The sequence below is a fragment of the Pseudotamlana haliotis genome (assembly GCF_008806375.1).
GTDB lineage: Bacteria > Bacteroidota > Bacteroidia > Flavobacteriales > Flavobacteriaceae > Pseudotamlana > Pseudotamlana haliotis.
On sequence record NZ_WAAT01000001.1, the window covers coordinates 24870 to 114595 of the forward strand.

General features: G+C 34.9%; 71 protein-coding genes. 37 read left to right on the forward strand and 34 right to left on the reverse strand.

The annotated features are described in order from the left end of the window. Positions 1–8: 8 nt before the first annotated feature. The 3 genes from F6U93_RS00105 to F6U93_RS00115 all read right to left on the reverse strand — a co-directional run bounded on the left by F6U93_RS00105 (position 9) and on the right by F6U93_RS00115 (position 4849). A complete protein-coding gene (locus tag F6U93_RS00105; RefSeq protein ID WP_150935632.1) occupies positions 9–920 on the reverse strand; it encodes a patatin-like phospholipase family protein in 912 nt (303 codons plus the stop codon). A 44-nt stretch (positions 921–964) separates the two neighbouring features. Then, positions 965–2857 carry a M1 family metallopeptidase gene (locus F6U93_RS00110; protein WP_225312476.1) on the reverse strand — a complete coding sequence of 631 codons (1893 nt, stop codon included), beginning with the start codon at positions 2855–2857 and terminating at the stop codon, positions 965–967. Between the two features lie 303 nt (positions 2858–3160). Next, positions 3161–4849 (reverse strand): histidinol-phosphatase HisJ family protein, encoded by a 1689-nt coding sequence (locus F6U93_RS00115; protein ID WP_150935636.1) that lies wholly within the window; start codon positions 4847–4849, stop codon positions 3161–3163. A 200-nt stretch (positions 4850–5049) separates the two neighbouring features. Here F6U93_RS00115 and recG point away from each other — a divergent pair, with 200 nt between their 5' ends. The 5 genes from recG (at position 5050) to F6U93_RS00140 (ending at position 11381) form a co-directional block, all read left to right on the forward strand. Beyond that, positions 5050–7188, forward strand: coding sequence for an ATP-dependent DNA helicase RecG (gene recG, locus F6U93_RS00120; RefSeq protein ID WP_150935638.1), 2139 nt, complete (start codon positions 5050–5052; stop codon positions 7186–7188). A 48-nt stretch (positions 7189–7236) separates the two neighbouring features. Next, positions 7237–7818 (forward strand): tRNA-(ms[2]io[6]A)-hydroxylase, encoded by a 582-nt coding sequence (gene miaE, locus F6U93_RS00125; protein WP_150935640.1) that lies wholly within the window; start codon positions 7237–7239, stop codon positions 7816–7818. Positions 7819–7893: 75 nt separating this feature from the next. Then, a complete protein-coding gene (locus F6U93_RS00130; protein WP_150935642.1) occupies positions 7894–8694 on the forward strand; it encodes a M90 family metallopeptidase in 801 nt (266 codons plus the stop codon). A 108-nt stretch (positions 8695–8802) separates the two neighbouring features. After that, positions 8803–10968, forward strand: coding sequence for an endonuclease MutS2 (locus tag F6U93_RS00135; protein ID WP_150935644.1), 2166 nt, complete (start codon positions 8803–8805; stop codon positions 10966–10968). Then, the gene (locus tag F6U93_RS00140) at positions 10965–11381 is read left to right on the forward strand and encodes a thiol-disulfide oxidoreductase DCC family protein (protein WP_150935646.1); all 417 of its coding nucleotides are present in this window, start codon (positions 10965–10967) and stop codon (positions 11379–11381) included. Before F6U93_RS00135 ends, F6U93_RS00140 begins: the two co-directional genes overlap by 4 nt. 26 nt (positions 11382–11407) lie before the next feature. Here F6U93_RS00140 and F6U93_RS00145 read toward each other — a convergent pair whose 3' ends face one another. Both F6U93_RS00145 and F6U93_RS00150 read right to left on the reverse strand, forming a co-directional pair. Then, positions 11408–12316, reverse strand: coding sequence for a PorP/SprF family type IX secretion system membrane protein (locus F6U93_RS00145; RefSeq protein ID WP_150935648.1), 909 nt, complete (start codon positions 12314–12316; stop codon positions 11408–11410). Positions 12317–12319: 3 nt separating this feature from the next. Continuing rightward, entirely contained in the window at positions 12320–13393 is a 1074-nt protein-coding gene (locus tag F6U93_RS00150) for a T9SS type B sorting domain-containing protein (protein WP_191963423.1), read from the reverse strand. A gap of 567 nt (positions 13394–13960) precedes the next feature. On the opposite strand from F6U93_RS00150, the gene F6U93_RS00160 reads away from it, so the two are divergent. Genes F6U93_RS00160 through F6U93_RS00170 form a run of 3 tightly spaced genes read left to right on the forward strand, consistent with a single transcriptional unit; the run spans position 13961 to position 16571 of the window. Then, positions 13961–14842, forward strand: coding sequence for a tetratricopeptide repeat protein (locus tag F6U93_RS00160; RefSeq protein WP_150935652.1), 882 nt, complete (start codon positions 13961–13963; stop codon positions 14840–14842). A gap of 12 nt (positions 14843–14854) precedes the next feature. Next, positions 14855–15937 (forward strand): sensor histidine kinase, encoded by a 1083-nt coding sequence (locus tag F6U93_RS00165; RefSeq protein WP_150935653.1) that lies wholly within the window; start codon positions 14855–14857, stop codon positions 15935–15937. Next, positions 15927–16571 (forward strand): response regulator transcription factor, encoded by a 645-nt coding sequence (locus F6U93_RS00170; protein ID WP_150935656.1) that lies wholly within the window; start codon positions 15927–15929, stop codon positions 16569–16571. The genes F6U93_RS00165 and F6U93_RS00170 overlap by 11 nt, the downstream gene beginning before the upstream one ends. A gap of 495 nt (positions 16572–17066) precedes the next feature. Here the strand turns inward: F6U93_RS00170 and F6U93_RS00180 are convergent, their stop codons facing one another. From F6U93_RS00180 to aroC, 4 genes are all read right to left on the reverse strand, one after another. Beyond that, positions 17067–17645 carry a hypothetical protein gene (locus tag F6U93_RS00180; protein WP_150935658.1) on the reverse strand — a complete coding sequence of 193 codons (579 nt, stop codon included), beginning with the start codon at positions 17643–17645 and terminating at the stop codon, positions 17067–17069. A 17-nt stretch (positions 17646–17662) separates the two neighbouring features. Then, on the reverse strand, positions 17663–18484 hold the full coding sequence (locus tag F6U93_RS00185; protein WP_150935660.1) for a sulfurtransferase: 822 nt from the start codon (positions 18482–18484) through the stop codon (positions 17663–17665). A 31-nt stretch (positions 18485–18515) separates the two neighbouring features. Continuing rightward, positions 18516–19841: a dicarboxylate/amino acid:cation symporter gene (locus tag F6U93_RS00190; protein ID WP_150935662.1), complete on the reverse strand. Its 1326-nt coding sequence runs from the start codon at positions 19839–19841 to the stop codon at positions 18516–18518. Between the two features lie 708 nt (positions 19842–20549). Beyond that, complete coding sequence (aroC, locus tag F6U93_RS00195; RefSeq protein WP_150935664.1) at positions 20550–21611, reverse strand: chorismate synthase; 1062 nt, start codon at positions 21609–21611, stop codon at positions 20550–20552. Positions 21612–21799: 188 nt separating this feature from the next. On the opposite strand from aroC, the gene F6U93_RS00200 reads away from it, so the two are divergent. Next, positions 21800–22645, forward strand: a complete 846-nt coding sequence (locus tag F6U93_RS00200; RefSeq protein WP_150935769.1) for a UDP-2,3-diacylglucosamine diphosphatase — start codon at positions 21800–21802, stop codon at positions 22643–22645. 2 nt (positions 22646–22647) lie between these two features. Here the strand turns inward: F6U93_RS00200 and F6U93_RS00205 are convergent, their stop codons facing one another. Next, positions 22648–25566 carry an FAD-binding and (Fe-S)-binding domain-containing protein gene (locus F6U93_RS00205; protein WP_150935666.1) on the reverse strand — a complete coding sequence of 973 codons (2919 nt, stop codon included), beginning with the start codon at positions 25564–25566 and terminating at the stop codon, positions 22648–22650. Between the two features lie 122 nt (positions 25567–25688). Between F6U93_RS00205 and F6U93_RS00210 the strand changes: the two genes are divergently transcribed. The 4 genes from F6U93_RS00210 to F6U93_RS00225 all read left to right on the forward strand — a co-directional run bounded on the left by F6U93_RS00210 (position 25689) and on the right by F6U93_RS00225 (position 28713). Beyond that, the gene (locus tag F6U93_RS00210) at positions 25689–26138 is read left to right on the forward strand and encodes an outer membrane beta-barrel protein (RefSeq protein ID WP_150935668.1); all 450 of its coding nucleotides are present in this window, start codon (positions 25689–25691) and stop codon (positions 26136–26138) included. Positions 26139–26354: 216 nt separating this feature from the next. Further along, complete coding sequence (locus F6U93_RS00215) at positions 26355–27320, forward strand: hypothetical protein (protein ID WP_150935670.1); 966 nt, start codon at positions 26355–26357, stop codon at positions 27318–27320. 112 nt (positions 27321–27432) lie between these two features. After that, positions 27433–27804: a VOC family protein gene (locus F6U93_RS00220; protein ID WP_150935672.1), complete on the forward strand. Its 372-nt coding sequence runs from the start codon at positions 27433–27435 to the stop codon at positions 27802–27804. 174 nt (positions 27805–27978) lie between these two features. Beyond that, on the forward strand, positions 27979–28713 hold the full coding sequence (locus F6U93_RS00225) for a DNA-binding protein (protein ID WP_150935674.1): 735 nt from the start codon (positions 27979–27981) through the stop codon (positions 28711–28713). Positions 28714–28746: 33 nt separating this feature from the next. Here the strand turns inward: F6U93_RS00225 and bshA are convergent, their stop codons facing one another. The 7 genes from bshA to F6U93_RS00260 form a co-directional block, all read right to left on the reverse strand. Continuing rightward, on the reverse strand, positions 28747–29886 hold the full coding sequence (bshA, locus tag F6U93_RS00230) for an N-acetyl-alpha-D-glucosaminyl L-malate synthase BshA (protein ID WP_150935676.1): 1140 nt from the start codon (positions 29884–29886) through the stop codon (positions 28747–28749). A 51-nt stretch (positions 29887–29937) separates the two neighbouring features. After that, positions 29938–32853, reverse strand: a complete 2916-nt coding sequence (locus F6U93_RS00235; RefSeq protein WP_150935677.1) for a glycoside hydrolase family 3 N-terminal domain-containing protein — start codon at positions 32851–32853, stop codon at positions 29938–29940. A 191-nt stretch (positions 32854–33044) separates the two neighbouring features. After that, positions 33045–33530 (reverse strand): ABC transporter ATPase, encoded by a 486-nt coding sequence (locus F6U93_RS00240; RefSeq protein WP_150935679.1) that lies wholly within the window; start codon positions 33528–33530, stop codon positions 33045–33047. Between the two features lie 47 nt (positions 33531–33577). After that, the gene (locus tag F6U93_RS00245) at positions 33578–34369 is read right to left on the reverse strand and encodes a (Fe-S)-binding protein (RefSeq protein WP_150935681.1); all 792 of its coding nucleotides are present in this window, start codon (positions 34367–34369) and stop codon (positions 33578–33580) included. A 182-nt stretch (positions 34370–34551) separates the two neighbouring features. Then, a complete protein-coding gene (locus tag F6U93_RS00250; protein ID WP_150935684.1) occupies positions 34552–35859 on the reverse strand; it encodes a (Fe-S)-binding protein in 1308 nt (435 codons plus the stop codon). A 6-nt stretch (positions 35860–35865) separates the two neighbouring features. Next, entirely contained in the window at positions 35866–36801 is a 936-nt protein-coding gene (locus F6U93_RS00255) for an MlaD family protein (protein WP_191963424.1), read from the reverse strand. 51 nt (positions 36802–36852) lie between these two features. After that, positions 36853–37983 (reverse strand): N-acetylmuramoyl-L-alanine amidase family protein, encoded by a 1131-nt coding sequence (locus tag F6U93_RS00260; RefSeq protein ID WP_150935688.1) that lies wholly within the window; start codon positions 37981–37983, stop codon positions 36853–36855. A gap of 196 nt (positions 37984–38179) precedes the next feature. Between F6U93_RS00260 and F6U93_RS00265 the strand changes: the two genes are divergently transcribed. Further along, complete coding sequence (locus F6U93_RS00265; RefSeq protein ID WP_150935690.1) at positions 38180–40954, forward strand: putative LPS assembly protein LptD; 2775 nt, start codon at positions 38180–38182, stop codon at positions 40952–40954. 52 nt (positions 40955–41006) lie between these two features. Further along, positions 41007–41387, forward strand: a complete 381-nt coding sequence (locus tag F6U93_RS00270; RefSeq protein ID WP_150935692.1) for a RidA family protein — start codon at positions 41007–41009, stop codon at positions 41385–41387. A gap of 20 nt (positions 41388–41407) precedes the next feature. Here the strand turns inward: F6U93_RS00270 and F6U93_RS00275 are convergent, their stop codons facing one another. Beyond that, on the reverse strand, positions 41408–42820 hold the full coding sequence (locus F6U93_RS00275; RefSeq protein ID WP_150935694.1) for a response regulator: 1413 nt from the start codon (positions 42818–42820) through the stop codon (positions 41408–41410). 130 nt (positions 42821–42950) lie between these two features. Here F6U93_RS00275 and F6U93_RS00280 point away from each other — a divergent pair, with 130 nt between their 5' ends. Beyond that, positions 42951–43991 (forward strand): GMP reductase, encoded by a 1041-nt coding sequence (locus F6U93_RS00280; RefSeq protein ID WP_150935695.1) that lies wholly within the window; start codon positions 42951–42953, stop codon positions 43989–43991. 265 nt (positions 43992–44256) lie between these two features. On the opposite strand, the gene F6U93_RS00285 is transcribed toward F6U93_RS00280, so the two are convergent. From F6U93_RS00285 to F6U93_RS00305, 5 genes are all read right to left on the reverse strand, one after another. Then, positions 44257–45477 carry an ATP-binding cassette domain-containing protein gene (locus tag F6U93_RS00285; protein WP_150935697.1) on the reverse strand — a complete coding sequence of 407 codons (1221 nt, stop codon included), beginning with the start codon at positions 45475–45477 and terminating at the stop codon, positions 44257–44259. A gap of 213 nt (positions 45478–45690) precedes the next feature. Further along, positions 45691–46551, reverse strand: coding sequence for a BadF/BadG/BcrA/BcrD ATPase family protein (locus F6U93_RS00290; protein ID WP_150935699.1), 861 nt, complete (start codon positions 46549–46551; stop codon positions 45691–45693). A gap of 89 nt (positions 46552–46640) precedes the next feature. Beyond that, positions 46641–47648 (reverse strand): type I glyceraldehyde-3-phosphate dehydrogenase, encoded by a 1008-nt coding sequence (gene gap / locus F6U93_RS00295; RefSeq protein WP_150935701.1) that lies wholly within the window; start codon positions 47646–47648, stop codon positions 46641–46643. A gap of 17 nt (positions 47649–47665) precedes the next feature. Continuing rightward, a complete protein-coding gene (pfkA, locus tag F6U93_RS00300; protein ID WP_150935702.1) occupies positions 47666–48652 on the reverse strand; it encodes a 6-phosphofructokinase in 987 nt (328 codons plus the stop codon). A gap of 153 nt (positions 48653–48805) precedes the next feature. Then, positions 48806–53194 carry a translocation/assembly module TamB domain-containing protein gene (locus F6U93_RS00305; RefSeq protein WP_150935703.1) on the reverse strand — a complete coding sequence of 1463 codons (4389 nt, stop codon included), beginning with the start codon at positions 53192–53194 and terminating at the stop codon, positions 48806–48808. A 242-nt stretch (positions 53195–53436) separates the two neighbouring features. Between F6U93_RS00305 and tsaD the strand changes: the two genes are divergently transcribed. The 7 genes from tsaD to F6U93_RS00340 all read left to right on the forward strand — a co-directional run bounded on the left by tsaD (position 53437) and on the right by F6U93_RS00340 (position 59355). Continuing rightward, positions 53437–54459: a tRNA (adenosine(37)-N6)-threonylcarbamoyltransferase complex transferase subunit TsaD gene (tsaD, locus tag F6U93_RS00310; RefSeq protein ID WP_150935705.1), complete on the forward strand. Its 1023-nt coding sequence runs from the start codon at positions 53437–53439 to the stop codon at positions 54457–54459. A 50-nt stretch (positions 54460–54509) separates the two neighbouring features. Further along, positions 54510–55145 carry a peptidylprolyl isomerase gene (locus tag F6U93_RS00315; protein ID WP_150935707.1) on the forward strand — a complete coding sequence of 212 codons (636 nt, stop codon included), beginning with the start codon at positions 54510–54512 and terminating at the stop codon, positions 55143–55145. Positions 55146–55147: 2 nt separating this feature from the next. Beyond that, positions 55148–55852, forward strand: a complete 705-nt coding sequence (locus F6U93_RS00320) for a 16S rRNA (uracil(1498)-N(3))-methyltransferase (RefSeq protein WP_150935708.1) — start codon at positions 55148–55150, stop codon at positions 55850–55852. A 6-nt stretch (positions 55853–55858) separates the two neighbouring features. Further along, a complete protein-coding gene (locus F6U93_RS00325) occupies positions 55859–56500 on the forward strand; it encodes a DUF4159 domain-containing protein (protein WP_150935709.1) in 642 nt (213 codons plus the stop codon). Beyond that, positions 56501–57001 (forward strand): TrmH family RNA methyltransferase, encoded by a 501-nt coding sequence (locus tag F6U93_RS00330; RefSeq protein ID WP_150935711.1) that lies wholly within the window; start codon positions 56501–56503, stop codon positions 56999–57001. A gap of 69 nt (positions 57002–57070) precedes the next feature. Further along, positions 57071–58159: an AI-2E family transporter gene (locus tag F6U93_RS00335; protein WP_150935713.1), complete on the forward strand. Its 1089-nt coding sequence runs from the start codon at positions 57071–57073 to the stop codon at positions 58157–58159. An 8-nt stretch (positions 58160–58167) separates the two neighbouring features. Then, positions 58168–59355 (forward strand): class I SAM-dependent methyltransferase, encoded by a 1188-nt coding sequence (locus F6U93_RS00340; RefSeq protein WP_150935715.1) that lies wholly within the window; start codon positions 58168–58170, stop codon positions 59353–59355. Positions 59356–59397: 42 nt separating this feature from the next. On the opposite strand, the gene rocD is transcribed toward F6U93_RS00340, so the two are convergent. Then, entirely contained in the window at positions 59398–60642 is a 1245-nt protein-coding gene (gene rocD / locus F6U93_RS00345) for an ornithine--oxo-acid transaminase (RefSeq protein WP_150935717.1), read from the reverse strand. Positions 60643–60925: 283 nt separating this feature from the next. On the opposite strand from rocD, the gene rlmD reads away from it, so the two are divergent. The 3 genes from rlmD (at position 60926) to F6U93_RS00360 (ending at position 63708) form a co-directional block, all read left to right on the forward strand. Continuing rightward, complete coding sequence (gene rlmD, locus F6U93_RS00350) at positions 60926–62338, forward strand: 23S rRNA (uracil(1939)-C(5))-methyltransferase RlmD (protein ID WP_150935719.1); 1413 nt, start codon at positions 60926–60928, stop codon at positions 62336–62338. A gap of 61 nt (positions 62339–62399) precedes the next feature. Then, complete coding sequence (locus tag F6U93_RS00355) at positions 62400–62948, forward strand: DUF6452 family protein (RefSeq protein WP_150935721.1); 549 nt, start codon at positions 62400–62402, stop codon at positions 62946–62948. Next, on the forward strand, positions 62920–63708 hold the full coding sequence (locus F6U93_RS00360; protein WP_225312477.1) for a DUF6048 family protein: 789 nt from the start codon (positions 62920–62922) through the stop codon (positions 63706–63708). Before F6U93_RS00355 ends, F6U93_RS00360 begins: the two co-directional genes overlap by 29 nt. Positions 63709–63725: 17 nt before the next feature. Here F6U93_RS00360 and F6U93_RS00365 read toward each other — a convergent pair whose 3' ends face one another. Both F6U93_RS00365 and F6U93_RS00370 read right to left on the reverse strand, forming a co-directional pair. Further along, positions 63726–64208: an OsmC family protein gene (locus F6U93_RS00365; RefSeq protein ID WP_150935725.1), complete on the reverse strand. Its 483-nt coding sequence runs from the start codon at positions 64206–64208 to the stop codon at positions 63726–63728. A 137-nt stretch (positions 64209–64345) separates the two neighbouring features. After that, a complete protein-coding gene (locus F6U93_RS00370) occupies positions 64346–65506 on the reverse strand; it encodes a THUMP domain-containing class I SAM-dependent RNA methyltransferase (protein ID WP_150935727.1) in 1161 nt (386 codons plus the stop codon). Between the two features lie 210 nt (positions 65507–65716). Between F6U93_RS00370 and F6U93_RS00375 the strand changes: the two genes are divergently transcribed. From F6U93_RS00375 to F6U93_RS14975, 5 genes are all read left to right on the forward strand, one after another. Then, positions 65717–66448 (forward strand): class I SAM-dependent methyltransferase, encoded by a 732-nt coding sequence (locus tag F6U93_RS00375; protein ID WP_150935729.1) that lies wholly within the window; start codon positions 65717–65719, stop codon positions 66446–66448. A gap of 48 nt (positions 66449–66496) precedes the next feature. Then, the gene (locus tag F6U93_RS00380; protein WP_150935730.1) at positions 66497–67171 is read left to right on the forward strand and encodes a ZIP family metal transporter; all 675 of its coding nucleotides are present in this window, start codon (positions 66497–66499) and stop codon (positions 67169–67171) included. A 365-nt stretch (positions 67172–67536) separates the two neighbouring features. Further along, entirely contained in the window at positions 67537–69381 is a 1845-nt protein-coding gene (locus F6U93_RS00385) for a DUF885 domain-containing protein (protein WP_317132811.1), read from the forward strand. 237 nt (positions 69382–69618) lie between these two features. Beyond that, positions 69619–70047, forward strand: coding sequence for a DUF4268 domain-containing protein (locus F6U93_RS00390; protein ID WP_150935732.1), 429 nt, complete (start codon positions 69619–69621; stop codon positions 70045–70047). Positions 70048–70239: 192 nt separating this feature from the next. Further along, complete coding sequence (locus tag F6U93_RS14975) at positions 70240–70641, forward strand: transposase (RefSeq protein ID WP_150935734.1); 402 nt, start codon at positions 70240–70242, stop codon at positions 70639–70641. 97 nt (positions 70642–70738) lie between these two features. On the opposite strand, the gene F6U93_RS00400 is transcribed toward F6U93_RS14975, so the two are convergent. Beyond that, positions 70739–71992, reverse strand: coding sequence for a tetratricopeptide repeat protein (locus F6U93_RS00400; RefSeq protein ID WP_150935736.1), 1254 nt, complete (start codon positions 71990–71992; stop codon positions 70739–70741). Positions 71993–72025: 33 nt separating this feature from the next. Beyond that, entirely contained in the window at positions 72026–74569 is a 2544-nt protein-coding gene (gyrA, locus tag F6U93_RS00405) for a DNA gyrase subunit A (RefSeq protein ID WP_150935737.1), read from the reverse strand. A 260-nt stretch (positions 74570–74829) separates the two neighbouring features. On the opposite strand from gyrA, the gene F6U93_RS00410 reads away from it, so the two are divergent. After that, the gene (locus tag F6U93_RS00410; RefSeq protein ID WP_150935739.1) at positions 74830–77382 is read left to right on the forward strand and encodes an ATP-dependent Clp protease ATP-binding subunit; all 2553 of its coding nucleotides are present in this window, start codon (positions 74830–74832) and stop codon (positions 77380–77382) included. 186 nt (positions 77383–77568) lie between these two features. On the opposite strand, the gene F6U93_RS00415 is transcribed toward F6U93_RS00410, so the two are convergent. After that, positions 77569–78078, reverse strand: coding sequence for an Lrp/AsnC family transcriptional regulator (locus tag F6U93_RS00415; RefSeq protein ID WP_150935742.1), 510 nt, complete (start codon positions 78076–78078; stop codon positions 77569–77571). 110 nt (positions 78079–78188) lie between these two features. Here F6U93_RS00415 and metE point away from each other — a divergent pair, with 110 nt between their 5' ends. Next, on the forward strand, positions 78189–80492 hold the full coding sequence (gene metE, locus F6U93_RS00420; RefSeq protein ID WP_150935744.1) for a 5-methyltetrahydropteroyltriglutamate--homocysteine S-methyltransferase: 2304 nt from the start codon (positions 78189–78191) through the stop codon (positions 80490–80492). A 108-nt stretch (positions 80493–80600) separates the two neighbouring features. Here the strand turns inward: metE and F6U93_RS00425 are convergent, their stop codons facing one another. Both F6U93_RS00425 and F6U93_RS00430 read right to left on the reverse strand, forming a co-directional pair. Continuing rightward, the gene (locus tag F6U93_RS00425; RefSeq protein ID WP_150935746.1) at positions 80601–81917 is read right to left on the reverse strand and encodes an MFS transporter; all 1317 of its coding nucleotides are present in this window, start codon (positions 81915–81917) and stop codon (positions 80601–80603) included. A gap of 71 nt (positions 81918–81988) precedes the next feature. Beyond that, the gene (locus F6U93_RS00430) at positions 81989–82810 is read right to left on the reverse strand and encodes a M48 family metallopeptidase (protein ID WP_150935748.1); all 822 of its coding nucleotides are present in this window, start codon (positions 82808–82810) and stop codon (positions 81989–81991) included. A 229-nt stretch (positions 82811–83039) separates the two neighbouring features. Here F6U93_RS00430 and msrB point away from each other — a divergent pair, with 229 nt between their 5' ends. Continuing rightward, positions 83040–83519: a peptide-methionine (R)-S-oxide reductase MsrB gene (msrB, locus tag F6U93_RS00435; protein ID WP_150935750.1), complete on the forward strand. Its 480-nt coding sequence runs from the start codon at positions 83040–83042 to the stop codon at positions 83517–83519. A 2-nt stretch (positions 83520–83521) separates the two neighbouring features. On the opposite strand, the gene F6U93_RS00440 is transcribed toward msrB, so the two are convergent. Then, positions 83522–84814, reverse strand: coding sequence for an NAD(P)/FAD-dependent oxidoreductase (locus tag F6U93_RS00440; protein WP_150935752.1), 1293 nt, complete (start codon positions 84812–84814; stop codon positions 83522–83524). 105 nt (positions 84815–84919) lie between these two features. Here F6U93_RS00440 and lpdA point away from each other — a divergent pair, with 105 nt between their 5' ends. Then, positions 84920–86311: a dihydrolipoyl dehydrogenase gene (gene lpdA / locus F6U93_RS00445; protein ID WP_150935754.1), complete on the forward strand. Its 1392-nt coding sequence runs from the start codon at positions 84920–84922 to the stop codon at positions 86309–86311. A 149-nt stretch (positions 86312–86460) separates the two neighbouring features. Here the strand turns inward: lpdA and aroQ are convergent, their stop codons facing one another. Beyond that, positions 86461–86874: a type II 3-dehydroquinate dehydratase gene (aroQ, locus tag F6U93_RS00450; protein ID WP_150935756.1), complete on the reverse strand. Its 414-nt coding sequence runs from the start codon at positions 86872–86874 to the stop codon at positions 86461–86463. Positions 86875–87026: 152 nt separating this feature from the next. On the opposite strand from aroQ, the gene F6U93_RS00455 reads away from it, so the two are divergent. Then, on the forward strand, positions 87027–87824 hold the full coding sequence (locus F6U93_RS00455; RefSeq protein WP_150935758.1) for a DUF481 domain-containing protein: 798 nt from the start codon (positions 87027–87029) through the stop codon (positions 87822–87824). A gap of 131 nt (positions 87825–87955) precedes the next feature. On the opposite strand, the gene F6U93_RS00460 is transcribed toward F6U93_RS00455, so the two are convergent. After that, on the reverse strand, positions 87956–88486 hold the full coding sequence (locus tag F6U93_RS00460) for a hypothetical protein (protein ID WP_150935760.1): 531 nt from the start codon (positions 88484–88486) through the stop codon (positions 87956–87958). 196 nt (positions 88487–88682) lie between these two features. Here F6U93_RS00460 and xerD point away from each other — a divergent pair, with 196 nt between their 5' ends. Beyond that, the gene (gene xerD / locus F6U93_RS00465) at positions 88683–89579 is read left to right on the forward strand and encodes a site-specific tyrosine recombinase XerD (protein ID WP_150935762.1); all 897 of its coding nucleotides are present in this window, start codon (positions 88683–88685) and stop codon (positions 89577–89579) included. Positions 89580–89726 lie beyond the last annotated feature (147 nt).

Below are 89726 nucleotides of genomic sequence, written 5' to 3' on the forward strand. Positions count from 1 at the left end.
TAAAAAACCTATTCCATTCGAAGCTCATTCGACTGTGCCGCTTTACACTTTTCTTTAGCATAATGATAGCCTTTGTCCCACCAATCGGTCATAAGTTTTTTATTGAAAATTAATGAGTTTTCGGTGAGTCTTGATGGTGTGTAGTACAAATTCAGTTTGACGTCACGGTTTTTAGCAGCTAGTTTCCCGATTAGGATATCACTACGCTCTACTTGATCAAGAAGGTGTCCGAATAAATTCAGCATCAGCGAATACGGATTTTTTCCGAGTACCTTGTTGTATTGCATGTTTTCCGACTCTAAAATAATCGCATCAATTTCTGTAGCACCTCTTAAAATCGCTTCACGAATTGGCACCACACAACCAAAAGCGCCATCGGCGTACTCAAAGCCATCCTTTTCTACCAAAGACATAAACGGTATATAGTTACAGGAAATCCATACCCAATCACAAAACTCTTCATAAGTAAAATCTTTAATCGACTTATACTCTACCATATTTTTTGATAAATTGGAAACCGTCACCACAACATCTTCTTTAGTCGCTTTAATTTGATCATAATACGCCTTTGTAAAATGCTTTCTAAAATAACGTCTCAGGGCTTTACTCTCCCCAAAGGTGCGCTTCATTTTAATAAACTGCCATAAGGAATTTATAAAATCGATAGACACAAACTCACGATCTCCTTTTTTGCGTACTACAAAAGGATTTACACTAAAAATATTTCGCTGATTAACATTGGTAAACACCTCATGTATTTCATCAATTTTTCCTGCCGCTAAATGCGGAATTAGCATGCTTCCTGTAGAAGTACCCAAATACAAATCGTAATCGCGTTTTTCTTCCTTAATTAAATATTCGGCCACACCACCTGCGTATGCGCCTTTACTCCCTCCTCCAGAAATGACTAATGCTTTCAAATTGAATCGTTTATTTGTAATTATAAATATTAACTAAACCCCTACTATTCCTCGCTTAAGAGTTGTTTGGCAAACTTTGAAAATCGCCAGTTATGATGCTTTTCAGCTTCCTTTAAGTTTTCCTGACACTCTGCCTGACAGGCACGAATTTGATTTAAATACGCAAAAGCATTTTGGCGGGTTTCAAATCCGTATTTCGGTCGCGTATAGCCAGTTAATTCATTAAAATACAGTGTCGTATTCTCAGGTTCAAAATCTTCAGTAATTAATGCTAAGGTCAACCAAAGTATGCGTATGTTTTTATCATTGAATCCCTCCATACCTTTGGTTTGCGCTAAATACAACTTATTATCATCTGGGAAATTACTCCACAAATTATACAAAGCGGCTTCCACCGTGGTATAAGACTTATCCTGAAGCAAAGTTTCATAATCTACTTTAAATTCCTCTGGAATAGTAGATAAGGACTGTGCGATTGCTTGGCGTTCTTTAATGGATTTCAAGTTAAAAATGGAATCAGGCAAATCGCCTCCTAATTGCCTAATGACTTCGGCATTCATGTACTTATTTTCAGAATCCTCTAAAAACTTCATGCATTTTTCTTTTGAAGCCTCACAATCAAGTTTTAAAAAGCCTTTATAGTTCTTGAAATTCTTCCTCATAAAACCTTCTATGAGGTCATAATGATAGTCTGCAGATTTTAACCAAATATCAACAAAATCTGATAATTTTTTACCGCTTGACGCTTCTACTTCTCTTATAAAGTCTTGAGTTTCTACGTTTTTGTATTGATGTTTATCTAAATATGTTTTTACAGCTTTCTTAAAATCCTTTTCCCCAACTTTATCATACAATAAAGTGAGTACCCAAGCACCTTTTTTGTAAAACGTCGTACTGCTTGATTTCGGGTCTAAAAGTGCTGTGCTTCTTCCGGCTTTATCTTGATCTAATAACTCCTGAGCGTACTCGTAGAGTTTGTATTGGTAATAGTCCTCACCAAACACTTCCCGCTCTACCAAAAGCGCAAAATAGGTCGCAAAACCCTCTTGTAACCAATGGTGAGTCCCTGAAGTTTCAGTAATCAAATCACCAAACCATTGGTGCGCGAGTTCATGGGCATTTACATTGACGTAGTTTTTATCAACAAACGCGGTTTCATCAATTAAATAAGCATCCGAAAAAATAGTAGCCCCAGTATTTTCCATACCAGCATAAAGAAAGTCCTTTACAGGAATTTGCTTGTAGTTCTGCCAAGGGTATGGCACGCCAATTTCTTGTTGCAAGAAATCAAACATTTGCTGCATATACCTGTAAGTAGGTTCAAATTTATTGGCATCTTCAGGGTAATAATACATTTCTAAAGCCACGCCATTATTAGAAATTCTTGTTTTTTTAGCATACTCACCAATAGCAAACGCCACTAAATAACTAGACATAGGTTTGCGCATATCAAAATGCCAAGTGGTATTGTCTCCGGAATAGGTTTTATTAATGAGTTTACCGTTACCAATAACCTCATAACTCTTATCAAACGTGATGCTTAAGTCAAATTCTACCTTCTCGTTCATATCATCAAAACTAGGCATCCAATTACTGGTGTATTTCCCCTGCCCCTGCGTCCAGATTTGACGATGTCCTTGAATGTATTCCCAGTCAATAAAATAAAGTGCTTTTTTAGGCTGCACTTTCCAGCTTATTTTTAATTGATGTGACGTATTCGCTTTAAAAGCTTGTTTAATTACAAGATGTTTCCCATTGTAAACACCTAACTCTTTGTTGTCATCTAAAATAGCGGAAATAGTTCTGAAATTTTGAGCATCAATATAAACAGAATCCACATCTCGAAGTACATCAAACTCATAAACTACAGTACCTACAACCTCTTTAGCGAGTAAATCACCAAAAGAGATATCAACTTTTGCTGTTTTAAAGTCCACGTCATTAATTTGCTGAGAGAAACTCAAGCAACTGCTTATGCAAAAAATAATTAGTAGGATTCTATTCATAAATTTGAAGACTCAAAGAAATACCAAAATACATAAAATTTCAAGAATAATATACTCAATAGACCCTTCAGGTTTTAAAAACCTGAAGGGTCTCATTGTGCTAACCTAAATAATCAAGAAATCTCTTCAATTTAAAAAAAAAAAAAAAACACTTTCAACATCATAAAAAATGCGTTGAAAGTGTTTTTTTTATAGAAGACTTGAAAAAAGTTTCTACATTATTTTTAACAAGCCTTAAAAACTATGGAACTCTATTAGGTTAGCTTCGTAATATTGATCGCCAAGTTTAGTTAACAAGTTCTTAATTACGTTGCTATCACCTTTTACCGCTATGGCTGAATACCCAATATCATTAAGCTTCCCTAGTCTTAAATCGGCGATATTGATGTTTTTAGAAGCTAATGCCGATAGTAAAATCAATAAGACTCCAGGTGAATTTCTATGTTTAGTAAGAATCACTTTTTCACTTAAAGCTAAGTTTAAAGCCACGCCGTCCATTTCTAGTAAATAAACACCTTCTCTATAGTAATTAGGAAGCTTAGCATTCTCTTTATAAGTCAGTTTACTAAAGATTCCTGTGTCTGTTCCGTTAATAAAATCGATAGCACTTTTCACGTTTCCATTATCTTCACTTAAAGAAAGAAAAGCTTCAGCTGTACCATCTTTATTTGACCTTAAACGTGCTGTTTCCACATTAATTCCTTCTGAAGCTAAAGTATTAAACAGCGAAGAAATCACTCCTGGCTGATCTAGATGCTCAGAGAAGAGCCCGTTTACCTTTTGCCCAGACATTTTAGGAATTTCATTAGTCACCGTAATGGATTTCCCTGATTTTCTAATACGAATAGCGTTATAATCACCCATCCCTGTAGAATTCTTGTATAAATCTACAAATTCTGAAAAAGACCCTCCAAATGAAAAATCTGGGATAATACGTCTTTCAGTATCATCCAAACGTTGATTTAACAACTCAATTCCTTTATTTAAAACCGTGTATTTTACTTTTAATTCATGATCGTCATAAATGGTACGATTTTCAGGAATTAATTTCGAATAACTCACATAGCTCTCATAACCAGCTTCCTGAATATACTCTAAACTTTCTTTATAGTTTAATCCATAATAACGCACGTGATGTGTATCTGTTCCAACACAAACCGGAATTTGAAGCTGATGCGCACGACGCAAAATACTTTGCACCGGATACACACCTACACCTTTAAACTTTCCAGCCATGTTAACATCTAGTGATAAGTTTCTATCAGCTATTAACTCTAAAAGCGTTCTAAACTTATTAGCCAATGGGTGTGAACTGGTTTCAAAATTCACCAAAGCCTCAGGCATGTCCACATTCAATTTTGGTAAATCAATATGACCAATAATTTGGATCATATCACCAAAACTCTCAATCATTTGAATCATTTCATTGAAATAACCATCCCAATAAGCTTCTAAACTTCCTCTTAATTTTAATAATGCTTCAGCTTCTTCTTTAGAACCATCATACGGCAAGCCTTCAGGAGCAAAATGCACCGAACCGATAACATAATCGGCGTCTTCAGCTTGAAAAATCTTAGAACGACTCCACTGCAAACCTAAATCAGGCCCCATCCATTCTAGCTCAACACCAAATTTAATGTTAATCTTCCCTGCATATTTTTTACGCAAATTAGCAATTCGCTTCGGGTAGTTTAAATAGGATCTGTTACCACGAATAAACTTCACATTAGTATCCTTTTCTGCCGTGTATCTAAAATTAGTTAATCGCGGCGAGTGAATAATAAATGTAATACTCGGGTTATTCGCTTCTATGGCTTTATCAATAATATCTTCTAACTTATCGATACCATGTTTTACGTGATCCTGTTCGGTTCCTGCATGAATACCATGCGTTTCCCATATAAATTCGTTGAGCTTTCTCATTAATTAATATAACTTTAAATCGTCTCTTTTAAGAACAACAAATTTAACCATTGCAAGAGAATTATTAACTAAAACTTAATGCTTTTCACTAAATTTTATTGATACTTCTTAAATTCCATCAATAATTTTTAAAATCTAAGGAGATATTAAGAATTCAATAAGTGTTTTATTTTTATTTGAAATGATTAAATTCGCTCATTATGTCTATCAACCTACAAACTCCCATAGATTACTTAAAAGGCGTAGGCTCAAGTCGAGCCGATTTATTACGCAAGGAGCTTGGCATACACACCTATCAAGACTTAATCAATTTATTTCCAAACCGATACATTGACCGTACGCGTTATTATAAAATCAACGAATTACAACCCAACAATGCCGATGTTCAAATTATTGGAAAAATTACAGGTTTTAAAGAAGTAGGTCAAAAACGCGGCAAACGACTCGTTGCCACCTTTCAAGACGGTACCGGGGTCATGGAATTGGTTTGGTTTCGCGGACAAAAATGGATACGAGAGCGCTTAAAGGCCAACACCTCTTATGTTGTTTTTGGAAAAGCTACCGCTTTTGGCGGAAAATATAACATCGCGCATCCTGATGTAGAATTACTGGAAGACCATGAAAAGAATTTACGTTCGGCTTTACAACCTATTTATCCTTCTACTGAAAAATTAGCAAACCGAGGAATAAGCAATCGTGTTTTAAGCAAAATCATGCAGCAATTATTCATGGATTCTGGCGGGAAATTTACTGAAACCTTACCCGAAAATTTACGTTCAGAATTGAAATTAATCAGCAAATCTTCAGCACTTTTTAACGTGCATTTTCCGAAGAGTCCAGAGCTACTTTCCAGAGCGCAATTCCGATTAAAATTTGAAGAGTTATTTTATATTCAGCTGCAATTAATCATCAAAAATCGCATCCATAAATCGAAGATAAAAGGGCTTCCTTTTGAAAAAGTAGGTGACTACTTTAACACCTTTTTCAAAGAACAATTACCCTTCGATTTAACCGGTGCACAAAAGCGGGTTTTAAAAGAAATTCGTGCCGATTTGGGGAGTAATGCCCAAATGAATCGCCTTTTACAAGGTGATGTAGGTTCTGGAAAGACCATTGTAGCCTTCATGTCAATGCTCATGGCACTTGACAACGGTTTTCAAGCTTGCTTAATGGCGCCAACTGAAATTTTGTCAGTCCAGCACTATAACGGATTACTTGACATGTGTAAAAACCTCAATATCAGTATCTCAATCTTAACTGGTTCAAGTAAAACTTCAGAAAGACGAAAAATTCACGAAGCTCTAGAAAATGGTGAATTACAGATCTTAATTGGCACACATGCCATTCTTGAAGACAAGGTGAAATTTCAAAATTTAGGCCTTGCTATCATCGATGAACAACACCGTTTTGGTGTGGCTCAAAGAAGTAAATTGTGGCGTAAGGGTCCAACAAGCCCTCCTCAATCCTCCCATGGGGATGGGACCATACCACCCCACATTTTAGTGATGACGGCAACGCCAATTCCACGCACCTTAGCCATGTCGGTTTATGGTGATTTAGACATCTCCGTTATCGATGAATTACCCCCTGGAAGGAAGTCTATAAAAACCGTGCATCGCTATGATAAAAACCGCTTGAACGTCTTCCGTTTTATTCGTGACGAAATTTCTAAAGGCCGACAAGTTTATATCGTTTATCCACTTATTCAAGAAAGCGAAAAAATGGATTATAAAGATTTGATGGATGGCTATGAAAGCATCGCTAGAGACTTCCCTATGCCAGAATATCAAATTTCAATTGTACACGGACAAATGAAACCTGCTGATAAAGAATTTGAAATGCAGCGTTTCATTAAAGGTGAAACGCAAATCATGGTGGCAACAACTGTTATAGAAGTAGGCGTCAATGTTCCTAATGCTTCTGTGATGATTATTGAAAGTGCCGAACGCTTTGGTTTATCGCAATTACACCAGTTAAGAGGTCGTGTAGGTCGTGGCGCTGAACAGAGCTACTGTATTCTTATGACCGGTCATAAATTGAGTGCCGATAGCAAAACCCGCTTAGAAACCATGACCAAAACCAATGACGGCTTTGAAATAGCTGAAGTTGACTTGCGATTACGTGGTCCTGGAGATATTATGGGCACCCAACAAAGCGGTGTATTAAACCTAAAAATTGCAGACATAATAAAGGATAATGATATTTTACAGCATGCCCGTTATCATGCGAAAAACATACTAAATACAGACCCTAAGTTAGAACTTCATGACCATCATGTGGTTTTAAATACCTATAAACAGCTTACTAAGTTTAAAAACATCTGGAATTATATCAGCTAATTCCTTAAATACAGTGTTTATAACTACTTTTACAAAAAACAGAAAAACATGCTCGGTTTAAAATTAGCCACTGACCCAAGATGGGTAAATATTGTAGAGTCTAACATTGAAGAAATCCTCACAGATCACGCTTGGTGCGAACAAAAAGCAGCTACCAACGCCATCACTATTATCACGTTAAACTCTGAACACACCGATTTAGTTACCGAACTCTTAGAACTCGCCAAAGAAGAACTAGAGCATTTTCAAATGGTACACGATATTATTAAAAAACGTGGGTACACATTAGGTCGTGAACGTAAAGATAGTTACGTCAACGAACTTTATAAATTCATGAATAAAGGCGGAAACCGCGTACAAAGCATGGTAGACCGCCTTTTGTTTTCAGCAATGATTGAAGCCAGAAGCTGTGAACGTTTTAAATTGCTTTCTAAACGCATAAAAGATCCCGAACTTTCTAAATTTTATCATGAATTGATGATTAGCGAAGCAGGACATTATACTACGTTTTTAAAGTTTGCGCGTCAATACGGACAAGATGTAGATGTTGACAAACGCTGGAAGGAACTTATTGAATTTGAAGCCAAAGTCATTCAAAACTACGGAAAGAGTGAAACCATTCATGGCTAATCCTATCAAACCATATACTCTCAAAACAGTTACTTAAATTAACCAACATGTAAAACTGCAATACGCAGCACCTTTATGAGCCTATCTATAAGTTTAATTATCATCGCTATTATTTTATTTTTCTTCTGGAAATACAAAAAGAATCATGCTTGGAAAAATCCGGAAACACCATTTCCAAAAGCATGGAGAGACATTTTAATTGATAAAATTAATTTTTACAACGCTCTATCTAAAACCGAACAAACAAAGTTTGAATATCAAGTTCAAGAATTTCTTTTAAATTGCAAAGTTACGGGTATACAAACCACAGTTGATTTAACAGATGAATTACTTGTTGCTTCCAGTGCTGTAATTCCTGTTTTTGGTTTTGACCATTGGACCTATTCCAACATTAGTGAAGTGCTTATTTACCCTAATTCATTCAACAAAGACTTTAATATTGAAGGTGATGACCGGTTTGTTTTAGGAATGGTTGGCAATGGCGGCATGAATGGCTCTATGGTACTTTCTAAGCAAGCATTGCATTTAGGGTTTGAAAATGCATCAGATAAGAAAAACACCGCTATTCATGAGTTCGTACATTTAATTGATAAAACAGGAGGCCCTATCGATGGTATTCCATCTGTTTTGATGGAAAAACAATATGTAATTCCCTGGATAGACATCATTAGCAAGGAAATTGATAACATTCACGAAGGTCATTCAGACATAAACCCTTATGGAGGCACCAATAGAGCTGAATTCTTTTCGGTGATTAGCGAATACTTCTTTGAACGCCCCAAATTACTTAAAAAAAAGCATCCTGAATTATATGATCTCTTAGAAAAAGTTTTTAACCAAAAGATGGCAGATAGAGACTTAGAGAAAAAAATTTGAAAAATTAACAATGTTTTCTCCCTACGTAGAACACTATCATTACGGTTAAACTTCTCAAACAGATTGATTAACTTTGCATTCCTTAAATCATAGAGGCTATAATTACGCATGATTCACATTCATCATAAAACATTACAAGATTTAGAGTTTCAAACGGTTTTACAGCAGGTTAGCGAACACTGCATTACGCCACTTGGCCACCAAAAAGCCTTAGAAATTGCACCCTATAAAAATAAAGAGGAGCTCCTTTTTTCGTTACAATTAACCAACGAATACGTGTCGTCTTTTTACAACGACAATCGCATACCTAACCACGGTTTTGATGCGATCACCAAAGAACTACAGCTTTTAAATATTGAAAACACCTTTTTAGAAGTTCATGGTTTAAAGAAAATTGTAGCCATGTCTACAACGGTTAATGACATCGTGATTTTCCTAAAGAAATTTGAAGAATATTACCCGAATCTTTATCAGTTTGCTTCACATATTGAAGTGACCAAGCTACTTATTGAAAAAGTTGATGCCATTGTAGATCGGTTTGGTGATATTAAAGACCATGCTTCCACCCTATTATACGAGCTACGACAGTCTATAAACAAGATTAAAGGTAAAATTAACGCCAGTTTCGCAACAGCCTTAAACACTTACCACAGCTTAGAATATCTGGATGACATTAGAGAATCTGTAGTAGACAATAAACGTGTTTTAGCCGTAAAAGCCATGTACCGCCGTAAAGTTAGAGGCGCTATAATGGGCGGTAGTAAAACAGGAAGTATCGTTTACATAGAGCCGGAAACAACCTTACAACACACTAGAGAGCTTAATAATTTAGAATACGAAGAACATGAAGAAATTGTACGCATTCTAAAAGAAGTTACCGATTTTATTCGTCCGTTTTTACCACTCTTAGAAGATTATCAGAACTTTTTGATTGCTATAGACGTGATTTCCGCGAAAGCGAAATATGCCAAATCCATGAACGCGATTCTTCCTGAACTATCGGAAGAAAAAACCATGTATTTACGTGATGCTTATCACCCAATTTTATATTTAAGTAATCTAGAAAAGAAAGAAAAAACCTTTCCGCAGACTGTTAAATTAAAAGAAGATAGCCGCATTATTGTTATCTCAGGACCCAATGCCGGCGGAAAAAGTATCACATTAAAAACAGTAGGTTTACTACAAGTGATGCTGCAAAGTGGTATGCTTATTCCTGTACATGAACGCAGTAAAGTCTGTTTATTTGATAGAATTTTAAGTGATATTGGAGATAATCAATCTATTGAAAACCACCTAAGTACTTACAGTTACCGTTTAAAACAAATGAATTACTTTTTAAGAAAGTGTAATAAAAATACCCTTTTCTTAATTGATGAATTCGGTACTGGATCAGACCCTGAACTTGGTGGCGCTTTGGCGGAAACCTTTTTAGAAGAGTTTTACCATCGTGAGGCTTTTGGTATTATTACCACCCACTATTCTAATTTGAAGATTTTGGCTAACGAAATGCCGTATATGCTTAATGCTAATATGCTTTTTGATGAGCGCACTTTAGAACCGTTGTTTAAACTAGTTATCGGTCAAGCCGGAAGTAGTTTCACCTTTGAAGTGGCTCAAAAAAATGGTATTCCTTACGGATTAATAAACCGTGCTAAAAAGAAGATTGAGCGTAGTAAAGTCCGTTTTGATGCCACTATAGCCAAACTTCAAAAAGAGCGCTCTAAACTTGAAAAAACAGGGCAATCTTTAAAACAAAATGAAAAGAAAAAACTTGAAGAAGCCGATAAATTAGAGGAAATAAACGCTAAAATTCAGAAGAAATTAGAAAGCTATCAGGAATTATATGATAGCAATCAGCGTTTAATTTATCTAGGCCAAAAGGTCAATGACATCGCTGAAAAATACTTTGACGATAAAAAGAAACGTGAATTAATGGCCGAACTTTTTAAAGTGGTTCAAATAGAAAACTCCAAACGTAAAAAGGTTACAGCAAAACAGAAAAAAGCCATTAAAGCCAAGGAACAAAAGGTAAAACAAGAAGCTGAAAAGAAAGTTGAAGTGATTCGTGAAAAGAAAAAAGTAGCGAAACAGAAAGCCATTGCTGCTCCTAAACCTAAGCCTACTTTAAAGCTTGGCGACCGTGTACGTATGGAGGACGGCCGCGCTATTGGAACCATAGATAAAATTGAAAAGAATAAAGCTGTTGTAAATTACGGTATGTTTACGACTAACGTGAGTATGGACCAATTAGAACTGGTTGAAGCAAAAAAATGATCGATTTACCAAAACATAAACAACTAATACTTTTTGACGGGGTTTGTAACCTATGTGATAGTAGCGTGCAATATGTTATTAAACATGATAAAAAGGATCTATTTATGTTTGCAGCTTTACAAAGCACCATTGGAAAACAACTTATAGACACCTACAATATAGACACCAATAAAACAGATTCTATCTTACTTTATACACCCGAAAACGGTGTAAAACATAAATCTACCGCAGCTTTAAAAATAGCCACGCATTTAGGGTTTCCTCCGAATTTAATGGGCGTATTTTTAATTGTTCCCGCCTTTATTAGAAATTGGGTTTATGATTTTATCGCTAAAAACCGCTATAAGTGGTATGGTAAAAAGGAGGCTTGCATGATTCCCACGCCTGAGTTAAAAAGTAAGTTTTTGGATTAAAACTCACTTCACTAGCGCTTTATTTACTAGAAACCTTCTCCTAAACGCCAGCTTAATACAATGCCATGACTATCGCCCGCTAAGGTATTTTTCATCATTTTGTTATAGCTATACAACACTTTTAAATGATCAAATAAATAAAGCCCCACAAATGCATTTATCGATGCATCTGTTCGGTACCCTAATCCTAATTCAAATTTATTTTTATAGTTTACTTTGGTGTTTAAATCCGCTTGAAACGGAGATCCAGAAACGTATTTAAGAAGCATGCTTGGGGTAATTAATACTTCCTTAAAACGATTGGTAAAAAAACGGTAACCCCCATAAATGTAATAAGCGCCTTTAACATCTATATTATCTTCAGATGATAGAGAATCACCTAAAAGGTTAGATGCCGATAAACCAATATAAACATGTTCTCTATTGTAAAGCACGCCTGCCCCCAAAGTTGGAATGGTTGTACTGATGTTATTTACAAAATTTGGATCATTATGAATACCTAAATCTAAAAGGTTTTCATCGAAAAACATCACTCCTGCCGATATCCCAAAAGATAACACATGCGGATTGTATGACCACCAAGTATTTCGATCGGAATCGAAAAGCAACTTATAAGAATAAGTTCCAAAAAGCTGAGTAGCCGTAGTCACCCCAATTTGATCACTATAAGCACCCCCAGCGATCCCCACATGCTCTGAGCCCGTAGGCATATTAACCAATAAACTCATTGTTTTTGGACTGCCTTCTACTTTATTTAATTGTCCGCTACTGGTAAAAGTAATGTCTGCATTTGGGTAAAACCCTGCGTAGGCTGGATTAATAAGAACTCCATTACTACTGTAATTTGAAAACACGGGAGTTTGCTGTGCAAATAAAGATTGTAAAAAACTAATTGACAACACAATGGCTACCGTTATGATATACTTATTATTCATTTATTATCTTTTTAAAACAAGGAATCCTGTTTCTTTTTTTAAATGGTGAGTACCTTCTATTTTAATTTGAAAGAAATAGGTGCCTTCAGGTAATTGATCGGCGCCCCAATTTCTTTTTCGGTTTGCAAGCCCTCTAAACACATTAGAAGTGTTATTGTAACCTTGAGTCTCAAAAACCAAATCTCCCCACCTGTTGTAAATCAAAACTGTATTTTTAGGGTATTTTTGAATACCATCGATTTCCCAGAATTCATTAATACCATCGCCATCAGGGGAAAAACCATATTTGGTATCGTCTTCTTCTTTTTTGGTAACATAAACGGTTACAAAATCTTCGGAAGTACAACCCGCTTCAGATTTAAAACTAAGCGTATAAGTCGTAGTTTCCGTTGGACTAGCTATATGGGGTTTCAATATTTGAAGCGCTAAACTTTCCGCTGGTGACCAGGTTAAGGTTCCTGAGATTGACGTTGAAGCTTTTAATTCAACTTGCTCCCCTTCATCAATATTTTGATCTTCTCCAGCATCAACGCTACAATCAACCACCACCTCATCTTCAACAATAACATCAAAACTACATGTCACAGAATTTCCTGCGGCACCTCGAACTTCATAAGTAATCGTTGTTACCCCTATTGGAAAAGCCGAACCAGAAGCAAAACCTGCTATTTGTGTTACGGCATCAACTGCACAATTATCGGTTCCTACAGGCGTATTGAAGTTTACAATAGCGGTATCCAACCCAAAACCTACCGTTTGAGTGATGTTAGATTGGCAAGTGATTTCTGGAGCAATAGTATTGTTTACAGTAATGATTTGCTCTACATTTATATAGTTTCCTGAGGTATCGGTAACGCTGTATGTTCTAATAATAGTTCCTGGCGTAGTTTCAACATCACTTACAAAAGCTACTGTTGGTGTTGCCGTACAGTTATCGGCAGCATCTGCAAATACCGAAATATCTACTAAAGGCACATCGCCTGCACAAGACACATTAATAGCAGCTGGATGACTTGCCGTAGGATTTTCAGTTTCATTTATCGTGATGGTTTGCTCTACTTTAATACTAAAAAACATGTTCTGGGGATTTACATTAATTTTATTGAGCATTATTGCCGTTCCATCTTTATTGCTATCAACAAAACCTAATGCGAATGAGCTTCTCGAAAAAATTGAACCCCTTCAAGGTTGGATAGGGATCGTATTTTGTTTTTTGGGTATTTGGGGTATTACATCGTCTATAGTAAATATAGATCTACTTAAAACATTTCCTCTTTGGTGGATTACTCTGTTTTCAGGCAATGTTATTGAAACTGTTTTAGGCTTTATGTTAGCCTTGGACTGATTAATAATCTGTTCATTTCAAAAACCAGGTCTGGAGCTGAAAAAGGGGCATCTTTAAGGCTAAAATTAGCACCGAAACTAGGTAAACTTGGTCTTTTGGGGTTATTAACGGGCGCATGGATGACAGCCATTTCATTCCTATTCCTTTAAATATTGAAAAACGATTTTGAAGCCACTTTTTTAAAGACTTGTTAATCATTTTTAACATTAAACGACATTCCTAATAAATAGACCTTCAAAAATTTATAAAACCAATTATAAATCGCTGTTGATCTTATTTTAATTATTAGTTTTGTTTTTATGCCCAAATTGTTTGTTCAAATTAGTACGCTTCTTTTTATTCTTTACACTTTTACTGTACAAGCACAAGACTTAAAAGAAGAACATGTTGATAAAAATCAGCTAGATAATAAAACTTATGAAAATGAAATAACTCAGGCATTTTCATTACTTAATGGCAACAAGCCGAATGAGGCCTATAGAATAGCGCATAAGTTGCTTAAAAAAGAGCTTGATACTTTATCAAGAACAAACACTAATCTATTATTAGGGGCTTATTTTAATTCAAAGCATTTAATTGATTCTTCATTATACTACTCTAATCAGGCGCTAAAACACAGTATATTAATTCAAAATGATTCAATAAAAAATAGAGTTCATAGTATTGTTTACAACTTATTGGCTATAAATAATAAAAGAAAGGGGCTTTTAACTGAAAGTAAAAAATGGCACTATAGAGGTTTTGCTATCTCTCAAAAATATAAAGAAGACAATCTTTATTACATGCATTTACATGGATTAGCTAATATTAACAAGGAATTAGGTGATTACCAAAATGCTATAAAAACGTTCAAAAAATGCCTAAACTATGAAGATGATGCCGAAATAATATATGGTAGCTATATCAATCTGGGAGATATCTATGCATCTCTAAAAGATTATAACACCTCAAATGAATTTTATCAAAAAGCTTTAAAACTTAGCGAACGGCATAGAAATTTTTATGCGCTGGCAGTCATAAAAACAAGCCTAGCAGCAAACTACTATTCGCAAAATAAAATTGATGAAGCTATTAAGCTATATAATGAGGCCATCCTCTTATCTAAAGACAAAGAATATATGCAACTCGCGCTGAGCGCTCGCTTGGATATTGGAAGGATTTTCTATGATATCAAGCAATAAAAAGATGCTCAATTGGTTTTTTCATTTGGACTACATACTGCTATTGAACTAGGATATTTAAATGAGCAAAAAGAAATATATGATAATTTAAAAAACATCTTTATTGCCAAAAACGATTATAAACAAGCCTATCAATATATATCAAAATCTAATAAAATTAAAGATTCGATAAGTCAGCTACAAAAAGATAAAGAGGTTAATGAGATTGAAGTAAAATATAAAACCCTTCAAAAAGAAAACGAAATTATTTTACTTAAAAAAGATCAAGAAATTCAAGAAGCAAAGCTTGTACAAGAAAAAAGCAACAAAAACATAATTTTATACTCTTTCCTAATCCTCCTTGTACCAATTATAGGCTTACAATACATCTATTACCAAAAACTACAAGCGCAAAGTGAATTAAACAAAAAACAGGAAGAAATAAATAAAAAGGAAATTGCAGCGCTTCTTACAGATCAAGAATTAAAAATAATAAAAGCCGCAGTTAAAGGTAAAGACAAAGAAAGAAAACGCATCGCCCAGGAACTACACGATAGTATTGGTGGTAACTTGGCAGCCATAAAACTTAAACTTAACAACTCTGTAAACGATTATCAAGCTAATTCTATAAATACTATTAATCTTCAACTTGATGAAACCTATGAGCAGGTTCGGCACTTATCTCATGATTTAATTTCTAAAAAAATTAGCAAAAATAATTTTTGCAATATCGTAAAGGAATACATTCAGAGTATTTGGGGGGACAATAGTGAATTTAACGCCTATCCTAAGGAAAAAATTAATCTTTTAAACGAAGATTTACAAAATGAAATATTTAAAATCTTTCAAGAATTAACCACGAACACCATTAAGCACGCCAAGGCCACATCTATTGAGTTACAAATTAATCTCATAGAAAATGAACTGAATATTTTGTTTGAAGATAATGGTATTGGTTTCAATCCAGAACACCAAAAAGAAGGCATTGGATATGAAAACATAAAAAATAGACTAAATAAATTTCGGGGCTCATTAAATATTGATTCTAGAATTAATAGAGGCACGATAATAAACATAGAAATCCCCACTCTAACCGCAGTACATAATGAAGTATAATTTAATTATTGTTGATGATCATAAAATGTTCTTAGATGGCATACTAAGCATTCTTAATACAAAAGAGGCTTACAACATTTTACTAACAACGACAAGTGGCACTCAGGTTATAAAGTTTTTGGATAATAATCCAGATGAAAAAATAGATCTGATTATCACTGATATTTCTATGCCTGAATTAGACGGAATTGCGCTTAACAAAAAAGTAAAAGAAAAAAGTAAAAGCGTAAAAACACTTGTGGTAAGCATGCATAACGATGCCGATATGATTGACGAACTTATTGAAAATGATGTCGATGGTTATGTACCTAAAAATGCAGAAAAGAATGAATTGTTACGCGCTATAGAAACCATTTTAAAGGGTGAAAAATACTTTTCAAAGGAAATAAAAGACATTTTTTTAGAAAACAAATTCTACAAAAAGAAAGAGGAAGACATTAAACTCACCCAACATGAAATTGACGTCATCTCTTTAATAGCACAGGAATTTACAACCCAAGAGATTGCAGACCAACTCTTTTTAAGTAAACATACTATTGAAAGCTATAGAAAAAACCTGATTGCAAAACTCCAAGTGAGAAACCTAGCAGGACTTACGAAATATGCTTTAAAAATGGAATATATTACAGAATAATAAAGGTGAAATACCAATGTTGTCCTAAATATTTAATATATTCATTTTTTTCATTGATAAAAAAACGAACCAAAAAAATCTAGGCTTACGAACCTTTATCTAAATTTATCGTTCAGCCTCTAAATTTCAAGAACTCGCAACAGTAATTTAGGTAAATTGATACATTCGTTTAGCTCAAACAGCTTGAAATTTTACGAGGCTTTCACTTCAAATTTTACGATAAATTTTCGATAGGCCAAATAAAATGTAAACTAAAATTAAACCCCTATTTCCTTATGTCATATGGTAAAATCAATGACGGTGGAGGTTTTTATAAATAGTTTAAAAACGTTTAGGACGCTATTGGTGAAATACCCTTATTAGAATTTGAGTTTACGATTTTAACGCTAAAAACCAGTATAAGTGGTATGGTAAAAAGTAGGCTTGCATGATTCCCACGCCTGAGTTAAAAAGTAAGTTTTTGGATAATAGTTATTAATATGTCAAAACGAAGACTTACAAAACATCTAAAATAGAAATTCCAATATTTAGACTTCCTGCTTCATTATCATACACAAAGTATCCATGTGTTTGAAGAACTATAAAAACGTTTAAAGTATCATTACCTACAAATAATTTGTAACGCTGAAAAGTACCTGATAAACGTCCGCGGCCCAAAGCAAAAGATTTACCTAGCCCAGCATCAATCCCCATATTAAAAGTACCCTTATTAATAGGCATTAGTCTCAAATTGGCAAAAACGGGAACAGTAACTAGCTTCCGAGATAAAATTGTAGAAACACCAGTATTGGCAGTTAGTCCAATCCATTCTTTATAATGTAAACCATAACCTAAAATAGCCTCTACTCCATCAGGAATAAACCAGCTATCACTGTTTTCATAGCTCTCATTTTCCAAATAATCATCTCTATAGATATTTACTTGGAGCGGTAAAGAAAGATCTACCTGACTATAGGTGTATTTCTGATTAGTATGTATTTGAAAATCCTCCGAAGTAATATCTTGACCAAAAATAAAATTTGAAGAAAGCAAAAGAAATAATAAAATAAGACTTTTATAAAAAATTTTATTCATTGATAAAAAACAGCTTATTATACATTAACCAAACTCCCCCACTCGGTCCAAGAACCATCGTACACCTTAATATTATGGTATCCCGCAATGGTAGCTCCTAAAGCCAATACACAAGCAGTAATACCTGATCCACAAGAAAAAATAATAGGATCTTCTGGTTTAGCAAGACCTTCAAATGCTTTTTTAAGTGCTTCTTTCCCCTTTAGTTTTCCGTCTACTAATAAATCTGTAAAAGGTAAATTTACCGAATTAGGAATAGTTCCCATGCGTAAACCTTCTCGGGGCTCGGGCACTTCACAATTGAATCTCCCAGAAGAACGTGCATCAATAATGTTATGCGACTTTGTTTCTGAAGCATTTTTAACATCTGGAAAAAACTGCATAAAGTTAGGCTGAAGTCTTGCCACAAAATCACCTTGTGCTCCTTGGTAAGCCTGATGCTTTTCAGTAGCATAACTAGACTTTTTCCACTCAGGAAAACCTCCGTTTAAAACGGCTATATTTTCATAACCAAAAGCGTTAAACAACCACCAAACACGAGCGCTTGAATAAATACCTTTATCATCATAAACCACAATAGCTGAGTCATTATTAATACCCAATTGGCGGGCTTCTTCTTGAAATTGAGCTTCAGAAGGAAACGCACTCGGAAAAGGATCGGCTACATTGCTAAACTTTTGCTTGATATCGAAAAAACGTGCCTTAGGAATTTGTTCTGAATCGGCGTCGAATACTTTCGCAATAGTACCATCTAAAATCACTAGATTTGAAGCCTCTAAATGCTCATGTAACCATGACACTGAAACTACCGGTTCTTCTATATTTATTTTAGCAGACATACACTTAATACTTTTAATTTTTCACTGCTAACTATTTCACAGCCTCATAATTATCATCCCATTCCTCAGGTTTCGGGTCATGTAATTTCCCTAAAGACTTCGCTACTATCATAGAGACAGTGGCATCACCAGTGACATTTACAACGGTTCTTAGCATATCTAGAGGTCTATCTACAGCGAAAATTAAAGCTATACCTATTGGCAATAATTCCGCAGGAAACCCAATGGATTCCAATACAATTACAAGCATCACCAAACCAGCACTTGGCACAGCAGCACTTCCTATAGACGCTAATAAAGCTGTAGCTATAATGACCAATTGATTTGAAAAGGTTAAGCCTTCTGGCCAGATTACTTGCATGATAAAAACGGCAGCTATCCCTTGATACAGACTTGTTCCGTCCATATTTACTGTTGCTCCAACAGGCAATACAAAACCCGAAACTTCTTTATCTACACCCAAATGTTCTTCAACACGTTCCATAGTTACAGGTAAAGTTGCCGCACTACTACTGGTTGAAAAGGCCAATAATTGCGCCGGACTTATTTGTTTTAAAAACCACATTGGAGATTTTTTCACATAAACACCTATTAGTAATAAGTAAAAACAAATCATTAATAACAATCCGCCTATCACACAAAACGCGTAAAACAACAGTTTAATGAGTATTTCAACATCGTCAAAAGCAATGATAACGTTTGCTAGAAGTGCAAAAACAGCATAAGGCGCAAAAAGCATGATTAAATCTACCATTTTCATCACAACATCGTTCAATGAATCAAAGAAATCTACCAATGGTTTGGCTTTCTTTTCACCAATTAGCAACAAACAGATCCCAACAAATAGTGCAAAAAATATGATTTGAAGCATAGAAGCCTCGGCGAACGACTTAAAAATATTACTTGGAAAAATATCCACTAAAGCCTGTAAAGGTCCTGCATCTTTTTGCGCATTAGCTTTCATGAGCTTATCGGTTACACCTGCATCATTTTCGTATTTCAATTTGATTTTTTCAATGGTATCTTGAGGCATACCATCCCCTGGTTTTACGACATTAACAATGCTTAAACCAATAATAATAGCAACTACAGTAGTTCCTATATAAATCCCAATGGTTCTTAATCCCATGGATTTTATTTTTGAAATGTCTTTTAAATCTGAAATTCCTTTAATCAAAGAAGCCAAAATTAAAGGTACCGCAATAAGTTTAAGAAGGTTAATAAATATCGTCCCAAAAGGCGCAATCCAATCGGAGACAAATCCTTTTCCGCCATCAATTGAATTCATAATGAAGCCAAAAATGACTCCTAAAACCATTCCGATAATTATCTTCCAGTGCAGTGCTAATTTTTTCATGTAATATTTTGGTGGGTTTTCAAGCCCGAAGATAAGTATTTTTAAAAATTTTTGAATTCCAAACCTAATAAATTTGCGAATTTGACTGCTGTTGATTTTAAATTGAAAGAAGAACGAAATATTCTATCTTTAGGTGTAGGTACGATAATCTGGAAAATGTAATAGAAGTAGAAATAAAAGGTTTTCACTTTTAAAGAAAATTTTAAGTCGATGTAACAACCTTCTTATACAGCCGTATTCTAACATTCATATGTTCTCGACTCCGCTCGAACACCGTTGCTGAAGTTCTTTGCTTATGGTGTTCGAGCGTAGTCGAGAACCTGTATTCTATATAATAAATCTGAACATTTATTTCAAAACCGTTTGGTTACGTCAAAGAAATCGAGCACCGGTGAAATTGATGTTCCCTACGGTCTTCTTCGCAGTTGAGAAGCAGTAATTACTCGGACTTCAAGATGATTATGATATTGAAGAAGAACAGCTTAAAAAGCACGTAGAATTTAATGATATCAAACAGCACGATAGCAAAAACGTGGCTTAAGGCTCAAAATTCACAAACATGCCTAGCCCCGATTGAAATGGCATCCTTTTTTGTGTCTATTCCGAAACTACAATGAAGTACTGATTTTAGATATTAGCAGACACATAAGACCTGGTACTAAACAAAATCAGCACAAAAAAGATATAGTGTAAAGCGGGAAATAGCTTCTAATGATACATTTTATTAACCAAAAAGAAATCTGCTATCACTAAGGCTGCCATAGCTTCAACGATAGGCACGGCGCGTGGTACTACACAAGGGTCATGACGTCCTTTACCTTGCATTTCAACAGTGTTTCCTTCTTTGTCTATAGTTTCGTATTTCTGAATAAGTGTGGCAACCGGTTTGAAGGCTACACTGAAATAAATATCCATACCGTTACTTATACCTCCTTGAATGCCACCTGAAAAGTTCGTTTTTGTAGAACCATCGTTATTGAATTTATCGTTATGATCGCTTCCATACATGGTGCTTCCTTCAAAACCACTGCCGTACTCAAAACCTTTTACGGCGTTGATTGAAAGCATGGCTTTACCTAGTTCGGCATGTAATTTATCGAAAACAGGCTCTCCAAGACCAGCAGGTACATTTTTTATCACGCAGCTTACAATACCACCAACGGTATCTCCTTTTCCGCGCACTTCTTTAATATAACCTTCCATTTTGGTAGCCATATCTTGATCTGGACAACGTACAATATTAGATTCTACTTTTGTAAGGTCTAACTCGTTGTAAGGCTTGTCTAATTTCATAGCACCAACACCAGAAACATAGGCCGTAAACTCAATGCCCTTAAGCATTTGCTTGGCAATGGCTCCAGCAACCACACGACATGCGGTTTCACGTGCAGAACTGCGTCCGCCACCACGGTAATCACGTACCCCGTATTTTTTATCGTAGGTATAATCGGCGTGACTTGGACGGTAACTGTCCTTAATATGTGAATAATCGTGAGATTTTTGGTTGGTATTTTCAATAACGAAGCCAATTGAGGTTCCTGTAGTTACCCCTTCAAAAATCCCTGAATGGAATTTTACGGTATCCGGCTCTTTTCGTTGCGTTACAATGGCCGATTGCCCTGGTTTACGCCTATCTAATTCATTTTGTATTGCTTCTAAATCTAATTCGATTCCAGCAGGACAGCCGTCAATAACACCTCCTAAAGCAGGTCCGTGAGATTCACCGTAAGTTGTTAAATTAAATAGTTTTCCGAAGGAATTACCAGCCATAATAAATATTTTTTGCTAAAGTAAATCTATTCTTAGAAATACGAAAACTAAAAAACACCATACTAGGTAATTATTAGCATTTCGGCTTAACAATAGCTTAACAATATTCTCATAATTAGATAATTATGAGATAATATTCAAATCATACTAAAGTTGGTAATTTATGTAATCAAAAACTAAAGCCATTGATTATTAAACGAAAAATAGAAATTGCAGTGATTTCCGATGTTCATTTAGGCACTTATGGTTGCCATGCTAAGCACTTACTCACCTATTTAAATAGTATCGCGCCCAAAAAACTCATTCTTAATGGCGATATTATTGATATTTGGCAATTTAGCAAACGTTATTTCCCAAAAGCCCACTTAAAAGTCATAAAAAAAATCATGTCTATGGCCGCCAACGGCGTTGAAGTCGTGTATATCACGGGAAACCATGATGAAATGCTCAGGAAATTTAGCAATACCACGATTGGAAACGTTTCGATAGTCGATAAATTGGTTTTAGAGCTTGATGGTAAAAAAGCATGGTTTTTTCATGGCGATGTGTTTGATATTTCCATTCAAAATGCCAAGTGGCTCGCTAAACTTGGTGGCTATGGTTATGATTTACTTACCCTACTTAACCGCATGGTTAATTGGTATTTAGAAAAACGTGGCAAAGAGCGTTATTCTTTATCTAAAAGGGTTAAAAATGGTGTAAAAGGTGCTTTAAAATACATAAATGATTACGAAAAGGTGATTTCTGAAATTGCCATAGAAAACGGCTATGACTATGTGATTTGCGGACATGTCCATCAACCAAAAATGTCTTACATAGAAAACAAACAAGGTAAAACCACCTATTTGAATTCTGGTGACTGGGTAGAGAATTTTACGGCTTTAGAGTATCAATTTAAGCGTTGGAAAATTTACAATTTCAACAAAGACAAATTAGCTCCCTTTATTGTACATGATGATTTTGCCGAAATGGAAATGAAAGATTTAATCGCCGCCATAACTATTGTTGGTCAGGATGAAAAGCTGAAATTCTAGCTTTAAATTAATGCTTCTTTTAATATGGTTATTGGATGCTTAGCCTCACGTTGGGCGCCATCCTTAATTTGATGCCTGCAACTGGTACCATTTGCTGCGATAATAATACCTGCTGAAGCTTTTCGAACAGCTGGCAACAAAGTTTGCTCACCTACTTGCATGCTCAACTCATAATGTTCTTTCTCAAAGCCAAAACTACCCGCCATACCACAACAACCACTTGGAATAATGGTCGCTTTATAATTAAGCGGCAGGTTTAACAAAGTGAAGGTTGACATTTGATTACTTAATGCCTTTTGATAACAATGACTGTGAATTTTGATAACTTGAGTATTTGTTTGGAATTGTTTTACTGAAATATTGCCTTTTTCAAGTTCTGAATGTAGAAAATCTTCAATGATATAGGTGTTTTTGGCAATACTTTTCGCAGATTCCACATCATCGGCGAGCATTAAATATTCATCTTTAAAAGTATAAATTGCTGAAGGCTCAATGCCTAACAGAGGGGTTTCTTCTGAAATATAATCCTTAAAAGCATTCACATTATTATTTGCACATACTTTTGCTTGATCTAAAAATCCTTTTGAAATAAAAGCGCGACCAGATTCATCATGTTTTATGAATTCAACTTTGTAATTTAAAGTCTCCAACAATTCAATAGCATCAATTCCAATGGAAGATTCTAAAAAATTGGTAAACTCATCAACAAATAAATAGACTGTTTTAATATATTTTTTTGATGATGTTTCTACTTTTAAACTATCAATATGCTGATTTAAACTTTTAGCTGATAATAAAGGCATGCTTCGACCATTGGCGATACCTAAGGTCTTTTTTATTACTCCGGAAGTTATTTTATTTTCAAAAAAGAAATTGGTTAGCCCTGGAAACTTGGAAGCGAGTTGGTTTACTTTATTATTGTAAGCAAATAGTTTGGTACGTAAATCTGTGCCGTTTTCCTTTTGATATTGATATAAAAATTCGGCTTTCATTACTGAAATATCTACCGTACTCGGACACTCATTTAAACAGCCTTTACAACTCAAACATAAATCGAGGACCTCTTTTAACTCTTCATGATTAAAAGGGTTTTTACCGGTTTCGGTGTTCGTTAAAAATTCACGTAAAGCATTGGCACGTGCACGGGTGCTGTCTTTTTCATTCCTTGTGGCTCGGTAACTCGGACACATAGTACCGCCCATTTCTGGAGATTTTCTACAATCGCCACTACCATTACATTTTTCCGCTTGACGTAAAATACCCTCTGAATGTGAAAAATCTAAAAGCGTTTCAATCTCTGGTTCTTTTCGGTCAGCTTCATAGCGCAAAGCTTCATCCATAGGAAAGGCATTTACAATTTTACCTTGATTGAAAATATTCTCAGGATCAAAAACCGTTTTTATACGTTTTACAATCTCATAATTTTCTTCACCTATTATTAAAGGTATAAACTCGGCGCGCACAATGCCATCACCATGTTCTCCAGACATCGAGCCGCCATATTTTTTTACTAAATGCGCCACATCAGTAGTTATTTTTCGAAATAACTTGACATCTTCACTCACTTTTAGGTTTAAAACTGGTCGTAAATGCAGCTCCCCTGCTCCCGCATGGGCATAATAAATGGCTTTTTGGTTATAACCATCCATAATGGCTGTGAAATCATTAATATAATTGGCAAAATCAGGTAAAGTCACCGCAGTATCTTCAATACAGGCGGCAGATTTAGTATCTCCGATAATATTTCCTAATAAGCCTAAGCCTGCTTTTCTTAATTCGATGGCTTTATCGATGTCTTCGTCAAAAAGAATGACATTAGCATAACTTAAACCTTCCTTAGTCAAATCATCCATTAATCGATTGGCCGCTTCTAAAACTGCTTCTCGATTTTCAGCTTTAAGCTCACACATTAATATGGCTTCAGGGTCATCGACTATAAATTGTCTGTTTTCCTGCTGCTTCAAATTGTTTTTAGTACAATCTAATATGGTTTTATCCATCATTTCGCACATGTACAAATGGTGTTGCATACATGTGGTTACGGCTGTTAAGGAATCTTCAATGGATTTAAAATGTGCTGCCACCATAATGCGTTCACTTGGTGGTAAAACATCTAATTTTAAAGTGATTTCGGTTGTAAACGCTAGGGTGCCTTCACTTCCTGACAACAACTTACAAAAATTAAATGGCTTCTGAGCCCCTTCAAAAACTTCAGAATCGATTAACAGGTCTATGGCATAGCCTGTGTTTCTTCGGTGTATTTCTGGTTTAGGGAAGTTATCGTGAATCTGCTCTTGAACCGCTTTATCTGATAATTCATTACAAATAGACTTATAAATTGTACCTTCTAAAGTATTTAGTGCTTGTTTTTCTTTAAATTGAGTGGGAGTCAACGCTCCAAAAACAGCATCTGCTCCATCACTTAAAATAGTTTTTAACTCTAAAACTTTATCACGAGTTACACCGTATTGAATCGAGGTTGTTCCTGAGGAATTATTTCCTACCATACCACCAATCATACAGCGATTTGATGTTGAAGTATCAGGAGAAAAAAACAATCCATAAGGTTTTAAAAACAAGTTTAACTCGTCTCTAACCACACCTGGTTCCACGGTTACCGTTCGATCTCCTTCATTAACACTAATAATTTTTGTAAAGTGTTTGGACACATCAACTACAATCCCGTCACCAACACATTGTCCGGCCAAGGATGTTCCTGCCGTTCTAGGAATTAAGGTACACTTTGTTTCCTTCGCAAAAGCAATGAGTTTTTTAATGTCATTGGTGTTTTTTGGATACGCGACCGCCATTGGCAACTTCCTATACACCGAAGCATCAGTAGCATAAATGGCTTTCATTAAATCATCATAAAAGAGTTCTCCAGATAATTCCGATTTTAAGGTACTCAATGTCATATTCATATATAATAATAGTAGGCTGAAAATGTATTCTTCTCATTTATTGTGGCAATAAAATTCCTTTAGCGATTGCGGAATATACTAAATTTAAGTATATTTAAACTATTAATTAAACTTAAGAACTTATGAAAAAATTTACATTATTATTAGTTTTCACCCTTATACTAAGCGCCTCAACTGTATTTGGACAAGCACGAAAAGAGTTAAACTTTGGCTTAATTGGGGTGAATTATGAAATACCTATTCATAAAGACATCACCATTGCACCTGCTGTAGCCACTGATTTAGATTTAGATTGGATTAATCTAGGTGTAAAAGCAAATTACTATTTCGATAATCTATTTGGTATCACTGATGATGCGTGGGACGTTTATGGTGGTGCTAATGCTGGTTATGCAATCTATAATGGTCATAACGATGATTATGATAACGATCATCACGACAGCAGCTTTGATGTTGGCTTACAAGTTGGAGGCCGTTGGTTCTGGAATGAAAAATGGGGTGTGTACGCCGAAATAAGTGGCGGTAGTACCATTGGTGCTATACCTTCTATTGGAGTGACCATGAAATTATAATACAACACACAAAATAATAGTAAACTGCCTAAAATATGATTTTAGGCAGTTTTTTTTTGCCACTTGTTTTACTAACGCCTAAAATCAAGTAAACTATCAGATTGTTTTGCTTAAACTTTCCTTCGTACGATGTCCTATGATATTTGGTATATAGCCTGACATTCAAATTTTCCATATATTTAACTAAAATATTAATCAGTCATTAAACATAAAATCATGAATGCAAACAAATTTTTAATCCTAGCATTAGCTGTTATTACTTTTTCCAGCTGTAAAGAAGGCAAAACTAGCGGTACTGCACCAGAAGCAACTAGCGAAGTGGCTCCAACAGAAGCTACAGAAATAAACACCATTGATGTTTCTGGAAATTACGTTACAGATGACTATAGCCAACGTAGTGAGGGTTATGATTGGGTTGGCGTTATCGTTAACCAGCTTAATGATAATTCGATTAGTGTTAAAGTAAGATCTAGAGCTGACAAGAAAAAACCTACTTGTACTTTCGATACCAAAGCAGACAAACGTGATGATGCCACTTATGCCGCTAATGTTAGTGGTAAAATGGTACTTTTCACTTTTAAAGAAGGTCATTTAAACATCGCTACAGAAAACCCAGCTGATGAAGCTGCTTTATTTTTCTATTGTTCTGGTGGTGCAACCTTTGCGGGAGATTATTCAAAATTAAATGAAGCACTTGATGCTTCTCAAATCGATAAAACCTTATATTCAAAAGTATTAATGATACAAGATGTCGGTTTTAACATCTCTGCAGTAGATAAAAACGGTCAAACCGAATTAACAGTTAATGCTTTCGGTTTAAAAGAAAACCATGGTAACCCACAAGTTGTGACTTTTAAAGGTAATGTTGTAGATGCTCAGGTTGAAGATTTAGATACTGACGGTTCTCCAGAAGTTATTGTTTTTACAGAGTCTAATGGCCATGGTAATGTGCTTGCTTTTTCAACACTTAAAAAGAATTCGATCATTCCAATATATTTTCCAGCTGTAAGCGAAAATGCTAAAATTAATGAAGGTTATAAAGGACAAGATGAATTTACTTTAGTAGAAACTACTTTAGGACAACGCTTCCCAGTTTCAAACGGAACACGTCAAGTAAGCTACAAATTAGTAAACGGTGAGGCAGGTAAAAACTTTGAAGTGACTAACGTTACTGATTACTAATAAAAACCTCCTAATACCTATTCATAAAGAAGCGTCAATCAACTGACTCTTTTTTTATGCTTTAATTATTTATAAAATAACTACCTTTAGTACTCATAAAAACTTAATTACCATGAAACTAGGTGCTTTCTCTGTAAGTTTAAACGTAAAAGACCTCAAAACATCTCAGGCCTTTTATAAAAATCTTGGATTTTCTGTATTTGCTGGTGGTTTAGAAATGAATTACCTCATAATGAAGAACGGCAATGCCTTAATAGGCTTGTTCCAAGGTATGTTTGAGAACAATATCTTAACCTTTAACCCTGGTTGGGATGAAAACGCAAATACTATAGAAGATTTTGATGATGTAAGAACCATTCAGGAGCATTTAAAGAAGCATGACATCGCTTTAAACAGTGAAGCTGACGCTACCATAACTGGACCTGCGAGCATTGTTCTAACAGATCCTGATGGTAATACTATTTTAATTGATCAGCATGTTTAAGTCGAACTAGTAGTTGAGATACACCGCACATAAAACTCTGGATACAAAACCTGAGTTCAGTCTCAACTTGTTTTCTTTTAAATACTTCAATCTAAAAAGACTATAAAAAGTATTTTGTTCAGCAGGTAGCTAAAATGATTTGATTAAATTTACCCGAAATCAAATCTGCTCCAAATGAAAAATTTTATTGCACTTTCTTTAACAACAATATGCCTTTTAGCAAGCTGTAAAGATTCAGAAAAAACACCCCATACCCAAGAGCAAATCACTTATGAAGAGAGCAGTGAAACACCTAAAAATGAAGCATCTACTTCTAATGACGCGCATAAAATTGTTGTCACAGAAAAAATAGCAACTGGTGGATATATTTACCTTAAAGTTGTTGAAGATGAAAAAGAATACTGGATGTCTATACCTGATAGAGACATAGAAATAGGTGCTACTTACTATTACAACGGCGGCATGGTCATGAAGAACTTCGAAAGCAAAACTTTAAACCGCACTTTTGAAAATGTCATCTTTGCTGAAGGAATTCATAAGGATAAAAATGGCGTTAAAGGAAATCAAAAAAAGAAGGCTCAAACAGGGGCTCCAAGTGTAGATTCCGTTGAAAAAGCTGCTAACGGCATCCGAATAGCAGAACTTTTCGAAACCCCTCAAGCTTACGCAAACAAGGAAGTAATCATTAAAGGTGAGGTTGTCAAAGTAAACAACGGCATCATGCAAGTTAATTTTGTGCATTTACAAGACGGCTCAATAGGAAACGGTCAATATGATATAACAATTACCACTAATGATGAATTCAAAATAGGTGAAGTTGCCACAATTAAAGGAACTGTTATTTTGAATAAAGACTTTGGAGCCGGTTATCTTTATGATGTACTCGTAGAAAAAGCTGTTAAGTTGTAAGTCAAAACCCTTTAATAAAGCTTTAAATTAAGCCTACAGCACTAAAAAATTTGCTAAAGTATCTTGGTAAATCGCCTCATACTTAGGTACAATAGTATGCAAATCAAATTTTAGAGACTCCTTTCTAGCATTTTCTTTAAAGGTTTTCAAGCGCTTTTCATCTTTCAAAATATAGATAGCGTTCTTGGTCATATCGGCCACATCACCAACATCACTTAACAAACCAGATTTTCCGTGAATATTGACTTCAGGAATACCACCTGAATTACTTGAAATCACAGGCACTCCTGAAGCCATAGCTTCTAATGCGGCTAACCCAAAACTTTCGGTTTGTGATGGCAATAAGAATAAATCACTATAACATAGAATTTTATCAATCTCGTTACTTTTACCAAAAAACACGACCTTATCAGAAATTCCTAAATCACGACATTGTTGCTCGATGCTTTCCTTTTCTGGGCCTTCCCCGATAAACATGAGTCGCGCCGGCATTTCCTTCTGAATATTATAAAACACACTTATGACATCCTGTACGCGTTTTACAGGCCTTAGGTTACTTATGTGCGTAATGATTTTTTCATCAGCTTTAGCCATCATCCCACGCTGACAGTCAGGCATACCGTGAACTTTATACTTTTCTAAATCAATAAAATTAGGCACCACATGAATATCATTTTTGACATCAAACAAACGTAATGTATCGTCTTTTAAGCTTTGTGAAACTGCTGTAACGGCATCTGACTTATTAATACTAAAGGTTACTGCTGGTTTATAAAAAGGATGGCTACCAACAAGTGTAATATCAGTACCATGCAGTGTTGTTACAATAGGCATATTGATACCAGCTTCTTGAAGCATTTTCTTAGCCATATAGGCTGCATAAGCATGCGGAATAGCGTAATGTACGTGTAAAATTTCAATGTTATGAAGTTTCACCATATCTACTAACTTACTAGACAGCGCCAATTCATAAGGTTGATAGTGAAATAAAGGGTATTCAGGGACATTCACCTCGTGGTAATGCACATTATTACTTAATAAATCTAAACGCACCGGTTGATTATACGTAATAAAATGAATATCATGTCCGCGTTTAGACAACTCCAAACCTAATTCTGTAGCTACTCCACCACTTCCCCCAAATGTTGGGTAACACACTATACCTATTCTCATCTTTTCAATTCTAAGCCCCTATAACAATCATAGTGCCTAAGTTTTTTTGTATTAATCTTCGATGGCTTCGTAAATTAACTGTTGTATATCTGTTCTAATATTAGCTCTTAACAATAAATTAGAATCAGATTTCGGATACGTTCTATTCGCTAAAAATACATAAACGATTTCTTCCTCTGGGTCTGCCCAAGCATAAGTACCTGTAAATCCAGAATGACCAAAGCTACTCGCAGAAACACATCCACAAGTTGGTCCGCTACCAGATAATTGTGGTTTATCAAAACCTATTCCACGTCTATTGTCTTTACTTTCATAATAACGTTTATTAAACTTGTCAAAGGTTTCTTCTTTAAAGAACCTCTTTTTACCATAATATCCCTTTTGCAAATACATTTGCATCATTTTGGCAACATCATTAGCATTGCTGAAAATACCAGCATGACCCCCTATGCCGTTTTGCATGGCTGCACCCATATCATGCACATAACCATGCACCGTTTGGTATCGATAATAATCATCTATTTCAGTCGGCACAATTTTCTTACTACTTATGCTATGGTATGGATTATACATGGTATAATTAGCCCCAATTGGCTCATAAAAATGTGTCTTTGTTAATTGCTCAAGTGTTCTGTCGTAATAACCTTCAATATATTTCTTTAAAATATAATAAGGAAAGTCACTATATCGGTATCTCAATCTATTTAACAGTTCTGAATCACGGATAATATCGGGGATAGAATCCTGATAATCAGTACGCATAAAAAGATTTCTGGCCACCTCTACACTAAAACTATCGCTCTTAACTTTTCTATAATATTTTTCACTTGGGTGTTTGGTTTCATCTAAAGTATGATAGTAAAAAGGCTCCCATGGTTTTAGGCGTGCGTAATGAGAAAGCATACTTTTAAAAGTGACATCTTTTTTATTTGATGTTTTATAATCTGGTAAAACCTCAGAAAGTTTGGTATCTAAAGTAATTAGGCCTTCTTCTTCCAATTCCATCACTAAGGGTAAGGTGGCTAAAATTTTGGTAAGTGAGGCTACATCATAAATATCATCAAAACCCACTTGTTCTTTTCCTAAATAAGTATGTTTTCCGAAGTTTTTATTGTAAATAACCTTTCCTTTTCTAGCGACTAGAATTTGAATTCCCGGGGTCATTTTTTTTTTTACGGCATACTCGGCAACCGCATCGATTTTCTTCAATTTTTTAGAATCTACCCCAACACGTTCTGGAATGGTATAGCCTAATCTTTTAATATTTGGCGTTAAAAAACCTAGACCTACTGGGAAATAATTACCAATACTTACAGGAAGCTTTCCTTTTGAAGCTAATGCTCCAAAAATCAATTGAGCAGACTTTTGTTGTGCAATTTCACTGTTCTGATAGCTCACTACAATACTTTCAATATTGGTAATGCTTTTTAAATCAGCCAGCGCATAAGGCTTAACAAAAGCATCCAAAATAACCGTGTGTCTTTTTGCTATTTCATCAATCCAAATAGATTCTACTTCGCTAAACTGGTAAGATTTCCATGGATTATCATTTGATCTATGAAAACCTATGACGACAGTATTATAAGCCTGTAGTTTCCCTAATAAATCACCAATATTATCTGCAGTAATGGCATGTACTTTAGTGTATTTTTTGAGCTCATCAAAAAACACAGACCCCGAATCATCTCCTAATTCTACATAGGCAATAGATTTTGTTTCAAGATCTTGAAGCGGTAATTGGTTTGCATCATTCTTCACGATGGTAATGGCATTTTCCATTAACTCCTCATAAAGCATATCGTCCTCCAAACGATTGAGGTCTTTTGCTAAGTTTTTTAACTCAATAGGTTTATAATTATTTAAACCGACTTTATATTTCGCTTGAAGAATTTTCTTTACCGACAAGGCTAAACGCGCTTCAGTAATATCACCTCTATTATAAGCTTCCATAATTTTAGAAACGCCTATACCAACATTTTCAGACATGAGCATCACATCATTTCCAGCTTGAAACGCTGCTAAGTCAATATCTCCTGTTTCACTAAAGTTTGCAGCCCCTTTCATGGTTAAAGCATCGGTAAAAATTAAACCTTTAAAGTCTAAACGCTCTTTTAAAATATCGGTTACAATACGTTTTGAAAGCGAAGAAGGGTAATCTGCTCTAGGCTCTAAACTTGGTACACTTAAATGCGCCACCATAACACTAGCCAGTCCCTCCTTAATTAACTTCTTGTATGGATATAATTCTACAGAATCGATACGTTTTTCACTAAAATTAATAGTAGGTAAAGTTTTATGAGAATCTTGAGAGGTATCACCATGACCAGGAAAATGCTTAGCGCTTGCTAAGACCCCTGCACCTTGCATACCTTTCATAAAGGCTTCAGCTTTTTCGGTTACATTATCACGATCCTCACCAAAAGAGCGGTTTCCAATTATTGGATTTTTAGGGTTGGTATTAATATCAACATCAGGTGCAAAGTTAAAATGCACGCCCAAACGTTTGCAGTGTTCGCCAATATGTTTTCCTGCATGCTCAACTAATTTATTATCCTTAATGGCACCTAAAGTCATATTCCAAGGGAAAGCGTAGGTAGAATCTAAACGCATACTCAAGCCCCACTCAGCATCCATACCTATCAACATGGGTAATTTAGAAGCTGCTTGTAATTCGTTATCTAATTTTGCCTGACGGTAAGGACCTCCGGTTGAATATATAATACCTCCAATATGGTGTTTATTAATATCGTTTAGAACTTTTTTCTTACTTGCAGCACTTTGCTTAGACATGACTTGTACCATGTATAGCTGTCCTACTTTTTCAGCAAGTGTCATAGAATTATAAACGCTATCTACCCATTTTTGTTGAGCTTCAATATCTTTAGATAATAGCGGATTTGTTGTGTTTTGCGAAAAACTAAAAAGTGTAACTAAACAAAAAATACTGAATATAAACGTATGACGCATAAAAGAGATCATTATAAGGGATTAATAGTCATGAAAAACCATGCCAAAATACCACTTTTAAAAAGAAGATAAAAAGACTTTAAGATAGATTTATAAAGAAGTTTGTGAACAATTATTTGCTAGCACTAATTTCTATGGGAGCATCAAATATTGTATAACAAACGTTTTGAAGTTTGCCTTTAACTGTAAACTTACTTCACAAAACGACTGTGCCAGCTATCACTTGCAGGAACCTCCCAATTTTCTTTAAACTCGGCAACGGTAGCGACTAAGTTATTAAACACAATAGTGTTTTTAGAAACGGCTTTATCTTTGGCCATTTTTCTGAAGTCGGTTAGGGTTTTATAGGCCACGTACTCCCCTTGTTTGTAGGATACATTCATTTTATCCATGAGATCGACATTATAGTCTTTTTCTAACTGCTGAATAAAATGAACCGAACTATCTACTGAACAACCTGTAGCCTGTGCAGCGGATTGATCAAGACCTAATACAATGAAACGTTTATATTTGATAGTATAACCAGCATGTAAATCACTTCCATGAGCCGTCCAGTTCTCAATAAAAGTATTTACCTTTTCCTGAATTTCTTCAAGTTCTTGTTCTGAAAACGAACGGTTGGCTTGATAAATCCAAACTCGAGATTCTTCTGGTAATGTATTGAAATCTACTAACATCGTTAATAATATATTAGGTTTACTTTTTTTTATTCAAAATTCTTAATTTATAAGCCAAGTGTTTTGGCTATAAGTTCGGCGACGTCTAGAACTTCTACCTCGCTTTCCTTTTCTTTTGCTTTAACGCCATCGGTCATCATGGTATTGCAATATGGGCAACCTGTAGCGATAATGTTTGGTTTGGTTTCCAGAGCATCTTCAGTTCTAAGCACATTCACATCCATGTCTCCTTTTTCAGGTTCCTTGAACATTTGTGCACCACCAGCACCACAGCATAAGGCGGTACGTTTGTGTCGTTTCATTTCTACAATATTGGCTTTTGTATGCTTTAAAACGTTTCTAGGCGCGTCGTATTCACTATTGGCCCGACCTAAATAACAAGGATCATGAAACGTTATTTTCTTTCCATTGTACAAATCACCTTCTACTTTTAATCGTCCGGAAGCAATAAGATCATCAATAAACTGCGTATGATGCACCACCTCATATTGTCCGCCCAATTCTGGATATTCATTTTTTAAACAATTAAATGAATGTGGATCGCAGGTTACTATTTTTTTTACTTCGTAAGCGTTTAAAATCTCAATATTGGTTACGGCTTGCATTTGAAATAAAAATTCATTCCCGGCACGTTTGGCAATATCTCCCGTACAACTTTCTTCGGTTCCTAATACGGCAAAATCTACGTTGGCTTTGTTGAGTATTTTAACAAAGGCCTTGGTTATTTTTTTAGCTCTATCATCAAAACTACCCGCAGAACCCACCCAGAATAATATTTCTGGTTGTTTTCCTTGAGCCATGTATTCTTCCATGGTTGGAACTTTGAGTAATTCGCTCATCTTGTTGATTTTAAAAGTTTTACACCTACAATTTATAATATTTGGTAGGATTATGATTTTATGTTGTGACCAGCGTTAGGGATTGCAGCGGCATCCTTTTTTGCCATGAAAAGCAAAAAAGATATAGCGTAAAGCCCGACCTCCCGATAGCTATCGGGATTGGTAACGCCCAAATACTTATTTTATTCCTTGACCCAGTTTAATCGGTCCATTTGATTGTATGGCCAAGGGGCACCATTGTTCTCAATATTGGTCATCATGGTATTGAGTTCTGTTGGTGCTGCCGATTGCTCCATCACCAAATAGCGGCGCATTTCTAAAATAATAGACAGCGGGTCAATGCTCACTGGGCACTCTTCAACACAAGCATTACAAGTGGTACACGCCCAAAGCTCTTCATTTGTAATGTAATCGCCTAGTAATTGTTTGCCATCGTCTTTAAATTCACCATTATTGGCATCGATGTTTTTACCTACTTCCTCTAAACGGTCTCTGGTATCCATCATGATTTTACGAGGAGAGAGCTTTTTCCCAGTTAGATTTGCAGGACAAGCTGATGTACATCTACCACATTCGGTACAGGTGTAAGCGCTTAGTAATTGTACCCAGTTAAGATCTTGTACGTCACTGGCTCCAAATTTAGCAGGCACATCCTCATCTTCTCCTTCTGAAGGAGCAGCAAAAGGGTCGGCATTTGGATCCATCATCATTTTCACCTCTTTAGTGACTGCTTCAAGGTTATTAACTTGACCTTTAGGTTTTATTTTCCCATAATAGGTATTTGGGAATGCTAATAAAATATGCAGGTGTTTTGAAAAATATAGATAATTTAAAAACACTAAGATGCCTAAAATATGTAACCACCAGGCTCCTCTTTCAATTATATGTAAGGTACTTTCTGGAAGTCCGCTAAACAAAGGCGCTATAAATTGACTGATGACATTGCCTGAATTCATGGCTTGAAAATGCACATCGGTAGCGTTCATGACTAAAAACAAAGTCATAAGTACCATTTCAAAATACAGAATGAAGTTTCCGTCGTTTTTTGGCCAACTGGTCATTTCACTTTTCCAGAAACGTTTAATTTTTATAATATTTCGTCGTATCCAAAAGATGGTTACTGAAACAAAAACCAGAACGGCTAAGACTTCAAAAACTCCTATAAGGACTCCATAAAGCGGTCCTATTGAAGAAAATATACGATGCGTACCAAAAAGGCCATCGATTATAATTTCTAGAACTTCAATATTTATAATGATAAACCCTAAATAAACGATAACGTGAAGAAAACCTGAAACGGGACGTCTCACCATTTTACTTTGCCCAAGGGCGATGCGCGCCATGTTTTTAAAACGTTCTGATTTGTTATCACTTACATCTACATCTTGGCCTAATTTAATATTTCGAACAAGTTTTTTTACATTTTTTGTAAAATACCCGAAGCCTAAAATAAGTGCAATAGCGAATATGATATTTGGCAAATACTCCATATAGAATTAGTTAGATTCTTCGTTTTCTTCGTAAGGAATTTCTCTTTTAGATAAAATTCTAGTGTAGCGGTTGGGGTGTAGTTTGATGTCTCTAATAAGCTCTTCTAACTCCGCAGTAGCGCCTTCAAGGTTATTGTATAAGGTTTCATCCTTTAAAAGTTTCCCCATACTTCCTTGTCCGTTTTGCAAATTCATCATTAACAAATTGAAGTTTCCTAAGGTTGCCTCTAGGTCTCCAATAATATCAGAATCGGCAAGTGATTTACTCACATCAGCAAAATTTGTTGTGATTTCATCAGCATTACTTAAAACGTTATCTAAGTGTTTTTGATTACCCGATACAATTTGATTTAAAGATTGTGAAGTTTTCTTTAGAGCTGTCATGGTTTGACTTAACTCTGCAATGCTTGCTTTAAGACTTTCTTTAGCTTCAGGGTTTAAAACCTCATTTAAACTACCAATTAATACGTTCATATTGGTAATCATTTTTTTAGCTTGTTCTTGAATAGGCTCCAACTTTTCACCTACCAAATCAATCATACCTTCTTTAACACGGCTTTTTAATACGTCTCCAGTTTCGGCAGTTTCAGCACCATCAAAAGCAGGAATAATGGCCACAGCTTTACCGCCTAGAAGACCAGTATCATAAAGTTCAGCTGTACTATTTTTAGAAAACTCAAAATCATTTTCAATTAAAAGTTCTATACTTAACTTTCCTGACCCATCATTTTTAAAACTAATATCTGAAACTTTACCTACGTTTAAACCACTAATGGTTACGGGGGTTGACGATACTAAACCTTCAACGTTTTCAAACTCTGTATAATAGGTTTTTGCGGAATCTAGTAGGTTTTGTCCTTTTAAGAAATTAAATCCAAAAATAAAAAGGATGATTCCTGAAATTACGAGTATGGCTGTTTTTACTTCTCTTGATATCTTCAAAATAAATGTATTTGGAACTACAAATTTACTATATATTTATGAAGAACTGCGCTAATTACTTATTGATTTTAACGCTTCACTTAGTGGAATTTTATTTCCCTCTTTGAACGCTACAATAAAACTAGATGGATACCCATTTTTCTGAGCTTCGGCTTGAAAGCCTTTAACCTCCTGGTAACTAGAGGTGTTGCCGTAATAATACTTATACAAACCTGCTGTTTTTATATTAGAAACACCTGTCAAACCATTGAAATTATAAGCTTTACTCTCTATAAATTTTGAACTAGCTGCAATTTGCACTTTAAATACAATACCAGATGTATTTGTAACAGTTCGTTCTTCGGTTACTACTTGAGCAGACACTTCTTCAATGACGTCTTCCACCGGTAAATAACCGTGAACACTTTTATCTAAACTTTTTTTATACTCTATAATAGCCTCATAAATAGCGTCTGATATTTGCTGTTGCCCTTTAGAAGAATTTAAATAAGCACCTTCTTTTTTATAACTTAAAAAACCCATTTCAACTAAAACACTTGGCATTACGGTTTGATGTAAAACAATAAAACCAGCTTGCTTAACACCACGGTTTTTTCTTTTCAAGCTATTGGTAAACATTTTTTGAATAAGACTTGCCAACATGATGCTTTGATCCAGATACTCTTCCTGACTTAATAAAATACTCATTACAGATTCTGGAGAGTTGGGATTAAAGCCCGCATAGTTTTTCTTATAATCTTCCTCCATAAAAATTACAGAGTTCTCACGTTTGGCTACTTCAAAATTGGTATTGTTTCTATGGGTACCTAATACGAAGGTTTCTGTACCATGAGCTGAAGAGCCATGGGCATTACAGTGTACTGACACAAATAAATCGGCATTCGCTTCATTAGCAATCTTACCACGAACAAACAAATCAACAAATTCATCGCTCTTTCTAGTGTAAATCACCTTAATACCAGAGTTTTTCTCTAATTGTTTCCCTACCCTTAACACAACATTTAAGGCTATTTCTTTTTCTTTATAGCCATTTCCTGTATTTCCGGGGTCATGCCCTCCGTGTCCTGCATCCAATACAACAACAAACTTTTTATCTGGTTTTTCGGTATGCGCACGCACTAATGTGGAACATGTTAATACTATTATAATTAATACGAAATGTAATATTTTATAAGTTTTCATCTGATAAATCTGGTTTTCACTTTAGAAACAACAAGTACATGAATTGAAATCTAAAACTTAATAAACTCTCTAATAAGGGTTTTTATTAAGCTTTAACCTTTAAATATTAAAATTTATTGTCCAATAATATGGCCTCCTATTTTAATTTTTAATTTTTGATTGATAATTAATCAATCCCAAAAAAATATATGTAATTTTGGCTTTTCAAAAACCGAGCCATTCCGTTACAAAAATACATTTAAAAGCGTTGCGCACAAACAACTTTAAAATACTTTTTGCACTAAGTTTTACAGTGTTTATCAACACGTTTAGCTTCGCTCAAGACATTCCTAATAAGGAACAAAAAATTGAACGAAAGGTTATCGAACCTACTATTATAGATAGGGCAGAAATTCAAACAGATAGTCTTCCTTCTCCTGAAATTTCTGAAATAAAACAAGATTCCACTTTAACCGATTCAATAAAACCTAAAAAAGACTTTTTAGAACATACGGTTAATTATCACGCCGAAGACTACTCTAAATTCAACCAAAAAGAACATAAACTATACTTATACAACCAAGCCAAAATTGTTTATGGTGACATGAATATCGTTGCGGGTGATATTACGATAGACTATGTAAAAAATACCGTTTATGCTAAAGGGATCACCGATTCGCTAGGAACTTACACACAAAAACCTGTTTTCACACAGGCCTCTAATGTTATTGAGCCGGACTCGATTCTATTTAATACGGAGTCTAAAAAAGCTTTAATTTATAATACAAAAACGGCACAAGGCGAGGGTACGGTGATATCAGAAATCACAAAAAAAGAAAACGATTCGGTTTATTTTGTTAAAGATGCCAAATACACGACGGCCCAAGATCTTGAAGACCCTGATTATTACATCAAATTAAGAAAAGCCAAAATTGTACCGGGTAAAAAAATTGTAACTGGATTTGCGAACATCTTTATTTATGATGTACCAACACCCGTAGCTTTACCTTTTGGCTTCTTTCCGCAAAGTGAGAAACAAACCTCTGGGGTTATCATTCCGACTTTTGGTGAACAAAGTGATCGTGGCTACTTTTTACAAAATGGTGGTTACTATTTTGCAATAAGTGATTATATAGATTTAACCCTATTAGGTGATTATTACACTAACGGAAGTTATGCCTTAAGGATGGAGAGTAGCTATGCCAAACGTTATCGTTATAGAGGTAATTTTGGTTTTCGTTATGAGAACTTAATTATGAGTGAGCGTGGTTTCCCTGATTATGCTAATAGTACCATTTATAACTTACGTTGGTCTCATAGCCAGGATTCTAAAGCCAATCCGAGTTCTCGATTCTCGGCATCTGTAAACTTAGGTAGTAGTCAATATTATCAATTATCAAATAATCAGGTAAACGTGAGTAACCGTTTAAACAACACCTTGTCTTCTTCTATTTCTTATTCGAAAAGTTTTCAAGGCCAACCTGAGGTAAACTATAGTGTTACCGCTACACATTCACAGAATTCACAAACTGAAGTTATAAATATGACCTTACCTACTTTTCAAGGAAGTGTAGGCCGTATTTATCCGTTTGCCTCAAAATCAGGAAGCAAAAAGGGCTTAATTCAAAACATTAATTTACAATACAACCTAAGAGCTGAAAACAGAATTCAAACAACAGATTCTTTATTTTTCAAAAAAGAAATGTGGGAAGATGCTAGAGCTGGTTTTCAACACACCATACCATTAACGACAAATTTTAAATTATTTAAATACTTTAGTGTAAGTGCTGGAACGAGTTATAATGAGGTGTGGACTTTTAAAACGGTCAACAAATATTACGACTCAGTAAACGAAGAAGAAGTTGAAGAAGATGTAGATGGTTTTGATTCGTTTAGAACCTACAATTTTAACACCAGTATGGGAACCACCGTATATGGTATGTTTAATTTTGAAAAAGAAGGCCAAGACCGAAAAATTAAGGCCATCCGCCACGTCATGAGGCCCTCAGTTAGCTACAATATCAACCCTGCGTTCGATCAATATTATGACAGCTATGAGGTTGTTGATGCAGACGGAAACACTAGTGCCAACGTAGAATACAGCAGATTTGAAAACAGTATATTTGGGCAACCCAACCAAACCTTTTCTAGTTCCGTTAGTTTAAATTTATCAAATAATTTTGAAGCTAAAGTACGAGATAAAGACAGTACGGCTACCGAAGCCAAAAAAGTAGTTTTACTTAACAACCTTAATTTCTCTACGGCATATAATGTTGCAGGAGATTCACTAAAATGGAGTCCAGTACGTATGACTGGTGGCACACAACTTTTTAAAAACCAATTAAGTATTAACTTTGGAGCTACTTTAGATCCTTATGCTTTAGATAGCAATAACAATAGAATTGAAAAATTCAATATTGATAATGGTGGTAGCCTCTTTCGATTAACTAGTGGTAACTTAACGGCTAGTTGGGCACTTTCTAATAAAGGCAGAACAGCGGCAAAAGACGGATTAACCGATAAAAATTTAGATGAAAACTTACGTGGTGGTGGTCGTGATGATGATTTATTTGGTGTTTCTGAAGATTTTGCCACCCAACAAATGCGTGATGATAAAAACCAAGAAGAAGATGAAACCCCTACTAAGTTTTATCACCATAAAATCCCTTGGAGTTTAAGGCTGGCTTATGCTGTGAATTACTCTAACTCACGGCGACAAAACGAAATCTCATCACATTCCTTAATGTTTTCTGGAGATATACAGCTAACCGATAATTGGACGATTGGAGCTTCTTCTGGTTACGATTTTAAAAACCTTGGTTTTACCCCTACCCAACTCCGTTTTGAACGTGATTTGCTCAGTTGGCGTATGAATTTCAGCTGGACGCCTTTTGGAGATTATAAATCGTGGAATTTCTTTATTGGTATAAAATCAAGTATCTTACAGGATCTTAAATACGAAAAACGTAGACAACCGGATATCACTTTATAATTTATAATCTATTTTATGTGAATCCATTTTCTAACGGTTTAAAAATATTCATATGAAAACCATTATTACAACACCTAATGCCCCTGCTCCTATAGGTCCATACAATCAAGCGATTTTAGTTGGAAACACTTTATACACTTCAGGGCAAATTGCCATTCATCCTAAGACAGGAGATCTTATTTTAGAAGATATCAAAACGGAAACTCAACAAGTGATGCAAAATATTGAAGCGATTTTAAAGGCTGCACATATGGATTTCTCACATGTGATTAAATCTTCTATTTTTATAAGTAATATGGATGATTTTCAAAAAATCAATGCCGTTTATGGTAGTTTTTTTGATGATGAAACTGCACCTGCTCGTGAAACCGTACAGGTGGCACGTTTACCAAAAGATGTGAATGTTGAAATTAGCGTGATTGCTATAAAATAACTTCAATATATTATTCTGTCTTAATTTTGAGACTCTGAATAATCAAGCAATAAAGCTTTTAATTTTTTTACTTCTATGGGTTTTGCTAGAAAATCATGCATACCTGATGCTTTTGCTTTGACAATATCCTCTTCAAAAGCACTGGCAGAAACAGCTATAATTGGGGTATTATTTTTTGTGTATTTTTCAGTTTCTTTAATTAACCTTGTGGCTTCATATCCATCCATATCAGGCATGTAGATATCCATGAAAATCAAATCAAAATCTAAAATCTTATATAAATCTACCGCTTCTACACCATTTTTTGCAAAGGTACAATCGGCTCCTTGACGCTCAAGAAGCGCCTTTATTACCTTTTGATTGGTTCTATTATCTTCAGCGACTAAAACCCTTAGTCTATTTAACAACAGAGGCTTATTTTCAACCGCATCACTTTCAATATTCAAAGTTTTCTTTAATTGTAAGCTGAAATAGAATGTAGAACCTTCATTTTCTTTACTTTCTAGTTTTAACTCGCCTCCCATTAACTCCACAAGTTTATGTGATACCGAAAGCCCCATACCACCACCACGATAATCTCGCAATAAAGCAGATTTTGAAATATCATTTTTATTATTGAACAAGGATTTAACCTCGTCGGGCGTCATCCCCACACCAGTATCTTTAATATAAAAAGTAAGGAAGTAACTATCATTCTCACCTATGGTTTGATCTACAGTTACCGTAATCTTTCCTGAATTAGTGAATTTAATCGCATTATTTATCAGGTTAATGAGTACTTGTTGAATTTTAGACGAATCTGCCAAAACTCTAAATTTACTATCATTTTCAGACAGGAATTTATATTCAAAGGCCAAACTTTTCTCTAAAGCTTGATATTCAAAAATTTTAAATAGCTTCAATAAATCAGCCTGTAAATCAACCGCCTTAATATTTATTCGAGCGTTCCCTCGGTCTACCACGGCATTATCTGCAATCATATTAACTAGCTGTAAAATATGCAGGGAAGAGTATTCAGCAATTTCTACTTCCGCAAATTGATCAGACTCCAAATTGGCTTGTTTTAGCATATTCATCATACCCAAAACTGTATTTAGCGGCGTTCGAATTTCGTAACTCATATTCGCCAAATAAATTGATTTCTGATCAGCAACCGTCTCCGCTAGGTCTAAACTGCGTTTTAACTCATGTACACGGAGTTTTAGATTGGATTTTACAACGTCATTTTGCAGTTGATTTTTAAAAAAATATTGAAGTCCGAATACCTGAAGCACAGCCAATACAAACAAAATTCCAGCGGCACTTTCAATGTATATTTTTTTTTCAAGAAAGAGAAAGCCTATAATAAGAATCGTTACTATACTTAAGGAAATCAAAAACGATAATTTATATCTTTTTTTAATCGATTTCATGAATTTTAGGGCTTCCATCATAGAATATGGCTTTTAACAAACATATTTATAATTTACGTATAAACAAAACGATTTATAGCCATTAAACCGACATAGGTATAGGAAAATTTGTTAAATTTAATTTTAGTAAAAAACTTCATACAAAGAAAAGATGAGAATTGAATATGATATTAAATTAGGCTTTAAAGATGTTATGATTCGACCAAAGCGATCTACTTTAAAAAGCCGCTCTGAAGTCCGTTTAGAACGTGAATTTAAATTCCTTCATAATCCATTAACATGGTCTGGGATTCCAATCATGGCGGCCAATATGGATACCGTAGGTACCTTTGAAATGGCTTTAGCCTTGGCCGAAAAACAGGTATTTACAGCCATTCATAAGCACTATACGATTGAAGACTGGAAAAACTTCACATCTGAAGCACCAAAACAAATTGAAAATTATATTGCTGTAAGCACTGGCACTAGCGATAAAGATACTAATAAGCTCACTCAAGTTTTTAATATTTTTCCTAAACTCAAATTCATTTGTATTGATGTTGCGAATGGTTATTCAGAGCATTTTACCGCATTCGTACGTAAAACAAGAGCTCAATTTCCAGATAAAGTCATTATTGCAGGTAACGTAGTTACAGGTGAAATGGTAGAAGAGCTTCTAATCTCAGGAGCCGATATTGTTAAAGTTGGTATAGGTCCAGGGTCTGTTTGTACCACACGAGTAAAAACCGGTGTTGGCTACCCACAACTTTCAGCGATCATTGAATGTGCCGATGCAGCTCATGGTTTAGGCGGACAAATTATTAGTGACGGTGGTTGTACAACGCCCGGAGATATTGCTAAAGCCTTTGGAGCAGGTGCCGATTTTGTAATGCTTGGCGGCATGCTTGCCGGTCATGATGAAAGTGGTGGTGAAATTATTGAGAAAAACGGCGAAGTTTTTAAAAAGTTCTACGGAATGAGTTCGGCTACAGCTATGGAAAAGCACGTTGGTGGCGTTGCTGAGTACCGTGCCAGTGAAGGTAAAACCGTTGAAGTGCCTTATAAAGGTCCGGTTGAAAATACACTGCAGGATATTTTAGGCGGATTACGTAGTACCTGTACCTATGTGGGTGCGGCAAGATTAAAAGAACTGACTAAACGCACTACTTTTATTAGAGTAAATGAACAGGAAAATAGGGTTTACAATGGTTGATGGTTTCAAGTTTAATGTTGCAAGTTTCAGTTACCCGAATAAACTTATGTTGAATTAAAAATGAAGAGTTAAAAATTAAAAATGTTCTAAAGTTTACGGAAGTTTTTTCCAATAAACAATAACCATCAACTAACAAACAATAGTCATTAGTTTAATTATAGTTTTCAGTCGCAGTTTCTAGTTAAACAAATAAACGATTCAACAAATAAACAGAATCCCAAATAATCAATTCAAAGGTAAATTTAGGAAATAGGCAGTAGGCAAATTACAAAACCTGACCTGTTGACCCTAAATCATTAGGTGTTAATTTAAAAATAAAATCGGGCGTAATTAGGCTTGATTCATCGCGATGCGATACGTAAATTATAGCAGTTTCACTTTCTGAAGCGATTTTGTTTACCAGTTCGGAAAATATTCTGGCATCGGCATCATCCAAACTGTTCGTAGGCTCATCTAAAATTAGTAATGGCGGATGTTTTACCATGGCTCTTGCGATTAAAACCAAACGCTGCTGCCCTACTGATAAGGATAGAAAATCTTTGTTTTTCACTGAAAACAAACCAAGTAATTTCAACCAATCATAAGCAATCATTTTTTGTCTTTCCGTTGGGTATTTATAAAGTCCGATAGAGTCATAAAACCCCGAAAGCAGCATGTTTTCTACAGAATCTAAACGCTTAAAGCCACGTAAGCGTTCAGCGGCGTAATAGCCAATGTTATTTCTAATGTCCCAAACGCTTTCACCCGTCCCCTTTTGCATGTCAAATAACGCAATATCTTGATTGTAAGCTTTAGGGTTTTCGCCTGTAATCAATGAGATTAGGGTGCTCTTTCCTGAGCCGTTAGCTCCAACTAATTTCCAAAATTCACCTTGCTTAATCTCCCAAGTAATATTTTTTACTACAGGTTTTTCTCCATAGCTTATAGAAACACCATTAAAGGATACTAAGGTTTTAAAGGTCTTTCTTTCTATTTTTTCAGGTTCTGGAAGCGGTCTCTTGAAAAAAGACTGTAAATTCAATTCTAGGACATCTAAATTTTTAATAGGAAGACATTTTCCGTTTTTTATATAGAACAAATTTGTGATAAACGGAAGCAGCTCTTTTTGCCGCGAAAAAAGTTGTATCAAAACAACTTCACGGCTTAAATTGGATAAGGTTTTTATAATTTCATCTTGTGCCGAAACATCTAAACTATCCAACACATTGTCAAGGATAATATAATAGGGTGTTTTAGTAAGAATATAAAATAGAAGGGCTTGTTTTCGTTCACCTCCTGAAGCATGAAGCACACTATTATTAGCAGGTGTAGTTAATAAATATTTATCGTGTCTTTGCTCTTCTTGAATGAATTTATTTAAAGTAATTTCTGAGAAAACCTCACCTTTTTCATGTTCTAAACCCTGAATAATTTTACCTGAAACTATATTTTTAAGCAGTGACTGTTTATCTTCCTTATTGGAAATGTAGAAGGCGCTGTGTTCCATGAAAATTGGGTGATTAATTAAAAATTAAAAAGGAACAGTTAATAATTTAGCCGCAAGTTTCAGTTTACACGATTAAACATAATATGAAGATGATTCAGTCTCCCCTCCTTCTGCATGATAAAACATTTCACTCTTACTCAAGCAATCATTAATCAGCTCATGAATTTTTCATAATTCAATATTAACTTTTTATTTTAAATTTCAACTATTCATTCATAAATCCTTAGTATGAAAAGGAACTAAACCTTCAATAGGTCTGCGCTCAAAGTTCCCGACTTTAAAGCCCATTTCTTCAGCAACGGCTTTAATTTCATCTTGAGCAAAAAAGGCAATAGAACCAGCAAAGTGCACTGGTACTGTTTTAAGCTCCTCTTTATATTGCATAATCATGTTTTTAGCAAATAGTCGAATACCGTCTTTAATTAAATTAACGATGTACTCTGAGTCTTTGTTTAAAAACATAAATTCAGCAAAATTTGCTAGATATGCATTTGCATTAGGTTGCTTATATAGGTTGTATTTAATATAATCAGATTCTAAGTTATATTTAGAACCAAAAGCATGCTCTATAGTAATAGGCATGTGATTGAAATAATAATCTCTAATGAGCTGCTTACCATAATAGTTTCCTGAGGCATCATCCATTAAAATATAGCCTAAAGAATTTACACGTTGGTGGATATTTGTGCCATCATAGTAACTACAATTAGATCCGGTTCCCATAATACAAACTACAGCTGCTTCTGTAGGTTCATTTATTGTGGCATAAACCGCCGCTAGGGTATCTTCATTAACTTCTATTTCTGCATTTGTGAAAATCTCTTGTAAAACACCTTTCAATAAGTTTTTAGGGTTTTCAGTTCCGCAACCAGCACCGTAGAAAAACACATGCGTTACTTCTTCTTTATGTTTTTTTAGCTCTTTACTGCCTTTAATGATTTTAAAAAGTTTCTTTTCAGGTAAAATGGCAGGATTAAGACCCTTAGTACGAATTTTTTCTAACAATTGGTTTCCGTTATTATCTACTCCTATCCAATCGGATTTTGTAGAACCACTATCAACAATTAAAATCATAAGTTCAGAGTTAAAAAAAAACTCCACAGAATACTGTGCTTGATACACAATAACTCTGTGGAGTTATTATAATTAATATTTAAAATAAATTATTTTACAGATGCGATATGTTGTGCTAAGTCAACTAATTTAGTTGAATAACCAAACTCATTATCGTACCAAGAAACTAATTTAAGGAAGTTATCATTTAATGCAATACTTGCTCCAGCATCAAACACACTTGTAAGTGTTTCTGAAACGAAATCTTGAGAAACAACAGCTTCTTCAGTATAACCTAAAACACCGTTTAATTCATTTTCAGAAGCTTTCTTAATAGCTGCTTTCACTTCATCCCAAGATGCTGATTTTTCAGTTCTAACTGTTAAATCTACAACAGATACATCTGGAGTTGGTACTCTAAATGCCATACCTGTTAATTTACCGTTTAATTCAGGAATTACTTTCCCCACAGCTTTTGCAGCTCCAGTTGAAGAAGGAATGATGTTAGCTAAAGCTGAACGGCCACCTCTCCAGTCTTTTCTAGAAGGACCATCAACAGTCATTTGAGTAGCAGTAGTAGCGTGAACTGTAGTCATTAAACCTTCTACAATTCCGAAGTTATCATTAATAACTTTAGCAATTGGTGCTAAACAGTTAGTGGTACAAGAAGCGTTAGAAACAATCGTGTGTTCTGAAGTAATTTTATCGTGATTTACACCCATTACAAACATTGGCGCATCAGCAGATGGTGCAGAAATAGCTACCTTCTTAGCTCCAGCGGCAATATGCTTTTGAGCCCCTTCTAAGTTTGTGAAGATACCAGTACAGTCTAAAATAACCTCTGCTCCAACAGCATCCCATTTTAAATCTTCTGGGTTACGTTCTGCAGTAATTCTAATTTCGTTTCCGTTAACTATTAAGTGTCCAGCATCACTCACTTCAACAGTACCATTGAATCTTCCGTGTACAGAATCATATTTTAGTAAGTAAGCTAAGTGCTCAACATCTAATAAGTCATTAATACCTACTATTTGAATATCAGGTCTTGAAGCTGCTACTCTAAAAGCAATTCTACCTATTCTACCAAATCCGTTAATTCCAATTTTTAATTTTGACATAATCTTGTTTATAAATGTTAAGTGCTCATGATATCTGAGACACGCAATAATTCTAAATTTATTTTTGTTTTACCTTTTATAGCATGGTCTAATGGTGTTAATTCCATTTTACCATTTTTAAGGCCAACCATATAATTACTTTCTCCGTTTAGCATGGCTTCTACGGCTTTTACACCCATTCGACTTGCTAAAACACGATCGAAACATGATGGCGCACCACCACGTTGCATATGACCAAGAACCGAAACTCTTACATCATAACCTTCCATATTTTCATCGACGTAATCCTTAAGTTCAAAAATATTCTTACCTATTTTATCACCTTCAGCAACGATTACAATACTTGAGGATTTTCCTGATTTTTTACTTTTATTTAAGGATTCTACTAAACGCTCTAATCCTAAATCTTCTTCAGGAATTAGAATTTCTTCAGCACCACCGGCAATACCACAATTTAAAGCGATATGACCCACATCACGCCCCATAACTTCTACAAAAAATAATCTGTTATGAGAACTTGCTGTATCTCTAATTTTATCGATGGCGTCAACTACGGTATTTAAAGCCGTATCAAAACCTAAGGTGTGTGTGGTTCCAAAAATATCATTATCAATGGTACCAGGAATTCCCATTACAGGGAAATTAAACTCTTGATTAAACACGAGTGCCCCTGTAAAAGAACCATCTCCGCCAATAACCACAAGGCCATCAACATTTTTATCTTTTAAGCTTTTATAAGCCTGTTCACGCCCTTCTTTAGTCCTAAAGGTTTTAGATCGTGCCGATTTTAACATGGTACCACCCTTGTTAATAATCCCTTTTACACTTCTTGCGTTTAATTCTAAAAAATCGCCTTCAATAAGGCCTTCATAGCCTCGGTAAACCCCAATACATTCTACATGGTGGTAAGCACATGTTCTAACTACAGAACGGATAGCGGCATTCATTCCAGGAGAATCTCCTCCTGAAGTAAGAACGGCTACTTTTTTAATTGTATTTGGCATTCATTTCTAATTTATTCCTGTAAAATTAATAAACAAAAACCATATTTCTATAACATAAATCACATTTTAGCAAACAATTAAAACTACAACGTTTTAGTAAACTACTAAATTATTTAAAAATCAAAAAGACCATTCAAAACAGCGTTAAATTGTCTAATCATCCTTAATTGAAATGTAATCAGGCAGTGCATTTTCGGCCTTATTATCTGTTTTTTCTTCTTCAAGTTCTTGCTCTACCGGTTCTGATTTTTTTAAGATCTCCTGAATAAGTTCTCTAAAGGTATCAAAATCTACACTATATGCCACACCAATACCTTGAGTATATCCTATTTTCTCACCAAAATTTCGAATACTGTTTTCACGATTGAATACATTAGCCGTTAAATTACCTTCTTCATTAAGTAGAAACGCAATTTCAACATCACCGGCCACCACCGATTGTGTAGCCCCACTTCCTCCTACAGGAACTCCAACTTTACCATTAATGATTACACGATCACTTATTTGTGTTTGTAAGGTTACCCCAAAGCGGTCTTCAGTCTGGTAATCCGGATTATTTTGCCCCGATTCATAGTTTAAACCAATATTTAGTTTAGAATCGCTTCCGGTGAATAAACCGTTTATAATCCCATTAAGTCGTTCTGCAATGGTTCCAGAGAAGTTCAAATCGGCTAAGCCACTAGAAAACGATGCGGTTGATAATAAATATAGGGCCTGATTTTGTATATCTTCTTTAGACTGTAGCCTATAATTCAACTCAGATTTTACAGTAGAATTTACATTAGGAAAATCAAAACTAAACTCAGGTTCTGGTTGTTCTAAATCACCTACTAGAGCGATATTGAGCTCAACTGGTATGCTTCTATTAATTGGTGTATCAAGTAAAGGAGAAGGATTTGCTCGTGTTCTATAAGTCGCTAACATATCGATTTGGGCCTTTAGAGGGTCGCCTTCCCAAGCAATGGTTCCACCTGGTTGTACAATAAATTCCTTTTGCACCAAGCCTCCATAGGCAAAATTATAAACCCCTTCAAACACCGAGAAATCACCCCACATCTTAAACTTTCCGTTGGTGTTAATGGCAACAAGTAATCCGCCACGCCCACGACCTTTTAAAGAGTGCCCAGTACTTTTATCGATAATAATCTGAACTTCAGCATCTTCAGTAACATCTAAATCGAAATCAAGTTCTAAACCTTTTATTTCCTCAAAAACAATGTCAACGCCTTTTTCCTTAGCCATTTTTTCTTCTTTGGTAATGAAATGCATGTAGGAATTATCGCCAAATGATTCAGAATCATTTAAAGGAATATTAAATACGGTTCCTTTTTTAGTTTCTCCTACAACTTTAATGACCAATTGTTCGGTTGGGCCATAAATATTGGCGCTACCACCTAAAAAACCGGTACCATAATAAAGTGATTCTTCGGCTTCTTTAGTATCTAAAACGACCAAATTATTAGTGGTTATATCAAGGCCAAGATTCCATTTTGAAAAATTCTCATGACTAATAGTACCACTCAATTGTCCTTTAGATTGGAATTTAGTATCGGTGATATTAATATCGTTAAACTTAAAGGTTTGATTGATTAATCCTACTGAGGCATTTTCCGCAAAAGCGTAATCTACATTCAAATACGGAACCCCTATACCTGCATCATTCAATAATAATTCGCCATTAATTTGAGGGGCTTTCAAGCTTCCAACGACATTAACTCGCCCAGTGGCCTCTCCTCTAACATTAGACAACACGCCTTGTAATAAAGCATTTAACGGATGTAATTTAAAATCTTTAAAATCTAAATTCACATCAATACTGGCTTGTTTTTTAACTACGTTAATGTCGCCTTGTGCATGAAATGATTTAGCGAAATCATTTTTAATAGAGGCATCTACTTCATAATTTGTAAGGGACTCATTCCCTCTAATGCTCGCATCAAAAGACCCTAATTCAAACTCATTAATTTTCAAATCGTTTACCACAATCTCTGATGCTGGCAAATAACTACCATTTTGTTGTAAGATTTCCAGTTGACCATTAACCCGACCTTCAAACTTTAAACTGTCTAACTCTGGTAAAATTTTATCCAAATCAATGTGAACAAAATCGAGTTTCACATCTTTTTGGGTAGAATCTTTTATAAAACCAGATAAATTAATGATTTCGTTATTATGGTTTACTTTAAAGCGTTCAAGATTTAAATGTTTTAACTTCTTATCAAACACAATTTTATGATTGTTATCATCTAGCTCGTTGATGTACCATTTATGATTTTTAACCGTAAAATCTGACTTCTTAAATCCAACCACCGATTTGTTTTCAGTATTAATCGTATGGTAAAAATTCAGGTTATAAGTATCATCATTACGCTTTCCCCCAACTGCTTCAGCTCGCATAAAAAGCGTGTCATTTAAGGTCACGTTAATCATATTAATTTTTGATAAGTTGTAATACTTTGTATTTAAGCTATCGGCTTCGATATAAGTATCAAACAGCGGGTTTCCGTTATCGACTTGTAGCTCTACATTATTAACAAAGTAATCATCATACTTAATTTTAGGTGATTTAAACATGAGCTTAAATTTACTCTCATCACTTTCTACACGCCCTCTAATGAAGGTGTTTTTAGCCAGTTTAACTTCAGGGTAAAGTACTTCTACAATTTTATTATAAATCTTAAAATTAAAGTCTATATACTGATCATCATGAACTTGATCTCTTTGGTAATTGGAATAAACGTAACCAATAGAGTTTTTAAATAACTTTTGTAAATCATTTAAAACAAACTCGCCGTTTAATTCGCCTTGAATAATATCTGGAGAATTAAAAGACAGGAACCGTTTTTCGCCTTCAAAACGTGAAGTAACTTCAAACTCATCAAAAGCATAGGTGTCATTTTCATTTTGATATACGGTATTTTTAAAAATGATTTTCCCATAGGCATCATCTAAACTCCCCGCATTCATATTCATATTCACCTTACTCTTTAATATGGAAATGCTATCTCTTTTTATAAAATTAAGCGTGTTTAAATCGGCATAATCTATAACAGCTTCAAAATCATATTTTTTCACATCTTCAGAGAAATCTACAAGCCCTAAAAAGTTCATTTTTAGATTAGAATCATTAACCATTAAGTTTCCGTCGAAAATATTATTCATCACATTTCCGGCTACTTTAATGTCCTCATAATTGTAGCTGTTATATTCTAACCTATAAATATCACCTTTAATCTGGGTGTCAATTTTTTCGGCGGTAAAACCTTTTCCGTTAACATCAAAATTTAAAGCCCCTATACCTACATTGGGCGTATTTAAAAAAGCCCCGAGGTCAAATTCTTGAACGGTAACATTCCCTTTGTACGAACCATTATCGATGTCATTAATTTTATCGATTTCTAAATTAGAATCCACAAAACCGATTTCAGTAAATATCTTAATATCGGCCACCACTTTTTTTGAAGTGATTTGAGTATTTCCCACAATATTGAACATGCCAACGCGATCGAATGAAGACGGAATAGATCGTCCTAAAATTCCGGGAAGCAAATGGGTTAAATCGGTGTAGGTTGAAGACAAACTCTTGAATTTACCATCCATATAAAAGTTATCTTCCTCTCTATTAAATAAATTTCGGAATAAAATATCGCCGTTTACATGCGTTCTATCGGTTGTAGATAACCTTAGGTTAGACATTTTTAAGTCATTGAGTGTCCCAGACAAATCAACATCAAATTTTGCGTGGATATTATGTCCGAACTCATCATAAAAGGTATTTAGTTCATCTAAAAGGACATTCGAACCTTTAAAACTGGCTTCAATAGTCACTTTATCTGTAAAAAATTGTAAATCTTCACGCTTATATAGAAATTTCAAATCACCATTAAGCACCGATTCTTCTGTTTTAATTTGAAGATTTGCAAAAGTCATATCGGTTAAGGTATAAGCGAAATCGGTCATCATATTTTTCACAACAACCCCTCTGCTATCTACAAAAGACAACGTGTTTACTCTAGTGCTTACGTTACTCCCATCAATCAATAAATTGGTTGCATTAATATTTAAATCCTTTAAATAAAGCATTTTTGAAGTGGCTCTGTTTTCATCTGCTAAACTAAAAACCGAGTTATAAATAGAAACATCACTAGAAGAAAGTAAAAATTCACTACGGACTTTAGTAGGGTTATCTCTTTCAAATCGCTTAACGAAAATATCTAGATTCGATTCCGTTTCACCTTCATAGGTTTTAACATTAAAATGAAGGTTTTCAACGTCAATATCACCAAAAATTAAATTTCCATTGAATAAATTTCTAACACTTAAAATCGAGGTGTTTAATTCTGATGCACTAAAGAGCGTATTCTTCTTATAATCCTCAATATAAATATCTTTTAATTCAATATCACCATTAAGTTGCATACTTAGTCGATTAACATAGATATGCGTTTTGTACTCTTGATTTAATCGTTCAGTCGCGTAATTACCCAGGCGTGTTTGCACATAAGGAATGGCTAAAACCAGCAATAAAATAATAAAGAGCATTAAGAAAATGCCCGTTATTTTAAACAGTATGTTAAAAAATGACTTGATAAGCTATAAAATTATGACTTTAATACCCATAAATCACATTGAATTAATAAAAATACAGTGATTACTTTCAAGTTGATGCAACTCGATATATAATTCTTTACGTTTTTATTAAAAAAATAATTGAGTAGTTTTGCGCTGCGAATAAATCGTTTATTCGATGTAAAATTAACAATTATTGTGCCCAATAGAAATTAATGTCTTCAGAAAATATATATATACTCGGAATTGAGTCGTCATGCGATGATACCGCTGCATCAGTATTAATGAACGGTAAAATTTTAAGCAATGTCGTTGCGAGTCAAAAAATACATGAAGCCTATGGTGGCGTTGTTCCAGAATTGGCTTCTCGTGCGCATCAACAAAACATTGTTCCTGTGATTCATCAGGCTTTAGAAAAAGCAAATATCACTAAAGAACAGCTTCATGCTGTGGCCTTTACAAAGGGGCCTGGGCTCATGGGAAGTTTGCTTGTAGGCACTTCATTTGCTAAATCTTTAGCTTATGGTTTAAATATTCCGCTTATTGATGTGAACCATATGCAGGGTCATATTTTGGCTCATTATATTGAAGAAGAAGGTTTTGAAAAACCACCTTTTCCATTATTAGCCATGACCATTTCTGGGGGTCACACCCAGATTGTTAAGGTTGAAAATTACTTTGACATGACTGTTATTGGCGAAACCATCGATGATGCCGTTGGTGAAGCCTTTGACAAAAGTGGTAAAATATTAGGATTAGGCTATCCCGCCGGTCCAGAAATTGACAAACGTGCCAAATTAGGTAATCCAAAAGCTTTTGCTTTTACAAAACCAAAGGTTGACGGGCTCAACTTTAGTTTTTCAGGGTTTAAAACGGCTGTTTTATACTTTATTCAGCGTGAAACGAAGAAAAACCCAAATTTTATAGAAGAAAACCTAAACGATATTTGTGCTTCAATTCAATATACTATTATTGGTATTTTAATTGACAAACTTAAACTAGCTTCAAAAGAAACCGGCATAAATCATATTGCTATTGGTGGTGGCGTTTCGGCAAATTCGGGTATAAGGCAAGCCTTAAAAGATGGCGAACAAAAATTTGGTTGGACCACCTACATTCCTAAATTTGAATTCACCACGGATAATGGCGCCATGATTGCCATTGTAGGATACTTAAAATATTTAGAAAGTAATTTTGCTAAACAAGATGTAGTCGCTTCCGCCCGATTAAAAATTTAAAAATATTTTTAACAAATACCCTATACTAACCCCAAAGCCCTACCAATCCTATGATTAAAAAACTACCTTGTCTTTTATTGTTTCTTACTATTTTTTGTGTACAGGCTCAAACTTCTATTGAGAAAGACTTGAAAAAAATTGAAACCCCTGAGGAAGCTGATGCCTATTTAGAGGAAAACAATTCAAAGCTCAATAAATTAATTACCTTTAATGAGGAAAAACATAAAACCAAACTCGCCATATCACTTTTTAAAAAGAATGTAGGCGGAACAGAAGTCGTTGATCGCGAATATGAAAAGGTTCATTATAAAATTATTAGTAAAACAAGCAACAACTATAATCGTGTGTCATACATTTATCTGGATGGTGCTAAATATAATATGAGCGATTTAAATGCGCTAAGAACTAAAATCATCGCGAACTTTAAAGACGGGGCTCCTTTTGATTTTTTGGCTAAAAGATATTCTATGGATGAACGCGCTACAAAAGGTGGTGACACGGGTTGGTTCACTAAAGGAAAACTCGATACAGCTTTAGAACAAAGTTTTGTAGATAGCAGCTATGGCTTAAACGATATTTTCACCGTAGATTTACCAGAATCTAACAGATATTATGTGGTTTTAAAAACTTATGAGCCTAAAGAAATTTCAGAATTAAAAGTTTTAAAAATCACTGAAAAGAAATAAAAATGCAACTTTTCTATAATCCAGACATTAGCGAAATAAGCACTCAGTTGTTATTTGATAAAACTGAAAGCAGACACATTGTAAAAGTGTTACGCAAAACTGTTGGAGATACTTTGCATATCACCAACGGTAAAGGCTGGATTTTTACCGCTGAACTCGTGACGCCAAACATTAACAAATGTATGGCAAATATCATTTCTAAGGAACAGCAAAAACCACGTAACTTCAACTTGCATTTGGCTGTTGCACCTACAAAAATGAATGATCGCTACGAATGGTTTTTAGAAAAGGCTACCGAAATTGGTATTGAAAGTATTACGCCTATCATTTGTGATCACAGTGAGCGTAAAGTGGTTAAAACCGACCGTTTTGATCGTATTTTGCAATCGGCTATGAAACAATCATTAAATGCCTATTTACCACAGTTGAATGCACCAGTAAATTTTAAAGATTTTATTGAACAAGACTTTTCAGGTCAACTGTTTATAGCACATTGCGAGGAAACCCAAAAGAAATCACTAAAACAAGCTTTAGCCCCTAAAATAGATGTAACCATTTTAATTGGCCCTGAAGGTGATTTTTCACCTAAAGAAATTGACTTAGCGCTAGAAAACAAATTTATTCCTGTAACTTTGGGAACAACCCGATTACGAACAGAAACGGCGGCGATTGTAGCCTGCCATTCTGTTGCTTTTTCAAACGAATAGCTAACCATGCGATTATTTTTCATCATTTGTTTCTACTTGGTTTCCTTGAGCTTATCGGCTCAAGATTTGGCTGTTTTAAAGTACAAAGGCGGCGGTGATTGGTATGCTAATCCTACAGCTTTACCTAATCTTATTCAGTTTTGCAACAGCCATATCAACACTAAAATAAACCCCAAACCCCAAACTGTTGAAACAGGAAGTTTTGATATTTTTCAATACCCACTAATTCACATGACTGGCCACGGAAACGTGTTTTTTGATGAAAATGATGCTGAAAACCTACGTAATTACCTCATGTCTGGCGGTTTTCTTCATATTGACGACAATTATGGTATGCAACCTTATATTACCAAAGAGTTGAAAAAGGTATTTCCTAATAAAGAATTGATTGAAATCCCATCAAATCATGCAATTTTTAATGTGGCCTATAAATTTCCAAACGGACTCCCAAAAATTCATGAGCACGATGGTAAGCGTCCGCAAGCTTTTGGAATTTTTGAAGACGAACGTTTAATACTTCTCTTTACTTATGAAAGTGATTTAGGCGATGGTTGGGAAGACCATGAAGTGCATAACGACTCGGAAGAAGTTCGTGAAAAAGCACTAAAAATGGGTGCTAACATTATTAAATTCGCTTTTGAAAATTAAATGCAACTCAACCACTACAATACCAATTTTGAAAAACGTACATTTCCCATCACTTTAGTTTGTGACCATGTGACTAATGCCCCTAATATTGGTAGTTTGTTTCGGGTTGCAGATGCCTTTGGTGTTGAAAAAATCGTGTTATGCGGACAAAATATTACACTGGGGCGGAAAATAACAAAAACCTCTCGTGCGACCGAAAAATTTGTGCCTTATGATATTTGCGACAAGGCTTCAGATGTGGTTTTAAATTTAAAAAAAGAAGGCTATCAAATTATTTCAATTGAAATCACTAGTGAAAGTGTGCCGATGCATCGTTTTGAGTTTTCAGAAAAACAGCCTATTGCTTTTGTAATCGGTGATGAAAATTTTGGTGTTTCTGAAGCTATTTTAAAGCTTTCAGATCACATAATCCATATTGATATGTTTGGGGAGAATAGTAGTATGAATGTGGTACAAGCCACAAATATTGCACTTTACGAAGCCACTAAACAATTAATTTAATCTATTCTCACTTCAATTTTTTATTGTTGTTTTAATTAAGTAGATTTACTTACAAATAAATTTTATAAATTGAAATCAACAACCATTTCAAAAGGTATCCTTAGAGCAGTTTATACGCTCGTAGGTATTTCGATATTATTATATTTCTTTTACGAAATTCGATCTGTAGTAGCTTATGTTGCAATTGCTGCAATAACCTCATTAATTTGCAGACCTTTTATTAACTTTTTAGAACATACACTGAAGCTAAAAAAAGACATAGCTGTAGTGGTGACTATTTTTCTTTTACTGGGTGTATTGGTTGGTTTAGCCGGTCTGTTTATTCCACTAATCATGGAACAAGGGCACAATTTATCTTTGCTTGACATCGAAAAACTAGAGTCTAACTTATTAGAGATTTACAACTCATTTGCATTAAATTTCAACCTAGACACGAATGACTTAACCAATAGGTTTAAAGGTTTTAAACTTATAGAAATGTTAGATTTCTCTTTTATACCTGATGTACTAAACTCTATTGTTAGTGGCTTAGGCAGCTTTAGTATTGGTTTATTTTCTGTACTTTTCATCTGTTTTTTCTTCTTGAAAGACCGAACGCTTTTGGAGAATACACTTATCATTTTTGTTCCTGAAAAAAGCGAAAATCAATTTAAAAATTCTTTTTCAAAAATAAAGAAAATGTTGTCTAGGTACTTTGTTGGCCTCATTTGTCAAATCACCATACTTTTTATTATTTATGCTATCGGTTTATTTGTAGTAGGGATTGAAAACGCCTTCGTTATTGCTTTTTTATGTGCTTTAATGAATCTTATTCCTTATGTTGGCCCAGCTATTAGTGCTGTTTTAATGGTTACTCTTACTATGACCACTAATATTGGTCAATCACTTTTACACTATATTTTACCCAAAACATTTTGGGTATTGGTCGTTTTTGTCATCGGACAATTGATGGACAATTTTGTGAGTCAGCCCGTTATATTTTCTAAAAGTGTTAAATCGCATCCACTTGAAATTTTCTTGGTTATATTAATCACTGGAATTTTATTTGGTGTTGTTGGTTTAATTGTTGCTATTCCCGCTTATACCACAATTAAAGTGATTTTAAAGGAATACCTGGCGGAAAACCGTATCGTTAAGAAAGTGACTCAAAACATTTAATTTCAGCTTTGAATACGTATATTTTAAATACTGAAATTCAAGATTTCATCCATACCAATTTACACTCAGACATCTCTACACTCCTACTTAAAGGCGTGACTTTCGAAGGCGTTACTGTTCAAGAAATCATTGAGCAGATTGAAGCAAAAAATCGTTGTATAAACAAACTTCCTTTGTGGTTTAAAACCGGGAACATTTACTTTCCGAATAAATTAAACATTGAACAAACCTCTTCTGAAAGTACTGCAGAATACAAATCAGCCCTTATATCAGGAGACAACATCATTGATTTAACGGGCGGTTTTGGGGTAGATTGTTATTATTTTTCAAAGCATTTTAAAACGGTAACACATTGCGAAATAAACAGCACACTTTCTGCTATTGTAAAGCATAATTACGAAAAACTCAACGTAAAAAACATCACTACGTTTACAGGTGATGGCATGGATTATTTAAGACATTCAGAAAAACAATTCGATTGGATTTACATCGACCCCTCACGCCGACATGATAGTAAGGGCAAGGTGTTCTTTTTAAATGATTGTTTACCAAACGTACCAGAAAATCTAGAATTACTTTTTAGTCGTTCTAAAAACATCCTCATAAAAATATCGCCCTTGCTGGATTTAAGCATAGGTATCAACGAGCTAAAGCATGTAAAAACCATTCATGTTGTAGCGTTGAATAATGAAGTTAAAGAGTTACTTTGGGTTTTAGAATGTGATTTTTCGGGAGACGTCCATATTGAAACAGTGAACATTCAAAAACAAAGAAAAGCAAAATTCAATTTCAATTTAAACGAAGAAAAGCAAGCAAATGCGACGTATAGTGAGCCTCTAAGTTATTTATACGAACCTAATGCCGCTATATTAAAGGCCGGTGCTTTTGAAAGTGTTTCTGAACAGTTAAAAATTAACAAGCTTCACAAACACTCTCATTTATACACCAGTGATAATTTAGTTGAATTTCCTGGAAGATCCTTCAAAATAGAACAAATCCTTCAGTACAATAAAAAAGCGCTTAAAACATTAAACATTTCAAAAGCAAACATAACCACGCGTAACTTCCCGGAAACGGTTCAAAACATTCGTAAAAAGTTTAAAATAATAGATGGTGGTACGCACTATTTATTTTTCACTACCAATATGAACGACAAAAAAATTATACTTGTTTGTTCAAAAATTGAAATGGCTTAGATTTAAAGTTTCTAACTTCCTACTAAATACATATTAACTTATTTAAGCCTCAAACTGCTTTAACGTAGTAGTAATGATATTGACACAATCTAACAATTGTGCTTCAGTCATCACCAAAGGAGGCGCAAACCTAATAATATTACCATGCGTTGGTTTGGCCAACAAGCCGTTTTCTTTCAAAGCCATGCAAATATTCCAAGCCGTATCGCTTTCTTCGTCATCATTAATGACAATGGCATTAAGTAGGCCTTTACCACGTACTAAACTCACGATATTACTAGAATTGATGTATTTGTTTAATTCACTTCGAAATACTTCCCCTAATTCAGAAGCCTTTTCAGCAAGGTTTTCATCTTTAATGACTTCCAAAGCTGCGGTGGCTACAGCTGCCGCAACAGGATTTCCACCGAAAGTACTCCCATGATTCCCTGGTTTTATAACATTCATGATATGGTCATTAGCTAAAACAGCTGAAACCGGATAAACCCCACCACTAATGGCTTTACCAAGAATTAAAACATCTGGTTTTACATTTTCATGGTCTACGGCTAGTAATTTTCCTGTTCGAGCGATACCTGTTTGTACTTCATCTGCAATAAAAAGCACATTGTATTTTTCACACAGTGCTTTGGCTTTGGTTAAGTAGCCTTCATCGGGCACATAAACACCAGCTTCACCTTGAATAGGTTCCACTAAAAACCCAGAAACATTCAGGTTGTTTTTTAAACTCTCTTCTAAAGTATCTAAATCGTTATAGGCTATTTTTATAAAGCCTTTGGTGTAGGGACCAAAGTTTTTGCGCGCTACTGGGTCATTTGAAAATGAAATAATTGTTGTTGTTCTTCCGTGGAAATTATTTTCACAAACAATAATTTCAGCTTCGTTCTCATCAATACCTTTCACCTCATAAGCCCATTTACGGCAAAGCTTCAAAGCGGTTTCTACAGCTTCTGCACCAGTATTCATTGGTAAAAGCTTATCGAAGTTGAAATATTCACAAGCAAACTTCTCGAACCTTCCAAGGGCATCATTATAAAAAGCTCTTGAGGTTAATGTTAAAGTTTGTGCTTGTTCAATCATGGCACCTACAATTTTGGGGTGACAATGACCTTGGTTTACAGCAGAATAAGCCGATAAAAAATCATAATACTTTTTGCCTTCTACATCCCATACATACACACCTTCTCCCCTGTTTAACACTACAGGTAATGGATGGTAATTGTGTGCACCATACTTGTTTTCTAATGTAATCGCTTGTTGCGAAGTTAATTGGTCTAAAACAGCCATTTTAAAAATTTTAAAAGTTTGCACCTAGATCACAGATGCTTAAAATAACCATTCCTTCTCTACCTTTATCCTTCCGAGGTTCCGATAACTATCGGGACGAAAATTCAGCGTGGGAGAGAAATCATCCCTAGAAGCTGCAAATTACTAATAATTGAGCAGTTCAAAAGCATGTTTAGCATAATCTTATAACTGAACTCGTATTGAAGCAATCAAATTTCAAAAAGAAAATAACTATTTTCCACTTGAAACTATAAAGTATAAAGGAGTTCATTATTTTTGCAGCATGGCAAGAAGAAAATCAAGAAAACAAGTTTTTGAAAACGTAGAAGTTATTGATGCAGGAGCAAAAGGTAAAACCATTGCAAAAGCACCAGATGGGAAGGTTATTTTCCTTCCAAACGCAGTTCCCGGTGATGTAGTAGATGTGCAAACGTTCAAGAAACGCAAAGCTTATTATGAAGGAAAAGCTACGGTCTTTCATAAACTCTCTGATAAACGTACCGAACCACAATGCGAACATTTTGGTACCTGCGGCGGGTGCAAGTGGCAAGATATGGCCTACGAACACCAGTTGTTTTATAAGCAAAAGGAAGTTACCAATAACCTAACTCGAATTGGACATATTGAACTTCCTGAGGTAACACCTATTCTAGGCTCTGAACAGCAATATTTTTACAGAAATAAAATGGAATTCTCCTTTAGCGATAGCCGATGGTTAACGCTCGAAGAAGTGCAATCTGATGAAGATTTAGGAGACCGTAATGCTCTAGGGTTTCATATTCCGGGCATGTGGGATAAAATCCTGGATTTAAATAAATGCCACCTGCAAGCTGATCCTTCAAACGCGATTAGAAACGCCGTTAAAGCCTTCGGAATTGAACATGGCTTAGAGTTTTTCAATACTAGAAATCAAACGGGTTTACTGCGTACCATGATGATTCGTACGTCGACTACTGGAGATATCATGGTCATGGTTCAGTTTTTTAAAGAAGATAAAGAAAAACGTGAATTATTATTAGATTTTATTGCTGAAAAATTCCCTGAAGTTACCTCTTTACAATACGTGATTAACGGAAAAGCAAACGATACTATTTATGATCAAGAAGTGATTTGTTACAAAGGTAACGATCATATTTTTGAAGAAATGGAAGGATTAAGATTTAAAATAAACGCGAAATCTTTTTACCAAACCAACTCTGATCAAGCTTACGAATTATACAAAATCACTAGAGATTTTGCTGGTTTAACAGGAAACGAACTGGTATACGATTTATACACCGGAACCGGAACCATTGCACAGTTTGTTGCTAAAAAAGCAAAAAAAGTAGTTGGCGTTGAAGCGGTTCCTGATGCGATAACAGCGGCTAAAGAAAATGCACAATTAAATAATATTGATAACGTTGAATTCTTTGTGGGTGATATGAAAAATGTATTTAACGCCTCTTTTATAGAAACTCATGGTGATCCAGATGTGATTATTACTGATCCGCCACGTGACGGTATGCATAAAGATGTGGTACAGCAAATATTAAACATTGCGCCTAAAAAAGTGGTTTATGTAAGCTGTAATAGTGCTACCCAAGCCCGTGATTTAGAACTTATGGACGCCCAATACAAAGTGATTAAAACACAAGCCGTTGATATGTTCCCACAAACCTTTCACGTAGAAAATGTTGTACTTTTAGAGCGTCGTTAGGTATAAAATGCATTTCTAAGCTAATTTTAAACCTTGGAAAAGCGGTAATTAAAACATAATAATGAAATATTTAAAAATCCTTATTACCCCTACACTACTAGTTTTAGGCGTTTTTATTGCTATAGCCTGCGAGCCAGACGATATTTGCGCTGAAGGTACGGCAACTACACCTCGACTTATTATCGATTTCTATAATGTACTCAATCCAGAAGCACAAAAAAACGTGTTTGATTTGGTCGTTGTTGGTGTGGGCAATAATAGTGTTTTGGACGGTTATTCATTTGTAGATACTGATGACGTCTATTTGCCTTTAAAAACAGATGATAACACAACACAATATGCACTAATCGCAGATGCAACTATTAATAACAATGGTACACCTGACGATGAAACGGATGATTTTTTAGAAGGAAACCAAGATATCATTACAATAAACTATAGTCGAGAAGAAATTTATGTGTCTCGTGCCTGCGGTTATAAAACCATTTATAAGAACGTTACCCTAACTATTGAACCTGATGCTGATAACTGGATGATTTCTAGACAGCCAATGACCGAAAACCAATCTGTAGAAAATGAAGATGAAGCCCACTTTATTGTTACGCACTAGCCTTATCGTTTTCTTTTTGTTGGTTTCAATTACCACAAAAGCTCAAAACGATAGTATTGCTAAAATCAATGAAACTGTGAAAACAGTAGATTCTAGTAAAACTAAAAAAGCTAAAGAAACTGCTAAAACCAAAAACGATTCCACCTCGGTTAAGTTGAAATACGGACTTCGAGCAGGTGCCGATGTTGGTAAACTCATAAGATCTGCTTTTGATGATGACTACCAGGGTTTTGAAATTAATGCTGATTTCAGATTATCTAAGCATTTGTATGTCGCTGGAGAATTTGGGCATGAAGAAAAAAGTACTATAACCGATTATATGGACATTAGTTCCCAAGGAAGTTACCTAAAGGCAGGTGTTGATTACAACATGTATGACAACTGGTTGAATATGGACAATATGATCTATTTTGGTTTTCGTGCAGGAGGAAGCTCTTTTAGCCACGATTTAAACAGTGCAACTATTTATACGGCCAACCAATATTGGGCACCGCAATACACGATTACAGACCCGATAGAGTTTGATAGTTTAACCGCATTTTGGGCTGAATTACAGTTAGGCTTAAAAGCCGAAGTACTAACCAATCTTTACATGGGAATTAACTTGCAAGTACGACTTTTAGTTAGCGAAACAGATCCTAGTAATTTTGAGAATGTATACATTCCTGGTTTTGGTAGAACTTATGATAGTGGCCGTATTGGGGCTGGATACAGCTACACTATAGCTTATAGAATTCCGCTTTTTAGCAAATACAAATAAGCTAATTTCATAATGCTTTAAGTGGTTTTAGACACATTAACTTGAGCATGATGTGAAATAGGAAAATTACAAGAATTTGCTATAAAACAAAGTTGATTGGCTTTGTCATGTAAACTTAAGGCTAATTCTTTTTGAGCCTCGCTTTTAATAGTTACTACAGGATTCAATATCACTTTAGTAAAACTACCACTTCCCGTAGATTGCACCTCAAGAATCCCTTCTGCTTGATCAGTATAAGACAGCACTTCAATATTGTGTTGCGAACAAACATATAAATAAGACATCATGTGGCATGACGCTAAAGCGGAAAGCAACAAATCTTCAGGATTGTGTAATCCTTCATCACCTCGAAAAGGTTTCGCTGCCGAAACTTCTAAACCTTGCTTTTTACCCGCTATATGAACCGTGTGACTTCTACTGAAACTTCTTGGGTTTTTAGTAGAATCCCCTGCTTTGACTTCCCAATTTACTTGCGTTTTAAAAGTATGATTGAAACCCATGATTAAGAATTAGCTTTTGGATGCATTATAATTCGATTTTATTGTCTTTATGTCTTCCCATATTCTGTTAAAAAACCAAAGAAATTAACATATAAACCATTTTACAACACATAACGAGATTCCTGCCTTCGCAGGGATTAGTTGTTCATATATTTCCCCTTCTTACTCCCTTCATACATCACGTATTTCACTAAACGCGATTCTAGTTTAGCGTTGAATAACTGTATTTTTCGTGACGGACGTAAGCCTACAAATTTCAAGGCATCAAGATTAGAGGTGATAAACCAAGCATCAGTACCTGGATAATTTTGTTTCAGTGTATCTCCTATATTTTTATAAAATTCTTCCATATCAATATTTAAACGCTCACCATAAGGCGGGTTAAATACCATCTGTAGTTTTTCATCACCTCCTTTTTGAGTTTTAAAGAAGTCTTCGTGTTTCACTTCAATAAAATCTTCCAATTGGGCATTTTTCACGTTTTCTTTGGCTTTGGCTACAGCACTAGGCGCTTTATCGTATCCTATAATTTTATGATGAAAATCACGTGTTTTTCCTAATAGAGACTCTTCTATTTTTTCAAATAAATCAACATCCCAATCTTCCCAACGTTCAAAAGCAAACTCTTTACGCATTAAGTTTGGCGGAATGTTACACGCAATCATAGCGGCTTCAATAAGCATGGTTCCAGAACCACACATAGGGTCCATAAAATCTATTTGTCCGTCCCAACCAGAAAGCATTATTAAGCCCGCTGCTAATACTTCATTTATAGGGGCAATATTAGTCGCGGTTTTATAACCACGTTTATGTAGAGAATCACCCGAAGAATCTAATGAAATAGTACAACGGTTGCGATCAATATGCACATTAATTTTAAGGTCTGGGAATTTTAAATCGACGTTAGGTCTTTGCCCATCAGTATCTCTAAATTTATCAACTATGGCATCTTTAGTTTTTTGTGCGATATACAAAGAATGTGTAAATAATTCTGAGTGAATCGTCGCATCAACAGCCAAGGTTCCTGTAGGTTTCAGGTACTTAGACCAATCCATAGCATAGATCTTATTATATAAATCCTGCTCATTTTTAACATTAAAAGCATGGATGGGTTTTAAAATTTTAACAGCAGTACGTAGCGCTAAATTGGCTTTGTACATAAAACCTTTATCGCCCGAAAAAGAAACATTACGCACCCCTTTTTTAATATATTGCGCACCAAGTTGTTGTAATTCTTTTTCTAGTAAATCCTCAAAGCCAAATAATGTTTTGGCAACCATATTAAAATTTTCTCCCATTTTTTACGTCTCTTCTCTTTTTAGGCTGAATAGATTGCAAAAATAATGTAATTTTGCGGCAAACGTAAAGTTTATTGATAATTAGGGCTTTTAAAGCATTGGCTTCCTTTCATTTTTAATTGAATACGATTAATAGCCATAAACGCTCACATTTTAAAGCGTTCAGCCAGCCCCGAAAAGAAAAAATTTCTGTTTTCACAGAAAATATATATGACAAATAATACAGCAACTTGGTTCACTTCTTGGTTTGACACACCATTTTACCACATTTTATACAAAGACAGAGACGACACAGAGGCACATGCCTTTATGGAAACCTTAACCAACTATTTAAACCTTCCGGAAAACGGAACCGTTTTAGATTTAGCCTGCGGAAAAGGAAGACATTCTCGCTATTTAAACAAAATAGGTTATGATGTGACTGGTGTTGACTTAAGTGCTAACAGCATCAAATTTGCTAAACAATTTGAAAATCACCGTTTGCATTTTGAAGAACACGACATGTGCTTACCATATCACAAACAATTTGACGCGGTTTTCAACCTGTTCACAAGTTTTGGTTATTTTGAAGATGATGCCGATAATTTAAAAACCATTGAAGCCATAAAGTCCAACTTAAACGAATTCGGTTTTGGTGTTATAGATTTTATGAATAGTGAGTTTGTTATCGACAACTTGGTTCCTAAAGAAACGAAAACCGTTGATGGTATCGAGTTTCACTTAAAGCGTTTTGTTGAGGAAGGATATATCATAAAAGATATTACTTTTACAGTCGACGAAAAAGTTTACAATTACCAAGAACGTGTTCGTGCTTTTACTTTGGCTGATTTTGAAAAGCTTTTTGAACAGACCGATGTTTTTTTATTGGATGTTTTTGGAGACTATAAACTCAATAAGTTTAACCCCAAATCATCAGAGCGTTTGGTGATGATTTTTAAATAGTGGATATTGCACTTATAATTTTGCTCTAGGATTGAGCCTTTTTAATAAATGAATAAATTTTTACTACCTTTTTTAGCTGTTTTTGTGGGTTTTGGTTTGGCTTTATTGACTAAAAAGCAAAAATCTTGGAATACGAAGCTCCTACTCTCTTTTAGCGGGGCCTTTTTATTAGCTTTAACGCTTTTTGAGTTGCTTCCTGAAGTTTATCATCATTTAGACACCAAACTAGCAGGCTTGCTTATAATGGCTGGTATTTTATTGCAAATCACCTTAGAATTGTTCTCTAAGGGTGCCGAACACGGACATGTACACATTCATAAGGGAAATAGTACCTTTCCATGGACACTCTTTATAAGTTTATGTATTCATAGTTTTTTAGAAGGTTTCTCCATTCATGATCATAATGATATGGTTTATGGCGTTTTGGTACATAAAATCCCGATTGCCACGGTGCTTACATTATTTTTGATGCAATCAAATTACACAAAATCACATATAGTTGGTTTTCTGTTAGTTTTTGCTTTTATGACGCCATTAGGGACTTTTATTTCTCATGAATCAACCATTATTGGCCATTATGCAGATGCTATGAATACCATTGTAATAGGAATCTTTTTTCATATTTCAACCACGATTTTATTTGAAAGTGGTGACGGTCATAAATTCAACCTTTCAAAATACATCGCCATCATTTTGGGGGTTGCTATAGCTTACATGATTTAATAGAGATTAGTTGGTGGTTTTTGGTTATTAGCTGTTGGTCACCTACTCTTACATTGATTTTCTTGCCCCAGGTTTTCAAAGATAGAAATGCTCAAGTAACTTTTTCACTGAGTTACGCTGAGATTACGCTGAGACTCACAGCGCTAATTCTAGACACTAATTTTCATTAATACAGATGGTTTTTTTTTAAAATTCTTCACATATTTTACATATTTCACATTTAAACAAAAATCCTTAAAATTACTTCAAATTAAAACACAAAGACCCTTCAAATCATAAAACAATATTATTTTTTTTAAATTATCACAGAGCATTCATTAACTTTACATCTTACTTTTTTTTAAACCAAAAAAAATCACTTTTTAATGATGAAATCTTACTTTTTAAGACCAATGCTCGGGCTATCCTTTGTTTTGGTACTATTTTCTTGTAAAGAAGATACAAAAACAACAACCATTACAGAAACAGCTATTAAGATTGAATCGCAAAAGGTTAGCGATTTTTTTCAAAATACCTTTGATGAGCAAATTGCGAGGTCTCCAGAATTCCAAACACGTTTGGGAATCAAAAAGAACTACGGAAAATGGAATGATATTTCACCTGAAGCTAGCGAAAGAGACCAGAAATTTTACAAAGAAAAATTACAATGGTTAGAAGACTCTGTAAATGTTGAAGCCCTTTCTAAAGACGTTTTATTAAGTTATAAACTCGCTAAACAAAATTTTGAGAAAGAAATTAAAAACTACGAATTCCGACTGCATAACTACCCAGTAAATCAAATGTTTGGTGCACAATCTGGTAAACCTGCTTTTTTAATTAATATGCATCGTATTGACAGCCTTCAAGATGCAGAAGCTTATATTTCTAGATTAAACGGCTTTAAACCTTACTTCGAGCAACTCATTGAAAATTTAAAAGCTAGAGAAGCTATTGGTGTCATGCCTCCTACTTTTGTTTATGATAAGGTTATTCAAGATTCTGAAAACATTCTTGTAGGACAACCTTTTGACCAAACCGAAACTAAAAGTGCTTTATTGGAAGATTTTACCAGTAAAATTGACAAACTTGACCTTGATGACTCTATTAAAAGTCAACTTAAAACTCAAGCCAACGAATCCCTATTAAACGCTGTAAAACCTGCTTACGCAGCGCTTATTGATTTTATGAGTGCACAAAAAGAACGTTCAAACACTGATGCTGGCGCGTGGAAATTCCCTAACGGTGAAGCCTTTTATAAAAATGCCCTTACAAATACCACAACCACACAACTCACGGCAGATGAGATTCACAACATTGGTTTAGCTGAAGTTGATAGAATTCATAAAGAAATGAACGCTATTCGTGAAAAGGTAGGCTTCGAAGGTGATTTAAAAGCCTTTTTTGAGTTTATGAAAACAGATAAACAGTTTTACTACGCTGACGATAAAAATGGAAAAGCGGCCTATTTAGATAAAGCTGTACAGATTATAGACAGTATGAAAACCCGTTTGGATGAAATTTTCATCACCAAACCTAAAGCCGATATTATTGTAAAAGCCGTAGAACCTTTTAGAGAAAAATCTGCTGGAAAAGCCTTTTACAACCGTCCGGCCGCCGATGGTTCTAGACCTGGTATTTATTACGCTAACTTATACGACATGGCATCCATGCCCACTTATCAAATGGAAGCCTTAGCCTATCACGAAGGGATTCCAGGACATCACATGCAATTAGCCATTCAACAAGAACTTGAAAATGTGCCTATGTTTAGAAAGTTTGGAAGTTACACGGCTTACACCGAAGGTTGGGGCTTATACTCTGAATTTACCCCTAAAGAAATGGGCTTCTATGCCGATCCTTATTCCGATTTTGGGCGTTTAGCCATGGAACTATGGCGCGCTTGTAGATTGGTAGTAGATACAGGAATTCACGCTAAAAAATGGACACGTGAAGAGGGAATAAAATACTATACCGATAATACACCAAATGCCGAATTAGATGCCATTAAAATGGTTGAACGCCATATTGTAATGCCTAGTCAGGCCACAGCCTATAAAATAGGCATGATGAAAATTTTAGAATTGAGAGAAAAAGCGAAAAACACCTTAAAAGATGATTTTGATATTCGTGAGTTTCATGAAGTCGTAATTTCTCATGGTGCCATTCCGTTAAATGTATTAGAAGATTTTGTTGATGAATATATTGGTTCGAAACAAAATGAGATAAAATAGTAAATTCATAAATGATTTACTAAATCAGTTTAGCTTTTAAGAGGCTGTTCCCAAAGTATTAATCACATTCGTCATTCTGACCGTCTTTCAGACGGAGCAAGGATTTTATCTTGAAACAGCTCTCCCAAGCTTTGAAATTAAAGCTTTCATAATTTAATTATGATGTTACCTTTGTAAAGTCCTTATTCAACTTTAAGGAATTAGCCAAAAACCTCAAAAAAAAAAAAAAAGAAGCCTGTGTTTTCAAAAGAAGAATCAAGACGATTAAAACAAGATTTTTGGACCAGTTTTGGGAAATCATTTCCTAGAAAATGGATTTTATACAACACCAAGTTAAAAGGGTTTAGTTTTAAATTCCACTTTGATACCAAAAGTGCGCTTGTGGCTTTAGATGTTGAAGATGATTTGGAACACCGCATTAAATACTGGGAAAAATTAGTGGCTTTAAAATCCATTCTAACCGACGAATATCTACCAGAAGCCATATACAACGAAGAATATATTTTAGATAATCAAAAGGAAATCTCAAGAATTTACATCCCTTTAGAACAGAAAGTTTCTATTCACAACAAAAACTCCTGGCAAGAAGTTATGGTCTTCTTTAATGAAAAAATGAGCTTATTTGAAGCCTTTTATGAAGAATACCGCGATGTTATTGATAGCTGATAAATGAATTGATTATTTGGACGGCATGTTGAATTGTTGAGTCGTTTAACCGAAGTTAGGCTAGTTAAATTTTTTACTTTTAACTATTCATTTTTAATTCCCCAAAAAAAAGGATCAAACCAAACTAGCCCAACCCTTTTATAATATATAATATCACGTCCTGAAATAGCGATACACTAAACCCCTAGTGTAATGAAAACATCAGCAAATAATGGTACTCCCAAACGTACCCAAAAGGATTACTCGCTCTCTTTTAAACTCCAATTAGTAGAAGAAATAGAACAAGGATTCTTGACAAAATCCCAAGCAAAACTAAAATATGGCATCCAAGGGGATTCTACAGTAACTAAATGGTTACAGAAATATGGTAACTTTGATTGGGAAAACCAATTACCTTCAACAAGGTCAAAAACACCAGAACAAAGAATACTTGAACTTGAAGCCAAGGTTAAGCTTCTCGAGAAGCAGAAGGAAAGAGCAGAACACCCTGAAGAACAGGCAAATAAGAAAGTCATCATCTTTGATATGCTAGTAGATATGGCAAAAAAAGAATATGATGAACAAACAACAAAACTTAAAAAGAAAACAGTATAAATCAAAAAAGCTGAACAATGTTAACATAGTTCAGCTTTAATGAATAACTTTAATCCTTTAATAATCTGTATCGGTTATTTAGGACTAGACATTTTATTTATTCTCCTGCAGCTTCAAGAGCTTCAACTTTTTCTTTCATACCTTTAGACTTTTCAGTCTCTCCTAAAATACTATAAATATTCATTAAAGTTTTAGCAGCATTAATATTATTATTATCAATCTCTAAAGCTTTAGATAAATAAGGAACAGCATCTTGATATAATTCTTGACGTTTATCTCTTAACTCATCGTAACGTGCGTTATCTTTTTTAGAAGTTCCTAAACTATTCATTTCTTCAATCATTGGTTGCTCTTCAGATAATATTAAAGCAGCAAGATTAATATAAGCATTAACATAGTTTGGATCTAACTCAATAGCTTTTTCATAGTATTTCTTAGCTTCATCATTTTGCTTGCTTTCAGCTGAAATAACTCCTAAGTTATACTGTAACTCTGGATTTTTAGGATCCATAGCAATGGCTTCCTTTAAAAGAGACTTAAACTCTTCAGTATTACCCATTTTGTAGTGCACATTAGCTTCAGACAAAATTAAGTTAACATCATCAGGACTTTCAGCTCTAGCGTCTTTCATTGCCGCAAGTGCTTTCTCATCTTCCCCTTCACTTACATAAATAAGTGCAATATTTTTTACAATTTCTGGTTTTTTAGACTCTGTTGTACGTTCACCTGGTTTGATATGTGTTTTTGATTTCACATATAAATCACGTGTGTTTTTGTCTAAAATCTCTTCCTTACCTGTTTCAACATTGGTCGCGAAATATTCTGTACCAATACCTGTATACCCTAAAGATTTAAGCTCTTCATACATCTTTAAAGCTTTGTTATATTCAGGAATACTTACCGCCATAGTAGCAGCATAATATAAGTAAACCGTATCTTGAGGTTTTACTCTATAGGTTTTCTCAAAGTAATCAGATGCTTTAGAAAAATCTTTGGCTTCATAGGCTTTATTACCTGTTTCAACCAAATTAGTCATCATTTTTTGTTTTAAATCTTCAGATTCCTGAATATAATCACCTTCAACATATGATAAACTTTCAATCGCCCCATCAATATCGGCCATTGACCCTTTTCCATTAGCATAAAGTGCTTCAGCATTTAAGTAATAGTATTTAGCTTTAAGTTTACTATCCATTTCTCCTTTTAAAGCTTCGGCTTGACTTAAAGCTGTTTTAGCTTCAGAGAAATTATTCGATTTAATAGCTTTTTCAGCTGTTTTCAACTCCTTTTTTTGTGCGAATGAAAATGCGCTCATTGAAATTGCCAAAGCTACAATAACTTGTTTCTTCATTTTTATGATCTATTTATTTAATTATAATATATTTTAACTATCAAGAGTTGTACCGTCTTCGGTAGAACCTGTATTTTCTGGAGCTTCCTCACCTTCAAGTAATTCAACTTCATCTTCATCATGCATGACCTTAGCCACAGCAGCAATAGAGTCGTTTCCTTTTAGATTGATCAACTTAACCCCTTGAGTGGCTCTACCCATAACTCTCAAGTCAGCGATAACCATTCTTATCGCGATACCAGACTTATTGATAATCATTAAATCATCATTATCTGTCACGCTTTTAATAGCGACTAAACTACCTGTTTTTTCGGTAATAGAAATGGTTTTGACACCTTTTCCACCTCTATTGGTTACTCTATAAACTGGCTCTCCATCTTCTGGATCATCAATGTAAGTACGTTTACCGTAACCATTTTCAGAAACCACTAAAACAGATTCTTCTTTAGAGTTTTCAATAGTTACCATACCAATAACTTCATCTTTATCATGTGCTAAAGTAATACCGCGAACTCCAGATGCGCCACGTCCCATTGGTCGTGTTTTGGCTTCCTCGAAACGAATTGCTTTACCAGATTTTAAGGCTAACATCACCTGACTGTTTCCAGTGGTTAGTTTAGCTTCCAGTAATTCGTCATTATCTTTAATAGTAATCGCATTAATACCGTTGGTTCTCGGACGAGAATATTGCTCTAACGACGTCTTTTTAACCTGACCATTCTTAGTTGCCATAATGACATAATGACTGTTAATATAGTCTTCATCCTTTAAATCTTGAGTACAAATGAACGCCATTACTTTGTCGTCTTGCTCAATATTTATAAGATTTTGAATAGCACGTCCTTTAGAGGTTTTACTACCTTCAGGAATTTCGTAAACACGCATCCAGAAACATTTTCCTTTTTGCGTAAAGAACAACATGTATTGATGGTTTGTTCCCACAAACAGGTGTTCTAAGAAATCTTCATTACGTGTTGTTGAAGCTTTTTGTCCAACACCTCCTCTATTCTGAGTTTTGTATTCTGTAAGTGAAGTACGCTTAATATAACCTGCATGAGAAATAGTAATCACTACTTGCTCATCTGGAATCATATCTTCAATGCTTAAATCTCCGCCAGCATACTCAATCGTTGAACGACGTTCATCACCATATTTATCTCTTACAACTTCCAACTCCTCTTTAATGATATTCATTCTGCGCTCTTTGCTAGCCAAAATATCCTTAAGATCTGCAATCGTTTTCATGATTTCTTCATACTCCGCACGTAGCTTATCTTGCTCTAGACCTGTTAACTGGCGTAAACGCATTTCAACAATAGCCTTAGCTTGAATTTCAGAAAGCTTGAATCGCTCAATTAAATTCTCACGAGCTTCATCGGCATTTGAAGAGGCTCTTATGATTTTAATCACTTCATCAATATTATCTGATGCAATGATTAAACCTTCTAAAATATGCGCTCTTTCTTCCGCTTTGCGTAATTCATAAGTGGTACGTCTAACAACAACATCGTGTCTGTGTTCAACGAAATAATGAATTAAATCTTTTAAGTTTAACAACTGCGGACGACCACCAACAAGCGCAATGTTATTCACACTAAATGAAGACTGTAGCGCCGTGTACTTAAATAAAGTATTTAATACGATGTTAGGAATCGCATCACGTTTAAGTACATAAACAATACGCATACCGTTTCTATCAGATTCGTCTCTAATAGAAGCAATACCTTCTAGTTTTTTATCATTAACCAAGTCTGCAGTTTTCTTAATCATATCTGCTTTATTCACTTGGTACGGAATCTCATTTACAATGATACACTCACGACCGTTAACCTCTTCAATATTGGTTTTAGCACGCATAACAATACGCCCTCTTCCCGTATGAAAAGCTTCCTTTACACCATCATAGCCATAAATAGTTCCTCCTGTTGGAAAATCTGGAGCTTTAACATGCGTGATAAGTTCGTCTATTTCAATATCGTTGTTTTCAATATAAGCGATGGTTCCGTTTACAACTTCTGTTAAGTTATGAGGTGGCATGTTGGTTGCCATACCTACCGCAATACCTGACGCTCCATTGACTAAAAGTCCTGGGATTCTAGTTGGTAAAACTGTTGGTTCATGAAGCGTATCATCAAAGTTTAACGTATGATCTACAGTTTCCTTGTCGATATCTGCCAACATGTCCTCTGAAATCTTACGCATACGCGCCTCAGTATAACGCATTGCTGCAGGACTATCACCATCAATGGAACCAAAGTTCCCTTGTCCGTCTACTAGCATATAACGTAAACTCCATTCTTGAGCCATACGTACCATAGCATCGTAAACTGATGTATCACCGTGTGGGTGATACTTACCTAGAACTTCTCCAACTATTCTTGCGGATTTTTTATGTGCCGAATTTGCTCTAACACCCAATTCATGCATACCATAAAGCACACGTCTATGAACCGGTTTTAAACCATCTCTTACATCTGGTAAAGCACGAGACACAATGACTGACATTGAATAATCAATGTAGGCCGACTTCATCTCATCCTCAATATTAATAGGGATCAATTTCTCTCCTTCTGCCATAAATATTCTTATTTAATTTTATGCTTTTTTCAAAACATGCTAATATAAGACTTTCATCAGTCATAGCAGGACAATCAAGCGGGATTTTTCATGTAATTTATTAACAATTATCACGACTATATTATTAATAAGTTATGCTTGCATATATTTTGATATCATGAAGTTTTTACGTCAATTAGCAGTTTACCGACAAAAATAGGTACAGTTTTTGTCTTTGGTAAAATGTTTTATTATTTTTAATGCAGAAAGGACAGAGATTTATGGATGATAATTTTTCCCCAAGAGTAAAAGATGTGATTGCTTACAGCAAAGAAGAAGCCCTGCGTTTAGGCCATGATTTTATTGGCACTGAACATTTAATGCTTGGACTCCTACGAGACGGAAACGGAAAAGCTATAAGCATATTGAATGCTTTAGATATCGATCTAAATCATTTACGACGAAAGGTTGAAATACTTAGCCCTGCAAACCAAAATATAGCCGTAGCTTCAAACCAAAAGAAGAACTTACACTTGACTAGGCAAGCAGAGCGCGCTTTAAAAACAACATTTTTAGAAGCCAAGTTATTTCAGAGTACCTCAATAAATACAGCGCATTTACTGCTTTGTATTTTAAGGAATGAGAATGACCCCACTACCAAGCTTTTAAATAAGCTTAAAGTTGACTATGATAATGTGAAAGAACAATTTAAACTTATGATTACAAACGACAACGATGATTATATAGACCCAAAAGCCGAATTTCAAGATGACGACGCGCATACTGAAGATGATTCTGCTAAAGACAATATATTTAACGCCCCAGCAGGAGGTAAAACGAACAAAAAGTCTAAAACCCCTGTTTTAGATAATTTCGGACGTGATTTAACCGCTCTTGCGGAAGAAGGTAAACTTGACCCTGTTGTAGGTAGAGAAAAGGAAATAGAACGTGTTTCTCAGGTTTTAAGTAGAAGAAAGAAAAACAACCCGCTTTTAATTGGAGAGCCTGGTGTTGGTAAATCTGCCATTGCGGAAGGTTTAGCGCTTAGAATCATAAAACGTAAAGTATCTAGAATCTTATTCAACAAACGTGTGGTAACTTTAGATTTAGCGAGTTTAGTCGCTGGAACCAAGTACCGCGGACAGTTTGAAGAGCGCATGAAAGCCGTAATGAACGAGCTTGAAAAGAACGATGATGTGATTCTATTTATTGATGAAATTCATACCATTGTTGGTGCTGGTGGAGCAACGGGAAGCCTAGATGCTTCTAACATGTTTAAACCTGCTTTAGCTCGAGGTGAAATTCAATGCATCGGTGCAACAACTTTAGATGAATACAGACAATATATTGAAAAAGACGGTGCTTTAGAGCGTCGTTTCCAAAAGGTTATTGTTGAGCCAACTACGGTTGATGAAACCATTGAGATTTTAAATAATATCAAAGGCAAATACGAAGAACACCACAATGTTGATTATACACCTGAAGCTATTGAAGCTTGTGTAAAATTAACCAACCGCTACATGTCCGAAAGATTTCTTCCAGACAAAGCTATTGATGCTTTAGATGAAGCTGGTTCTCGTGTTCACATCACCAATATTGATGTGCCAAAACAAATTATTGAGCTTGAAAAACAACTTGAAGGCATTAAGGAAACTAAAAATGCGGTTGTTAGAAAGCAAAAGTATGAGGAAGCTGCCAAACTTCGAGATGACGAAAAACGCATTGAAAAGGAATTATCTATAGCCCAAGAAAAATGGGAAGAAGACACCAAACAGCACCGCGAAATTGTTACAGAAGACAATGTTGCTGATGTGGTTTCAATGATGACTGGCGTGCCTGTAAACAGAATTGCTCAAAAAGAAATCAATAAACTTGCTGAGTTACCAAACCTAATTAAAGGAAAGGTTATCGGTCAAGATGAAGCCGTTGCAAAGGTGGTTAAAGCCATTCAACGTAATCGCGCCGGACTAAAAGACCCGAACAAACCAATTGGTTCATTTATCTTTTTAGGTCAAACTGGAGTTGGTAAAACCCAATTGGCTAAAATATTATCACGCGAATTATTTGACAGCGAAGATTCTTTAGTGAGAATCGACATGAGTGAATATATGGAGAAATTTGCCATCTCTCGTTTAATTGGTGCACCTCCAGGATACGTTGGCTATGAGGAAGGCGGACAATTAACAGAGAAAGTAAGACGCAAGCCTTACGCGGTGATTCTTTTAGATGAAATCGAAAAAGCCCACCCAGATGTATTTAACATGCTACTTCAGGTGCTTGATGATGGTTATTTAACTGATAGTTTAGGACGTAAAATTGATTTTAGAAATACCATTATTATAATGACTTCTAACATTGGTGCTCGTAAACTTAAAGATTTTGGTACTGGAATTGGTTTTGGAACCTCTTCACAAAAAGCTCAAGAAGATGCAAATGCAAGAAGTGTTATAGAAAATGCGCTTAAAAAATCATTTGCTCCTGAGTTTTTAAATAGAATTGATGATGTCATTGTTTTCAATCCTTTAGAGAAAGAAGACATCAACAAAATTATCGATATTGAACTTGAAAAACTATTAATTCGAATTGAAGGACTTGGTTATAAGCTAACCCTTACAGAATCAGCTAAAGATTATATCGCTGAAAAAGGTTTTGATAAACAATACGGTGCAAGACCACTTAAAAGAGCCATTCAGAAATATGTTGAAGACGCTCTCGCGGAAGAGATTGTCTCTTCACACTTAGAATCTGGTGACCAAATCAAAATCGATTTAGATAAAACCACTGAAGAATTAAAAATATCTATTGATAAAACTGAAAAGCCTACAGAATCTTAGAATATTTAATTTACATAAAGTACAATACACAAAAAGCTCGAAATTCTGTTTCGGGCTTTTTTTATGATGAATACGATGTTATCGTTATACTAGTAAGGCTAGCGCTCGTTTGCAACGAGTGCTATCATGAGCAAGAAATATAAGCCGTAGCATAAATTTCCATAAGCCCAATCATAAAGAGTATAATCAAATAGGCACAGCATACGAGTTCTTGATTTCCCCCATAACAAAGGTACTATGAGCACTTCCTATATTTTTTATACTTCCTAAGTGGTCTAGAACAAAATTCTGGTATTCTTTCATATCACTCACCAATATCTTCAGAAAGAAATCGTAGTCACCAGAAATATTATAACACTCTACAACCTCCTTAAGCTTTAAAATATCGGTTACAAATTGAGTACCTATTTCTCTGGTATGCTCTTTTAAAGTCACATTACAGAACACCATCAAGCCTTTATTTAACTTTTCAGCATCTAAAACCGCAATATAGTTTTTAATATAACCGCCTTTTTCCAACTTCTTTACACGCTCAAAAACTGGTGTAGTTGACAAATTAACCTTATTGGCTAATTCTTTTGTGGTTAAATCAGATTTTGCTTGAAGCAATCTTAATATCCGTAAATCAATTTCATCCAACATCGTAGTAGAAATATTTTCTATTAAACCTATTAAAATTAAAAACTTAAAGAACATAACCCTTTAATTTTCATCTAAAATAGTATTTACATCTAAATATACACTCAAATTATTATAATATATTCTTTGAATATAATTTTGAGCAGCAATAAAAACTATAATGAATTATGAAAACTACTATTTTAGGACACCCAAGAATCGGACGCAAACGCGAGCTCAAAAAAGCCTGTGAAGCTTTCTGGGCTAACAATATTGATGAAGAATCTTTAATTAAGACAGCATCTGAAATCAAAAAACAAAACTGGTCACAACAGCAAGCATTAGGCATAGACTCTATTCCTTCAAACGACTTTTCATTCTATGACCAAATCCTGGATACCTGTTTAACATTAGGCTGTATTCCGAAGCGCTATAAGGCGATAGACAAAGACAACTATTTAGAATTGTATTTCGCCATGGCGCGTGGCTTACAAAAAGACCATATTGATGTCACAGCAATGGAAATGACCAAATGGTTTGACACGAACTACCATTATATTGTTCCTGAATTTGAAAAAGACCAAAACTTCGAATTCTTCTCAAAGAAAATTATTGAAGAATATAAAGAAGCCTTAAACCTAGGCATTAAAACAAAGCCCGTTTTAATTGGCCCCGTTACTTTTTTATTACTTGGAAAAGAAAAAGAACCTGGTTTTCACAGACTAGAGCTTTTACCTCGTTTATTACCTGTTTACTTTGAAATCTTAACAGAACTGGATGCTCTTAATATAGATTACATTCAGTTTGACGAACCGTGTTTAGCACTAAACCTAAGCATTCAGGAACGTGATGCCATTGCTTCTACTTATGAACAAATCGCTTCTCAATTTCCAAATATCAAAATATACTTAGCCAATTACTTTGATTGTTATGGTGACAACTTAGACACAGTCCTTCAACTTCCTGTTGATACGCTTCATTTGGATTTAGTACGTTGTCCTTCTCAATTGGATGACATTCTAGAATCTAAACATTTTAACCCTAAAACTAAATTGGCATTAGGGCTCATTGACGGAAGAAATATTTGGAAAAACAATTTTGAAAATTCACTGAAATTTATCGAAAAAGCTTCTAAAAAAGTACCATTAAAAAACTTATGGATAACCGCTTCTTGTTCGCTACTCCACACGCCTTATGATTTAGATTTAGAAACCCAATTATCATCTGAAATTAAACAGTGGCTAGCCTTTTCAAAACAAAAAATCGAAGAAATCGTTGCCCTAAAAAATCTATCTTCGGAAGAAAATAGTGCGTATTTATATCTTTTTGAGGAAAACAAACTCGCGAATTTAAACAGAAAACGCTCCAAGCTCATTCATAACGATGCTGTAAAAGCCAGAATTTCAAATTTAAAACCTGAAGACAGTCAACGGAAAAGTGAATTTAGCCTGAGACAAGCCAAGCAGATGCAATCACTAAACCTACCCTTATTCCCTACTACAACTATAGGTTCGTTTCCTCAAACTAAAACAGTAAGAAACCAACGTCTTCAACATAAAAAAGGAGCACTTTCTCAAGACGCCTACAATCACTTCATAGCCAAAGAAATTGAAGATTCTATTCGTTTTCAAGAAAGAATAGGATTAGATGTATTAGTGCATGGCGAATTTGAACGCAATGATATGGTTGAATATTTTGGTGAAAAACTAAACGGATTCACCTTCAGTAATTATGGATGGGTACAAAGTTACGGGAGCCGCTGTGTCAAACCACCTATTTTATTTGGTGATGTTTCTCGTGAAAAACCGATGACTGTTGATTGGTCAAAATACGCCCAATCCCTTACCGATATACCTGTAAAGGGCATGCTAACTGGACCGGTTACCATATTACAATGGTCTTTTGTTCGAAACGACCAATCCCGCGCCACCACTTGCAATCAAATAGCTTTAGCGATGCGGGATGAAGTGATTGACCTTGAAGATAATGGTTTAAAAATCATTCAAATTGATGAACCTGCTATTCGCGAAGGACTTCCGCTAAGAAAAGAAGCGTGGCAAAACTATTTAGATTGGGCTGTAAAAGCCTTCCGAATTTCTGCGAGTGGCGTCAAGGACGAAACGCAAATTCATACGCACATGTGTTATTCTGAATTCAACGATATTATTTCAAATATTGCCGACATGGATGCCGATGTGATTACTATAGAAACCTCACGTTCTAAAATGGAATTATTGGATGCTTTTGCGAATTTTAAATACCCTAATGAAATAGGACCTGGTGTATATGATATTCATTCTCCTAGAGTACCTTCTTTAAATGAAATTGAGGACTTGCTTACTAAAGCAAAAAACGTTTTACCCCATGGTCATATTTGGGTCAACCCCGATTGCGGATTAAAAACACGAGATTGGCCAGAGACTAAAAAAGCGCTTGAAGTTCTAGTTAAAGCAGCCAAAAAACTTAGAAAATCTGAATTAGAATACGCTTAATAAGGTCTTATACCAATTAAAACCATAAAAAATCTCAGAGCTTGTCTTAACCACTTGCAATTATTGGCTGTTTTAGACAAGCTCTTTTTTACGATATCATAGTGTGAATTATTTATCACTAGCAACATTATTACTGTTTTCTTTAGGCACTCTAAGTAATAAGATAATACCACCTAAAAAGAAGACAAATAAAAACAGAATAGAATTTCGCATACTACCCGTAATTTGGTCAATACTACCAAAGATAACCATACCAATAACAATCCCTATTTTTTCAGCCACATCAAAAAAGCTAAAATACGAGGTCGTATCGTCCGTTTCAGGTAAAAATTTAGAATAGGTTGAACGGGCTAAAGACTGAATGCCCCCCATTACTAAGCCTACAAAACCAGCAGCAATATAAAATTCCGCTGGCGTATGCATAAAATAGGCGTAAAAACAAATCCCTACCCAAATCACATTCACATAAATTAAGGTTTTTATGTTCCCAAATTTAGCTGAGGCTTTTGAAGTTAGAAAGGCACCTACAATAGCGACAAGTTGAATCACTAAAATACTCACAATAAGTCCTACTGTTTTTTCATCACCACTCCCCCAACTTATTTCCTCTTCACCGAAATAAACAGCCACCAACATGATGGTTTGTACCGCCATACTAAACACGAAAAAGGCGTATAAATAGCGTTTCAGTCTCAGATTACCACTAAGTTCTTTCCAAACAGTGCGCAATTCTCGAAATCCATTAAAGACAATCGCACTGGTAACTTTACCGCCTGAGGATGTTCCTTTTGGTAAATAATAAAATGAATACTGACTAAACAACAGCCACCAAACACCAACAGAAACAAAAGAATATCGCATCATTTGCATTTTAGCTTCTCCAGAATCTTGACTCATCACCACAGCTAAATTCAATATCAATAAAATCACACTTCCTATATAACCAAGGGAAAACCCTTTGGCACTAATGTGGTCTTGTTGTTCTTTAAATGCAATATCTGGTAAATAGGAATTATAAAATACTAAACTCCCCCAATAGCCTATCAGTCCCATAAAATAAAACAATAAACTCAAGTGGATTTGCTCCAAACTAAACCAGAATAAACCAATGCAACCAACACTTCCTAAATAGCAAAAAAACTTCATAAAGTTCTTCTTATTCCCTACATAATCAGCAATTCCCGATAATAAAGGTGACATGAATACCACCACTAAAAAAGTAAAAGCCGTCACAAACGTTATGAGTGCTGTATTTTTAAATTCAAAACCAAAAGCTGTTACCGTTTTAATTTCTGAAAGAAATAAAGACGAATAAAAAATTGGGAATAACGAAGATGCAATAGTAAGTGTGTATACTGAATTTGCCCAATCATAAAATGCCCAGGCATTAAGAAGTTTTTTACTTCCTTTTTTAAGTTTTTCCATAAAAAAAAGCTGCTTTAATTTTAAGCAGCTCCTAAAGTAAACAAATATTTTAATTTGACTTGTTAATATAATTATTCTCTAAATGAAGTTACCCCAAATTTCTTGGCTTCAGCAATCGCATGTGGTGCTAAAGATTTCAAGTTTGAAATACGAGAGTCGTTAGACGGGTGTGTACTTAACAACTCTGCAGGTTCACCCCCTTTATTGCTTGCTTTCATACGCTCCCATAGTTTTGAAGCTTCAGTAGGGTCATAACCTGCAACCGCCATAATATATAAACCAATTTTATCAGCTTCAGTTTCATGACTTCTACTAAAAGGAAGCATGGCGCCTACTTGAGTTCCAACACCATAGTATTCATTAAATAAATTTCTATCGCTTTCATCCTGCAAAACCACATTTCCTGCAACAGCCCCAAACTGTTGTAACATGCCTGCACTCATACGTTGCTGACCGTGATTCGCTAAAGCATGAGCCACTTCATGCCCCATAATTACTGCCACTCCTGTTTCACTTTGAGCAACAGGAAGTATTCCAGTATAAAAAACGATTTTACCTCCTGGCATACACCAAGCATTTTCGGTAGGGTCATCAACCAAGTGGTACTCCCATTTATAATCATCTAAATACCCGTGATACCCATTTGCAGACAGCCAACGCTCGGATGCTGCTGCAATACGCTCACCTACTCGAGTAATCATTTGCGCATCTTTGGTTCCAGTGACTATCTTATTTTCAGCAAGAAAGGCATCATACTGTGCAAAAGACGTTGGAAATAAATCTGAATTTGGCACCAATGCCATGGTTTTTTTTCCTGTAAACGGATTTGTTGCACAAGAAAAAATGATTAATGAAAGTACTAATAGTGAAAGTATATTTTTACTAGATATCATTCTAAAAATTCTATTTTTAATTAACAATTTGAGTAGGCTAAAATATAGTATATTCTCTAAAACAATTAACGCAATTGATATAAATTGTTTAAAAATCACGAACGACTCTCAGATTTTATTTCAGTGCACACAAAGATGCGCATATTCCTTTTGACGCCAAATGAATAATGATAGAATCGGTTATGTTATGAAGGAGTCTTCATTACGACCAAAATAAAAAATCAAACCTATGAATAAGCTATTTGTTATAATCACTTTATTGTTATTCAACTGTAATTCTTCTGCTCAAAAACAGAAAAAAGACAGTTCAAAAGACTTTGAAATCACTAAAACCGAAGCCCAATGGCGTGCCCAATTAACAAACCTTGAATATCATGTTTTACGAGAAGCAGGCACCGAACGCCCTTTTAGCAGTCCGTTTAACAATAACAAAAAAGAAGGCATTTATGCCTGTAAAGCTTGTAACACCCCCCTGTTTAAAAGTGAACATAAATATAATTCGGGCTCAGGTTGGCCTAGTTTTGATAGAGAAATAGAAGGAAACGTTGCCTTTTCAACTGATAAAGACTTAGGATACACCAGAACTGAAGAACATTGCGCTACTTGTGGCGGCCATTTAGGACACGTATTTAACGATGGGCCAAAAGATACAACTGGGAAACGCCATTGTATCAATGGTATCGCTTTAACCTTCATACCCAAAGCGTAGCATTATTTTTTATGCTTCTTCAGCTTTTCTTTGTACGGCCTAATAATGAGACGGGCTTCACGATCAAAACGGATATAATTATAAACCCAGTTTACAAAAACAACCATACGGTTTCTAAATCCTATTAAGAAGAATAAATGTACAAACATCCAAACGTACCAAGCAAAAATCCCTTGAAATTTAAAGTTTTTCATATCCACTACAGCTTTATTTCTTCCAATAGTAGCCATAGAACCTTTGTCTTTATACTTAAAAGGTGTCATCGGTTTCTTTTCAAGCAATCGCAACATATTGTCACCTAACTGCGTACCTTGCTGAATGGCCGGTTGTGCCATCATGGGGTAACCAGTAGGAAATTCCTCAGTAACCATACAAGCAATATCTCCAACGGCAAAAATATTTTCAAATCCGTTGACTTGACTAAATTCATTAACGAGAATACGATTACCACGAGTTACAAAAGATTCACTATCTAATCCTTTAATTAAGGCGCCTTTCACACCGGCTGCCCAGACTAAAGTTTGGGTTTTAAAAGCAATATCACCATTTGTAGTCGCAACAGAGCCATCATAGTTAGTAACTCGTAAATTCTTCCAAACGTTAACCCCTAATTTTTCTAAAAAATCTTCTGCTTTTTGTGAAGCTTCAGCGCTCATGCCTTTTAATAAACAATCACTAGACTGAACCAAGTTAATTTGCGCCATACGCGTATCTAAATCGGGGTAATCTTTTGGTAGGATCCCTTTTTTAATTTCCGCTAAAGCACCAGCCAACTCCACCCCTGTTGGTCCGCCACCAACAATCACAAAATTCATTAGAGCATTGCGCTCATTTAAATCTGAAGTAAGCAAAGCATCTTCAAAATTCTCAAGAATCAAACTTCGAAGGTCTAAAGACTGCGGTATGGTTTTCATGGCCATACTGTTTTTTTCAACCTCAGAGTTCCCAAAATAATTAGTTTTAGAACCCGAAGCCACAACGAGATAATCAAAACCTAAGCTTCCAATGTTCGTTCTGAGCTCATTTTTTTCAGTGTCTATAAATTCGACGTTCGCCAATCTGAAGAAAAAATTAGGAAAGTTTTTTAATATTTTCCTGATGGGATATGCAATAGAATCTGGCTCCAAGCCTCCCGTAGAAACCTGATACAATAAGGGTTGAAAGTTGTGATAATTATTTTTATCTAAAAGTACCACTTGCACTTCTTGTTTCGATAATTTTCTCGCTAACGCAACTCCTGCAAAACCTCCACCTATAATAACAATGCGTGGATAACTCGTTCTTGGTATATTCATAAATTATATCTTGCTAACAAAGGTAAGATAAAGATGTAAAAATTAACCCTACTATATTCCATATTCGGTTTCGATTTCGTAAATTCGTAACCTAAAATTTAACACATGAGTAAATACGACATCATCATTATTGGAAGTGGTCCTGGAGGATATGTAACAGGAATTAGAGCATCGCAACTTGGCTTCAAGGTAGCGATTGTAGAAAAAGAAAACCTTGGAGGAATCTGCTTAAATTGGGGCTGTATTCCTACAAAAGCTTTACTAAAAAGTGCTCAAGTTTATGATTATTTAAAACACGTTGATGAATACGGATTGAAAGCAGAAGCAATCGATAAAGATTTTGAAGCTGTAATTAAACGTAGTCGCGGTGTAGCTGAAGGCATGAGTAAAGGTGTTCAGTTCTTAATGAAGAAAAACAAAATCGATATTATTAAAGGTTTTGGTAAAATCAAAACTGGAAAAAAAGTTGATGTAACTGCTGAGGACGGTACAGTAACAGAATATAGCGCAGATAACATAATTATTGCAACGGGAGCACGTTCTCGCGAATTACCAAGTTTACCACAAGATGGCAAAAAAGTAATTGGTTACCGTCAAGCGATGTCATTACCAAAACAACCTAAGAAAATGATTGTTGTTGGTTCTGGAGCAATTGGTGTAGAGTTTGCACATTTTTACAACTCAATGGGTACAGAAGTAACTATTGTTGAATTTATGCCAAACGTAGTACCTGTTGAAGACGTTGATATTTCTAAAGCATTTGCTAGTTCTTTAAAGAAATCTGGAATTAATGTGATGACAAATTCTTCTGTAGAATCTGTAGATACTTCAGGAAAAGGTGTAGTTGCAAAAGTAAAAACTAAAAAAGGAGAAGAAACTCTAGAAGCTGATATTTTATTATCTGCTGTAGGTATCAAATCTAATATTGAAAACATTGGTCTAGAAGATGTTGGAATTGTTGTCGATAGAGACAAAATCTTAGTTAACGATTTCTACCAAACTAACATCCCTGGTTACTATGCTATTGGTGATGTAGTTCCTGGACAAGCTTTAGCGCACGTCGCTTCCGCGGAAGGGATTACTTGTGTAGAAAAATTAGCTGGATTACATACAGAAGCTATCGATTACGGTAATGTTCCTGGATGTACTTACGCCTCTCCTGAAATTGCTTCTGTTGGTTTAACTGAAGCTAAAGCGATTGAAGAAGGTTACGACATTAAAGTTGGAAAATTCCCATTCTCTGCCTCTGGTAAAGCTTCTGCTTCTGGAAACAAAGAAGGTTTCGTAAAAGTTATTTTCGATGCTAAATACGGTGAATGGTTAGGTTGTCATATGATTGGTGCAGGTGTTACCGATATGATTGCTGAAGCTGTACTAGGTAGAAAATTAGAAACTACAGGTCATGAAGTATTAAAAACCATCCACCCTCACCCAACTATGAGTGAAGCGGTAATGGAAGCGGTTGCTGATGCTTATGATGAAGTGATACACTTATAGCCCCACCTAGCCTCCCCAAAGGGGAGGAACTTTAACTCGGACGGTTTCATATAAAAAAAATGCGATTCAAAATTGAATCGCATTTTTTTATGCTTCATTTTCACAGCAGAGTATGCGTCCCTCCCCTTTGAGGAGGCTAGGTGGGGCTTTTAAAAACTCTGAATCGCCAAATCATAACTTTTCATACCAAAGCCAAGAATAACCCCTTTAGCATTGGGAGAAATATACGATTGGTGTCTAAATTCCTCTCGACTAAAAGTATTAGAAATATGAACTTCTACTACAGGAGTTTCAATCCCCTTAATCGCATCACCAATACCTATGGAAGTATGTGTGTAGGCACCAGCATTTAACACAACGCCATCATAACTAAAACCAACTTCGTGCAGTTTATTAATCAACTCCCCTTCAACATTAGATTGATAGTAACTTAGCTCTACTTCTGAATACTTTTTTTTAAGGGTTTCAAAATAGTCTTGAAAAGTTAAGCTTCCATATATTTCAGGCTCTCTTTTTCCCAATAAATTAAGATTTGGGCCATTAATAATTATTATTTTTTTCATTGATTTCACTTAAATTCTCAGTAAAAGTACAAAAGTTGCCACTTATAAACCGTTTATGGGACTTCTAGATTTTAATTTATATCATTTATTTAGTTAAAAACTATCAAGCATTGTATCTTTATTGTTCTTTTTTAAAATAGATTGTTTTTTTAATGAAAATTATATTTTACATATCCTTATTATCTCTATTATCTCTAAGCAGTTTAGGCTACGCTCAAATTTTTAACATAGAAAATTTTGTAATAGAAAAAGATACTATTGGTTTTTCCGGTGGTATTGATCTCAATATATCCCTAGTGAAAAACACTAAAACTAATTTTAGTTTTAATAATTACGGTTATATAGAATATAGAATACATAAACATTTATTCTCTCTAACCTCACACGTTCATATAAAACGTGTTGATTATGAAGATGATATTAATAATAACTCACTGTTGTTAAAATATGATTACCAAGCCCGTAAACATTTATTTTTTGAGAGTTTCATACAAAATTACACCAATCAAGTTAGTAAAATAAATAATAGATTTATGGTGGGTTCTGGTGCTCGTTTTCAATTTGTTGAAACGAAAAAATTCATGTACTCTTTTGGATCTTATTTCATGTACGTTTATGAACATGAAGACGACAATATAGGTCATGAAGATGATGAGGACCACATTAAAGTCCCTAGCGTTTATCATAATGATTTGAGATTAGGTCTATACCTATCTTCAGTATATGACCTTACAGAAAATATTTCTTTTAAATTGGCTACATTTTACCAACCTGAGATCACCTACTTTAAGGATTATAGGTTTGATTTAATGGCGAGAGCTTCACTTAAAATTTTTAAAAACCTCGAGTATAATATTTCATACATACTAAGTTTAGATTCATATCCTGCATTTGAAGTACCAACAACCCAATATCAATTACTCAACGGTTTATCTTATACTTTTAAGTAAACAATGAATGACAAGTTACTGTTTATAGTATAAAAAGAGGTGCTTTTTAAAGTCAAGGAATTTGCCATAATTAAGCTTTTCTTAAGACTGTATAAACAACCTCTTTATTTGTATACTAATTTCCAGTTATTTTAGAACTGAAATAAAATTCCTGCATTTATATTCCCTAAATAAAAGTCTCCTGAATCATAATAACCATTTTCAAAACCGCTTCCAGCAAAAACACTCTCATAAGAAGTAAACACTTCAATTGCATCATTAATATCTAAAGACACTACTGGCTTTAAATAAAAGCCACCATCAAAATTATTTGACACCCCAATGGCATAACCAATATCTAACCCAGCGGAAAGCATATCAAGTAATTTTAAACGTGCAGCGGCTGCAATTGGAACAAACTGCAAGTCCGATGCTTCAATAGTTATTCCAACTGCAGTAAAATCTTCACCGAAAAAATTTCTAAAACCCGAAGTAACACCCAAGTTTACAAAGTCATCAATATCAGTAAAATAATAATAAGCATCTACACCTACAGCTACCGTATAGAAATCGGAACCATCACCAACTGGGATTCCAACTGACCCTCCAATTTTAAAAGTTTGAGCATTCATCGAGCTTAATGAGAACAAAGAAATCACTGCTACAAATAATAATTTTTTCATAATGAATTAAATTTAATAGTTTATCCAATTAAAGTAATAAATTTCTCAGTATTAAGGAATATCCTAATGTCAACTTATTAACAATTTTACAAACAAAATTAACATACAAGTTTAATAATCAACAAAATACGAACAAAATTCACCTGTTCATCCTAAAATAACTCATATAAATCTTCTTTTACTTAAATTTACCCTCATGACATGGAAGCAAGCACTTAAAGATTATCAATTGTATTTAAAAATAGAACGCGGATTATCGTCCAACTCCATAAACAACTATGCTCTAGATGTCAATAAGTTAATGCGTTATTTAGAAAATAATAGTATTTCTGTTTCTCCATTAAATATAACTACAGAAGCCATTCAGCAATTTATCTATGAAACCGCCAAAGAATTAAACACCCGATCACAGTCCCGTTTAATTTCTGGATTACGCAGTTTTTTTAGTTATTTAATTTTTGAAGATTATATCAAAATCAATCCACTTGAGCTTATTGAGAGTCCGAAAATAGGCCGAAAATTACCTGATACCCTATCAGAAGAAGAGATAGATGCTATTATTAGCGCCATTGATTTGAGCAAACCTGAAGGCGAAAGAAATCGTGCTATGCTTGAAACACTTTATGGTTGTGGTTTACGTGTTAGCGAACTTATCAATTTAAAAATATCAGATTTATTTTTCGAAGAAGGGTTTATCAAAGTCACAGGAAAAGGCGACAAACAACGTTTCGTTCCTATTGTGGATGTGACTCAAAAATATATCAACATCTATCGAAAAGAGATTAGAAACCATATGAACATACAAGCGGGTTTTGAAGACACCCTCTTTTTAAACCGTCGTGGAAAACAACTTACCAGAGCTATGGTGTTTACCATTATAAAACAGCTCGTTAAAAAAATTGGCTTAGAAAAAAACGTATCACCACATACCTTCAGACATTCATTCGCCACCCACCTCTTACAAAATGATGCCGATTTAAGGTCTATTCAATTGATGTTAGGCCACGAAAGCATTACCACCACCGAAATTTATGTTCACCTTGATAGAAGTCATCTCACTGAAGTTGTAGAGAAGTATCACCCTAGGAAGTAGTTGTTGCTTGGTTTGTTTGCTGAAAATATTAATTTTGGAAAAACACCTTAACACCAAACTAAATAAGTCCAAATCCGTTTAAAAGGGAGTAGATTTAGTGCTATACTGTAGGCTTCCCTTTTTTAGGACACCTTAAAATTCGACAAA

Excerpts from the sequence above, each read along its gene's own strand:
- F6U93_RS00210 (WP_150935668.1), top strand. The coding sequence starts at position 25,689 with ATGAAAAAATTTACATTATTATTAGTTTTCACCCTTATACTAAGCGCC.
- F6U93_RS00290 (WP_150935699.1), bottom strand. The coding sequence starts at position 46,551 with ATGATTTTAATTGTTGATAGTGGTTCTACAAAATCCGATTGGATAGGA.
- tsaD (WP_150935705.1), top strand. The coding sequence starts at position 53,437 with ATGTCTTCAGAAAATATATATATACTCGGAATTGAGTCGTCATGCGAT.
- F6U93_RS00220 (WP_150935672.1), top strand. The coding sequence starts at position 27,433 with ATGAAACTAGGTGCTTTCTCTGTAAGTTTAAACGTAAAAGACCTCAAA.
- F6U93_RS00260 (WP_150935688.1), bottom strand. The coding sequence starts at position 37,983 with ATGAAAACTTATAAAATATTACATTTCGTATTAATTATAATAGTATTA.
- F6U93_RS00150 (WP_191963423.1), bottom strand. The coding sequence starts at position 13,393 with ATGTTTTTTAGTATTAAAGTAGAGCAAACCATCACGATAAATGAAACT.
- F6U93_RS00250 (WP_150935684.1), bottom strand. The coding sequence starts at position 35,859 with ATGGAGTATTTGCCAAATATCATATTCGCTATTGCACTTATTTTAGGC.
- F6U93_RS00440 (WP_150935752.1), bottom strand. The coding sequence starts at position 84,814 with ATGAATATACCAAGAACGAGTTATCCACGCATTGTTATTATAGGTGGA.
- xerD (WP_150935762.1), top strand. The coding sequence starts at position 88,683 with ATGACATGGAAGCAAGCACTTAAAGATTATCAATTGTATTTAAAAATA.
- lpdA (WP_150935754.1), top strand. The coding sequence starts at position 84,920 with ATGAGTAAATACGACATCATCATTATTGGAAGTGGTCCTGGAGGATAT.
- F6U93_RS00225 (WP_150935674.1), top strand. The coding sequence starts at position 27,979 with ATGAAAAATTTTATTGCACTTTCTTTAACAACAATATGCCTTTTAGCA.
- F6U93_RS00280 (WP_150935695.1), top strand. The coding sequence starts at position 42,951 with ATGAGAATTGAATATGATATTAAATTAGGCTTTAAAGATGTTATGATT.
- pfkA (WP_150935702.1), bottom strand. The coding sequence starts at position 48,652 with ATGCCAAATACAATTAAAAAAGTAGCCGTTCTTACTTCAGGAGGAGAT.
- F6U93_RS00455 (WP_150935758.1), top strand. The coding sequence starts at position 87,027 with ATGAAAATTATATTTTACATATCCTTATTATCTCTATTATCTCTAAGC.
- F6U93_RS00320 (WP_150935708.1), top strand. The coding sequence starts at position 55,148 with ATGCAACTTTTCTATAATCCAGACATTAGCGAAATAAGCACTCAGTTG.
- F6U93_RS00245 (WP_150935681.1), bottom strand. The coding sequence starts at position 34,369 with ATGAGCGAATTACTCAAAGTTCCAACCATGGAAGAATACATGGCTCAA.
- F6U93_RS00135 (WP_150935644.1), top strand. The coding sequence starts at position 8,803 with ATGATTCACATTCATCATAAAACATTACAAGATTTAGAGTTTCAAACG.
- F6U93_RS00330 (WP_150935711.1), top strand. The coding sequence starts at position 56,501 with ATGCAACTCAACCACTACAATACCAATTTTGAAAAACGTACATTTCCC.
- F6U93_RS00170 (WP_150935656.1), top strand. The coding sequence starts at position 15,927 with ATGAAGTATAATTTAATTATTGTTGATGATCATAAAATGTTCTTAGAT.
- F6U93_RS00215 (WP_150935670.1), top strand. The coding sequence starts at position 26,355 with ATGAATGCAAACAAATTTTTAATCCTAGCATTAGCTGTTATTACTTTT.
- F6U93_RS00140 (WP_150935646.1), top strand. The coding sequence starts at position 10,965 with ATGATCGATTTACCAAAACATAAACAACTAATACTTTTTGACGGGGTT.
- F6U93_RS14975 (WP_150935734.1), top strand. The coding sequence starts at position 70,240 with ATGAAAACATCAGCAAATAATGGTACTCCCAAACGTACCCAAAAGGAT.
- F6U93_RS00355 (WP_150935721.1), top strand. The coding sequence starts at position 62,400 with ATGAAATATTTAAAAATCCTTATTACCCCTACACTACTAGTTTTAGGC.
- F6U93_RS00160 (WP_150935652.1), top strand. The coding sequence starts at position 13,961 with ATGCCCAAATTGTTTGTTCAAATTAGTACGCTTCTTTTTATTCTTTAC.
- F6U93_RS00410 (WP_150935739.1), top strand. The coding sequence starts at position 74,830 with ATGGATGATAATTTTTCCCCAAGAGTAAAAGATGTGATTGCTTACAGC.
- F6U93_RS00130 (WP_150935642.1), top strand. The coding sequence starts at position 7,894 with ATGAGCCTATCTATAAGTTTAATTATCATCGCTATTATTTTATTTTTC.
- F6U93_RS00205 (WP_150935666.1), bottom strand. The coding sequence starts at position 25,566 with ATGAATATGACATTGAGTACCTTAAAATCGGAATTATCTGGAGAACTC.
- F6U93_RS00375 (WP_150935729.1), top strand. The coding sequence starts at position 65,717 with ATGACAAATAATACAGCAACTTGGTTCACTTCTTGGTTTGACACACCA.
- gyrA (WP_150935737.1), bottom strand. The coding sequence starts at position 74,569 with ATGGCAGAAGGAGAGAAATTGATCCCTATTAATATTGAGGATGAGATG.
- rlmD (WP_150935719.1), top strand. The coding sequence starts at position 60,926 with ATGGCAAGAAGAAAATCAAGAAAACAAGTTTTTGAAAACGTAGAAGTT.
- F6U93_RS00380 (WP_150935730.1), top strand. The coding sequence starts at position 66,497 with ATGAATAAATTTTTACTACCTTTTTTAGCTGTTTTTGTGGGTTTTGGT.
- F6U93_RS00305 (WP_150935703.1), bottom strand. The coding sequence starts at position 53,194 with ATGCTCTTTATTATTTTATTGCTGGTTTTAGCCATTCCTTATGTGCAA.
- gap (WP_150935701.1), bottom strand. The coding sequence starts at position 47,648 with ATGTCAAAATTAAAAATTGGAATTAACGGATTTGGTAGAATAGGTAGA.
- F6U93_RS00145 (WP_150935648.1), bottom strand. The coding sequence starts at position 12,316 with ATGAATAATAAGTATATCATAACGGTAGCCATTGTGTTGTCAATTAGT.
- F6U93_RS00460 (WP_150935760.1), bottom strand. The coding sequence starts at position 88,486 with ATGAAAAAATTATTATTTGTAGCAGTGATTTCTTTGTTCTCATTAAGC.
- F6U93_RS00365 (WP_150935725.1), bottom strand. The coding sequence starts at position 64,208 with ATGGGTTTCAATCATACTTTTAAAACGCAAGTAAATTGGGAAGTCAAA.
- F6U93_RS00415 (WP_150935742.1), bottom strand. The coding sequence starts at position 78,078 with ATGTTCTTTAAGTTTTTAATTTTAATAGGTTTAATAGAAAATATTTCT.
- miaE (WP_150935640.1), top strand. The coding sequence starts at position 7,237 with ATGCTCGGTTTAAAATTAGCCACTGACCCAAGATGGGTAAATATTGTA.
- aroC (WP_150935664.1), bottom strand. The coding sequence starts at position 21,611 with ATGGCTGGTAATTCCTTCGGAAAACTATTTAATTTAACAACTTACGGT.
- F6U93_RS00270 (WP_150935692.1), top strand. The coding sequence starts at position 41,007 with ATGAAAACCATTATTACAACACCTAATGCCCCTGCTCCTATAGGTCCA.
- F6U93_RS00185 (WP_150935660.1), bottom strand. The coding sequence starts at position 18,484 with ATGTCTGCTAAAATAAATATAGAAGAACCGGTAGTTTCAGTGTCATGG.
- F6U93_RS00400 (WP_150935736.1), bottom strand. The coding sequence starts at position 71,992 with ATGAAGAAACAAGTTATTGTAGCTTTGGCAATTTCAATGAGCGCATTT.
- F6U93_RS00235 (WP_150935677.1), bottom strand. The coding sequence starts at position 32,853 with ATGCGTCATACGTTTATATTCAGTATTTTTTGTTTAGTTACACTTTTT.
- bshA (WP_150935676.1), bottom strand. The coding sequence starts at position 29,886 with ATGAGAATAGGTATAGTGTGTTACCCAACATTTGGGGGAAGTGGTGGA.
- F6U93_RS00275 (WP_150935694.1), bottom strand. The coding sequence starts at position 42,820 with ATGATGGAAGCCCTAAAATTCATGAAATCGATTAAAAAAAGATATAAA.
- F6U93_RS00240 (WP_150935679.1), bottom strand. The coding sequence starts at position 33,530 with ATGTTAGTAGATTTCAATACATTACCAGAAGAATCTCGAGTTTGGATT.
- recG (WP_150935638.1), top strand. The coding sequence starts at position 5,050 with ATGTCTATCAACCTACAAACTCCCATAGATTACTTAAAAGGCGTAGGC.
- aroQ (WP_150935756.1), bottom strand. The coding sequence starts at position 86,874 with ATGAAAAAAATAATAATTATTAATGGCCCAAATCTTAATTTATTGGGA.
- msrB (WP_150935750.1), top strand. The coding sequence starts at position 83,040 with ATGAATAAGCTATTTGTTATAATCACTTTATTGTTATTCAACTGTAAT.
- F6U93_RS00285 (WP_150935697.1), bottom strand. The coding sequence starts at position 45,477 with ATGGAACACAGCGCCTTCTACATTTCCAATAAGGAAGATAAACAGTCA.
- rocD (WP_150935717.1), bottom strand. The coding sequence starts at position 60,642 with ATGGCTGTTTTAGACCAATTAACTTCGCAACAAGCGATTACATTAGAA.
- F6U93_RS00325 (WP_150935709.1), top strand. The coding sequence starts at position 55,859 with ATGCGATTATTTTTCATCATTTGTTTCTACTTGGTTTCCTTGAGCTTA.
- F6U93_RS00430 (WP_150935748.1), bottom strand. The coding sequence starts at position 82,810 with ATGATATCTAGTAAAAATATACTTTCACTATTAGTACTTTCATTAATC.
- F6U93_RS00190 (WP_150935662.1), bottom strand. The coding sequence starts at position 19,841 with ATGAAAAAATTAGCACTGCACTGGAAGATAATTATCGGAATGGTTTTA.
- F6U93_RS00385 (WP_317132811.1), top strand. The coding sequence starts at position 67,537 with ATGATGAAATCTTACTTTTTAAGACCAATGCTCGGGCTATCCTTTGTT.
- F6U93_RS00180 (WP_150935658.1), bottom strand. The coding sequence starts at position 17,645 with ATGAATAAAATTTTTTATAAAAGTCTTATTTTATTATTTCTTTTGCTT.
- F6U93_RS00315 (WP_150935707.1), top strand. The coding sequence starts at position 54,510 with ATGATTAAAAAACTACCTTGTCTTTTATTGTTTCTTACTATTTTTTGT.
- F6U93_RS00425 (WP_150935746.1), bottom strand. The coding sequence starts at position 81,917 with ATGGAAAAACTTAAAAAAGGAAGTAAAAAACTTCTTAATGCCTGGGCA.
- F6U93_RS00115 (WP_150935636.1), bottom strand. The coding sequence starts at position 4,849 with ATGAGAAAGCTCAACGAATTTATATGGGAAACGCATGGTATTCATGCA.
- metE (WP_150935744.1), top strand. The coding sequence starts at position 78,189 with ATGAAAACTACTATTTTAGGACACCCAAGAATCGGACGCAAACGCGAG.
- F6U93_RS00370 (WP_150935727.1), bottom strand. The coding sequence starts at position 65,506 with ATGGGAGAAAATTTTAATATGGTTGCCAAAACATTATTTGGCTTTGAG.
- F6U93_RS00360 (WP_225312477.1), top strand. The coding sequence starts at position 62,920 with ATGAAGCCCACTTTATTGTTACGCACTAGCCTTATCGTTTTCTTTTTG.